Source organism: Loigolactobacillus bifermentans DSM 20003, assembly GCF_001434575.1.
GTDB classification, from domain to species: Bacteria; Bacillota; Bacilli; order Lactobacillales; family Lactobacillaceae; genus Loigolactobacillus; species Loigolactobacillus bifermentans.
Window position 1 is genome coordinate 1 of sequence record NZ_AZDA01000090.1, and the last position, 105,299, is coordinate 105,299.

General features: G+C 47.3%; 96 protein-coding genes, 2 pseudogenes and 2 other annotated features. Of the genes and pseudogenes, 45 read left to right on the forward strand and 53 right to left on the reverse strand.

The genetic code is table 11. The features are described from left to right. The coding region (locus FC07_RS16205) for a hypothetical protein (RefSeq protein WP_235807495.1) at positions 1 to 228 on the reverse strand (228 nt) is incomplete at its 3' end. A gap of 177 nt (positions 229 to 405) precedes the next feature. Here FC07_RS16205 and FC07_RS09405 point away from each other — a divergent pair. The 4 genes and pseudogenes from FC07_RS09405 to FC07_RS09425 all read left to right on the forward strand — a co-directional run bounded on the left by FC07_RS09405 (position 406) and on the right by FC07_RS09425 (position 4,260). Then, entirely contained in the window at positions 406 to 1,791 is a 1,386-nt protein-coding gene (locus FC07_RS09405) for a 6-phospho-beta-glucosidase (RefSeq protein ID WP_057904848.1), read from the forward strand. Continuing rightward, positions 1,791 to 2,690, forward strand: a pseudogene (locus tag FC07_RS09410) (ROK family protein). The gene FC07_RS09405 and the pseudogene FC07_RS09410 overlap by 1 nt, the downstream one beginning before the upstream one ends. Beyond that, on the forward strand, positions 2,690 to 3,964 hold the full coding sequence (locus tag FC07_RS09420; protein WP_057904851.1) for a PTS sugar transporter subunit IIC: 1,275 nt from the start codon (positions 2,690 to 2,692) through the stop codon (positions 3,962 to 3,964). Before FC07_RS09410 ends, FC07_RS09420 begins: the two are co-directional and overlap by 1 nt. Continuing rightward, positions 3,961 to 4,260: a PTS sugar transporter subunit IIB gene (locus FC07_RS09425; RefSeq protein WP_057904852.1), complete on the forward strand. Its 300-nt coding sequence runs from the start codon at positions 3,961 to 3,963 to the stop codon at positions 4,258 to 4,260. The genes FC07_RS09420 and FC07_RS09425 overlap by 4 nt, the downstream gene beginning before the upstream one ends. Positions 4,261 to 5,004: 744 nt before the next feature. Here the strand turns inward: FC07_RS09425 and FC07_RS09430 are convergent. From FC07_RS09430 to FC07_RS09455, 6 genes are all read right to left on the reverse strand, one after another. Further along, a complete protein-coding gene (locus FC07_RS09430; RefSeq protein ID WP_057904853.1) occupies positions 5,005 to 5,352 on the reverse strand; it encodes a type II toxin-antitoxin system PemK/MazF family toxin in 348 nt (115 codons plus the stop codon). Then, the gene (gene mazE / locus FC07_RS09435) at positions 5,352 to 5,570 is read right to left on the reverse strand and encodes a type II toxin-antitoxin system PemI/MazE family antitoxin (protein WP_057904854.1); all 219 of its coding nucleotides are present in this window, start codon (positions 5,568 to 5,570) and stop codon (positions 5,352 to 5,354) included. Before mazE ends, FC07_RS09430 begins: the two co-directional genes overlap by 1 nt. 365 nt (positions 5,571 to 5,935) lie before the next feature. After that, positions 5,936 to 6,382 carry a hypothetical protein gene (locus tag FC07_RS09440; protein ID WP_057904855.1) on the reverse strand — a complete coding sequence of 149 codons (447 nt, stop codon included), beginning with the start codon at positions 6,380 to 6,382 and terminating at the stop codon, positions 5,936 to 5,938. Positions 6,383 to 6,761: 379 nt separating this feature from the next. Beyond that, complete coding sequence (locus FC07_RS09445) at positions 6,762 to 7,130, reverse strand: arsenic metallochaperone ArsD family protein (protein ID WP_057904856.1); 369 nt, start codon at positions 7,128 to 7,130, stop codon at positions 6,762 to 6,764. Positions 7,131 to 7,447: 317 nt separating this feature from the next. Then, complete coding sequence (locus tag FC07_RS09450; protein WP_057904857.1) at positions 7,448 to 8,218, reverse strand: HAD-IIB family hydrolase; 771 nt, start codon at positions 8,216 to 8,218, stop codon at positions 7,448 to 7,450. A gap of 42 nt (positions 8,219 to 8,260) precedes the next feature. After that, positions 8,261 to 8,851: an NAD(P)H-dependent oxidoreductase gene (locus FC07_RS09455; RefSeq protein ID WP_057904858.1), complete on the reverse strand. Its 591-nt coding sequence runs from the start codon at positions 8,849 to 8,851 to the stop codon at positions 8,261 to 8,263. A 98-nt stretch (positions 8,852 to 8,949) separates the two neighbouring features. On the opposite strand from FC07_RS09455, the gene FC07_RS09460 reads away from it, so the two are divergent. Both FC07_RS09460 and FC07_RS15640 read left to right on the forward strand, forming a co-directional pair. Next, positions 8,950 to 9,594, forward strand: a complete 645-nt coding sequence (locus tag FC07_RS09460; protein WP_057904859.1) for a Crp/Fnr family transcriptional regulator — start codon at positions 8,950 to 8,952, stop codon at positions 9,592 to 9,594. After that, positions 9,566 to 9,742 (forward strand): type II toxin-antitoxin system RelB/DinJ family antitoxin, encoded by a 177-nt coding sequence (locus tag FC07_RS15640; protein ID WP_083483266.1) that lies wholly within the window; start codon positions 9,566 to 9,568, stop codon positions 9,740 to 9,742. The genes FC07_RS09460 and FC07_RS15640 overlap by 29 nt, the downstream gene beginning before the upstream one ends. A 126-nt stretch (positions 9,743 to 9,868) precedes the next feature. On the opposite strand, the gene FC07_RS09465 is transcribed toward FC07_RS15640, so the two are convergent. The 5 genes from FC07_RS09465 to helD form a co-directional block, all read right to left on the reverse strand. Continuing rightward, complete coding sequence (locus FC07_RS09465; RefSeq protein ID WP_057904860.1) at positions 9,869 to 10,822, reverse strand: Dyp-type peroxidase; 954 nt, start codon at positions 10,820 to 10,822, stop codon at positions 9,869 to 9,871. A 194-nt stretch (positions 10,823 to 11,016) separates the two neighbouring features. Then, the gene (locus FC07_RS09470; RefSeq protein ID WP_057904861.1) at positions 11,017 to 12,822 is read right to left on the reverse strand and encodes an ABC transporter ATP-binding protein; all 1,806 of its coding nucleotides are present in this window, start codon (positions 12,820 to 12,822) and stop codon (positions 11,017 to 11,019) included. After that, positions 12,815 to 14,542 carry an ABC transporter ATP-binding protein gene (locus tag FC07_RS09475; protein WP_057904862.1) on the reverse strand — a complete coding sequence of 576 codons (1,728 nt, stop codon included), beginning with the start codon at positions 14,540 to 14,542 and terminating at the stop codon, positions 12,815 to 12,817. Before FC07_RS09475 ends, FC07_RS09470 begins: the two co-directional genes overlap by 8 nt. A 485-nt stretch (positions 14,543 to 15,027) precedes the next feature. Continuing rightward, positions 15,028 to 15,840: a sugar-phosphatase gene (yidA, locus tag FC07_RS09480; protein ID WP_057904863.1), complete on the reverse strand. Its 813-nt coding sequence runs from the start codon at positions 15,838 to 15,840 to the stop codon at positions 15,028 to 15,030. Positions 15,841 to 15,919: 79 nt separating this feature from the next. Further along, a complete protein-coding gene (helD, locus tag FC07_RS09485; protein WP_057904864.1) occupies positions 15,920 to 18,214 on the reverse strand; it encodes an RNA polymerase recycling motor HelD in 2,295 nt (764 codons plus the stop codon). Between the two features lie 206 nt (positions 18,215 to 18,420). Between helD and FC07_RS09490 the strand changes: the two genes are divergently transcribed. Continuing rightward, the gene (locus tag FC07_RS09490) at positions 18,421 to 19,065 is read left to right on the forward strand and encodes a VTT domain-containing protein (RefSeq protein WP_191981089.1); all 645 of its coding nucleotides are present in this window, start codon (positions 18,421 to 18,423) and stop codon (positions 19,063 to 19,065) included. 1 nt (position 19,066) lies between these two features. Next, entirely contained in the window at positions 19,067 to 19,735 is a 669-nt protein-coding gene (locus tag FC07_RS09495) for a type 1 glutamine amidotransferase (protein WP_057904866.1), read from the forward strand. A gap of 79 nt (positions 19,736 to 19,814) precedes the next feature. Here FC07_RS09495 and FC07_RS09500 read toward each other — a convergent pair whose 3' ends face one another. Together FC07_RS09500 and FC07_RS09505 are read right to left on the reverse strand one after the other, a co-directional pair. Next, positions 19,815 to 25,154: a KxYKxGKxW signal peptide domain-containing protein gene (locus tag FC07_RS09500; protein ID WP_057904867.1), complete on the reverse strand. Its 5,340-nt coding sequence runs from the start codon at positions 25,152 to 25,154 to the stop codon at positions 19,815 to 19,817. A gap of 250 nt (positions 25,155 to 25,404) precedes the next feature. Next, positions 25,405 to 26,217 (reverse strand): HAD family hydrolase, encoded by an 813-nt coding sequence (locus FC07_RS09505; protein ID WP_057904868.1) that lies wholly within the window; start codon positions 26,215 to 26,217, stop codon positions 25,405 to 25,407. Between the two features lie 301 nt (positions 26,218 to 26,518). Between FC07_RS09505 and FC07_RS09510 the strand changes: the two genes are divergently transcribed. Together FC07_RS09510 and FC07_RS09515 are read left to right on the forward strand one after the other, a co-directional pair. Next, the gene (locus FC07_RS09510; protein WP_057904869.1) at positions 26,519 to 27,709 is read left to right on the forward strand and encodes an MFS transporter; all 1,191 of its coding nucleotides are present in this window, start codon (positions 26,519 to 26,521) and stop codon (positions 27,707 to 27,709) included. Positions 27,710 to 27,816: 107 nt separating this feature from the next. Next, positions 27,817 to 29,646 (forward strand): monovalent cation:proton antiporter family protein, encoded by a 1,830-nt coding sequence (locus FC07_RS09515; RefSeq protein WP_057904870.1) that lies wholly within the window; start codon positions 27,817 to 27,819, stop codon positions 29,644 to 29,646. Between the two features lie 711 nt (positions 29,647 to 30,357). Here FC07_RS09515 and FC07_RS09520 read toward each other — a convergent pair. Beyond that, entirely contained in the window at positions 30,358 to 31,377 is a 1,020-nt protein-coding gene (locus FC07_RS09520) for an aldose epimerase family protein (RefSeq protein WP_057904871.1), read from the reverse strand. Positions 31,378 to 31,435: 58 nt separating this feature from the next. Continuing rightward, the gene (locus FC07_RS09525) at positions 31,436 to 34,744 is read right to left on the reverse strand and encodes a DUF5107 domain-containing protein (RefSeq protein ID WP_057904872.1); all 3,309 of its coding nucleotides are present in this window, start codon (positions 34,742 to 34,744) and stop codon (positions 31,436 to 31,438) included. Between the two features lie 173 nt (positions 34,745 to 34,917). Between FC07_RS09525 and FC07_RS09530 the strand changes: the two genes are divergently transcribed. Together FC07_RS09530 and FC07_RS09535 are read left to right on the forward strand one after the other, a co-directional pair. Next, positions 34,918 to 35,799: a helix-turn-helix domain-containing protein gene (locus FC07_RS09530; RefSeq protein ID WP_057904873.1), complete on the forward strand. Its 882-nt coding sequence runs from the start codon at positions 34,918 to 34,920 to the stop codon at positions 35,797 to 35,799. 104 nt (positions 35,800 to 35,903) lie between these two features. Further along, on the forward strand, positions 35,904 to 37,277 hold the full coding sequence (locus tag FC07_RS09535; protein ID WP_057904874.1) for a sugar porter family MFS transporter: 1,374 nt from the start codon (positions 35,904 to 35,906) through the stop codon (positions 37,275 to 37,277). A gap of 899 nt (positions 37,278 to 38,176) precedes the next feature. On the opposite strand, the gene FC07_RS09540 is transcribed toward FC07_RS09535, so the two are convergent. The 5 genes from FC07_RS09540 to FC07_RS09560 form a co-directional block, all read right to left on the reverse strand. Continuing rightward, positions 38,177 to 39,211 (reverse strand): aldose epimerase family protein, encoded by a 1,035-nt coding sequence (locus tag FC07_RS09540; protein WP_057904875.1) that lies wholly within the window; start codon positions 39,209 to 39,211, stop codon positions 38,177 to 38,179. A 4-nt stretch (positions 39,212 to 39,215) separates the two neighbouring features. Continuing rightward, positions 39,216 to 40,235 (reverse strand): LacI family DNA-binding transcriptional regulator, encoded by a 1,020-nt coding sequence (locus FC07_RS09545; protein ID WP_057904876.1) that lies wholly within the window; start codon positions 40,233 to 40,235, stop codon positions 39,216 to 39,218. A 78-nt stretch (positions 40,236 to 40,313) separates the two neighbouring features. Next, positions 40,314 to 41,777, reverse strand: coding sequence for a UDP-glucose--hexose-1-phosphate uridylyltransferase (locus FC07_RS09550; protein WP_057904877.1), 1,464 nt, complete (start codon positions 41,775 to 41,777; stop codon positions 40,314 to 40,316). 1 nt (position 41,778) lies between these two features. Next, complete coding sequence (gene galE, locus FC07_RS09555) at positions 41,779 to 42,777, reverse strand: UDP-glucose 4-epimerase GalE (RefSeq protein WP_057904878.1); 999 nt, start codon at positions 42,775 to 42,777, stop codon at positions 41,779 to 41,781. 34 nt (positions 42,778 to 42,811) lie between these two features. Then, positions 42,812 to 43,981: a galactokinase gene (locus tag FC07_RS09560; RefSeq protein ID WP_057904879.1), complete on the reverse strand. Its 1,170-nt coding sequence runs from the start codon at positions 43,979 to 43,981 to the stop codon at positions 42,812 to 42,814. A gap of 240 nt (positions 43,982 to 44,221) precedes the next feature. On the opposite strand from FC07_RS09560, the gene FC07_RS09565 reads away from it, so the two are divergent. Both FC07_RS09565 and FC07_RS09570 read left to right on the forward strand, forming a co-directional pair. After that, positions 44,222 to 44,662 (forward strand): YueI family protein, encoded by a 441-nt coding sequence (locus FC07_RS09565; RefSeq protein WP_057904880.1) that lies wholly within the window; start codon positions 44,222 to 44,224, stop codon positions 44,660 to 44,662. 13 nt (positions 44,663 to 44,675) lie between these two features. Beyond that, positions 44,676 to 45,632 (forward strand): serine hydrolase, encoded by a 957-nt coding sequence (locus FC07_RS09570; protein WP_057904881.1) that lies wholly within the window; start codon positions 44,676 to 44,678, stop codon positions 45,630 to 45,632. A gap of 45 nt (positions 45,633 to 45,677) precedes the next feature. Here FC07_RS09570 and FC07_RS09575 read toward each other — a convergent pair whose 3' ends face one another. The 5 genes from FC07_RS09575 to FC07_RS09595 form a co-directional block, all read right to left on the reverse strand. Further along, complete coding sequence (locus tag FC07_RS09575; protein WP_235807496.1) at positions 45,678 to 46,520, reverse strand: MFS transporter; 843 nt, start codon at positions 46,518 to 46,520, stop codon at positions 45,678 to 45,680. A 70-nt stretch (positions 46,521 to 46,590) separates the two neighbouring features. Then, positions 46,591 to 46,833, reverse strand: a complete 243-nt coding sequence (locus FC07_RS09580; RefSeq protein WP_057904883.1) for a hypothetical protein — start codon at positions 46,831 to 46,833, stop codon at positions 46,591 to 46,593. Between the two features lie 66 nt (positions 46,834 to 46,899). Beyond that, positions 46,900 to 47,310 (reverse strand): zinc ribbon domain-containing protein, encoded by a 411-nt coding sequence (locus FC07_RS09585; RefSeq protein WP_057904884.1) that lies wholly within the window; start codon positions 47,308 to 47,310, stop codon positions 46,900 to 46,902. Between the two features lie 17 nt (positions 47,311 to 47,327). Next, the gene (locus FC07_RS09590; RefSeq protein ID WP_057904885.1) at positions 47,328 to 47,942 is read right to left on the reverse strand and encodes a zinc-ribbon domain-containing protein; all 615 of its coding nucleotides are present in this window, start codon (positions 47,940 to 47,942) and stop codon (positions 47,328 to 47,330) included. A 13-nt stretch (positions 47,943 to 47,955) separates the two neighbouring features. Then, on the reverse strand, positions 47,956 to 48,327 hold the full coding sequence (locus FC07_RS09595) for a zinc-ribbon domain-containing protein (RefSeq protein ID WP_057904886.1): 372 nt from the start codon (positions 48,325 to 48,327) through the stop codon (positions 47,956 to 47,958). A 165-nt stretch (positions 48,328 to 48,492) separates the two neighbouring features. Here FC07_RS09595 and FC07_RS09600 point away from each other — a divergent pair, with 165 nt between their 5' ends. Continuing rightward, positions 48,493 to 48,807 (forward strand): helix-turn-helix domain-containing protein, encoded by a 315-nt coding sequence (locus tag FC07_RS09600; protein WP_057904887.1) that lies wholly within the window; start codon positions 48,493 to 48,495, stop codon positions 48,805 to 48,807. Between the two features lie 496 nt (positions 48,808 to 49,303). Continuing rightward, on the forward strand, positions 49,304 to 49,549 hold the full coding sequence (locus FC07_RS16310) for a serine hydrolase (RefSeq protein WP_338047624.1): 246 nt from the start codon (positions 49,304 to 49,306) through the stop codon (positions 49,547 to 49,549). Between the two features lie 47 nt (positions 49,550 to 49,596). Here FC07_RS16310 and FC07_RS09605 read toward each other — a convergent pair whose 3' ends face one another. Continuing rightward, entirely contained in the window at positions 49,597 to 50,607 is a 1,011-nt protein-coding gene (locus FC07_RS09605; RefSeq protein ID WP_057904888.1) for a DUF1002 domain-containing protein, read from the reverse strand. Between the two features lie 174 nt (positions 50,608 to 50,781). On the opposite strand from FC07_RS09605, the gene FC07_RS09610 reads away from it, so the two are divergent. The 4 genes from FC07_RS09610 (at position 50,782) to FC07_RS09625 (ending at position 53,927) form a co-directional block, all read left to right on the forward strand. Then, positions 50,782 to 51,687: a proline-specific peptidase family protein gene (locus FC07_RS09610; RefSeq protein ID WP_057904889.1), complete on the forward strand. Its 906-nt coding sequence runs from the start codon at positions 50,782 to 50,784 to the stop codon at positions 51,685 to 51,687. 192 nt (positions 51,688 to 51,879) lie between these two features. Beyond that, the gene (locus tag FC07_RS09615; protein ID WP_057904890.1) at positions 51,880 to 52,434 is read left to right on the forward strand and encodes a cysteine hydrolase family protein; all 555 of its coding nucleotides are present in this window, start codon (positions 51,880 to 51,882) and stop codon (positions 52,432 to 52,434) included. A 73-nt stretch (positions 52,435 to 52,507) separates the two neighbouring features. Then, a complete protein-coding gene (locus tag FC07_RS09620; protein ID WP_057904891.1) occupies positions 52,508 to 53,179 on the forward strand; it encodes a histidine phosphatase family protein in 672 nt (223 codons plus the stop codon). 94 nt (positions 53,180 to 53,273) lie between these two features. Next, the gene (locus FC07_RS09625; protein ID WP_057904892.1) at positions 53,274 to 53,927 is read left to right on the forward strand and encodes a VTT domain-containing protein; all 654 of its coding nucleotides are present in this window, start codon (positions 53,274 to 53,276) and stop codon (positions 53,925 to 53,927) included. Positions 53,928 to 54,023: 96 nt separating this feature from the next. Here FC07_RS09625 and FC07_RS09630 read toward each other — a convergent pair whose 3' ends face one another. From FC07_RS09630 to FC07_RS09640, 3 genes are all read right to left on the reverse strand, one after another. Continuing rightward, the gene (locus FC07_RS09630) at positions 54,024 to 54,617 is read right to left on the reverse strand and encodes a GNAT family N-acetyltransferase (protein ID WP_057904893.1); all 594 of its coding nucleotides are present in this window, start codon (positions 54,615 to 54,617) and stop codon (positions 54,024 to 54,026) included. 120 nt (positions 54,618 to 54,737) lie between these two features. Next, positions 54,738 to 55,052 carry a thioredoxin gene (trxA, locus tag FC07_RS09635; protein WP_235807497.1) on the reverse strand — a complete coding sequence of 105 codons (315 nt, stop codon included), beginning with the start codon at positions 55,050 to 55,052 and terminating at the stop codon, positions 54,738 to 54,740. After that, on the reverse strand, positions 55,018 to 55,692 hold the full coding sequence (locus FC07_RS09640; protein ID WP_057904895.1) for a histidine phosphatase family protein: 675 nt from the start codon (positions 55,690 to 55,692) through the stop codon (positions 55,018 to 55,020). The genes trxA and FC07_RS09640 overlap by 35 nt, the downstream gene beginning before the upstream one ends. 239 nt (positions 55,693 to 55,931) lie before the next feature. On the opposite strand from FC07_RS09640, the gene FC07_RS09645 reads away from it, so the two are divergent. Next, a complete protein-coding gene (locus tag FC07_RS09645; RefSeq protein WP_057904896.1) occupies positions 55,932 to 56,399 on the forward strand; it encodes a hypothetical protein in 468 nt (155 codons plus the stop codon). Positions 56,400 to 56,431: 32 nt separating this feature from the next. Here the strand turns inward: FC07_RS09645 and FC07_RS09650 are convergent, their stop codons facing one another. Together FC07_RS09650 and FC07_RS09655 are read right to left on the reverse strand one after the other, a co-directional pair. Beyond that, positions 56,432 to 56,770, reverse strand: a complete 339-nt coding sequence (locus FC07_RS09650; RefSeq protein WP_057904897.1) for a hypothetical protein — start codon at positions 56,768 to 56,770, stop codon at positions 56,432 to 56,434. A gap of 35 nt (positions 56,771 to 56,805) precedes the next feature. Continuing rightward, complete coding sequence (locus FC07_RS09655) at positions 56,806 to 57,921, reverse strand: PLP-dependent transferase (protein ID WP_057904898.1); 1,116 nt, start codon at positions 57,919 to 57,921, stop codon at positions 56,806 to 56,808. A 409-nt stretch (positions 57,922 to 58,330) separates the two neighbouring features. Between FC07_RS09655 and FC07_RS09660 the strand changes: the two genes are divergently transcribed. The 3 genes and pseudogenes from FC07_RS09660 to FC07_RS15650 all read left to right on the forward strand — a co-directional run. Further along, complete coding sequence (locus FC07_RS09660; protein WP_057904899.1) at positions 58,331 to 58,924, forward strand: TVP38/TMEM64 family protein; 594 nt, start codon at positions 58,331 to 58,333, stop codon at positions 58,922 to 58,924. Positions 58,925 to 59,026: 102 nt separating this feature from the next. Beyond that, positions 59,027 to 59,320 carry a type II toxin-antitoxin system RelB/DinJ family antitoxin gene (locus FC07_RS09665; protein ID WP_338040227.1) on the forward strand — a complete coding sequence of 98 codons (294 nt, stop codon included), beginning with the start codon at positions 59,027 to 59,029 and terminating at the stop codon, positions 59,318 to 59,320. Positions 59,321 to 59,363: 43 nt separating this feature from the next. After that, positions 59,364 to 59,633, forward strand: a pseudogene (locus FC07_RS15650) (type II toxin-antitoxin system YafQ family toxin); the annotation flags it as partial. A 166-nt stretch (positions 59,634 to 59,799) separates the two neighbouring features. Here FC07_RS15650 and cysK read toward each other — a convergent pair. Continuing rightward, on the reverse strand, positions 59,800 to 60,717 hold the full coding sequence (gene cysK, locus FC07_RS09670) for a cysteine synthase A (protein WP_057904901.1): 918 nt from the start codon (positions 60,715 to 60,717) through the stop codon (positions 59,800 to 59,802). Further along, positions 60,698 to 61,513, reverse strand: coding sequence for a homoserine O-acetyltransferase/O-succinyltransferase family protein (locus FC07_RS09675; protein ID WP_057904902.1), 816 nt, complete (start codon positions 61,511 to 61,513; stop codon positions 60,698 to 60,700). The genes cysK and FC07_RS09675 overlap by 20 nt, the downstream gene beginning before the upstream one ends. An 881-nt stretch (positions 61,514 to 62,394) precedes the next feature. Between FC07_RS09675 and FC07_RS09680 the strand changes: the two genes are divergently transcribed. The 14 genes from FC07_RS09680 to FC07_RS09745 all read left to right on the forward strand — a co-directional run bounded on the left by FC07_RS09680 (position 62,395) and on the right by FC07_RS09745 (position 77,299). Next, positions 62,395 to 63,297: a LysR family transcriptional regulator gene (locus tag FC07_RS09680; protein WP_057904903.1), complete on the forward strand. Its 903-nt coding sequence runs from the start codon at positions 62,395 to 62,397 to the stop codon at positions 63,295 to 63,297. Positions 63,298 to 63,773: 476 nt separating this feature from the next. Beyond that, positions 63,774 to 64,811, forward strand: a complete 1,038-nt coding sequence (locus FC07_RS09685; RefSeq protein ID WP_057904904.1) for a sulfate ABC transporter substrate-binding protein — start codon at positions 63,774 to 63,776, stop codon at positions 64,809 to 64,811. Positions 64,812 to 64,832: 21 nt separating this feature from the next. Next, entirely contained in the window at positions 64,833 to 65,663 is an 831-nt protein-coding gene (gene cysT, locus FC07_RS09690; RefSeq protein ID WP_057904905.1) for a sulfate ABC transporter permease subunit CysT, read from the forward strand. Beyond that, positions 65,660 to 66,457: a sulfate ABC transporter permease gene (locus tag FC07_RS09695; RefSeq protein WP_057904906.1), complete on the forward strand. Its 798-nt coding sequence runs from the start codon at positions 65,660 to 65,662 to the stop codon at positions 66,455 to 66,457. The genes cysT and FC07_RS09695 overlap by 4 nt, the downstream gene beginning before the upstream one ends. 5 nt (positions 66,458 to 66,462) lie before the next feature. Further along, positions 66,463 to 67,518, forward strand: coding sequence for an ABC transporter ATP-binding protein (locus FC07_RS09700; RefSeq protein ID WP_057904907.1), 1,056 nt, complete (start codon positions 66,463 to 66,465; stop codon positions 67,516 to 67,518). Between the two features lie 18 nt (positions 67,519 to 67,536). Next, complete coding sequence (locus FC07_RS09705; protein ID WP_057904908.1) at positions 67,537 to 69,222, forward strand: adenylyl-sulfate reductase subunit alpha; 1,686 nt, start codon at positions 67,537 to 67,539, stop codon at positions 69,220 to 69,222. Beyond that, positions 69,206 to 69,529 (forward strand): 4Fe-4S dicluster domain-containing protein, encoded by a 324-nt coding sequence (locus FC07_RS09710; RefSeq protein ID WP_057904909.1) that lies wholly within the window; start codon positions 69,206 to 69,208, stop codon positions 69,527 to 69,529. The genes FC07_RS09705 and FC07_RS09710 overlap by 17 nt, the downstream gene beginning before the upstream one ends. A 15-nt stretch (positions 69,530 to 69,544) precedes the next feature. After that, positions 69,545 to 70,345, forward strand: coding sequence for a sulfate adenylyltransferase subunit CysD (gene cysD, locus FC07_RS09715; RefSeq protein WP_057904910.1), 801 nt, complete (start codon positions 69,545 to 69,547; stop codon positions 70,343 to 70,345). A gap of 16 nt (positions 70,346 to 70,361) precedes the next feature. Next, entirely contained in the window at positions 70,362 to 72,047 is a 1,686-nt protein-coding gene (locus FC07_RS09720; RefSeq protein ID WP_057904911.1) for a sulfate adenylyltransferase subunit 1, read from the forward strand. A gap of 159 nt (positions 72,048 to 72,206) precedes the next feature. Continuing rightward, positions 72,207 to 73,838, forward strand: a complete 1,632-nt coding sequence (locus FC07_RS09725) for a nitrite/sulfite reductase (RefSeq protein ID WP_057904912.1) — start codon at positions 72,207 to 72,209, stop codon at positions 73,836 to 73,838. A gap of 40 nt (positions 73,839 to 73,878) precedes the next feature. Further along, a complete protein-coding gene (locus FC07_RS09730; RefSeq protein WP_057904913.1) occupies positions 73,879 to 74,592 on the forward strand; it encodes a sirohydrochlorin chelatase in 714 nt (237 codons plus the stop codon). A gap of 209 nt (positions 74,593 to 74,801) precedes the next feature. Continuing rightward, entirely contained in the window at positions 74,802 to 76,595 is a 1,794-nt protein-coding gene (locus FC07_RS09735; RefSeq protein WP_057904914.1) for a heavy metal translocating P-type ATPase, read from the forward strand. Between the two features lie 133 nt (positions 76,596 to 76,728). Then, on the forward strand, positions 76,729 to 76,950 hold the full coding sequence (locus FC07_RS15990) for a hypothetical protein (protein WP_057904915.1): 222 nt from the start codon (positions 76,729 to 76,731) through the stop codon (positions 76,948 to 76,950). Further along, positions 76,940 to 77,299 (forward strand): type II toxin-antitoxin system PemK/MazF family toxin, encoded by a 360-nt coding sequence (locus FC07_RS09745; RefSeq protein WP_057904916.1) that lies wholly within the window; start codon positions 76,940 to 76,942, stop codon positions 77,297 to 77,299. Before FC07_RS15990 ends, FC07_RS09745 begins: the two co-directional genes overlap by 11 nt. 114 nt (positions 77,300 to 77,413) lie before the next feature. Here FC07_RS09745 and FC07_RS09750 read toward each other — a convergent pair whose 3' ends face one another. Continuing rightward, positions 77,414 to 78,448, reverse strand: coding sequence for an SDR family oxidoreductase (locus FC07_RS09750; protein ID WP_057904917.1), 1,035 nt, complete (start codon positions 78,446 to 78,448; stop codon positions 77,414 to 77,416). A 113-nt stretch (positions 78,449 to 78,561) separates the two neighbouring features. Between FC07_RS09750 and FC07_RS09755 the strand changes: the two genes are divergently transcribed. Then, positions 78,562 to 79,176: a TetR/AcrR family transcriptional regulator gene (locus FC07_RS09755; RefSeq protein ID WP_155797824.1), complete on the forward strand. Its 615-nt coding sequence runs from the start codon at positions 78,562 to 78,564 to the stop codon at positions 79,174 to 79,176. A gap of 10 nt (positions 79,177 to 79,186) precedes the next feature. Here FC07_RS09755 and FC07_RS09760 read toward each other — a convergent pair whose 3' ends face one another. The 9 genes from FC07_RS09760 to pdxS all read right to left on the reverse strand — a co-directional run bounded on the left by FC07_RS09760 (position 79,187) and on the right by pdxS (position 87,364). Further along, a complete protein-coding gene (locus tag FC07_RS09760; RefSeq protein WP_057904918.1) occupies positions 79,187 to 80,038 on the reverse strand; it encodes a patatin-like phospholipase family protein in 852 nt (283 codons plus the stop codon). Positions 80,039 to 80,106: 68 nt separating this feature from the next. After that, a complete protein-coding gene (locus FC07_RS09765) occupies positions 80,107 to 80,880 on the reverse strand; it encodes a homoserine O-acetyltransferase/O-succinyltransferase family protein (RefSeq protein ID WP_235807498.1) in 774 nt (257 codons plus the stop codon). Positions 80,881 to 81,199: 319 nt separating this feature from the next. Then, positions 81,200 to 81,910 (reverse strand): uroporphyrinogen-III synthase, encoded by a 711-nt coding sequence (locus FC07_RS09770; RefSeq protein WP_057904920.1) that lies wholly within the window; start codon positions 81,908 to 81,910, stop codon positions 81,200 to 81,202. Position 81,911: 1 nt separating this feature from the next. Next, the gene (gene hemB / locus FC07_RS09775) at positions 81,912 to 82,886 is read right to left on the reverse strand and encodes a porphobilinogen synthase (RefSeq protein WP_057904921.1); all 975 of its coding nucleotides are present in this window, start codon (positions 82,884 to 82,886) and stop codon (positions 81,912 to 81,914) included. Positions 82,887 to 82,912: 26 nt separating this feature from the next. After that, a complete protein-coding gene (gene hemC / locus FC07_RS09780; protein WP_057904922.1) occupies positions 82,913 to 83,827 on the reverse strand; it encodes a hydroxymethylbilane synthase in 915 nt (304 codons plus the stop codon). 51 nt (positions 83,828 to 83,878) lie between these two features. Then, positions 83,879 to 84,316 (reverse strand): precorrin-2 dehydrogenase/sirohydrochlorin ferrochelatase family protein, encoded by a 438-nt coding sequence (locus FC07_RS09785; protein ID WP_057904923.1) that lies wholly within the window; start codon positions 84,314 to 84,316, stop codon positions 83,879 to 83,881. A gap of 4 nt (positions 84,317 to 84,320) precedes the next feature. Beyond that, positions 84,321 to 85,715: a uroporphyrinogen-III C-methyltransferase gene (gene cobA / locus FC07_RS09790; RefSeq protein WP_057904924.1), complete on the reverse strand. Its 1,395-nt coding sequence runs from the start codon at positions 85,713 to 85,715 to the stop codon at positions 84,321 to 84,323. 202 nt (positions 85,716 to 85,917) lie between these two features. Beyond that, complete coding sequence (gene pdxT, locus FC07_RS09795; RefSeq protein WP_057904925.1) at positions 85,918 to 86,475, reverse strand: pyridoxal 5'-phosphate synthase glutaminase subunit PdxT; 558 nt, start codon at positions 86,473 to 86,475, stop codon at positions 85,918 to 85,920. Between the two features lies 1 nt (position 86,476). Then, the gene (pdxS, locus tag FC07_RS09800) at positions 86,477 to 87,364 is read right to left on the reverse strand and encodes a pyridoxal 5'-phosphate synthase lyase subunit PdxS (protein ID WP_057904926.1); all 888 of its coding nucleotides are present in this window, start codon (positions 87,362 to 87,364) and stop codon (positions 86,477 to 86,479) included. A 150-nt stretch (positions 87,365 to 87,514) separates the two neighbouring features. On the opposite strand from pdxS, the gene FC07_RS09805 reads away from it, so the two are divergent. After that, complete coding sequence (locus FC07_RS09805; protein ID WP_057904927.1) at positions 87,515 to 88,942, forward strand: aminotransferase-like domain-containing protein; 1,428 nt, start codon at positions 87,515 to 87,517, stop codon at positions 88,940 to 88,942. A gap of 56 nt (positions 88,943 to 88,998) precedes the next feature. On the opposite strand, the gene trpA is transcribed toward FC07_RS09805, so the two are convergent. The 7 genes from trpA to FC07_RS09840 all read right to left on the reverse strand — a co-directional run bounded on the left by trpA (position 88,999) and on the right by FC07_RS09840 (position 96,570). Beyond that, positions 88,999 to 89,775, reverse strand: a complete 777-nt coding sequence (trpA, locus tag FC07_RS09810; protein WP_057904928.1) for a tryptophan synthase subunit alpha — start codon at positions 89,773 to 89,775, stop codon at positions 88,999 to 89,001. After that, positions 89,768 to 90,964: a tryptophan synthase subunit beta gene (gene trpB, locus FC07_RS09815; RefSeq protein WP_057904929.1), complete on the reverse strand. Its 1,197-nt coding sequence runs from the start codon at positions 90,962 to 90,964 to the stop codon at positions 89,768 to 89,770. Before trpB ends, trpA begins: the two co-directional genes overlap by 8 nt. A 13-nt stretch (positions 90,965 to 90,977) precedes the next feature. Beyond that, on the reverse strand, positions 90,978 to 91,568 hold the full coding sequence (locus tag FC07_RS09820; protein ID WP_057904930.1) for a phosphoribosylanthranilate isomerase: 591 nt from the start codon (positions 91,566 to 91,568) through the stop codon (positions 90,978 to 90,980). Then, on the reverse strand, positions 91,555 to 92,355 hold the full coding sequence (trpC, locus tag FC07_RS09825) for an indole-3-glycerol phosphate synthase TrpC (RefSeq protein ID WP_057904931.1): 801 nt from the start codon (positions 92,353 to 92,355) through the stop codon (positions 91,555 to 91,557). Before trpC ends, FC07_RS09820 begins: the two co-directional genes overlap by 14 nt. Next, on the reverse strand, positions 92,352 to 93,371 hold the full coding sequence (gene trpD, locus FC07_RS09830; RefSeq protein ID WP_057904932.1) for an anthranilate phosphoribosyltransferase: 1,020 nt from the start codon (positions 93,369 to 93,371) through the stop codon (positions 92,352 to 92,354). The genes trpC and trpD overlap by 4 nt, the downstream gene beginning before the upstream one ends. Positions 93,372 to 93,435: 64 nt before the next feature. Then, positions 93,436 to 93,701 (reverse strand) — a binding site (T-box leader). A gap of 813 nt (positions 93,702 to 94,514) precedes the next feature. Continuing rightward, a complete protein-coding gene (locus FC07_RS09835; RefSeq protein ID WP_057904933.1) occupies positions 94,515 to 95,105 on the reverse strand; it encodes an anthranilate synthase component II in 591 nt (196 codons plus the stop codon). After that, on the reverse strand, positions 95,089 to 96,570 hold the full coding sequence (locus FC07_RS09840; RefSeq protein ID WP_057904934.1) for an anthranilate synthase component I family protein: 1,482 nt from the start codon (positions 96,568 to 96,570) through the stop codon (positions 95,089 to 95,091). The genes FC07_RS09835 and FC07_RS09840 overlap by 17 nt, the downstream gene beginning before the upstream one ends. A 57-nt stretch (positions 96,571 to 96,627) precedes the next feature. Continuing rightward, positions 96,628 to 96,872: a binding site (T-box leader), on the reverse strand. Between the two features lie 222 nt (positions 96,873 to 97,094). Here FC07_RS09840 and FC07_RS09845 point away from each other — a divergent pair. From FC07_RS09845 to FC07_RS09860, 4 genes are all read left to right on the forward strand, one after another. After that, a complete protein-coding gene (locus tag FC07_RS09845) occupies positions 97,095 to 99,029 on the forward strand; it encodes a fructose-bisphosphatase class III (RefSeq protein WP_057904935.1) in 1,935 nt (644 codons plus the stop codon). Between the two features lie 119 nt (positions 99,030 to 99,148). Continuing rightward, a complete protein-coding gene (locus tag FC07_RS09850) occupies positions 99,149 to 100,696 on the forward strand; it encodes a helix-turn-helix domain-containing protein (RefSeq protein WP_057904936.1) in 1,548 nt (515 codons plus the stop codon). 400 nt (positions 100,697 to 101,096) lie between these two features. Beyond that, on the forward strand, positions 101,097 to 101,906 hold the full coding sequence (locus tag FC07_RS09855; RefSeq protein ID WP_057904937.1) for a Cof-type HAD-IIB family hydrolase: 810 nt from the start codon (positions 101,097 to 101,099) through the stop codon (positions 101,904 to 101,906). Between the two features lie 32 nt (positions 101,907 to 101,938). Continuing rightward, positions 101,939 to 102,487, forward strand: a complete 549-nt coding sequence (locus tag FC07_RS09860) for a GNAT family N-acetyltransferase (RefSeq protein ID WP_057904938.1) — start codon at positions 101,939 to 101,941, stop codon at positions 102,485 to 102,487. Here the strand turns inward: FC07_RS09860 and FC07_RS09865 are convergent. Together FC07_RS09865 and FC07_RS09870 are read right to left on the reverse strand one after the other, a co-directional pair. Next, positions 102,484 to 102,789, reverse strand: a complete 306-nt coding sequence (locus FC07_RS09865) for a hypothetical protein (protein ID WP_057904939.1) — start codon at positions 102,787 to 102,789, stop codon at positions 102,484 to 102,486. The two genes, FC07_RS09860 and FC07_RS09865, sit on opposite strands and share 4 nt — an antisense overlap. 57 nt (positions 102,790 to 102,846) lie before the next feature. Continuing rightward, complete coding sequence (locus FC07_RS09870; protein WP_057904940.1) at positions 102,847 to 103,662, reverse strand: PaaX family transcriptional regulator C-terminal domain-containing protein; 816 nt, start codon at positions 103,660 to 103,662, stop codon at positions 102,847 to 102,849. Positions 103,663 to 103,845: 183 nt separating this feature from the next. Here FC07_RS09870 and FC07_RS09875 point away from each other — a divergent pair, with 183 nt between their 5' ends. After that, positions 103,846 to 104,946 (forward strand): DMT family transporter, encoded by a 1,101-nt coding sequence (locus tag FC07_RS09875; RefSeq protein ID WP_057904941.1) that lies wholly within the window; start codon positions 103,846 to 103,848, stop codon positions 104,944 to 104,946. The last annotated feature ends 353 nt before the right edge of the window (positions 104,947 to 105,299 follow it).

The window sequence follows — 105,299 nt, forward strand, 5'->3', positions numbered from 1 at the left end:
TGGTCCAAAATTGTGCGGTATGCCGATATTAAACCTCGTATGAATAATTCGGGTTAATGCTAACAGAACAACTATTCGACTTATTCCCAGGCATTTTAAAGACCAATCAACGCCTGACTGCTTTGGAAAATTAATTTCAGTATTACATCTTTTGGCTCGCCCCATTCGTTTTGGTAATTTCATTTCAAAACCACAACTTCTTTTTGAAAGCTGTTTTGAAAGTTGCATTAGGTTACCAGTCAGTCACATTATTGTGGGTTATAGCCCATATTTTGCTTTGTTTTCAGAAAACTAAATAGAGTTTTTTACATTTTCTCATTTTTGTTTTTCAGTAATGAAAACGTGTTTTCATCAATTGAAAAACTTGCTATAATGACAACGATTACAAGTTGGAGGCCTAAAAACATGCAAAAGTTGAAAATCGTCACCATTGGTGGCGGCAGTAGTTACACCCCAGAATTAATGGAAGGTATGATCAAACGCTATGCGGCGTTTCCTGTGACTGAAATTTGTTTAGTCGATATTCCAGATGGTGCCGAGAAACTCGCCATCGTTGGTAAAATGGCGCAACGGATGTGGGATAGTTCCCCTTATGACGTGAAAGTCACCACGACTTTAGACCGCCGTGCTGCGTTGAAAGACGCCGATTTTGTCACCACTCAATTCCGGGTCGGTTTATTAGAAGCTCGAATCAAAGATGAACGTATTCCGTTATCCTACGGCATCATGGGTCAAGAAACCAACGGCCCTGGCGGTTTGTTTAAAGCGTTGCGGACGATCCCCGTTATTTTAGACATTGTACAAGATATGAAAGACGTATGCCCCAATGCTTGGCTGATCAATTTCACCAATCCAAGTGGTATGGTTACCGAAGCGATTATTCGTTACGGTCATTGGGACAAAGTCATCGGTTTGTGCAATGTACCGGTTAACGCCATGATGAAAGAACCAAAGCTCATTGATAAGACCACTGGTGAGTTGATTTTTGAATTTGCCGGCTTAAACCATTTTCATTGGCACCGGGTCAGTGATGCACACGGCCATGATGTGACCCCTGACATTATTGAAGCCATGTATCACAAGGATGATGGTATTCCAAAGAATATTCATAAAGTGCCTTTTATTAAGGAACAGTTATTAGACATGAACTTAATTCCTTGTGGCTACCATCGTTATTATTACCGTGCGGAAGAAATGTTGGCCCACAGTATCGAAGAATACAACACGATCGGTACCCGTGCGCAACAGGTCAAACAAATCGAACACGAATTATTTGAATTGTACAAAGATCCTAACTTAGACCACAAACCTGAACAATTATCGAAGCGTGGCGGTGCGTACTATTCTGATGCGGCTTGTGAAGCCATGATGTCCATTTATAGTAACAAAAACACTTGCATGGTAGTTTCTACCGTTAACCGTGGCGCAGTACCTGACTTACCTGCGGATTGTGTGGTTGAAGTCTCAGCGAACCTAAGTGGTAAAGGGGCCTTACCATTAGCCTTCGGTCACTTAGAAGCACCTGAAGCAGGCTGGTTACAGTTAATGAAAAATATGGAACTTGGGATTTGTAAAGCGGCAGTGACTGGGAATTATGGCTTGTTGCTGAACACCGTCTTCATGAACCCCTTAGTGGCTTCTGGTGCAACAGCTAAGCAGGTCGTTGATGAACTGTTGCTGGCGCATGCTAAGTATTTACCACAATTCGCGGATACGATTGCCAAATTAAAAGCAGATCACGTTACCGTGAAAGATCCTGTTGTCAACGAATTATTAGCGACAGGTAAATAATGTACGCTGCCATTGATATTGGTGGCACGGCCATTAAATATGCCCTGTTAGATGACACCTTTCACATTCAAAAAAAGTGGCAACGACCGACCTTGATTTTTGCAGCAGCGGCACAGTTTTACGACTACGTTTGTCGGGAATTGCTGGCTGAACGGCCGACCTTGATCGGCGTTAGCATGCCTGGCATTCTTAGTAAAACCGGTCAAGTAATCTCGAATACATCTCGATTACTGAATTCGATTTTTCACACCAACCCTAATCGTGAAATCAGTCAACGCCTGCACCAAGTTCCGGTGGCCGCGTTAAACGATGCCCGCGCCGCTGGCACCTGTGAAGTCCAGTTAGGCAATGGCCGCCATACGGCCTCAAGCCTCTATTGGCTAATTGGCACGGCCATTGGTGGTGCCAGTTTTCAAGGCACCCAATTGATCACCGGCCAGGATAATTTTGCCGGTGAGTTTTCACATTTACCCATTGCCATTGAAAACAACCGGACAGTCGGCTTGGCCAAGCGAACTGGTATCCCAGCTTTGATCAAAGACTATAATGCACGAGTTACTCCTGAACAAGCCGTGCATACCGGCCAAGCTGTGACCCAACGTTGACGCCAACAGGATCCTGCGGCACAACAAGCGCTTGATCAGTGGACCACGGCCAATGCCCAAGCACTGCTAATGCTCACCATGATTCTCAATCCAGAAGTGATCTGCTTAGGTGGTGCTATTAGTGCCGACCAATCTGTCATCGATTTGATCAACACTAAGTTTCACACGATCCAACAGCCCTTTTCGGCCTTAATGACCACTGAGCTGAAAACGTGCCGCTTTAAAAATGACGCCAACTTGATCGGGGCAACATTATTTGCAGCACAACAATTTCATATTAAAGGAGTAAACTAATGCAACTTGCTCGTATCAACAAAGGCTTTCAAAAGTTTGTCGGCAGCGTTTATATCCAGTCGATTCAGGCAGCCTTTTATGGCGCAATGCCATTTATTATTGTCGGTTCACTGTTCCTGTTGCTGGGCAGTTTGCCCATTAACGGTTACACAAACTGGCTCACTGGAATTGTCGGTAAAACAGGTCTCAACGCCTTAAACACCGGTTATTCTGTCTGTATGGGTATGATGACCTTATACATCATCATTTATATGGCCAATATGATCTGCCAATTTAAAGGTATTGATCGGCTGTTAGGCATTTCCGTCTCCTTAGCAACCTTTTTACTCGCCTCACCCATCAAAATCAATGACGGCGTTAGCTATTTAGACCTAACTTCCTTTAGTTCTGCCGGAATGTTTACCAGCTTTTTCACCACGATTTTCTCACTAAAAATTTTGGAATTGATCGTTAAACATCAAAATCCAAAAAGTATGTCTGCGATTCCAGATAACGTTCGTAAAGCTTTTACCGCACTTGTTCCGATTTTTGTGATTGTTGCCATTTTTATTGCAATTAATTATTTCTTTGCGGCTACGGAATTTAAGACCTTATACGGCTTTTTCTCAACCATTATTCAAAAGCCGTTCACCCATTTTGCAGGTTCCTTACCAATGATGATGCTGTTCACGTTAATTGAGGCCTTACTGTGGGTAATGGGGGTGCACGGCTCCAACATTGTGTTATCCGTAACGCAACCCGTTTTGTTAGCTTTGGCTGATGAAAACTTAAAACACGGTGCCCATAACATTATTAACATCCAGTTCTATTCACATTATATGAAGCTCGGTGGTTTTGGGGCAACGATTGGTTTGTGTTTACTGTGCTTGTTCTGGGCTAAGTCAGAACGCTATAAGAGCATCGGTAAATTAGGCATCATCCCTGGGATTTTTAACATTAACGAACCCATGATCTTCGGGCTACCTGTGATTTTAAACCCAATTTTTGCCATTCCATTTGTGATCACCCCACTGGTCATGTGCTTAGTCGCTTACTTTGCCACTTACATCGGGCTCGTACCGGTGACCAACGGGGTTGTGATTCCGTGGAACACCCCGATTATTATTTCCGGCTTCTTGATCTCCGGCTGGCAAGGTGCCGTACTGAATGTGGTGCAAGTCATAATCTGTATCGCCATTGGCTACCCATTCTTTAAAAAAGCGGATAACCAAGCTTATGCTGAAGAACAGGCCAAAAAACAAGCAGCTGAAACAAAGGAGGAACCTACCGCATGAAAATCTGTCTCGTTTGCAACACTGGTTTAAGTACCAGCTACCTTAAACAAAAATTGATTGCCTATGGTGAAGAAAACCAATTGGAATTATCTGTTGATGCGATTCCTTACGCTGAATGTATCGATTACCAAAGCAGCCATGACGTAGATGTTTTCCTCATGGCCCCACAAGTAGCCTTTATGCAAGATAATTTACGCCAAGCCTTGCCTGACAAAAACGTCAAAATTGCAGCCATTTCTGTTCCTGATTATGGGATGCAAAACGCGGCCAATATTATGGCCAGCTTACAGGCCTAATGAAAGTCGCTCTCGTTGAGGGCGGCTTTTTTAGCGGCTGAAAATGAAACAAGTATCATTATTCAACCTCATTAAAGTCCGCCTACGGTCATGCTTCATGCATCACCGTAGGTTGCAAGCTTCGCCAAGTTTTGGCGCTAACGTGAATACACGGCTATCTGATGCAGGAATCAGTAATTATTTTTGACCTTTTTCAAAACCCAGATTTTTGGGTCATGCCATCACTAAAGCACTCCCTCGCACAATTATTTTAACGTTATTTACTGTAACCCCCCTATAAAAGTCCGCAATACATTTTCTATCCTCAATCAATTAAGCTGCCAATTTCAAAACATCGTCACACTGGAAATCAATTATCCATTTAAGCGACATTCAACAGCTCGATTAGCCCTATCATCGCAAATCACCACCCCCTTTACAAGCGAACAACCCTCACTTTTTCCTATAAAAATCAAAGCTGAAATGACGAGTTCTTGCGCATTACTAATTGAAAATACACAATTCTATTCATCGCCCCCATCGCCGTTAAAGTGAACATTCATACCAAATTTTAATCTCACCTTCATGTCTCAATCGCCACTTCAGACATTGCACCGTTCAAACAGCTTCCTTCGGACACCAAAAAAGTCGACCTTAACGATCGACTTGTCAGTTACTGATTTAAAGTTATTTGATACTTTGATCGTTCTTAATGATAAAGCTTTCACTTCACAATGCTTGTTGAAGTATCCAAAACGATCCAATCTAAAATGGAAAACCAAAATTATAATAAACGATTTGTGCAACTTGATAAAAGTCAGTATCCCTCATTGTTTCAATGTACGTTGCATGCCGTTGTGCCTTGTCAGAAGCATCCAACGAATAGACTTGTGCTGCGATAACTTGGCCAACCGTTTTATAACCAGCTAATGTATAATAGCCAGCTAAAGCTCTAAGCGTTGACGTAATTGGTGCAACAATCAAAAATCCCGTTTGCTGATTATAGCTATCACTACTCAGAATAAGTGCCGGTCGTCTTTTCTTAATTTCACAGCCTTTTTGCGGATCAAAATCAATCCAAATGATATCTTTTTGCCTTAGCTGACGATTCATTATTCAACCTCATTAAAATCTGCTTCCGGCCATGCTTCACGCATTTCTACATGCTGCTGGTCTTGAGTATAGGGATTATCAAGTTTTGGTACTAACGTAAATGAACGACCATCTGATGAAGGAATCAATAACCAATTTTGACCTTTTTCAAAACCTAAATTTTTCGGTAATGTCATTGCCAACGAGTTGCCCCGAGCAACAGTTCTAACTTCATGCATTTTTAAAGTCCCCCTTATCAAACAACGCACTAAATTAATTAAGGTAGCTTTAATTTAACATGTTAAACCATGGTTTACAATTCTTTTGATTCACTTCATTAGCCCTATCATCGCAAATCACCACCCCCTTTACAAGCGAACAGCCCTCACTTTTTTTCTATAAAAATTAAAGCTGAAATAACGAATTTTTGCGCATTACTAATTGAAAACACGTGATGCTATTCATCGCCCCCATCGCCGTTAAAATGAACATTCATCCCAAGTTTTAATCTCACCTTCATGTCTCAATCGCCACTTCAGACATTGCACCGTTCAAACAGCTTCCTTCGGACACCAAAAGCCGACCTTAACGATCGACTTATGTTTTACCAATTGAAAGTCGTCTGGCCCTTTGCACCCTTGGCTTGTAAAGTGAGTGTGACCTGCTTTGGATAATGGCTGAGATCAATTTGTTGGCGTGCCTGCGGCTTTAAACGCACCGTCCGTGTGGTATGGCCTGCTGCTTGCACCAAAAGTTTCAGCTGGCCTTGATTATGCGTATGAATCGTCAGCTGGTGCTTTTGCCGGGTAATGCGCTGGCTTTGAGAACCATCCAAATACCAGTATGATAGCCGCCATTGGTGCGCAGTATGCAAATTATAGCGGCACAAGGCCACATTGAGCCGGGTATGATCGGTGCGTCCCCCATACACCAGGCCGAGGTCCAATGCTAGAACACCTAGCAACAGCACCCAATAGCGTTTCCGCCAATAGCGCACGCCAAAGCCCAGTACAACAATGACCAGTACAATACCAATCCAAAGTACAGCCATGATGATGCCTCCTTTTTTTGGTAACTGTCCAAGATCCCCCCCAACGTTACACTAACGATACCAAAATAATAGCTTAACCGAAATACAAAAGTGAAGCGGTTACTTATTTTATTATAAAAATAAACTGCGCTCGACTAGTCACTCATGAAAGTAATCGTCAAGCTCCCTGTTTTAACCCTTCCCCTCACTGTTGACCATCACACAACACGCTGATGGACCCATCCCAACATTGCATTCCTTTCAAGAGGACTAGTTCAACAAGAATCTGCACCAAACAGACGACACGTGCCTATTGGCCCAGGAGCGGTCTTAAGACTAAAAAACCTCACAACCGCCAGACCGTCTAGGGTCTAACTATTGTGAGGTTTTATTTTATTTCCTAGCAGCAACAACCAGAACCGCCACAACAGCCACCTTGACCTGCTTCTTCGTCAACGAAGCCTAGGCCGGTGTAGTCTGAGATCTCATCCAAGCTAGGATAAGCGCCCATTTTAACAACTTTGCCGTCTAACAAGGTGATTGGTAGGTTTTCCTCATCCCCAGCCAGCGCTTTAACAACCGTTTCATTGCCATTAAAGGCTTCTGGATCGATTTGATGCCGGACCGCCTCCACATCATCAACTTCTTTTAAAGCGTGAAATGCTGCTTTAACTAGCATTTTGTCGTGATTGTCGTCACCGCCGCAACCGCAGCTCCCACCGCCACCACAACATTCATGTACTGGTTCATATATTTCAACTTTGACCATTTTAGCCACCGTTCCTTTCAATTAATAAAACGCTTACGCAATAGTTTTAATTTAAAGAATCTTGCGGCAATTGTCAATAGTGCCAATCCCTAACACTAGCGCCTATACATGAAGCAAGTGCCTGACCTGACGCGCTGAAACTTAAGTATCACTCGTTTAGGATCCCACCACGCAAAATAGCCCCCTGACCAACTGATCAGACGGCTGTGACCGCGACGTGAATGTGAGGGATTGCTTGGGAGACAAATTTAATTTGCGAGGTTTTTCACGGCCACTATGAATAAGATGCGTCAAAAGCCGCCGTTTTGTTTTTTATTTTAAATTAAATGGTAATACTGTAAACCAGCCAGCACCCCATTGTCGGTGGTCGCCACAAATGTGGCCTGCTGTTGCAATGCTGATGTGGCAGCGTGCATGGCGATCCGATAAGTGGCATGAGCAAACATGCCCAGGTCATTGTCCTGGTCGCCAAAGGCATAGGTGGCGCCCACCTGAACCTTATTTTTTGCCAAAAATGTTTGAATGGCTTGGCCTTTTGACACGTTTTGCGGCACAATATTCACGGCCATTGGGTCATAGCGAATGAACCGCAGGTGGTGGCCTAAGCGCTGTAAGTATGGGGCTTCATGTTGGGCGTCCATATAGGCGTTCATAAAGTTCACCGGCTGATGAACGTAAAAATCGGGCTTAATTGGTGCACTGGCAATGCCCAGCCGGTTCATATGAGCTTGAGTCCGAGCATTAATACCAGTTACCGCAAACCCCTGCTGGTTAAAGTAGGCCAGATCATCCCCTTGCGCCTGCGCCACTTGCCGCAACTGGACCATGTCAGCCTGGGCAATCTGCGTTTGTTGCACCAACTGTTGGTCCGCCACAATGTAACTGCCATTAGATAAAATATAGTTTTTAATGTGCAACTGGTTTAACAGCGGCTGGACTTCATACAAACTGCGCCCGGTGACCACCACCGGTAGATTTCCATTGGCAATCAAGGTTGGAAAAATCGCTTGCGTCGCAGCTGGCACTTGCAAGGTGTGGTCCAAACATAAGGTGCCATCTAGATCGAAAAAAAGTAAGTTTTGTGGCATTATTGGGCCTCCGAATGAGTTGATTAAATTTAGTATACCACCTTAAATTTTAAACTTTGCCAGTACTTGTTGCCGTTGTGCTAACGTTAATTGGTCAACTTGTACCACAGGGTGCCATTTAAAATGCCACAAGCGCGTTTTCAAAAAGGTTCCACGTTGCAACATTTTTAATAGTGGTGCCCCAAATAACCACCGGTACAGCAGCTTCGGCGTGCTCATAGTCGTGATCACATCGATCCGTGGCTGACGTTCTAATTTGGTGCGCATATTATCGCCACGGTACAAAATGTTTTTCGCATAAACTTTGTCCAAAAACCCTTTTGTCATGGCTGGCATGACTTCCCACCAAATGGGAAACATGAAAATAATGCGTTCTGCAGCTAATAGTGCTTGCTGGTAACGGGCTACTTGAGCATTCACAGGCAACCCTCGCCGCCAGCGGGCCAACTCGGCTGCCGACATCACCGGGTCAAACTGTTCTGCATGTAAGTCAATTAATGTCACTTGATCGTTTTGCGCTTTTAATTGTTGCTGCACTTGTTGGCACAATGCCGCCAAAAAAGCGCGCTGATGTGGTACATTATGACTGGCAGTAGCGGTATAAGGGTGGTCAAAAATAATCACAGTTTTCATATTGATCGTCTCATTTCATTGGAATACGCTTAGTTTACGTAACCCTTCGCCAAACGGCCTTAACCTTTGTTAATTTTAATCAGAAAGAACTGAAACAGATGGCATTACCTACAATTTTGGCCGTTAAGTTCCCCGAACTAGCAACCCATTGGACCACTTGTGCACCTTACTTTCATGCCCAAACAGTGCCAGCACATACCCCACTTTTACGCCAAGGCGATGTGGCCGACACCATTTATATTGTGGTGCATGGTGCGTTACAGTTACTGCATGAAACAGATCAAAAAACCATCGCCGTCCAATTTTTCTTAGAAAATCAAATCGTCAGCTCATTTGAAAGCTTTTACTGTCAAATTCCCAGCGACTGCACCTTAGCCACCTTGGAAACCAGTCAGCTGTTAGCTCTGAGTCGGGCTGATTTCAACGACTTGTGCCAACGCTACCCCACTTTGGAACAAAGCTTAACGCGTTGGATCTGTCAGCGTTTTATGCAATACCGTCAACGCGTGATCTGTCAACTACGAAACACACCGACACAGCGCTACCAAGCGCTTTTAGCGGATGAGCCTGAACTGCTAGCGCGGGTGCCGTTACATCAATTAGCCACCTATCTTGGCATGACCCCGGTGTCATTAAGTCGGATCCGCAAACGTTTAGCGGCTTTAAATCAACCTGTCAGCAATCGTACACCAACAATAAAAGGACGTGATTTCAATGCCTCACAAAACACAACTCACGCTTAACATTGACCCCGCCTTAAAAACGGCTGGACAAGCAGTGGCCCAGAACCTAGGACTAGATTTGTCGACCGTTGTTCAGCAATTGATCACCACGATGGTGGCGGAACAGCGCTTACCATTTACGCCGACAGATCTGCCTGCTGCAGCCTGACAAGCTCTGTATGAAGCTGCATATCATCATGATTACAAAGTCTATAACAGCGCTGAGGCAATGTGGACGGACCTAGCGGACTAAAAAAGACGCGCAAGCTCATCACTGGCTTGCGCGTCTTTTACCTTACAATTCCCCATCTGCGATCTGCGCCAACATTGGGCGTGACGGGACGAAGAATAATTGTCCCGATAAAATATCTGAGAAGGTCAGCAAGAAGTCTGACTTGTCTAACATTTGTTGCAGCATATTTTTCGTAACGGTCCAATGCCGCGCGTAGCCCATGAAATAGGTGCCGGTATCGCCTGCCGCTGGGTCGGAGTACGCCACATTCATGCGAATGATTTTTTGTTCCACACCATTTTCATCAAACTTCGCGCTAACGTTGTGCGCATTGGCATATTTTTCGTCGTCTTCTAATTCTAAGTCGTTGAATTTTTGACGCCCAATGGCCTTTTCTTGTTCTTCGGTTTTCATATTTTCCCAGAAAGCCATGTCGTGATGCCATTTCTGCGCAAACGCGTAAGAACCGTTGATGAATTCAGGATCTTCGTCCCCAATAATTGCGTAGTCGGCAGCATCCTCTGCGGCTGGCGCTTCGGTGCCATCGATAAAGCCAATAATCGCCCGACCTTCAAAATAGCGGAAGCCTTTGGTTTCATCCACCACTTCGGTAACGTCTTGCAAAAATTGCCGGAATTGCGTTTGGGCTTCATAAACCACGGCTTCATTGCTGGCGCGAATGTGTAAGAAAATGTCCCCTTCTGAGGCCGGCATTTTGTATTCTGGTCCCGTTAACCCGGTATAAGTTTCCAATTCCTTAGGCTTAGCGGCTTTGGGGAATAAGTAATCCCAAGCTGCGCTACTAAAACCGATGGCCACTTTTAATTCTGAATCAGACTGCAAATGAGAGTCTCGGATTCGCAACGAGCGAATAATCGCCTGTGAACGATCCGCAAATTCTTGGATTGCTTCCTGAGCTTTGGCTTGGTCGTCGCGTTTTAGTTTCAGTACTGTAAATTGAACATGCTGGCCCACATCTTTCCAGACATCTTGGGCATCGGTTGGTTTGATTGGCATTTAAAAGTCCCCTTATCCTGTAAATTCATTCACCCTCAGCATACTGAAAACCTTCTCAAAAGTCAATTCACTAGTGTCCTGCTTAATCATGCCAAATTAAGCGTTGTACAACAGTTTTATTTTCCCGCAACCTTAACACCAGTTAAAAAGCCCAGACGATTAACGTCTGAGCCAGTATTCATTCTTCAATGCTATCACACATCTTTGCCTTGGAACTGACTACGATAAAGCCGCCAATACAAGCCTTTTTGGGCCAACAAATGGGCATGCGTGCCGCGTTCCACAATGCGACCCTGGTCAATCACAATAATCTGATCGGCTTTTTGAATCGTTGACAGGCGATGGGCGATCACAAAGCTGGTTTTCTGTTGCATCAATTGGTCCATGGCCTGCTGGATCACCATTTCCGTTTTGGTATCAATGGCTGAAGTGGCTTCATCTAAAATTAAAATCGGCGTTTGGGCTAAAAAAGCGCGGGCAATGCTGATCAGCTGGCGTTGCCCTTGGGACAGGCTTTGTTGACGATCAGATAGCTGCGTTTGATAGCCGGCTGGCAGTTGCATGATAAAGTCATGGGCATTGGCCGCCTTGGCTGCGGCGACAATATCGGCCTCGCTGGCATCCAGGCGGCCCAGGCGAATATTGGCCTGAATCGTGCCAGAAAATAAAAATGGTTCCTGCTGGACAATGGCGATCTGCCGACGTAAAGCGTACCGATCCAGTTGGTCGATCGGGTGGCCGTCGATTAAAATCGTGCCGGCGGTTAACGGGTACAATTTCGTCAGTAAATTAATGGTAGTGGTTTTGCCGGCACCAGTAGGCCCCACAATAGCCACCATTTCCCCTGGTTTGGCCGTTAAGGAAATATCATGCAAAATCGGATGTTCTGGTTGATAGCCAAAAGTCACGTGTTGCAAGGCAATCGTGCCTGTTAACGTTGGCATCACCACGTGCGGGGCATCCTGTTCCGCTGGGGCATTGATCACCGCAAACACCCGCTCGGCACTGACAATGGACACTTGCAACGTGTTGATCAGATCCAACATATTCCGAATCGGCCCGGTAAAGTCCCGCATATAGATCAAAAAGGCGAACATAATCCCCACCGTAATACCCTGATAGCCGTGTAAAATCGCTAAAGCGCCTAACACCGTGATCAGCGCATAGGCCAAATTGTTCAGCATATTATTCAGCGGTCCCAGCGCCCCACTGAATACTTGCGCTTGATAAGCGTGGTGCACATAACGCTGGTTGGTAGCGCGAAAATCAGTCAGCACTTGATCCGCTTGTTCAAAGAGTTGAATGGTTTTTTTACCGGATAAGGTTTCCTCGATTTCACTGTTCAGCTGCCCCAGTTCAGCTTGTTGCTGCCGAAAAGCGGTTTGCGTGAATTTGGCAATTTGCCGCGACAAAAAATAAGTGCCAGTTGACGCCAATAAAACCACCAGCGTTAACGCCGGACTGAGCACCAGCATGGCAATCAACATCCCCACCACACTGATCACACCGGTGAACAGCTGAATAAAAGTTTCCATTAACGCCGTATTAATGTTGTCCACATCGTTGGTCAGCCGGCTCATTAAGTCGCCACTCGGGTGCTGATCAAAATAGCTTAACGGCAGCCGCTGCATGCGGGTGAACACATCCTGGCGAATTCGCGTACTGGTTTCCTGGGCAATGTTTACCATAAAATGGCTTTGCAACCAATTAAAGCCACTGGCCACCACATACATGCCCACCATTAGCAGGCACACCATGGCCAACAGTTTCAAACGGTCGGTGCGAATGTAGCGGTCAATGATCAGGCCATTTAAGCGGGTGCCAATAATCGACACCACTGTGGTCACCACGGTAAACCCAAAAACTGCTGCTAACGGCCAACGTTTTTGCAGCAAATATCCGCTTAATTGTCGTAACGTCGGCTTTAAGTGCTGCACTTTCAACTGTTCTTCGGTATAATGTTGGCCGCGTGGTGGCCGTTTCATCGCAACATTAGGCATCTGTCAGCACTTCCTTTCCCAACTGTGCCACCGCTACTTCACGATAAAATGCGGATTCTTGTAATAAGGTGGCATGCTGTCCGCGGGCAACGATGTGGCCGTGATCCAGCACTAGAATCAAATCACTATCCTGCAACGCCGCAATGCGCTGGGCGATCATAATGGTGGTTTTGCCCTGTCGCACTTGACGTAAAGCCTGTTGAATGTGGGCATCCGTTGCCAGATCCACGGCACTGGTGGTATCGTCTAACACTAAAATCGCTGCTTGCGCCACCAACGCTCGGGCAATGTTTAACCGCTGCTTTTGCCCGCCAGAAAAGTTATTACCGCGCTGTGTGACCTGGGCCTGATACCCGCCAGGCCGCGCAGCAATAAAATCGGCCGCAGCAGCGGCCTGCGCAGCTACCACCAGCTCAGCATCGGTGGCCGTCTCTTTGCCATAGCGCAAATTGCTGGCAATCGTTCCAGAAAACAGCACACTATTTTGCAACGCCACCGCCACTTGCTGGCGTAACTGGGCCAAACTGAGCTGATTAATTGGGACGCCGCCAATGGTAATGCGGCCGCTGGTAGGGTCATACAACCGTGTTAACAAGTCCACCAAAGTGGTTTTACCACTGCCGGTGGTGCCGATAATGCCTAATTTGGCGCCTGCTGGCAATTCAAAATCAATGTCCGTTAACACATTTTCGCCCCCAGGATAGGCAAAATTCACGTGTTCAAAGCGCAAGGTGGTGTCCGTTGGTAACGCAACGGTAGCTGTCGGTTCAGCATCTTGCGGCAGGTCCAGCACCGCCTGAATCCGCGCCGTGGCCGTTTGCGCCCGGGATAAGCTGGACACCGTGTTCACCGTATTGATCATGGCGGTCGTAATCTGGATCATATAGTTCACAAACGCCATGATCTGCCCGGTGGTGATCAAATGACTGGCGTGCAAGCCCCCGCCAAACCACAACGCCGCCACAATACTTAAATTTAACGCCAAGGTCACCACTGGTGCCAAAATAATGACGGACGCTTGGGCGGCCACGCTACTGGTTTGGACTTGTTGATTGATTTGGTCAAACAACTGTTGCTGCTGATTTTCTAACGTAAACGACTTCACGGTTTTAATGCCTAATAACGTTTCCCGCATGACCCGATTGATCCGGTCAATCGCCTGCTGCATTTTGGTAAATAATGGCACACTGTGGCGAATCACCAACCCCATAAAAAGCAGTAACACCGGCACCACAATGGCCAAGATCCATGCAATGCGTGGTGAGATCAGAAATGCCATCACGATCCCACCGAGCAGTAAAAATGGCGCCCGCACCAGCGAACGCGTTAACGTCATCACTAAATTTTGCATTTGGATCACGTCATTGGTGATCCGAGTGATCAACGTCGGCGTGCTCAGATCATGACCGTTACGGGTAGCCAACGCCAAACTGAGCAAATGATTGCGCAAACGCTGCCCCATTTTCAACGAGGCATAGCTGGCAAGCGCATTACAGCCGCTGCCGCTACACGCGCCTACCAAGGCGATCAGCAACATCACGCCACCAGTTTGTAAAATAAACTGCGGGTGCCCGGAACCGGCTAACCCCGTATCGACAATTTTGGACATCAACGTGGGCTGCTGCAAATCGCAAAACACTTCCATCAACATCACCAGTGGCGCCGCAAACAAGCACACCCGCTGCCACCGCCGCGTGTGCTGCCAAATAATTTGAAACATTTTGTCACCGCCTATCCAAAAATAGCCACTAAATAGCCGCTTCAACGTAAATACGTTAAAGCGGCTATTTAATTCTTCATTGAGTTAAGTTTATTATAAACTGATTATCACTTTTGGTAAAGCAACACTGCTATTTCACACAACACGCTTATTTAACACAACAGCACCTTTATCTTTTGACAGCTGATATGGATGATCAAACTAGTCATAACCAGAAAGAGGCTGATGCTGGAACATACTGGTGATTGAGACGCTTTTTTCGCTGAAATGATGCAAGCTGCCAGCTATCGCAGCGGCTATCATGTCGAACCGAACGAGTTGGCCAGCGCTGCAGCATGATTAATAGCTTGCGCCCAAGCCGGCAATCACAACGAATAAAGCATAACGACCACACGCATGAAAATGCCAAGACCTTAGCCGCAGCCTCCTAACCAATCAAAAAACGCTTAAACCGCACCTCATTCGGCTGGTTCAAGCGTTATATTTTATAAAGCACACTCCTGAATGGCCTGGGCCACCCCATCATGGTCGTTATCAGCGGAAATATATTGTGCCGCAGCTTTGACCTGGTCCGTGGCATTGCCCATGGCCACGCCGGTACCGGCTAAGGTGATCATGCTCAAGTCGTTTTGTTCGTCGCCAATGGCCATCATTTCGCTGGCATCTAACTGCAATTCCGCGGCTAATTTGGTTAAGGCCGCGCCTTTGCTCACGCCTTTGGGACTGACTTCTAAGAAAAATGGTGAGCTTTTGACAAAGGTCAAGCGGTCGCTTAACGCCTTAAAAGGGGTCATATCCGCCATGGCAGCGTCTAGCAATGCCGGTTTATCAATGAACATCCCTTTTACCAAAGCAATGTCCCGCATTTCTTCCGGTGTACGGTAAGCAATGTTTAAGTTGACCAGACTGCTTTCATACACGCTGTATTCGCTAATGTTACGGTTAGCCGTGTACAAAAAATCAGCGTTTTCCACGTGAAAATGCAGGTTCAATTGTCGCGCTAGCGCTTCGACTTGAATGTAATCCGCATATTGGAATTGGGTTTGTGCCAACACATTACCCGCAGTTGTTTGCACCAAGCCACCGCCAAAAGTCACGGCGTACTGATCGGCCTGATCAGCTAAACCTAACGGCGCCAAGTAAGGGGTCACCCCTGTAATGGGCCGGCCACTACATAAAACCACCTTAATGCCAGCTGCGGAAGCAGCTTTAATCGCGCTGATCACGCCTGGTGTTAGTTCGCGCTTTGAATTTAAAAGTGTTGCGTCAATATCGATTGCAATGAGTTTAATCGCCATGTGTCAAAAATCCTCTCACGTTTTTCTTTAAGCTTAGCGGTTTTCACCAAGTGACACAACCTTAAATCGCTTTTTAGCCTTAGCCTTTTTCGTAAAGCGCTGCTGGCACATCCGCCAACAACGGCGACAAAGTGCCACTGCTAAGCAAGGTCAAGCGGTGCATCGCCCGGGAGGCAATGGTGTACAACAATTGCCGTTCGTCATCACTGCCGTAGTTGGCGGCGTCCACTTGCCAAGCGATAATCGCATCAAATTCCAGCCCTTTGGCCAAATAAGACGGTACCACGATCGTCCCAGCTGCTAAGCGTTGGTTTTCCGAGCGAATCAAGGTCACCTTGACCCCTGCTGCCTTTAACTGTTGGGTCAAAGCTTGGCTTTCTGGCAAAGTTTTGGTGATGATGGCGGTGGTTAAACCGGCGTCCGTATTCGCGGCCAATTCCGTTTTCACCGCTGCCACTAAGTCCGCTGGATCCTCACGCTGAATCAACTTCGGCAACTGGCCTTTCCGGTTAAAGGCTTGTACGTCTTCGCCGTTGCGCAAAATTGCCTTGGTAAAGTCGGTGATCTGCTTGGTAGACCGATAAGACTGGGTCAACTGCACCACCCGGGTAGTCTCAGGGTCAAACAAATAGCTTAACTCCTGCAACAACCGGTGACTACTTTCCTGAGTAAAAATCGCCTGGTTCAAGTCCCCTAGCAAGGTAAAGCGGGCTTGCGGAAAGTTGAATTTCAAAAAGGCCAACTGATAAGGCGTGTAATCCTGAATTTCATCAATAAATAAATAGCGAATTTCCCGATCACCGTGCTTACCCGTAATCAAGTCGTACAAATAAAGGTAAGGCGTTACATCTTCCATCGCCAATTTTTTCTGGCGTAAATCCGCTAGCACCCGATCCACATCATGTTGCCATTCGGATACAGTCAGGTCGAATTGGGCCAGGTCCAGGTACTGCGGTACCGCCCGTAAAAAGTCGATGTACTGGGCTTTGATGTTTAAAAAGCGATTGCGCACAATGCCTCGTCGCACGCTATCAAAGGCCGCCGTCACCACCCGTTTGGCTAAGAAATGAAATTCCTCATCGCCATTTTCAAAGTTATGCGGGTGATTGCCATACCATTTACGCATGCCTTCGTCGTCCAGCGATTCAATAAAATCACTGACCCACTTGGTTTTGGTTTCACTTTCGATGCGCCGATTTAAATAGCGCACCATTTTTTCTTTGGTTCCCGTCAACCGGTTGCCTAAATGGTAGTTATGGTTAAATTGATAGTACGTTTGCGCAATTTTTTCCTTCGAAATAAAAACTTCCTTGCGCAATTTAATGTCGCGGAAACGCATGTCAGCTTGTTCCAAATGCGTGGCATAATCTTGCGTAGCCTTGAAAAACGCCAAACTGGCCTTTAACTGGGTCAACCGTTTATCTTGATGGCCATTGGTTTTCTCAAATTGTGAGAATAAATCTTCAACCGTCATGTTAGGCAACCGCCGCGCTGCATACTGATGATAGGTCAACTGCACCATGTTTTGTTCGCCTAATTCAGGGAGCACGTTGCCAATATAATCGTTAAATAATTGGTTCGGTGAAAACATGATTACCTGGCTGGAATTTAAATTGCCGCGATAGCGGTACAGTAAATACGCCACCCGTTGCATAATGGCAGACGTTTTCCCAGAACCCGCCGCCCCTTGGACAAACAGTAATTCGGCCTTGGTATCGCGGATGATCTGGTTTTGTTCCCGCTGGATCGTGGTAACGATACTTTTCATTTTCGTATCGCTTTGTTCACCTAGAACTTCCATTAACATTTGATCGCCAATGGTTTCTTGGGTATCGAACATGGTTTTGATCTGGCCATCCTCAATTAAAAACTGGCGCTTAAGGTCCACGTTGACCTGCTGCTCCCCGTCCGGCGTTTGATAGCTGACTTTGCCTAAGTTCCCATCATAATAGATTGAGGAAATCGGTGCCCGCCAATCGTACACTAAAAAGTGATCGTCATTGTCGGTAAACGAGCCTAAGCCAATATAGATGGTTTCCGGCTTTTTCGCGCGATTTTCTTGAAAATCAATGCGCGCAAAATACGGCGTTTTTTCCAAACGCTGCAACACGTCCAATTGTTGTGCTGAATGTTGCCAACTGTTTGTGCGCTCATCCAACATTTGTTGCTGCTGCCGAATGGACAACGCGGTATCCATCATGCCTTCGTAAGAGCCTGTATTGATCTTCACATCTTTTTCAAAATGCTTGTGAATATCCGCCTCTTCCGTTTCGGCTTGCTTCATTTTAGCCTGCAATTGGTGTTCTTTGGTTTGAATTTGTCCTACCACATCGTCCACACGGACTTGTTCTTCTTGTTGTGTCTCAGCAGCCATCAATGTGCCCCCTTCAAGGATTTCCTACGACAACGATTGAAATTGTCGGTATTCTATTTTAGCACGTTCTGACACCCGACTCAAATATTGTGCCGCCGGCGTTGCCACTTTTAAATTTCCCCAAAATCAACGCGAATCAATTGCAGGGCTGGCCTGAATGACTTATGCTTGGGTTATGAGAAACTCTTTAGAAAGCAGGTGAGGTGGTGGCACAAATTATTTACGGGTTGACCCATTTGGAAGCCGTTTTGTTGCCGTTGTTTGAATACTTTGGCACCAGCAGTTATGCCATTTTGTTCGCCATCATTTTTATGGAAACCGGCTTGGTGATTTTTCCGTTTTTACCAGGCGAGTCCATTATTTTCATCAGTAGCACCTTGGCCACCCGGCCCCACTTTTTCCTCGACATTAAATGGCTGGTGCTGACCTTTTTCCTAGCTGCTTTGATCGGTGATACGGTGAATTTTGAAATTGGCCGCAACTTGCGCCGCATGCCGTTTATCAACCGCCATTTAGAAGCTGATAAATTAAAACGCGCCACAGACTTTTTCGTTAAACACGGCGGTAAAACCGTTATTTTTGGCCGCTTTGTCCCGATGATCCGCACCTTTATTCCATTAATTGCTGGTATGTTTCAAATGCACTACCTGCGCTTTGCTTGGTATAACTTGCTTGGCGTGGTGATCTGGGTCGGCGCTGGCTCGCTCACCGGCTATTACCTAGGCCAACTGCCCTTTATCCAACAACATTTTTCTATGTTATTGCTTGGCCTTGTGGTGGTACTCATGCTGCCTAGCATTACCGTAGGCTTGTCCAAATTGATCCAAAATCGGCGTCAGAAAGGAAACTAACATGCGCATTAACGTTTTACAACACACGCCAAATGAAGGCCCTGGTGCCATTCAAACTTGGTCCCAACAACATCATCATGACTTGTACGTTTACCATCCCGCCCAATTTGGCGTTTTGCCCACTGCGGCTGAAACTGACCTGTTAATCGTGCTTGGTGGTCCCATGAGTCCCAACGACGATCTACCTTGGATCGCAGCAGAACGGCAATTGATAGCTAACTTATTGGCCCAGCAACGTCCAATCTTCGGTGCTTGCTTTGGCGCCCAACAAATCGCCAAAGTCCTAGGCGCACCAGTGACCACCGCCACAGCCAAAGAAGTGGGCTGGGCGCCGGTTTACCGCCAAACAGACGTGCTGCCCGACCTACCGGCAACCCTAACCGCCTTACACTGGCACGGCGAGATGTTTGGCCTTCCCGAAGGCGCACAATTACTGTTTACCAGCGATCTGGTGCATAACCAAGGCTTTATTTACCACCAAAATGTGGTGGGCCTGCAATTTCACTTTGAACCTTTGCCGGACAACTTACGCGAAATCGTGATCAACGACGCTGCCTACACTGCCGGTTCTGCTTTAAACCAAACCCCACAGGCGATTTTAGACCACGGGGTACCGCCAGAAAATAAAGCGGTGATGCATCAGATTTTAGATTTTATCACCACCCATTAGCCAAACAAAAACCGACCGCAGCTTCACACTGATAAAAATCAGGAATGCGGTCGGTTTTATATTGCAATTAGCGTTTGCTTTAAGCTTGTGGCCGTCGTGGTTTAAAGGCGACTAAGAACCCAGCAAAGCCAACTAAGGCCAGGCCGACTGCTGCCAACCAAACTGAATTAGCGTCATTGGTCTGTGGCAAGGTCGTTGCCGTTTGTGACGTTGGCAATTTATCAGTGCCGTTGGTGGTGGTCAGGGCCTGTTCACGCGCCGTCAGTGCCGGTGCCAAGTTAGGCGTACCAGTAGTGGTTTGAACCACCGTTTGAACCGTATCAGTAGCAGTTTGAGTGGCCACTGTTGGCGTTGTTTCTGACTGCATCGTGCCGGTTGTCTCAGTTTGTGGCTGCGCTGGTGCTGTCTGTCCGCTTTGATCCGAATCAGGCATGCCCGTTGCATTGTGGTCTTGATCCGGCGCCACTGGATTTGGTGTGTAGGTAACCTGCTGCGTCGTGGTGATCGTCCCGTCTGGGTTCACCGTTGCAGGGACTGTACTTTGGTCTGGCGTATAGCCAGCAACCGCCGGTACTGTCACGTCAACTGTTTCACCGGTTTTGCCCGTTACGCCAGGTACGATTTGTGGCCCTAAGTTACTTGGAATCGTTACGTCGGCGGTGACTTCATTTGGTGTGTACACCACTGTTCGGTCCGTGGTAATCGTGCCGTCTGGATCCACTGTTGCAGGGACTGTACTTTGGTCTGGCGTGTAACCAACAACCGCCGGTACCGTCACGTCAACCGTTTCGCCGGTTTTACCCGTTACCCCAGGCACAATTTGTGGCCCTAAGTTACTTGGAATCGTCACATCAGTGGTGACTTCATTTGGCGTGTACACCACTGTTTGGTCCGTGGTGATCGTCCCGTCTGGATTCACCGTTGCAGGAACCGTCGTTTGATCTGGCGTGTAACCTGCCACTTCAGGTACCGTCACGTCAACTGTTTCACCCGTTTTGCCCGTTACCCCAGGCACAATTTGTGGCCCTAAGTTGCTTGGAATCGTCACGTCAGCGGTGACTTCATTTGGCGTGTACACCACTGTTTGGTCCGTGGTGATGGTGCCGTCTGGGTTCACCGTTGCAGGGACTGTACTTTGGTCTGGCGTGTAACCTGCCACTTCAGGTACTGTCACATCAACCGTTTCACCCGTTTTACCCGTTACCCCGGGCACCGTTTGTGGCCCTAAGTTACTTGGAATCGTCACGTCGGCGGTAACTTCATTTGGTGTGTACACCACTGTTCGGTCCGTGGTGATCGTCCCGTCTGGGTTCACGGTTGCAGGGACTGTACTTTGATCCGGTGTATAGCCAACCACTGCTGGTACCGGCACGTCAACCGTTTCACCCGTTTTACCCGTTACCCCAGGCACGGTTTTCGGCCCTAAGTTACTTGGAATCGTCACGTCGGCGGTGACTTCATTTGGTGTGTACACCACTGTTTGATCCGTGGTGATCGTGCCGTCTGGATTCACTGTGGCAGGTACTGTCGTTTGATCTGGCGTGTAACCAGCAACCGCCGGTACCGTCACGTCAACTGTTTGGCCGGTTTTACCCGTTACCCCAGGCACCGTTTGCGGCCCTAAGTTGCTTGGAATCGTTACGTCGGCGGTAACTTCGTTTGGTGTGTACGCAACTGTCACCGTCCCGCCAGTTTCTGGTACAACTGGGGTTGCAGTCGTATGATAACCTGGAATTGGCGTTAAGGTAATCGTTTGGCCTGGCACACCGCTGCCGGCAAATCCCGTTTCATACCCAGGAATCGGCTGTCCATCAACCGTTGGGATCACGGTATAATCAACCGCGGCCCGCGTGTACACCAATACCACATTGCCATCAGTTGGTGCTACGAAATTCACGTTATCATCCGTGACAGTTAACGTATAATCCGTTGAAGTTGCTTTAACAAAGGTGTAGCCTGCAATTTCAGGAATGGTGAACTGATTGTCACTATCATAAGCCGTACCAATGGTGGTAATGGGTTGTAATTGTTGCCCGTCATCCGTCACAACGTTCACTTGCGCGTTTACACGGCCTAAATTGACCCGAATGATATACGGTGCCCCACTGCCACCTACTAAGGACAACTTAGCCTGGTTGATTCCAGCCAGTTCAAACAACAACGGTACGCCATTTAACGTGTAGGCATTCGTTTCTGACGCCACAGTGCTACTGTCTACCGGTGTTTCTAAATCAACCACTTGTTTCGTTGCCAATTGCGAGGTCGTGGTGGTGTACTGCAAATTGGCTAAAAGCGTATTCGCTGGCAATCCGTAGGCTGTTTCCACATCCTGTGCCAAGACGGCAACAGTTGGCATCACATCCTGTAAAACTTCCACAAAAGCTGATGGTAATAACTGCTTAACCGCCACTAACTCATCTGCAATCGCCGCATCATACTGATCTGTATTTCCCCAGTCAATTTCATCAATACCGGCATTGAAAGCTGTTTGCATGGCTTTTCCTAAATGGTTAGCCAATGGCATCAGCTTAATCGCTTCTTTTAAAACTAACGGCTGTAATTTGGTTAACACCTCGTTTAAGACCGCTGTTTGCTGGGCTGTCGTTAAATCGGTCGCCGCTAAAATCGCTCCCAGATTAGGGGCATACAGCTTATAAAACAAATTGGTCATCACCTTAATGCCAGTTACAGCGTCCGTGGTCGCGTCTGTACTGCCGTTTGCATAAAGGCCTAAGTCCGTCAATTGTTGTACCAGCGTAGCCGTGTCTAACGCAACTGCCTGATAATTCGTGTTGGTTAATAGTTCATTGCCGCGGTTATCCACCACTAAAACCGGCAGACTCGCAACTGCCACTTCCACTGGAATCGTCAACGTTTGATCCTGATCTGCTAAAACAACTTGGCTTAAATCATGTGCTGCCGCATAGGTTGGATCAATCCGATAAATATTCGCTGATTGGGCCAATAACGTGTTAAATGCAGTTGCCACATCAACGGTGGTGCCAGCATCTCCCGTTGTGGTCCAAGTCGAACTCGCATTCGTGGTACTGCCTAAACTGATGGGTAGCCCAGTTTTAGCATCCACCCAGTCAACGGTTAACTCAGTTGGTGCAGTATACACGTAAGTCACGCTACTTAATTGACTAGCCAGTTCAGCATCATTTAACGCTACATCCCCATTGAGCTGAATGCCCCTAGTGGCCAAATGTGTTAGAAATCCTTGATAAATATCGCCTGTCGCTGCTGTATTCGCGTCCATGCCCAGTTTAAGCAATTCAGCTAACGTCGCACTGGTTAAGTCCGCAGTGGTTTCATTTTGTAGCCAAGCGCCTAGCGTGCTATACGCCGCCGGCAAAACTTGTTCGTTAGTCAAACCTTCATTTAAAATCAAATGGGTGGTGGTGAAATCAGAATTAAACACTAACGTTAACGTGGTCACGCCACTTTTTTGTTGAGCGCCAGCTGTTGGGGTCAAAACAATTTTTTGTAATTTGTCAGTGCTTAGATCAGGTGTGCTGGCGTCCCCCACTGCTAAGGTCACGCTAGGCAGCATTGCCGTTTGTTCCGCATTATCATAGACGTAATTCACAGTAATGTTGGTTGGTACGATTTGATAAACTGCCTTAATGGTCACCGTGGTTCCGCCGGTTTGCGTCACCTGTCCTTGCGCATCCGTGGTGGTTTCGATTGGCGCCGCGGTAATCACCACGTCAGGCCCCTGTTGCAGATCACTTAAATCGTCCCCGACAGTGTACCCGACCAGCACATAATTCACGTCATCTAACGTGAAACCTTGGTCTAAGGTGACTGTGGTATCGCTGGTATATGTTTGGTGGCCACTGATTGGGGTTCCTTGATACGTGATAGGAGCCGCCGTTGCTTCAAGATAGTTTTCCACCGTTACATCTGCCTGAACGGCAGTATTTTCCGACGTCATTGACTCGGTTGCCGGCTCATCGTCTCCTTTTGCTTGCGCCGCTGCATACAAATCTTTCAATCGATCCAACAAATCAGCATGCGTATCCGTCACTGGTGTTGTCGCTGTGGGTGCTGCCGAATTGTAAACGTACTGAATCGCCGTAATATCAGGTGAAAACTCAGGGTTAGTTGGATCCACTACCCCATTAGTACCAATTCCCACGGCCGTTAACGCCTGTACAATAGTAGTCCGACTGAATAAAGGCAGCCCATTTGCTTGAAGCGCTGCAGTAAGTTGATCAGCCAATGCCGTTGCCTGGTCATCATTATCAATGACTTGCTTTAAGAAACTCAGATCCAGCTTGGTCAAATCTTGATCAACCAACGCCAGCCCACTATCAGCGGTGGTGATTGCCGCAGTGCCATCGTCGTTTAAGGTCACCGTCATGGTTTTCTCTACCGACGCACCACTATCAGAATCCACGCCAGCAGTGGCCGTCACCAAGATCTGTTGAACGGCGTGATCACTGCCAGTGGCATCGGAGCCGTCTGGGTAAACGTACGTCACCTTTAAAGGCACTAAATCATAAACCGCTTGAATCGCAATTGGTGCCGTACTAGTTGCGTCTGCAGCAATCGGAAATTTAATCGTCGCTGTGGTTTGTAAACTGCCCCCATTAACGGTGTACCCTTGGAACCGATACCGCCCGGGCACTAAATTCGTTTCGACTCCCTGGGCAATAATACCATCGATCATGGCCTGGGTGACGGTTAAATTAGCCGGTAAAGGCAGCTCAGTGCCACTTTCAACAGTATCCGTCACAGCACCTTCCAAAATATCCCCTGCACTGTTCACCAGCGTTAAGGTCACGTCCTGAGATGTACTGGTGGCAGTGGCATCCGTTTGCGTCACCGTTTCCGGTACGCCCGTTGCTTGATAACGGGCAGCGGCTTGCGCTCTAACAGCAGCGACGGTTGCAGGCGTGGCTGCGGTGATATTGCCGCCTGCAACGGCACTACTGGTGGCTGCACTGCTAACTGCCGTAGTCGTCGATGAACTGTCTGCTGACTGTACTTGACTTGCCGTACTGCTTGTTTGTTCTGCCGTAGAATGGTTAGCTGAATCAGCAGCACTAGCCGTAGCCGCTGCAGTACTAGTAGTGGCTACGCTGGCAGGTGCCGTACTATTAGCAGCTGAACTGGCGGTTGTTGTCGCTTGCGCTGCACTGCTGGCAGCCGAACTAGTAACCGTTGCGGACTGTGCCGCACTGCTAGCAGCGCCACTTAACGCCAAACTGGCCGCTGTTAGCGCCGTGTCAGACGACGCGCTGGTGGTAGCTGGTGTTGTTGTGGTAGCAGCCTGTGTAGTCGTCGTTCCAATGGCCAAAAAAGCCCCAGCCAGTGCCACGCTGGACAGACACACCGTTACCCATTGCTTACCACGCTTGTATAACCGATAATGTTGTTTACTGTTCATCTGTTGCGCCCGTTGCCGATTCATTTAAAATTCCCCCGATTTCAAAATCAAATATGTACGCTTTTTGCCTTAAAAAATATCATAAAATTAAAACTATTTTCTTCAATCTTACGAAATTGTTTAAGAAAACGCTATCTCACATTTAAGGAATCAGTTTTATAATTTGTGACACAAACTAAAAAGTACGTGGTTTAAAAATACACTTAACGTATTTTCAAGCCACGTACTTTTTCGGTTTAAATCAAAAAAAGACAATCAGTTTCAAGAAAGTGATTTAAACCAGCACCCCATGTTGATCCAGCACACTTTGAATTTTTTCAGCTACAGCATACTCACCATTACTACCGATGCGAGCGGTGGCATAAGGTTCAATTGCCTTAGTCGCCGCTTGCATAATGTAGCTGTGACCAGCAAGTTTTAACATTTCAATATCATTTAAGTTATCGCCAAACGTGATCATTTCATCCGGGGTGACGTCTAATAGACCACCTAGTTCAGATAGCGCATGGCCTTTGTTGACCACCCGATGCATAATATCCAAAAATTCACTGCCACCAACGGTGACGTGGAATTGGTCGCCTAAAGGCTGCACATAATCCCGCTCATAAACGTCGGTTAAGCCACCGTTTGGGTAATAAACAGTGTATTTAGGTACATCCACATCCAATTGGGTAATATCTGGCACCACGCGTAATTCAGTGATGAAATGACGTAAATTATCTGCATATTGTGCATACTGTTCATCAATATAACTAGCATCCAGGGCGCACAACAACGGCACGCCTAACCCTAGCGTTCGGGTGTGTTGGATCAAGCGCACATAATCCGCCTTTGGTAAAAACTGCGAGTACACGATTTTACCGTTACGAATGACAACGGCGCCATTTTCGCCAACCAAACTCATACAATCTTTCACCGGTTCAAACATCGGCTTCAAGGTATAGATGGCCCGGCCGCTGGCAGCCACAAAGTGAATGCCTTGGTTGTGTAGGGCGCGAATTTCATCATAAAAATGAGGGGGCAGAGTGCCGGCTTCAGTGAGCAACGTGTGGTCCAAGTCAGAGGCAATTAATTTGATTTGTGTCAAGGCGGATAGTCCTTTCTCTGTTTGATCTACCCACAGTATACACAAAACCACGATGTAAAAAAAGAGGCGACACCTTCCGTGGCATCGTCGCTTAACAAGCAAGTGTGAATGTGTGGGTTTGTTGGGTAACAGAGGAAAATAATTGCTGCAATACAACACGAAAATATATGTACTGTAACCGCTTGCTTATCGCCTTTAGTATAGCATATTTTAAATAGTATGCAAGATTAGCTAGCGTTTTTTACGAAAGCAAGTGCTACAATGAAGAAAACGTTTATTTGACGCTTCAGGGGGCTTTCTTATGCACTTATCAACCAAGCAACGCCGTGGTTTAATACTGGCGCTTTTTATCAGCGGTTTTCTCATGCGTGCGCCGATCACCACCCCACCGCTGTTTCTCACCCCACTGGCCCGCGCACTCCAAACGCAGCCCAGTCAACTGGGGATTCTCACCACCTTGCCGTTACTGATGTTCATGATCTGTTCTAATTTCGGCGCACCAATCATGCAACGACTGGGCCTTAACCGAGCCTTATTAGCGGCCGTCACGTTATTAGCGGCTGGGTCACTGGTGCGGTTATTATTAAATTTGCCAGCTGTCTTGGTAGGCACTGTTTTAATTGGGATCGGCATTGCCTTACTGAACGTGTTGATGCCAGTGTGTGTGGCCCATTATTTTCCCAAACAGATTGGCCAATTGACGGCGGTTTATTCCTTTGCCATGATTTTCGGTAATACCATTTGCAACTTAAGCACCGCACCGCTGAACCACGCTTTTGGTTGGAACGCCATGTTCACCTTGTTGGGCTTTTTACCGTTGATTATCGTCGCCACTTGGTTATGGCTAGGCGGCCAGTTAAAGGACGTCGCCCAACCAGCCGCGGTCAATATCGCTACCACCCAAGCGCCGCATTTATGGACCAACCCGCGGGCTTGGTTTTTCCTACTCACCTTTGGCGGGCAATCCACGTTAAACTACACGGTAACCGCCTGGTTGCCTAGTTTAATGGCGTATCACCACTTAAATAGTACCCATATCGGCTGGGTCATGGCGGCTTTCACTTTGATCAGCCTGCCCATTGCACTGTTTTTACCAAGTTTACTGGCCCAATTGTCCCAACGCTGGCTGGCAATTTTAACCGTGCTTGCTGGCGCCTGCGGGATCATCGCTGCCTTAATGCTGTTTCACCAAAATACCCAGCAACTGTGGTTTTGGCTGTTAGAAAGCAGTTTGATCGGCTTACATATTGGCTTTTTCTTCATGGAAGTGCTGACGATGTTTGGGCTGAAAACCAGTACGCCACAAACCACCGCCCGACTTTCTGGCATGGCGCAGGCTGGCGGCTACTGCCTGGCCGCTTTAGGGCCCACCTTGTATGGCTGGGCCTTTGCCGTCAACCCATTAGGCCAGTGGCAAAACATAGCCTATTTAGCCTTAGTGCTGATGACCTTTGGCGCAGGTTGGAAAATCGTTCATTTAAAACAGCTTTAATGAAGCAATTAAAAACCACAACCGACCTGCACTGCCTTGCAAACCACTTTGCTTCTCACCGCAGCACGTGCTAAGATAGAACAATTCATTTTGAAAGTAGGCGTATTATGGCACAACTCTCTTTGCTCGTCGTGATGTTGGCGGCCTTGATGATCCCACTGCTCATGGCGCAATTCAACATCACACGGATTCCCACGGCCGTCGCTGAAATCGTCGTCGGGATCCTATTAGGAAAAAGTTTACTCAACCTGGTCCACGTCACGTCTAACCTGACCATGCTCTCTAGTTTAGGTGTGATCGTGTTGATCTTTCTCTCGGGGATGGAGATCGATTTTGACCTCTTTAAACCCCAACCGAAAAACAATGGCCCTAGCTGGACCCCCGTTAAAATGGCCAGTTGGGCCTTTGTTGGCATCTTAGTCACTGCTGGCTTATTAGGCTGGCTGCTTCATTTAATCGGCATTTTCAACGATTACTTGCTGGCGACCATTATTTTCGCCACCATTGCCCTTGGAGTGGTAATCGCGGCGCTTAAGGAAAAGGAACTGCTTAGCAAACCCTTGGGCCAAACGATCTTACTCACCGCCGTATTAGGCGAAGTCGTCCCCATGCTGGCCTTAACCGTGTACGCCTCCTTAAATGGGGGCCACGCCGGTCGCATTTGGCTGGTGCTGCTGATTTTCTTAGCGGCCATTATCTTATTGCTGCGATTCCGCGGCATTTATCAATTCTTCGAACGCATTGATAAAGCCACCACCCAGCTGGATATTCGCCTGGCCTTTTTCCTGATTTTCACGCTGGTCACCATTGCCGAACGTGTCGGTGCTGAAAACATTTTAGGGGCCTTTTTAGCCGGAATGGTGATGAAACTCTTACGGCCTAGTGAAGCCACCCAAGACAAGCTCACTTCATTAGGCTACGGCTTTTTGATTCCGATTTTCTTCATTATGACTGGTGCCAAGCTTGATCTACGCAGCTTATTAGCCGACCGCCAAGCGCTGGCTTTGATTCCCGTATTCTTCATTTGTTTCATGGTGGCAAAATTAGTCCCATTTTTGGTATTCAAAAAGCGCTTCACCACGCAAAACGCACTTGCCGGCAGTTTCTTAGCCTCCACTACCATTACGTTGGTGCTGCCAACCTTGCAGGTGGCACGAAACTTAAACGCCATTACCAGTCAACAGTCAGGCGCCTTTATTTTAGCCGCCATTCTCACCTGTGTCCTGTCGCCGATTCTCTTTAACCAATTTTATTATCCTGAAAAAGAGGACCTGGTGAAAACCAAAGTCACCTTTGTAGGCACCAACTTACTGACTATGCCGGTGGCGCAACAGCTTTCCAAAGGCTGGTACGACATTCGCATGGTGACGGATCGACCAAAAAACTATCGCACATATAATAGTGAGATCGACAATATTCAACTGCTGGATCGTCTGGACGAACCCACCTTGGTTGACAATGGGATTTTCGACACCGATATTTTAGTCCTCGGCTATTCCGATTACGAACTGAACTTCACCATGGCCCAACAAGCCGTTCAACACCAAGTGCCGCGGATCGTAGCTCGGTTTGAATCCCATGATATTGCCGAAGACCGTTATGAGATTCTTGCGCAACAAGGCGTGGAAATTTTCAACAGTTATAACGTTAACATCAGCCTGTTGCGCGGCATGATTGAATCACCGTCCAGCCTGAAAATTCTCACCGATACCGAAGCCGGCCTGTACGAAGTCACCGTTCACAACCGCCGCTTCACCGGCATTGCCTTACGGCAGCTGCCCTTTATTGACCTGATCACCGTCAGCCGCATTTACCGCAATGGCAAATACGTGCCGCCACATGGTGACACCTTGATCGAACCCAACGACCACCTAGTGTTCACCGGCGACAAAGACGTGGTCAAGGACTTACGGCAACAATTGAGTCGGAAGAATTAATCATTTTACGCTATCAAAGCGGCTACGGCCGCTTTTTTAGTTGCGCTGGAAAGGCCGCTTAGGTTAGTTGAACAAAACGTCCTCCGACGAAAATCGGACTGGAACGCCATGAACACGACTTGAAGCCAATCATAAACCGATTGTCTTCAAGCTCGGTTTTATGCTAAGTGATAAATCACTAAGCATAACGCCACGGCTGAGCCCATTTTCACCTCCGGACTTAAATTTACCCGACGCCACTTGAAATGATGATCTCATTAAAATGGCTGATCGCTATTGCTTGAATAACAGTTAATCGTTATCACTGGCAAATTGGTTTTTAATACCTCAATCAACGTATTTTAAAAAATTGCAATCTTGCGCTGCTAGCGAATGCGAATTGTTTTATTTGTGGTTATCAGCTTAACATGAATCACATGAACAACATCAAGTCTGGAGGCATGGATGACTCAGCGCCATGTTTCTTACAAGCGGTTTTCCCACAAGAATGGACAATTTATCTTTACGTTAGCAAAGTATCCACACCGCACTTAGTAGCCGTGAAATGGTCCTTAATGGCTTTGTCACTTAGGACCAGGCTTCAAGCTCAAACCCCACAGCGTTATCTTCAGCCCGATTTTCGCCAGAGGACTGCCCGCAGCCGCTGCACAAAGCGCTTGCCAGCACCAAAAAAAGCCCTCAATTCGCATTAGAATTAGGGCTTTTCTTAGACTAATAATCAAACTGCCAACTGGTGGTGCGGTGAAATGTTTGGCCTGGCAGTAATACACAACCGCTAAGTTGGGGATCAGCGGTGGGGGGCACTTGGGCTTCCAAGGCTACACCGTCATACTGGCCTAAGTTCGCCGCCACTCCTGTGTGATTGAAATGGTTGGCCGTGTAAGCCACTACTGATGGCGCATCAGTGGTTAACGTCATGCGCCGGCTGGTACCCGGTAAGCTCAGCACAGCACCTTGTTGCTGGTCATTTAGCAAAAACGGATGGTTTAAACCATGTTCTGCCACAATCTGTGGGTCAGTGCTGCGCAACACAGCCCCTAATGCTTGCGGTTGACGCAAATCAAATACCGTCCCAGCCACGGCTTGTCGTCCGGTATCCGGAATGCTAGCCGCATTTAACGGCAAATAATAATCAGCGTTAATTTGTAGCTGCTGCGCCTGCACATCTTGTCCCGCATCCGCCAAGTTAAAGTAGGTGTGATTAGCAATATTGCACAACGTTAATGCGTCGCTCACCGCCGTTACAGCAAAAGTCAACGTATCCTGATCCGTTAACGTATAAGTGACTTGGACCTGCAAATTACCAGGATAGCCATTGTGCCCAGCGGGATCAAATAAGGTTAATGTGACACTAGCAGTGTGCGCAGTGTAATCGGTGGTGAAATCAAATACCTGGGTATCCAAACCTTCATCCCCACCATGAGCATGATTGGGGCCATCATTTAATGTAAATTGCTGAACCGTGTTGCCCACTTGCCACTTACCTGCTGCCATCCGGCCAATGATCCGCCCAACAGTACCACCAAGAAAATTCCGTTCTTTACTGTAATCCTGAAATGTCGGCAAGCTCATGATCATATTGGTCTTGTCGGCGGTTGTAGGCACTAAAATTTGGGCCACAGTAGCGCCATGATTTAAAATCACTGCGGTCATACCATGACCGTTGGTTAAGTGAATGGCGCAATAATCGCGATCATGCGCATAACCATACTTTTCAACTGTAACGTCCATGCTTTTCTCTCCCTTCAAAAAAATGCGGTCTCACCAACGAGACCGCATTCTTTAATGACTAAACTTCCGGTTTCACAAACGCTGCATGCCGCAACACACCTTGATGGCTATTGGTTAACGCAGTTGCTTTCATAAACATCGCTTGGGCCTTGTCGGTTTCGTTTAACCCTAAATAACCGAGTGCCATTAAATAGTAGCAATGCACACTGTTGCGTTGTTGATAATCCTCATCAAACAACAAGGCATCTGGCAAGGAAACGGCAAAATAATCCATGACAAACTTGTTAAAGATCTGCTTTTCACCGAAGCTAACCAATTTATGGTATTTAGCCACAGCCTTTTCTGGCTGGCCCAGTTGTTCATAGGCCAAACCTTGGTAGAAAATTGTATCGGCTGGTTGGTCATTGTAATACATCATGTCGGTAGGTTCCGTTAAACCTACCGTGGCTTGTTGTAAGTATTGCGTCGCGTGGGCCTGATCGCCAAGTTGTTTGTAGGCATAGCCTAAGTAGAAGTCAATAATATCATCATGCGCAATTGGCAACTTACCTTCCCCTAAACTGCGTGGGTAAACCAAAGCCTTTTGTAACTTGTCAACGGCCGCTTGATAAGCCCCAGCTTGCAAGTCAGCTTTCGCCAATTCAATCAACGCATACTCATACTGAGTGCTGACTTTGCCTTCGCCACCTTCCCAAGGATGGAAGATGTGCGCCATTAATGCATCATAAGCCGCTTGATATTGGCCAGTTTCGTTCAACAATGTCACCAAAGCAACATAACTATCATCCCGTTGGGCCACTAAGTCTTGATGCGCTTGTAAAAAGGCCAACCGCTCTGGTAAAGGCCGATTAAATTTCTGATACAAGGAATCCAGTTCAAACACGAGCCGCGCATTGGTCGGATCCAGTTTAAAGGCCTTTTCCAAATACGCTAACGCCTTATCAGATTGATGTTGCTTATTGTAATACGCAATCGACAAATTCCGGTAAGGCATGGCATAGGCAGGCGCCAAAGCGACTGCCTTTTCCCATAATACCACGGCCTTGTCGTAAATTCGCTTGTCATAGTAAAAGTTGCCTAAATAATACGGCGCATAGCCATCTTCAGGATTAATGGTTTGAATAAAGTCCAATACCACAACATCAAACAAGCGATTTGGGAAGACGTAATCTGGTGACAATTTAGCGCCAGCCTGCGCGTGTTGCAAGGCGGTCTCTGATTGTCCTAATTTAGCATAAGCGTAGGCCAAATAGTAAGCTTGCAACGGTTGTTGGCCAGCATAACGTTCTAACACCGCAATGGCATCCTGGTATTGTGCGGTAGTTAAGTAAAGTTCAGCTAAGGCCAACACATCGTTTAACCGCCCGCCAATATAGTGGGTCAACTTGGCTTGATCCGCTGCAGCCTGACTTAATTGTGCTTGTTCATACAACAAACCAGGTTCACTGGCGTCTAAGGCCAAGCTTTCCGTTAAGACCGTTTGGGCTTGTTCGTTTTGACCTAATTGCCGTAAAATATGGGCTTTCAGTGTCCGAGCCGTTAAATCATGGTAATTACGCAACAGACTTTCATCTGTAAAGTGTAAGGCTTCCGTTAAGGATCCTTGCGCTAGTTTGATCTTTGCTAAGGCTAAGAAGCTAACTGCCTGGGTATCCCCTGACCAAGTGGCCTTGTAAAAAGCATCATAAGCCGCATCAAGCTTGCCTTGCTTCACCAAACTTAAGCCTAGATGATAGCTGGCCGAACCGGAAACCGGGTTGGTGTTGTGTTGATTTTGCCGAGCTAATGCCTTGCAGAAATAAGGTTCGCTAGCTGCAAATAACCCTTGGCGATACAGTAATTCCCCGTAAGCATCGTTTAGCCGTTTGTCCCCAGGATCCCGTTTTAAGCCTTCCAAATAATAGGTTTCAGGCCGGAAACTGGCGTGCCGATACTGTTCCAAATGTTGGCCGGCAAAGTACAATTCGTCATTAGTTTGCAGCTTTTCTGGTGCTGCAATGGCCGTAGCTGCGTCTGGAATCTTTTCAATTTTATCGGCGTCTGGTGTATATGTCACCAACGTATTGCCTGTGGCATCCGTCACCGTGACGGTTAGATCTTGTGCTGTACCGCTGACATTTTCCTGGACGTCTTTAAACGTTGCAGTTGGGCTTAAATCAACGACCTGGTCATATACCTTTTTCCCTTTTGCCGTTAGAATCACGTGGGCGCCAGGATAAGCACTGGTCGTATAGGCCGCTACAGTGACTTGCTCGGCATTTTTTTCCAAATTAACTGCCGCATGGATGGTGGCATTTTTCACTGCACCAACAGCCTTATACGGCATGAAATATTCCGTGGCATGCTTTTCTTCATGGGGATTTAACCAAGTAAAATCAGGCTGATTATCCGTAAACGTCCCGACCATTAATTCAATGTAAGGGCCATTTTCATCGGTTAACTGATGGTCCCAAGACTGGCCAAAATCGCCATTGCCCCAAGTCCACTGCTTTTTACCTGGTGACGTGTGATGATCCGCGACGTGCAGCAAACCAGCTTGCTTTTGATGATCATAATTGCCTAAGAAATTGTAGTTGGAATGCGCTGCCATGTAAGAAGTTGGAACCGGTACATTTTTATACCGTGAAATGTCCACACCAGCTGAATAATCAACTTTGTAATACTCACCAGTAGCAATTGGAAAATCAGAAACGGCCCGCTTACCATGATCAAACACCGCATGCACATCAGGTGGGAAAATAGATTGGGTGTGGTCGTTGACTGGTACCGCCGGGTTGGCCCACCATAAGAAGGTTTGCGGCAAATCCGTTGGATTAGAGAAGGTTTCATCGATTTTCAAGTAAGCTTTATCAGGAAACATGGTAAAACCGACTAAGATCTTCGTGCCGTACATCCGATCCACATCGCTGATCCATAAGGTTTTCGAGCCATCTTTATGGTCTTCGGTGTAATAATTAATTGGCAAAAACGTATCTGGCCGATGGTGTTGTGGCCAATTAAATTCGATCCCACCGGAGATCCAAGAACCGGCTAAACCGACTAATGCTGGCTTAATGACCTGGTTATAATACACAAAATCATAGTGATTGGTTTTATCCAACATCCGCTGGATCCGACCGCCAAGTTGTGGCAAAAAGGTCACTTGAATATAGTCATTTTCTAAAATGACGGCTTGATAGTCTTGATCATGTTTCTCATCAAACACCCGCTCAGTGACTGGAAAAGGATAAACTTTCCCTGTGCTACCCTGATAAGCACGGTTTTCCAAAAACATTGGATTCTTTTCAGGTTTAGCGGTGGCATAAGTAGGAATAGTTAACGTCTGACGGGTCAAGGTCACTCCGCCATTAGTAGTTTGAATAGACATGTTTTAAACACTCCTTTCGATTTCTCCTTCAGTTTAATCTAGAAACCGTTTTCAGTGAATGCACTTTAACTGTTAAAATATGGATTATTCGGTACAGACCAACTTGCAATGACACACTAACCCGTTTAAACTAAAAAAATGAGAACCATCATTTTTGGAAGGAGTCCTCTATCATGCGAAAACTACAAGGCTTTCCCAATGAATTTCTTTATGTATTGCCACGCGCTGTCCTAGACAACTTTACGTTCTCCCCTGTGATCAAAAACCTGTATTTCACAGATATCGGCTTTTATCCTGACGCCAAGCAACATTATGTGCACCGGGCCACTGGCGCTAAAGAATGGATTCTCATTTTTTGTGCCAATGGTGAAGGCACCGTGATTTCGGATAAACATGCCTGGAAAATCAAACGCGGCACTGCAATTTTATTACCGCCAAATCAAGAACATACTTATTACGCCTCGCAAGAAAATCCTTGGGATATTTTTTGGGTCCACTTTTCCGGCGACTTTGTGAAAAGTTATTTGCCTGGTGGGTTGGAACAGCCCGACGACTTTTACAACTTTTCAAATTTAACTGATGACAATATTAAATATCTCATGTCCCTGTTTTGGGAAATGTTACAGGCCTTACGCACTGGTTTCTCTTACCAAGCTATTTTCTTTGTTTCACAAATTCTTGGCGTACTGCTCGCCTATATCGGCATGCACTGTTCCAGCGATACCATTAAAACCAGCTTGGCCAACGAATATGTTAATCATGCCTTACAATACATTTACGATAATATCGACCAAAAAATCACGCTGCAACAATTAGCCGATCATTTAGGTGTGTCGGTGAGCTACCTCGGTCGTCTGTTTCACAACAGTGTGGGCACCAGTGTTAACGCCTTTATTACCAGCGCTAAAATGCAACAAGCCAGCCATTTTATTCAAAACACCACCTTGTCTATTCAAGAGATCGCCCAAAAATTTGGCTATGCGGATCAGTTTTATTTTTCCCGACAATTTAAAAAAGAGTTTGGCCATTCACCATTGAAGTTTCGCCACCAGTAGCAAATAATCCATATTCATGCGCTTCCAATCCATTCAAAAGAAAACGATTTCAAAATAAAATAGACTTGAAATTTAATTTTAAACCTCACAAGGAGGGTATATGAATGGAAACAAAACAATCACATGTTAGCGGCTACGTGATCCTGATCACCTGTGCCGCAGCGTTAGGTGGCCTGTTATTTGGGTATGACACGGCTGTGATCTCTGGGGCGATTGGCTTTTTAAAGATTAAGTTTAGCCTCAGTAGTCTTGAAGTCGGATGGGCCACGTCAAGTATTTTGATTGGTTGTGCAATCGGTGTCAGCATCGGCGGCGTGCTCAGTGACCGCTTCGGTCGGAAAAAGACCTTACTGTTATCTGCCATTATTTTTGCTTTATCGTCTTTAGGTGCCGCTTTAGCCAGCACGTTTACGATCCTGATCGTTTGGCGGATGCTGGCCGGTATCGGCATTGGCTTAACCTCACTGATCTCACCACTGTATATCGCCGAAATGGCCCCAGCAAACATGCGGGGCAAGCTGGTGTCAGTGAACCAATTGGCCATCACCATTGGTATTTTCGTCGTCTACTTTGTTAACGCCGGCATTGCATCCAGTGCTAGTCAAACTTGGAACGTAAATACTGGCTGGCGCATTATGATGGGCGTGGGCGTCTTACCTTCTGTCTTGTTCTTACTGTCCTTGATTCCAGCCAAAGAAAGCCCACGCTGGTTGTATCAGCACGGCAAACAAGCTGCTAGCTTGGCCGTTTTAAAAAAGGTTGATCCGCAAAATGCCCAAGCCCAACTGGATCAAATCGTTGTGGCCGAACAAAAAACGGACGATACTAAATTTTCTGATTTATTTAACAAAACTTGGTTCCCAGTGCTATTGATTGGGGTTTTACTAGCCTTCTTCCAACAATTCTCTGGGAGTAACGCCATTATGTACTACGCCCCAGAAATTTTCCAAGGCGCCGGATTCGCGCAAAATGGCGCCTTCTTAGCCACTGTTTCCATTGGTGTCATCAACATGGTGATTACCATTGCGGCATTAGGCTTAGTGGATCGGATTGGTCGGAAAAAGTTACTAGGCTTTGGTTCGTTAGCAATGTCGATTTGCTTGTTCATTGTGGCGATCTGTTTCTACGTCAAGGCCCCAGCTTATTTGACCTTGTCCTTTGTGTTACTGGCTATTGCGTCATACGCCATTTCATTAGCACCTGTAACTTGGATCTTGATCTCAGAAATCTTTCCATCTCGTATTCGTGGCCGGGCCATGTCCATTTGTACCGTGGTATTATGGCTCAGCGATTTCTTGTTAAGCATCACCTTCCCAATTTTAACCGGTGCTATCGGGCAAGGCGCTACCTTCTTACTTTACGCCATTATCACTATGGGTTCCGCCATTTTCGTTTGGCGCCTGTTACCAGAAACCAAAGGCAAATCTTTGGAAGAAATCGAGCTTTTCTGGCAACAACGGCATCAAAATAACGCCTAACTGTATCACTAGTGTATAAAAGCGGCTATGGCCGCTTTTTTTGTGTGCTGAGAAAGTCGCTTAGGTTAGCAGTTAATGATCGGCCTCCAGCAAAAGTTGCTGAAACGCTGCGGCTCGCTTCTAAAGACACATTGGATACTTTGCTAGCGCAAAGATAAAATTGCCGTCGCTGTCCATTCTTGTAGGAAAAGCACCTGCAAGAAACATGGCGCTCCAGAACTAACTTTTGAAAAACCACCAAAAGTGGATTTCTTCCGACTCGCGTGACTACTAAGTGCATGAAAGATACTTTGCTAACGCAAAGATAGAATTGCCGGGCGCTGTCCATTCTTGTGGGAAAATCACCCGCAAGAAACATGGCGCTGAGCACACTTTTGCTTTCGGCCTTAGAATTGCTTACGCTATTAAATCAGTAATTTCATAAAGTAACCCACCCGCTATTCGTTTAAACAACAATTTTCAACTCACAAATTAATCGAGCTTCAATCTCATCTACAATACACTCATTATGTTATAGCAGTAATTAAAAAACGTTTTATGCTGAAATTAACCACATTCACATAAAAATGCGTTCTATTGATCAAGTATACTTGTGATTGTTTTTAATTTAACTGCTATTTAAGCAACTGGCGTCCAACTGTCTTATTCACAATATTAATTTAAGTAGCGTAGACAACTCCTAGTCCGAAGGCGAAAATGGGCTCAGTCGTGTTCACAGCGTTCCAGCCCATTTTCGCCGTAGGACGGCCTGCAACTGCCACACAAAGCGATTTCAAGCACAAAAAAGCCCTCAAATTCATATTAGAATTGAAGGCTTCATTCAAATGACTGGCCTCATTTGAACCGTTACAAGCTGTCCACACTTGTTGGTTATGAATCAGTTTCTGGCAAAACTGACGTTATTTTAAAGCTTGATAATGATAGCGAATGCTAGTGGTTTGGGTCACACCGGCTGGTAAGCTAATGCTGCCAAATTCAGGATGGTGCACGCTATCTGGTAATACTTGGGCTTCAGTGGCCAAGGCACTGTATTGGTGTTGGTCATGTTTGGCCTGATCGGCTGGGTTGGCGGTATAAATCACCAACCCATTGCGCCGAGAATAAATATCTATTTGGCGCTTGCCATCCAAATCACCTAAGCTGGCAATTGGCGTTTTCATGCTAGGCTGTACTTGATAAATATCATCAAATTCAACACCACCATTTTCTTGTTGCAAGTCTGCCAAAGCGGTTTTAACCGCCTTTTTAGTAGTGAAATCATACGCCGTCCCAGCAACTGGCAACAAAATGCCCGTTGGGGTTTTGTCAGCGTTTAATTCAGCCCGGTGACTGCCATTGATCCGCAACCATTGTTGGTCCAAGCTGGTTTGCCCTGGCGTTACGTTCCAGTACACATGGTTGGTGGGGTTGAACAAGGTATCCGCGTCACTACTACCGGTAAAGCTGATTTCAACCGTATTATCGTTGGTTAAGGTAAAAGTCACCATCAGTTCCAAGTTACCGGGATATTGATCTAAGTTACTAGGAATGGTACGGGTTAAGCGTACGCCGCAGCTGTCAGCGGTGGTAAATGGTGTCCCTTCAAACAGCAAATTGCTAAAGCCATTAGGGCCACCATGAATGGCATTGCCTAATTCGGTTGCCGGCACGTGATAGGTCTGACCCGCAACAGTTAATGCACCGTTTTTGATTCGTCCGGCCACTCGGCCAATGGTTTTGCCTAATTGGTAAGGGGTGCTTACATAGTCAGCTAGTGTGTCATAATGAAAAATCAGTTGCTGGCGTTGATTGCCTTCTAGCACGGAAAATTCCTGCCAAGTGGCCCCTAACGTACTGACGGCCATTCGGGTCCCTTGTGGGTTCGTGGCCACAAAGCGGGTCACCGTTTGATCCTGATACGTGCCAAAAACATCTTTTGTTACAGTTGCTTCCATATTTTTAGGACTCCTTCACTTGTGGCAAGGTACTCTTGCGCAAAACCAGTTGGGTGCCCAAAATAATCTGTTGTGCCGGTCGTTTTTGTTGAAACCGCGTGAGCAATAAGTCCACGGCGGTAGTACCCATTTGCGTCGTCGCCACGTGCACAGAACTGAGCTCTGGATAGACATAAGTGGCTAACGCCGTGTCGTTAAAGCTAAACAGGCTCACCCGTTCTGGCACCTTGATCTCAGCGGCTTGCAAGGCCTTTAAAGCCCCAGTAGCCATGGGATCGTTGGCCACAAAAAACGCATGGGGCAAGTCATCCCCCAGCGTTTCAATGGCTTGCTGCATGGCCTCAAAACCACCTTGATTGGTAAAATCGCCTTGGAAGGTCAAGCCTTCCTGATAGGCCGCTTTCGCCGTCATGGCTGCTTTAAAGGCCGCTCGCCGCGGGTCCACAATGTGGCGCTTGCCATCGGTGGTTTCTTCATCGCCGTAAATCATGCCAATATCATGAAAATCTTGTGCCCAAAAGAAATCAACCACTTCTTCAACGGCTAATTTAAAGTCCGTTTGAACGCTGTCAAACCCAGCCGCAAATTGATCGTCATCTACAAACACAATATTATCGGTGATCGTTTGAAAAGACGTCACTTGATCCGGGCTAAATTTTCCAATGGCAATAATCCCATCAATATCGTTGGCAATTTCCGTCACGTTATTTTGGAAAATCCGGGTTACTTCTAAATGATGTAACTGGCTTTGTTGCTCAATTCCTAGCCGAATGGCTAAATAATAGAGATCGTCTAATTCGCGCGATTCTGAATACCATTGCACCACTGCTAATTTTCGCAATTGCGGTTTAGTAGCTGCTTTGGGACGGCGTAATTTGGCATAGTTTAAGGCCTGAGCCGTGGCAAAAATCTTCTTGCGCGTGGCCTCGCCAACGGACAACGACTGATCGTAATTTAAAACCCGGGATACCGTGGTCAATGACACCCCAGTCGCCTTGGCAATATCTTTTAATGTAGTGGCCAAAACCTATTACCTCCTGAATACTTTATGTTTTTACTAAAGTTTATCACACCGACTTCCATTCAGTCTCGCGAATTCATGCTATTTGTTCGTTAATGTTTGGATAAACCGGTTGAACCCGGCCAAACCAGCGGCCGTTTGCTTGTAAACCCCTGCATCTTCTAAGACCCGGGCAAATACCACGCCGATTTCGCGGTGCACAATACTTTGCACGTTGTCCGGCGTCGGTTGGTACTTGGCCTTCAAGTCGTCTGCCCAAGCCTTGTGATAAGCCGCCATTTGGTTAGGCTGATCCACCAAGTAGGCTTCGACGTCGTGCATTTCCGTCTTTAAGCGGGCAGGTAAAATCGCCCGGCCCATGACTTCGATCAAGCCGATATTTTCCTTTTTAATGTGTTGCACATCTTGATGGGGATGGAAAATCCCATCTGGGTATTTTTCAGAAGTCTGGTTGTCACGTAACACCACATCCAACACGTAAGCGTCACCTTGACGGTAAGCAATTGGCGTGACCGTATGGTGTGGCGTATCGCCGGTAAACGCCCGAATGTCCAAACTATCATCTGAATAACCGCGCCAAGCGTTCGTGATTTTGGTTGCCGCATTGATCAACTTTTCAGGTTCATTGCTGGTTAAGCGCAATGTTGCCAGCGGCCATTTCACGATCCCCGCCGTTAAACCCGCGATACCTAAGTCCACCTGTTGCAACACAGGCGCCTTCATCATTGGGAAGGTATGATGCCCACCTTGATAATGATCATGGGTCAACATGGACCCGCCAACGATCGGCAAATCCGCATTACTGCCGACAAAATAAGTTGGGAACGTGGTCACTAAGTCCAGTAAATTCGTAAACGTCCGTTGGTTGATTGCCATTGGTCGGTGTTCTTGGGCTAAGAAAATCGCATGTTCCGTGAAATAGGCATAAGGTGAATATTGGAAGCCCCAAGTTTGCCCGCCTAAGGTTAGACGAATAATTCGGTGATTGCTGCGGGCTGGGTAGCCTAAACGCCCGTAATAGCCTTCGTTTTCCATACACAATTGACATTTGGGATACGTGGTGGTCGTTTGGTGCTGCGCCGCTGCAATGGCTTTTGGATCCTTTTCCGGCTTGGATAAATTAATCGTAATTTCCAAGTCACCATAAAGCGTTGCCGCTGAAAAAACCACATTTTTAGCAATCGCCTTGGTTTTAATGTAGTCATTATCTTGGCTTAATTGGTAAAAATAATCCGTCGCTGCAGTGGGACTCACTTGATACTTGTTCCAAAAAGTCTGGTTCACCAGCGCTGGGGTTGGCGTGACAAAGTCCATGATCGCCGCTTGAAGCAATTCCCGATCCGTTAAACTATCCTCGATTTTACCGTTGGCCACCGCTTGAGCCACTAACCCAGCAGCTTGGTCCAACAACGTTTCAGCCGGCTGGTTCAAAGGTGTTTCACCAACTAATTGATACAACCGATTTACTAAATACAAACGGTCTAATTCAGCGTACATCGGATTTTTAGCGATGATCTGCGTTACAAAATCAGATACAAGTGTCATGTTAGTCTTTCCTTTCACCGTAGCCTTGGGGATGGGTTTGTTTCCAGTTCCAAGCGGTTCGGATAATTTCTGTCACATCGTCGTACTGCGGTTGCCAGCCTAAAATGTCCCGGGCCCGTTGGCTAGCGGCCACTAAAGTCGCTGGATCGCCAGGACGCCGTGGTGCCATTTGCGCTGGAATCGGCTTGCCAGTGGCTGCCCGCGCCGCTTCTAAGATTTCCTTATTGGAGAAGCCGGTAGCAGAGCCTAAGTTAAAGGCATTGCTATCGTTGCCTTTGGCTAAGTATTCTAAGGCTAAAATATGGGCATCAGCCAAATCAACCACGTGCACGTAATCCCGTACATTGGTGCCATCAGGCGTTGGGTAATCCGCCCCGAAAATCTTTAATTCATCCCGTTCGCCAGCCGCAACTTGTAAGATAATTGGAATCAAATGGGTTTCAGGATGGTGGTCTTCCCCAATTGAACCGTCCGCTTTAGCGCCAGCGACGTTAAAGTAACGCAACGCCACAAACTTAATGCCATACGCCACATCGGCCCAGTGCATGATCTTTTCCATGGCCAATTTACTTTCACCGTAAGGGTTCGTTGGCACTTGTGGATCGGATTCTTTGACTGGAATCGACTTGGGTTCGCCATAGGTCGCCGCCGTTGAGGAGAAGACGATCTGCTTCACATTGTGCCGGTTCATGACTTCCAATAAGGTCACTAAACCAGCAGTGTTGTTATCAAAATACTTCAACGGGTCTTTCATGGATTCAGGTACAATGGAAAACGCCGCGAAATGAACCACGCTGGTAATGTCTTCAGCTGTGAAAACTTGTTCCAACTGTTCTGTGTTGCGTACATCCCCGTAATAGAAACGTGCTTTGGGATTAACCGCACCACGATGGCCAGTCACCAAGTTGTCGTAAACCGCTACGTCATAGCCTTTTGTCAATAAACGATCAACTGCATGCGAACCGATATAACCGGCGCCACCTAAAACTAAAACTGTCATTTGAGTAACTTCCTTTCTATACTTATCTCGTTAACTAGTCTGCTAATTCACGTGGGCCATCCGCAATTTCGGCCACGTAGAAGATTGGTGCATAGCCAATTTCTTGTTCATAAGTCGCCCCAACATTCTTTTCAAAGTCGGCAACTTGGTCCTTGGCCACAATGGCAATGGCACAACCGCCAAAACCAGCACCCGTCATCCGGGCACCTAAAACGCCAGGTTGCGCCCAAGCAGTGGTGGCCAATGTATCCAATTCTTTCCCCGTTACTTCGTAGTCATTTTCCAACGAAACATGCGACGCATTAACCAAATGACCAAACGTCACCAAATCATTTTCTTTCAATGCTTCAGTGGCTTGGATCGTCCGTTGATTTTCCAAAACCGCATGACGCGCACGTTTGATCAAAGTGGCATCATTGATCAAGTAAGTGGCCCGATCAAAGCTGTTTAAGTCCAGATCACCTAATGATTGAATGTCTAATTGAACTTGTAATTTGGCTAACGCTGCTTCACATTCACCGCGGCGTTCGTTATATTTTGAATCCGCTAATTCCCGCCGTTTGTTGGTGTTCATGATCACGATCACGTTATCCCCTAGTTCAACGGGGCTGTATTCGTAAGCCATGGTGTTGGTATCCAACAAAATCGCTTGGTCTTTTTTACCCATCCCAACGGCGAATTGATCCATAATTCCGGAGTTCACACCAATAAAGTTGTTTTCATCTTTTTGGCCCATTTTTACCAAATCCAAGTTTGTCACTGGCAAGTTGTAAACCGTTTTGGCAATGAAGCCCATTAATAATTCAATTGAGGCAGAAGAGGATAAACCAGCACCATCTGGCAAGTTGCCATGCACGTACAAATCAAAACCATGGTCAAATTGGTAGCCAGCTTGGTTTAATTCAACTAGCATGCCTTTTGGATAGTTAGTCCAGCCATCTTCCTTGCGGTAAGCTAAGTTGTTTAAGTCAACTGTTACCGTGCCTTGTTGGGCAACATTGGCAGAATAAAAGCGCGCTTGCATATCGTCGCGCGGGGCATAAGCGGCGTAAGTCCCTAAGCTAATGGCACAAGGAAAAACGTGACCACCATTGTAATCCGTGTGTTCCCCGATTAAATTGATCCGGCCTGGTGAGAAAAACACCCGCTGTGCGTCTGTGCCAAATTGTGCTTTAAATTCTTGTTTTAAGTCTGCTGATTTCATGATCTGCCTCCTATTTTACTAAACTTTACTGTTCTTCACCAACAAATATAAACTAAAACGATTTCATTTACAACCCTATTTTCGATTAATTTTACCCTAAAGAGCGTTTTCAGCGCAAATTATCCAGCTTTCGGCTTGAATCATCCAGTTAATTATTTTAGTGAAACAGTGTGTTAATCAGTCCTCTGGCCTTTCCCATCAAACTCACGTATCCTAATAGATAGAAAGGTGGGACTTCCCATGACTGAAAATGCTGAACAACGCTTAACCGATCAACTGGCCGGCACGCCAGTCACCAAACCAGAGGAGCGCCGCCAATACTTAGGTTCATTGCGTGAGCGCCTTTACTTGCGATTAACCGTGGCCGAAATAACCACCACTGCTATTGGTGACTTTCAAGCCGCCTTAAAGCAGATCCACGATCCAGCCGCCAAACTCTTACTCAACGGCAAACTGGCAACCAGCATCTTACAACCTTACTTAAAAGCTGCCACAGCCCAGCAACTGGCCTTTACTGTAGTTAACGACGAAACCGCCCAAACAACAAATACAGCCACTGGCCTCCTAATTGTCGCGCCAACCGCCATTAATCGTGATAAAATTCAATTAGCAGATTACGTCACCCTGACACCGGTGACGGCTAAATCCAAGCGTTCTTTATTTGAACGACTTTTCGACTAATTGAGGTTTATGAATGAAAAAATTGCTTTTGCTCGGGTCACTGCTCTGTGGCCTAACGCTGATCAGTAGCGGTTGCCAACGAAAAAGCACCAACACTGCCAAAAATAACAGCAGCCGTCAAGCCCAAGTGGCGGTGTCCCAATCCAATGCCACCAGTCACACCAAACAGTCAACGACCACCACCACTGACACATTTCCAACGGCTAAAGTGCGCCAAACAGTTCAACAAACAGTGGGCCACCTTAGTGGGGACACCTCCGTTTACATTGCGCCAACTCGTGGCACTGGTGCTGTGTCCATTCGGCCGCAACCCCAGCGCTCAGCCAGTAGCATTAAACTATTTATTTTAACCGCCGCTTACGCGCACCATTTAGACCTACAAGCCACCCATACTTTAACGGCGGCCGAACAAGTCGGCGGTACCGGCGTGCTGCAAACCATGGCGGCTGGCACTCAGTTAACTTATCAGGAGATCCTCACCAAAATGATCACCGATAGCGATAATACCGCCACCAACATTATCATTGACCAACTCGGTGGCGTGACCAAAGTCAACCAGGAGATCCAAGCACTAGGCGCCACCCAAACCACCTTGCGCCGCAAAATGCTGGATACCCAAGCCCTGGCCAATGGCAAAGACAACACGACTACCGCCAAAGACATGGGTGTACTGTTAACCAAACTGTACAATCACCAGTGCTTAGGCACCACTGACGATAATGCCATTTTAAGCATTCTAGCCCAAACGAAGAATCACGAAAAACTGCCGGCTCAATTACCAACCGGCACCACCATCTATAACAAAACCGGCGAATACCCCGACTACGGCGTCCAAAACGACGCCGCCTTGATCAAAAATAACAAAGGTGCCTTTGTGGCCGTGGTGCTCTCTCAAAACGGCCAACAAGCGCAACAAATCAGCGCGATGAGCGACTTAGGGTTAAAGCTGTATCAACTGTTGTTGGCGTAACAAAAAAGGATTTCGAAAAAATCGAAATCCTTTTTTTACTAGCCACTAAACATGGTCTACAATTCGGTCGCAGTGCTGGTCTGGCACCGAATCAGCCGTTATTTTGTGATTCAAACTTGCTGCGTCATTTAAATTCAAATCCTTGGTTTCAGGTGCCATCATCACCGAAATCACCGTGCCAACAATTGAAACGCCAGCACAAATTGCAAGCATTGTCTGTAGTCCAAAACGATTTAGTACAATTGGTGTCAAAAACGTTGAAACCGCTGATAAAATTCTCGTAAAACTGGTGACTGCACCGACAGCTGTCGCTCGTACTTCTGTTGGAAATAACTCATTGGGATAAACAAATTGATGGGATCCGCCGGCTGCATTTGAGGCGCCAAACAAGACGAACAAGAATAGCACGATGGCAAACGGTAAGTTAAGCTTTGCTGTTAACGTTAAGATAACCAGCGCCACTGAACGGACTAAAAATGACGCAATTAAGGTCGGCCGCCGCCCAGCGCGGTCTAAATAAATAAAAATGGGAATTAATCCTAACAAATACAAACAGTTCACCACTGCCGAACCCAAATATTTTAGATTACCAGTCAGGCCGAGTTGCGCCATAATCGTTGGTAAATAAGTGCCAATGCCAAAAACCGGGATAATCTGTAAGGACCAAAAAGCGACCACAAAGAAAAACCATTTGCCATAGCCACCTTTAAAAATCGCGCTAAAGGCAACCTTTTGTTGATGATCTGTCACCGGTACAACAGGCAAAGTGACTTGCGGCCCGATTTTCGCTAAGATAGCCGGCACTTCGGCACCACGTCCACGACTGATCAACCAGCGCGGTGACTCAGGCATTTTACGAATCCCAATCAACCAAATCAGCGTTGGCACGGCACAATACACAACATTTGAGTTACTTAAAATTCCGCATTCAGGGTATTTTATCTTATCACCTATTGGTCTATCCTCCCAAATAAGTATCCTCAACTGCCTTTAAAAACTTAGTCTTTCCAGCAATAACAAATTTAAACTCCTCTCCGTTGTTTAAATGTACACTGAGTCCATTGGAAACAATTCCAAACGTCTTAGCCTTACTTATAGATGCAATATCATACCTACTTATAAACAGATATTTTGTCTGTACATTCAAAATATGCGGTTTAAATGCAAGGTCCTCTGTTGTAACAGATAAATGCCCTCCCATGTACTCGGATCCTCTTTTCAAATTTGCACGTACACGTATAACTTCATTCAGCTAAAACGCCTTCAATTATCTTAATTTAATTCCATCACCACTAGCAATTAATGATACCTTCTCAATACCATCTATCGCTAAACTCGATGTAGTAATACTAATATTAGCTACACCGTCCAACTCATTTACATCCACAATTTCACGAATTTTATTCATCAACTTTTCCATATGCTGACTGTAATCCTCATTTACACGACTATTGAATGATACTCGTCCAAGTACTGGTCCAACTGCAATGTACTGTGTTGGTACATTGCCGAATAACAGTACTTTACCTGTTATTTCATGCTTGTAAAATAAACCATTTTCTACATGTACCTTTACCGGCTCATTTTTCAAATTATAACCGCATTTTATACAAAACATAGCATCACTACCACTTTGAGTACCGCATTTTGGACACAACTTATACTCAATCTTATCCATTCAATTTCCACCTCACCTTAATCATCCAAATAATTATACGTTATCTTAGTTCCTGTACTATCAATATAGACTTTCGAATGATTCCAGGGATTTTCCAATTCTGTATAATATTTTTTATACTTTGAACCCATATGATCATTAACATCTCTAATAAAATCCTTGTAATTACTTGTCAAATCGTTCATATCATCTTGGTTATCTTCGTATGAGTCAAAGTATTCTTTAAGATTTGCCCTTACGCCTGAATCTGATAACGTTTTAATCGTAAATAAGTTACTCTTCTTTGAATAATAAACCTGAACCTCATCATCTCCAAAATCATTATCCGCAATCGTTTGCGCCATATTGGCTGTTGACTGGGTGGGCCTATGATTTAGGTAAAAGCTGTGTCCGCCAAGACCAAGACCAATAAGAATGAATATTGACACAATCACAAGTCCAATTACTTTACCAATACCAAAGCTATCGGTATCTTGAACCTCTTCAGTATCCATTTTAAAACTAGTTTCCCTTGTACTAGTTTCTGTATTCGGCGTAATTTGCTGAATAGCTGTTTCAAAAGCATTTCCACACTTTGCACAAAATTTCGCATTTTCTTCGTTTTCTGCCCCACACTTTGTACAGTACTTCAATCAAGACTCCTCCTCACATTCCATACGTTGCTGATCCAACCGACGCTCCAATAATAACGCCTAGAATTCCGCAAACAATTGATGCAATGATCAAAATTGTTCCTTGTGTTGTATTAACCCTTCGTTCTGAAAATCCAAGTGCCACACCGATTCCACCAAAAACAATCGGAATAAAAAAGATTGAGACTGCCGCTGACAACCATCCCAGTATTAAAAGTAATATTGAATTGCTTTGTGCTTTCCCATCGGACTTAAAGTTATGTTCATATTCCCTTGTTACCTTTTGTTGAGAATTATCTACACTTAACTGTGCTCCGCACTTTACACAAAATTTTGAGCCACCTGCATTTAACGCACCACATGTTGGACAATATATTGGTTCCATGAAACTTCCTCCCAAATTAATTTTCTATCTTCTTCCATAGTAATGAATTACTAGTATCATAGGACAATTTTACCTCAATAAGTATTATTTTACTATTGTACTATCAAAGTTATCCCTGTTGAAACAACTCTAAAAATAAGAAAGTTTCAATGGAGGTGCTTATTAATGAATAGCAATCACATACCAAATAAGATACGTTATCTCAGACGTATCAAAGGGTACAGTCAATTTAAATTAGCTGAGCTTTCTGATGTTTCTGACTCTTTAATAGCCAAAATTGAACAAGGTAAAGTACCTAACTTAAGTATTTCAATGTTAGCTAAGATAAGTAGTGGCTTGGGAATCACACTAAATGACTTCTTCTCTGATAATATTACGTTAAGTCAATCAATAATCACTGATAAGTTAGAACAACTCCCTCGAAATAAACGTGAAGATGCATTAAAGGTAATTATCCAAGTACTAGAACTTATGAAATAGTAACACCTTACAGAAAGGTAAAATTTGTATCATTTAGAGTAAATTAACGCCCAATGATGTTATTAAAACCAGTACTGGACTCTTTTAGTGGTGTTTATTACATTTTAGGATGTTTGCAAATCGTTATAACCGTCATAAAGTTCTGAACTGTCCCGCTAAGTGGTTACATGTACTAATTGATGGAACTAGTCTAAAACCTATTACTGTACATGGGTTCCGACACACACACTTCCACCTTATTTGCCGGAGGTGCATCCATCAAAGAGGTTCCGGACCGGTTGCTCAAACAACGTTAAACATTTACACTCACGTTCCCAAAAATCAAAATAAAGAGGCTGTCATCACAGCTTACTCATTATCTCAACTTTTGACACCTCACAACGGTAATTTAACAGCAAACGTAGCCAATTTAATCAAAAACGATCACTAATGATCATAAAGACTGCTATTATCATGGTTTATCGAGTCCAGCGTTCTATCCACTGACGATAACGCTATTTTAAGCATTCTGGCCCAAACGAAGAATCACGAAAAACTGCCGGCTCAATTACCCACCGGCACCACCGTCTATAACAAAACCGGCGAATACCCCGACTACGGCGTCCAAAACGACGCTGCCTTGATCAAAAATAACAACGGCGCCTTTGTGGCCGTGGTGCTCTCTCAAAACGGCCAACAAGCGCAACAAATCAACGCGATGAGCGACTTAGGGTTAAAGTTGTATCAACTGTTGTTGGCGTAACAAAAAACGTTCCAGGGAAACTTTTCCCCGGAACGTTTTTTAAACCACTAGCCAAAAATCGACTGCCACGTGGTTTTCACCCAATTGACTAAACGGTGCCACCAACTGGAATTTTGTGCGGTTTTCAAATAACCGCCGGCCTTGCTTAAAGCGGAGCTAATACTGGATTTAGCCTTGGTCAACTGCGACAGTGAACTATCGCTTAAAACGCCTGACGTGGTTTGGTACTTTTTAGCCAAGGTCACTAATTTATTCACGTTGGTTTGGCTGATCACGTTGGTCAGATTGTTATTCGAAATGGCGTTATTCACAATCGTCGTCACTTGGCTGCTGCTAGCGTCTTTATTTTTCGCTAAATTTTGTTTGATTTCTGTAATAGTATTGGACAATTGCAGCTTGATTTTTTTAGCATCCTGCGATTGTTCGCTGCTGGATTGCCCACTCGTTTGATCTTGTTGCTGTTGAACGGCATCTTGGGCAATGGTGTTGGTAGTTTCCAATTCTTCTTGTCCTAAGGCTGCCCGATCCGGATCGACGGTTTCGCCATTGCTATCAAAGGCTTTATAGATCCCAGTTAAGGCACTTTCACCGGTGACCGGCTTGACGCTGGCCACTTCAATGGTGGCGTCTTTGATACCCGCCGTGATCAGCGGATTTTTGTATTCTTCTGCTGTGATCTGGGTAATGTTGTTCGGCGTGTCAATTTTCACCGTGATCCCGTGACCACTGTCCTCTCGGGTCACCAAAACGGACGAGATCATCACGCTAGTATCGCCAGAACCACTACCTAAATAATGGACTAAGTCACTACCGGTGACACTTTCGGTTTTCACAGCTGAATCATCAATGTTTAACAACGACTTGGTTTGGGTCAGTTCACTGGCATTTAACCCGCCACCATAAACGAACGTTGGCTTACCCCAACGTTCATTGACCACCGATGTCGAAGCCGCAGTCGCATCAGTGGTTGTATCTGCTAAAGCAATGGTGGCCGTGCTCAGTAAGGTCGTGGCCAGCATCAGCGCCAAAGCACCACGTTGCCATTTTTTGATTTTCATGATGACACCTCATTTGTATTTTGCCCTATTATACCGAACTTCTAGCCCATAAAGGGCCGTGCAGGCCAGCTTTACCAATTTTTAGGAAATAAGGAAATACCAGCACGGGATTGTAACTTTCTCATGAGAATATGCTAAACTAAGGCTAATATATTTTAAGGAAGCGTGATATAAATGCCTGAAAATGGAACACACATTATTACATTAGACAACGGCTATCATTTGTGGACCCACACCGATGGAATCGGCGATATTCAACTGTTAACCTTACACGGTGGCCCTGGCGGCAACCATGAATACTATGAAAACTTCTATCAAAAGTTAGCCCCAATGGGGGTCCAAGTATCCATGTATGATCAACTTGGATCTTGGTATTCTGACCAACCTGACTTTTCAAAGCCTGAGAATAAACGTTTCTTATCCTACGATTACTATTTGGATGAAGTAGAAGAAGTCCGGCAGAAACTCGGCTTGGATAACTTCTATTTAATTGGTCAATCTTGGGGTGGCGCCTTAACCATGCTGTATGCCTTGAAATATGGGCAGCATTTAAAAGGTGCGATCATTTCCAGCATGGTGGACAACATCGATGAATACGTGGTGAACATTAACAAGATCCGGGAAACCGCCTTGGCGCCTGAAGCAGTGGCTTATATGAAAGATTGCGAAGAACGTAATGACCTGGATAACGAACGTTATCAAAGTTACGTTGATATTTTAAATGCTGGTTACGTGGACCGCAAACAACCAACCGCCATTCGCCACTTGGTCAGCACCATGGCCACCCCAGTTTACAACGACTTCCAAGGAAATAATGAATTCGTGATCACAGGAAAACTGAAGTCATGGGATATTCGCGACCAAATTCAAAACATCAAGGTGCCAACCTTGTTGACTTTTGGGGAACACGAAACTATGCCATTGCCAACCGCTGAACGCATGGCCCAACAAGTTCCACACGCCCGTTTGGTGACTACACCAAACGGTGGGCATCACCATATGATCGACAACGCGCCTGTTTATTTTGACCATCTGAGTCAGTTTATCAAGGACGTGGAAACAGGCAACTTTAATGATTAACTCGTCCAAACAGCTAACGCTAGTTGGCTGTTTTTTGATTAAAGCTATTGTTTACCGTTAAAATTCAGTATAATAAGATTGGGAAGAAGATTATTTGGGTGAATCAGTCGCAGCGATGCGGCTTTTTTAGTGTCTTGACAGATTGATAAAGTGTGGGACAATCAAGCCAATACTGAAAAAGGGGTCCTTTTGATGCGTCAAACAGAAGCATTATTGATCATTGATTACACCAACGATTTTGTTGCCGATAACGGTGCTTTAACTTGCGGCAAACCTGCCCAGGCTTTAGCCACCAACATTGTCGCCTTAGCCGATCACATGCTGGCCGATGGCGGTTGGGTTTATTTGCCAACCGATGTCCATCAGCCGCACGATCCGTATCATCCGGAAACCAACCTATTTCCGCCTCACAACGTGCATGACACTTGGGGCCGCGCACTTTACGGGCCTTTAAAGCCTTGGTTTGAGCAGCATCAAACAGCCGCCAAAGTCCGTCAATTTGACAAAACACGCTATTCCGCTTTTGCAGGCACTGATTTAGACTTACGCTTGCGGGAACGCCACATCACCACGTTACATTTAGCTGGCGTGTGCACAGATATTTGCGTGCTGCACACTGCCGTTAGCGCCTACAATCTTGGCTATCAATTGGTGATCCATGAAAATGCCGTCGCCACTTTAACCGATGCTGGCCAAGCTTGGGCCTTAGCCCATTTCAAAGGCGTGCTAGGTGCACGTGTGATTTAGCCCTTTCGCTTTTGAATTAAACCCGCGTATAATGAAGGTGACTTAATTAAATTTAAAGTGAGGTTAACTATCAATGAAGAATATCACCGTTTACTTTGTCCGCCATGGCCAAACGTACTTCAATCGCTATAACCGCATGCAAGGCTGGGCCGACTCACCTTTAACTGAAAAAGGCATTCTGGACGCTGAATCAACTGGCAAGCGCTTGGCACAGATCCACTTTGATCGGGCCTATTCCAGCGATACCACTCGGGCACGCAGCACGGCGCAACTCATTTTAAACGCCAACCAGGCCTCTGAAGTGGCGAAGCCGCAAGACATTCCTTATTTCCGGGAACAATTTTACGGTTATTTCGAAGGTGAACCTTCTAACCAAGCTTGGCATATGGCCGGTGCGCCACATGGTGCCGGCAGTTTCGGCGAAATCGTCACGAAATATTCCATTGATAAATCCAAGGACTTTATGAAGGCCGCTGACCCATTCCATGATGCTGAAAACAGCACGGAATACTGGGCCCGCTTATTGTTAGGCTTTGATTTACTACGCAAAGAAAATCAGCCTGGCGATCACATTTTATTGGTCAGCCACGGCACCACCATGCGCAGTATTGTGGCCAAATATGGTGACGGTCAATATGATGTGACTAAAAGCCCACGTAACGGTTGCGTCACCAAGTTATTGATCAATGAAAATGGCATTGAAATCGCCTATTATAACCGGATTGATGAAGGCCCACTGGAATAATTAAAAAAGTGCAATGTTCCGTAATATTCTGAGACAAGACACCTTTTTTTTGGTACACTACCCTCAGTAACTTAACTTGGAGGGGAATGCCGCAGTGAGTGCTTTAATTGATTTTGTGTTGCATATTGATAATCACCTGGTCAACATCGTGAATACCTTTGGAAATTCATCCTATTTTATTCTATTCGCGATTATCTTTATTGAAACAGGTGTGGTGATTTTACCATTTTTGCCAGGGGATTCACTTTTATTCGCCGCTGCTGCATTGGCTGCGAACCCCGTGTATCACCTGCACATTAGTTGGTTTGTGATCGCCTTTCTCATCGCCTGTATTGCCGGTGACTCGTCTAACTACTGGATCGGTCACAACGCTGAAAAAATTCTATCGCGCTTTACTTGGTTTAAACGTTTCCTCAATGAAGATAGTTTAGCCAAGGGACAGGAATTTTTCGAAAAACACGGCGCCATGTCCATTATTTTAGCCCGCTTTATGCCGATCATTCGGACCTTTGTGCCTTTTGTCGCCGCTGGCTCAGGGTTTCCTTATCGGAAATTTGTGCGTTACAATTTGATTGCCTGCTTTGCTTGGGTCTTCATTTGTAGCGCGGCAGGCTACTTCTTCGGCAACATTCCAGTGGTCAAAGCGCACTTTTCTGCGGTGATCATCGGAATCGTGGTGGTCTCCTTGATTCCTGCCATTGTCGGCTTTTTAAAAACAAAATTTGCGTCAAAATCAGCTCGTATTTAAACCTAGCGTTGGCCATGATGCCAACGCTTTTTTGTTGCAAAAAAAGAACCACCGGCGCTGGCCAGTGATTCCGCTACTCATAACTGATTTCGTTTATTATCCCACCATTGCCACACGTTCCGGTACCAGCCGGTGTTGCATATGGTAATATTGATGGTCGCCAATGGTCATTGTGCCCACCACTTGATATTGATGGTGCTGGTACAATTTCTTGGCGCCTGGGTTGGCAAAATCGACGTTTAAGCCGATGGTTGCCATGCCGTCGCGTTTGACGTACCGCGGTAAAGCAGCCAGTAACTGACCGCCAATGCCACGGCCTTGGTAGTCTGGATCAACGGCAATTGAATCCAAATACCATTCGCCTGCAAAAGTCTCCGATTCTAATTCTAAAGGCTCGTCGCCGAAGCCTGGTGTGTGTGCTGACAACTTGGTCATGATCTCATCCACATCGGCTTCGTACTTATCTGGATAGCCAAAGGCCACCCCGACGATCTTTTGGTTGATGACGGCCACCACGGTCGTAGCCTTACCCGACAAATAATCTTTGGTCTGGTAAGCGGCCCTGATGACCTTCAGCAAGTCACCGTCTGGAACGTCTTCCAACTCGTCTAACTGCATCTCATCAAAAATTAGGTTAATTAACGGGGCTATCTGGCCCGCATCATCGGCTGTTGCTTCTCGAATTATCACAAAATTTCCTCCAGATTACACGGCGGAATCTGTCGATTCACTCCACGTGTTACCCTTCATTATACCGGATACGCTGAAACAAAGTCAAAAGAATGCCTATTTTAAAGCGTTTTCCTCTCATTAAAAAACATTTAAATCGGCTAAAGCGGCGCGCACCCGTTCCTTAGGTTGATAGCCCGCTACGCGCCGAACAGGTTTGCCATTGTGAAAAATCATTAATGTCGGCAACCCTTGGACCTGGCATTTTTCCGCAATCGTCGGTTCTTCATCAACGTTAACCCGCACCACGTGGACAGCGGGAATTTCTTTTTCACAGGCTAATAAAATAGGCGTCGTTTTTTGGCACGGCGTACACCACGCCGCCCAAAAATCAACCAACACCCATTCTTGTTGGATCAGACTAAAAAAATTCGTTGCTTTTGAATTGACTGCCATCATATTGCCCCTTCATAAAACTGGTGTCATTCCATCGTTTACAGTCATAGTGTTGGCTATCTTGCGTTTCCAAAACCGTAATACTGGCGTTGTTCAGCAAGCCATCTTGCATAATATCAGATAAAGGCACCCCTAATAACGTACGCGTTAGCACCGTCAACATGGTGCCGTGTCCGACGATCAACAACGTGCCCGTGGGATTTTCATATGTGACCCGTTGCATGAAATGGACCCCACGCGCCGCTAATTGGGCATACGTTTCACCATGAAATTCACTGGGATCAAATTGATCCGGCGCCAATGTGAATTTATCAAACTGCTCATGCTTGGCAAAATCACTGATCAAATGGCCTTCCCAATCACCTAACGACATTTCACGTAACGCTTCATTTAAGCGAATCGCTTGGCGCGTGCGCTGCTGATGCACGTTGGGCTGTAACACCAATTCCGCCGTTGCAATCGCCCGGCGTTGGGGACTGCTGTAAACAGCATCAAACGCTACCGCTTTCAAGGCCTGCCCGGCTGCTCGCGCCCCAGCAGTACCGTCTGCAGTTAGTTGGGAATTCACTAAACCACCGTTGACCTTCTTTGCAACATTAATTTCTGTAATACCATGGCGTACAAAATAGCAAGTTGTCATCTCATCACCTATGTCCTTTAATTTATCTTAACAAAATCAATTGATTTCAGGGTGCCAAAGCACTTTGTTGCGCACCAATCCCACCGTAAACGGCAAAGCCAAAGCATGTTTCGTCTAAATCGGGTATAATGGTGCTACAAACTTTTCTTCATTTAAGGTACCTCAATGTTGCGAATCCTGCAACTTACCACGTACCTTCACAAGTATCACAACCAACGACGATTTTATAGGAGGCTACAATGAACTTTTTCTGGGTTCTTTTGGATTTGATTTTTCTAGCCAGTGCTGGCTTTACCGTTTACCGCCAATCAAAAATCACCTTTCACGCCCGCTACAACTACTTCGCTTTAGGCTACGGTGTGATTTTTGGTTTCATGTTAGTGATGTACGCGATACCTGGTTTCACCTACATGGTCATGGTGGCACTATTTATCCTCTTAAATGTCATGTCTGGTGTTGGTGGTTTAGCAGAAGACCGGGTGATCACCAATGGCATCTTTTATGGCGTCACCGTTCGCTACACTGATCTGGCAGCCGTCACCTTAACATCCCGGCCCATGCCAGGTGAAAAACACTTTACCATTGCCATTTTCACCTTAAAACGCAATGGCCGCAACATTCGCTTAAATTTCTCCCAATCTTTAGAAACCTTAGTCGAAGACTTACGCAAAAACCTACCGTCAGAAGTGGCACTGGTGGTGCGCTAAAAAATAAAGCACTGCGCAAATTGCGCAGTGCTTTATTTTTTAGCACCCGGTACTTCTTGAAACGTTAACGCCACCACTTTTTGACTGGGTTGCACATCAACTGCAACCACAATGCGCTTTAACGTTTGTTGAAAGGATTGGTTGGTCAATTGCACGCCAAATTCATCTGCAATGTCGGCAATCTCCATTTTGTTTAATTCAAAATTTTGGGTCACATAACGGGTGGTGTAAAAATAAGCCGCATACACTTGTGCCACTTTAGGCAATGGAATTTGTAAGCCTGCATGGTAATTGGCCTTTAATTCATAATCCGTATCCATCACCGGTGTGCCTTCAATTAAGGCCGTTTGGAAAAAATCAGAAAGTTTCATTCAGGAACCTCACTTTGTTTTTCCTTCATTATACGCTATTCGGCCAAGGCTTGTTTTAAATCCTCACTTAAATCGGTTAATGCTTCGACACCTACAGATAACCGCAATAAGTTTGGCGTGATTCCTAAGGCTAAACGTTGCGTCTCAGGCATTTCAGCGTGGGTCCGCAAAGCCGGCACGGTGATCAAGCTTTCAACGCCACCTAAACTTTCAGCAAATGAGATCACCTGTAGCTTTAATAAAAATTGTTCCACATCGATGGCTGGGTTGATATAAAAGCTGATCATGCCGCCATGTCCAGGATAAAGCACTTTTTCAACTTGGGCTGACGCTGCCAACACTTTCACCAAACCTTGGGCGTTGGCCTCTTGTTGACGCAGCCGTAACGGCAAGGTCTTTAAACTCCGCAATAGCAGCCAACAGTCAAATGGTGCTAAATTCGTCCCAGTGGTAATAAAGTTTTCAGCCAATTCGTCTGCTAATTTTTGTTCCCGCACCATCACGGCACCGGCCAATAAATCATTATGACCGCCTAAGAATTTCGTGGCACTGTGGACCACAATATCGGCACCTTCAACTAATGGTTGCTGCAACAACGGGGTGTAGAAGGTATTATCCACGATCAATTGGGCCCCGAATTCATGCACGGTTTCAGCAGCCTTGTGAATATCGATGACTTTCATGGTTGGGTTGGAGGGCGTTTCAATCCACAACGCTTTCGGCTTTTCGGCACACAATTTTCGTAAAGCGGCATCATCGTGACCGTCCCACAATTCAAAGCGAATCCCATAATGACTGGTCAACTGATCAAAGAAACGGAAGGAGCCACCATATAAATCGTTGGAGGTAATGATTAAATCGCCAGTTTTAAATTGTGAAAAGACCAGCTGAATGGCCGCCATCCCGGAAGACAGCGCAAAGGCTTGTACCCCGTGTTCCAGTTTTGCCAAAACGTCTTCTAAAATCGTCCGCGTCGGCGTCGCCACCCGTGAGTAATCACACGGTCCTAATTCACTGTTTAATTCATCATGGCGGAAAGCCGTTGAAAAGTACAATGGCGCTGAAATACTTTTAGTATTGTCTTCGTCACTTCGATTGCCTGCCTGTGCTAATTCGGTTTCTAATGAAACATGCCGTCTGTTTTCTGTCATTTTAATCTTCCTCTTTTTCTTTTCTAAAATAAAAAAAGCGCCCCTTCTGATATAGAAAGGACGCTGCCGCGTGGTACCACCTTGTTTGAGCCCATAAAGCTCCACTTAAAAGCGCATTATCGCGCGCTAAACGCAAGTTATTCAGAATTTGATTTTCTCCAAGACCATTTCTTAAATCCCGTTTGACCCCGTTTCAGCATCTGAGGCTCTCTGCGCAAATGAGGATTTAAGTCATCTCTTCATCGAAAAATATTGTTTTCATTATAAAACAATTGGAATTCGATTAAAACCCCTGATTTAAATTTTTTTTACAACAGAATCAGTCTCTTGACCGAGCATTTTTGCTGACAAGCCTGTTAAAATCAGGTATAACTTTAGCTAAGCTACGATTGAAAGGGGCCATCAATTTTTGAAACCAGCAGTCCCACGACGTTTAATTAATATTATTTCATTAGCCGGTTTAGGATTTTCAATTTGGTTCGCTATTTATTGTTATCAAATCGGTGCTTTTAAAAATACAGCTGTTTTGCAAGGTCTGGTGGGCCAACGCGTGATTCTAGGCCCGCTGATCTTCATTCTCTTACAAATCGTGCAAGTGGTGGTGCCGATTATTCCTGGTGGTTTAAGTTTAGCCGCCGGTGTGTTGATTTTCGGCCCGGTAAACGGCTTTTTGTACAATTACATCGGTATTGTGCTCGGCTCGCTGATCGCCTTTAGCCTGAGCCGTTACTATGGCAAACCGCTGATCCAACATTTAATTCAACCTAAAACTTACGACAAATACATTGGCTGGGTCAGTGACCAAAAACATTTCACCAAGCTTTTCGCCTTAGCCATTTTCTTACCTGTTGCGCCAGATGACGCGCTGTGCATGTTAGCCGGCCTCACGAAAATGTCCTATAAAACGTTTAGCCTGATCATTCTCCTAGGCAAACCAGCCACCATTCTCGCCTACAGCTTCATCCTGGTTTACGGCGGCGGTTGGCTGGCCCATTTACTGTAAATTAAAAACGGCATTACCCTCCTATGAGGGAAACGCCGTTTTTTGATTGCAAATACGATTATTAAATGAACTACTTATGATATACTATTGACAGAGGTGATTATGATGAGTACAACAACAATCCGAATTGATGATGCATTAAAAAAGGACTTAGATAAACGTCTAAAAGAAACTGGATTAACATTAAATGGTTATTTAAACTTAGCAATTCGTCAGTTTGTCATTCAAAATAAAGTACCATTTGAAGTGTTAACCCCAGAAGCACAACCCAATGAAACAACGCGTCGCGCAATTGTTGAAGCAGAAGCAAAAGCGCTTGGATTAATTCCAGATCATACACCAAGTTTTACAGACGCCAAGTCAGCCTTAGCCTATCTTGATCAGGATGAAAAATAAAATGCTTTATGAATTAAAATTTGAAGCTTAATTTAAACGTGATTACGCACAATTTAAACGACAATATCCAGAATTAATGAACGATCTACTATCAGCATTTGATTTACTTATTAAGACTGGCCAGGTAACTGAGGCTTATACACCACATTTATTGAACAACAAGGGTGGCAACTATAATAATTTACTTGAATTCCATTTATCTGACGGCAAAGTGGATGTTCTGGTGATTTATAAAACCCATCATACAAATCCAGTGATCCGCTTCGTTAGAATTGGTCCACATTCCCAATTATTTCAAGGAAAATATCATTAATAAAACAGTTTTCCTAGAATCTCTAATGGCTATCGGATACTCGTTCCCTGTGATATCTCTCGATATACAGGAAAACGCCGTTTTTCATTCGTCCCACAAAAAAACAGCAGGCCCACACATGAGTGCGCCTGCTGTTTTTGCGAGTGGCAAATGAGCCATTGCTTGATTAATCTTTAAACAGATCCGTTGATAAGTAACGTTCGCCGTTATCTGGGGCAACGGTGACAACTGCTTTGCCTTTGCCTAATTTCTTAGCCAGTTCAATGGCACCGAAAATGTTGGCACCAGCTGAGATGCCTGGTAAGAAACCTTCTTTATGGCTCACTTCATGCGCCATATCAATGGCTTGATCACTGGTGACTTCAATAATGTCGTTGTACAAATCCGTGTCCAACACATTTGGTACAAAACCAGCGCTAATGCCTTGGATCTTATGCTTGCCGCCATGACCTTCCTTTAAAATTGGTGACTCAGCGGCTTCAAGGGCGTAGACTGCAACATCTGGGTTAACTTTCCGCAAAGCACGGCCAACCCCAGTTAAGGTCCCACCTGTCCCAACACCAGCGACAAAGGCATCTGGTGTTTTGCCATCAAAGGCATCCACAATCTCTTTACCTGTTGTGGCTTCGTGAATATCCGGGTTAGCTGGGTTGTCAAATTGTAATGGTAAGAAGTAACCTTTTTCGTCGGCTAATTCATGCGCCTTCTTAATCGCATCTGGCATCCCGCCATCGATCAAGATCAATTCAGCGCCATAACCTTGGATCAACTTACGGCGTTCAACACTCATGCTCTTAGGCATCGCAATAATCAAATGATAACCCTTGGCAGCGGCGACTAAGGATAAGCCAATCCCTGTGTTCCCAGAAGTTGGTTCAATGATCGTATCGCCAGGCTTTAAGCGACCATCTTGTTCGGCCGCTTCGATCATGGCCAAAGCGATCCGATCTTTAATAGAAGAGCCTGGGTTGAAGAACTCTAATTTGACGTAAACGTCGGCTGCATTTTCAGGGACGACGTTGCGTAATTTAAGCAGTGGTGTGTTACCGATTAAGTCTGTGACGTTAGTTGTTGCTTTTACCATAATTTAAAACCTCCATATTGACGGTGTGACTGACTTGTTTGATCCAATTTTCAAAGAAAACTTGCTGTGTCTGTTGCCAGGCAAAGGGTTGCCCGGACTGATTTTCAGGTTGTTGGTAATGTCGTTCTGGATGAGCAGAGACCTCCCGCCGATATTCAGCGGTTAACCCATCGGCCTGATATTCCAAATGAGAGAATAACATGGCTTCGTTACCTTGCTGATTTTGGACTAGGAAGAGCTTACCTGCTGGGGTCGTTGCCTTCAAGCTTAATTGCGGGTGTGTTTCAATTTGGGAGCGTAATGATTCAGCGTACCGTGCATGCGGCGCTAAAAAGCCGGATTCTAGGCCCTTTAACAACGGACTTGGCGCCAAGATCTCTTGAGGATAAACCCCAAATAACTTCTGGGGCAGATCTGCCTTGCCGACTTGATACAATTCATGTAACGCCAACATACCACCCCAGCAGAAATATAAACGTTGTGGCACATGAGCCAACACGTCGAATAACGCTTGGAGTTCTGGTAAATAAGTAATTTGCTCAAATGGGAGCTGTTCAATTGGCGCACCAGTAATGATAAACGCATCCAACTTCGCCACCGCTTCAAGGTCAAGCGGTTCGAGCGCTGCCTGGACCGTGCTGGGCACTGGTCGATCTTGATAATGCATGGTTGGATAATAAAAATGTAATGCAACTGGCTGGTCGGTCTGCGTCAAGACCTGCTGAAAATCGGCGTTTGTTCGTGCCTTATCATGCATGATATTTAAAATTCCGATTTGTAAGGTCCGTTTAAACAAAGAAATTCACTCCTTTAACCCATTAAACCTGTGGCAAAACTGCCAACACAACCTAAGCTTAGCCCCTACAGTAGGCCAACACCCCGCCGAGATGCAGGGCGCCACGCAAAGCGTGATCCAAAGTCGATTCAAGTCTAATTAGAATAAAATTGTGAATTTTTCGTGTTGTGATTGCCATAAAAAAAGACTCCTATACAAATTTTTTAGACTTCTCGCGGGAAAACCGCTTTCAAGGGCTAGAAATCGACTAAAATAAGCCGATTCTACTAAAAAAGTATAAGAATCAACAACAGCAATCTGTATTTAATTGTGCAAAAAGACGTAATTCACGTGTCGCGCTTAAGTTATCTGTTAATAAGTTTGTCATGTTCATCACGCCTTTCCGTTTTCGTATTTGTTGGGGCAAGCATAACAAGTTTTAAAATGCCTGTCAAGCCTTTAAATTTATTTTTTGAAATCATTCAGTCATTTACTTTGCTGAAGATGGCTTTAGCCTAACATCGCTATTTTTTAAAGTCAAGCCTAAATTTATTTTCAAATTTTGCTTGACAGCTCTTTGATAAACCGGTTATGATAACTCTAAATTTAATCTCATTTTAATTAAAACGTTGAAAAGTAGAGTACGGTTTAACAACTTAGACCAGCGAGCCTGAGCCAGTGGAAACAGGCACTAAGTCAAAACCTGAAAATGAACTTGGAGTTATGACGCTGTTCACGCAGCCCATCGTCAGCCTGCGTTACTGGGCTAGGTATCAACTGGTACTGAAATCAAGGTACAGCACTGCTGTATAAATTTGGGTGGTAACACGACAATTCGTCCCTTTGTGGCTTCGGCTGCAAGGGGCTTTTTTTGTGGACTGCCTGCTATTGGAGTGAAGAAAATGAACTTACAACAAATGCGTTACGTGATTGCCGTAGCGGATCACGGTAGCTTTCACGCCGCCGCCAAAAAACTGTATATTTCCCAACCGAGCCTGTCACATGGTATCAAAGAGCTGGAACAAGAACTGAACACCCAACTATTCCAGCGCACCCGACAAGGCAACTTCTTAACCACTTCTGGCGTGGACTTTGTACGGCAGGCCCGCAAGATTTTGCATGAAGTCACCTATTTGCACCGCGCGTTTACCGTGAATCCCGATCACCAACGCTACTTTTCCGTTGCCGGACAACACTACGATTTTATTGCCCCGATCTTATGTGCCATGATGGCCAAATACCCGGATTATCAATACTTACGCGCGTTTGAAAGCACCACATTAGACGTCATCAAAGATGTGGCGCAGTATCGCAGTGAACTAGGAATCCTCTTGCTCAATGACGACAACCGCTCACGCTTGTTAAATCTATTTGATCAAAATAAGCTGGCCTATGAAACGCTAGCCACGGTTGAGACGCACATTTTTATGCGCCTACACCATCCCCTGGCGGCCAAAAAAACCATTACGCTGGCGGATCTCGCCCCTTACCCGCAAGTGCGTTTTGCCCAAGAATCGGCTTATACGGAACTGGATGAAGATCCACTGGACCCACCTAACTCAGGGCCAATCATCACCACCAGTGATCGGGCCACCATGTACCGCATCATTAATGAAACCCAAGCTTATGGCGCTGGCACCGGAATCTTAGCAGAACCTGAACGACAGGGCCTGGTGATACGGCCCTTGCTTCAAACCCAAGCCAATCAAATGATCATCCTCAGACAAGCCAACCAAGAATTGTCCGAAATCAGTCAAAGTTTTAGCCAAGCCCTGCGCCAATTTTTCAAAACACAATCGGTCTGATAGAAATAGACTATATGCAACAATACTTGATTTTATCAGCTTTTTGACCACTAATGTCGCTTGGATCCATCAAAAAGTGATAAAGAATAACTATTGGAAAAGACTTGCAAGTCCTTTGCAAATTGCTTAGCATAATAGCTAAATTAAATTTCAATTAGAAAAGCACAACGATAAGATGAGTACACCAGTTGATTAAACAGAGACTTCTGAATGGCTGAAACAGAAGAATCCACTGGTTGGAAGATGGTCTTTGAGTGTTTTAGCACCCAGCCAACGGGTAAAGTGCTAACGCGTCGTTTCCGTTAACAAACTGACACATTGTGTCTAAGCTGACCTTGGCAACAAGGCCAGAAAGTAAAGGTGGTACCGTGCATTTGCGCCCTTTCCGTTATGGAAAGAGCGCTTTTTTGATACTTAAGGTTCATTTTAGGTGACGCCGTTATGCTATTTTTGAATCAAGTCAGGAAGGTGTTCAAATGTTTCATCGTTTAAAGCAATTCAAATTATACCTCATTTTTGGCCTGATCATCGTTTTAGGCGGCGCTTACTGGGGCTTTTACTTGCACCAGTTGCATCAAGCTGATCAAGCAAGCACCAAACTCACCTTAACCAATGTTTCCTACGATCCAACCCGCGAATTTTATACCACTTATGACCAGTACTTTCAAAAGTATTGGCAGCAAAAAACCGGCCAACAAATTAACATCAACGTTTCCAACGGCGGTAGTGGCAAGCAAGCCAACGCCGTAATCGACGGCAACCAAGCCGATGTGGTCACGTTAGCCGGCGCCCAGGACATTACCAGCATTCAAAAAGCGGGTTTAATCGACAAAAATTGGGAACAAGCTTACCCGCACCATTCAGCACCTTACACCTCCACCATCGTGTTTCTAGTTCGCAAAAATAACCCAAAGCACATTCAAGATTGGGACGATTTGGTCAAAGCAAATGTGAAATCGATTACCCCTAATCCCAAAACGTCAGGGGGTGCCCGCTGGAACTTCTTAGCAGCTTGGGCTTACGCCAACGCCCATCATTTAAACGCCAAACAGTTTGTTAAAAAGATGTATCAAAACGTGGCTGTCTTAGATGCAGGCAGTCGCGATGCCACCACCACCTTCGTGCAAAATCAACAAGGTGACGTGCTGGTCACTTGGGAAAACGAAGCTAAGCTTACGTTGAAAGAACATCCTGGCAAATACGAAATCGTCACCCCTAGCATCAGCATTAAAACAGAACCATCCGTGGCCGTGGTGAATCAAGTAGCCAAAAGCCGCCACACCACCAAAGTCGCCAATGCTTATATTAAGCAACTTTACAGCACAAAAGCCCAACGGATCATCGCCCAAAACTTCTACCGCCCTACCAATCAAAAAGTCGCCCAAGCCTACAAGTCAGAATTTCCAGCGGTGAAAATGGTCACCATTGACGACCCGCAATTTGGTGGCTGGGCCAAGGTCCAACAGAAATTCTTCGCTGACAACGGCATTTTTGATCAAATTTACACAAAATAAACGTTAGAAAGGAGCCTGCATATGACCACAGCAAAACGTTTGATTCCCGGCTACCGCATGAGCCTCAGCATTGCATTGATCGGTGTACTACTGGTCATTGTGTTACCATTTTGCGCCTTACTACTGGCCGGGATCCAAGTGGCCCCGCAGCAGTTTTGGGCCGAAACCACCAATAGTCGCGTGTTAGCTAGCTATTGGGTCAGCTTAAAAGGTGCAGGATGTGCCGCTTTGATCAACACCATTTTAGGCCTGATACTGGCTTGGGTGTTAACCTTTTACGACTTTCCTGGCAAACGCTTGCTGGACTACTTGTTGGACCTACCCTTTGCCTTACCTACCGCTGTGGCTGGAATTGCCTTAGCTTATCTATTTTCAGATCGAGGCTGGCTCGGCCAATTAGTAGCCCCTTTCGGTTGGAAAATTTCGTACACCTTTACCGGGATCGTGATTGCCATGATTTTTGTGACATTACCGTTTGTGGTCCGGGAAGTCCAACCAGTATTAGCCCAATTAGACCAAAGCTTCCAAGAAGCCGCGTTAACCTTAGCTGCCAAACCCCATGTGATCTTCCGCAAGTTGATTTTACCAGAAATCTTGCCCGCTTTGATCGCCGGTTTCGGCTTATCCTTTGCTCGCAGCTTAGGTGAATATGGCAGCATTGTTTTTATTGCTGGCAACCAACCGTTTAAAACCGAGATCACGCCATTGATGATCATGTTCAAATTAGAAGCCCATGCTTATCAAAGTGCCACCGTGGTGGCGTTAGTCATGTTGTGTTTCTCCTTTGCGTTTATTTTTATCATTCATTGGCTTCAAAACAAGGCCCGTTTCCGTCAGGGGGTGCAACCATGAACCTATTTCAAAGTCGTCGTATTAAATGGCCGCTACTCATTATCACGTGGCTGTTCATGCTGGTGCTTTTGATCCTACCGATCGTACTGGTCTTTACCCAAGCGTTTGCGGCAGGGTGGCGTCACTACTTCAGTGTATTAGGTGACCTCACCACTTTACACGCCATTAACCTTAGCGTTGCCGCCACTGTCCTTTCGGTAGGCATCAATTTAGTGCTTGGTTTAAGCGCTGCTTGGGCCATTGCTTTTTATGATTTTCCTGGCAAGAAACTGCTAAACACCTTGATCGACTTACCATTGTCCGTGTCCCCTGTCATTGTCGGCTTAATCTTCATTTTAATTTTCGGACGCACGGGTTGGCTCCAAGGGCTACACTGGCAAGTGATTTTTGCCCCACCGGCGATTTTCATTGTTACGATTTTTGTGACCTTTCCGTTTGTCGCCCGAGAATTGATTCCTTTTCTCATCGCTCGCGGCCGGGAAGAAGAACAAACGGCCGCCTTTCTAGGCGCGCACTTCTGGCAGATTTTACGCCAGATCACATTACCGGCTATTAAAGCGCCACTTGGCACAGGTTTAGTGCTAGCCACTGCTCGCGCTTTAGGGGAATTTGGTGCCGTGGCCGTCGTCTCTGGCAATATTCCGGATAAAACCTTAACGCTGCCGCTATTGGTCCAAAACTTATACAACGATTTTAAGTTTACGGATGCCTTTGCAGTGGCTACGATTTTACTCTTGACCACATTTTTGATTATTACGTTGAAACGTATTTTGATCCAACCTCAGAAAGGATGAGCGCCATGTATCTTGAAATCAACCAAATTGCCAAAAACTTTAAACAACAAACCGTCTTAAAAGAAATTAGTTTTGGTGTGAAGGCCGGTAGTTTAACAGCCTTACTTGGCCCCAGCGGTAGTGGCAAAACCACCTTACTGCGCATCCTTGCTGGGTTGGAAACTCCTACCACTGGTGACGTGGCCATTGATGGCCAGGTGATCAATCGTGTGAAACCGCAAGACCGGGGCATTGGCTTTGTGTTCCAAAACTACGCCTTATTCCGCTACCTAACCGTTTACGACAACATCGCCTTTGGCTTGCGCACGCAGCATTGGTCAGAGGACAAGATCAAAGCACGGGTGGACCAATTATTAGCGGTCACCGGTTTAACGGCTTTGGCGCAGCGTTATCCCAACCAATTATCAGGTGGACAAAAACAGCGGGTGGCCTTTGTGCGGGCCATTGCGCCTAATCCCAAAGTGTTATTTTTAGATGAACCCTTTGCCGCTTTAGACACTCAAATTCGTCAGGAACTGCGCGGTTGGTTGAAACAAGTGATCCATCAAATGGGGATCACCAGTATTTTCGTCACCCATGATCACACAGAAGCCATTGAAATTGCGGATGAGATCGTGGTGATGAATGATGGTCGCGTGGAACAAATTGGCACGCCAGCTGACGTTTACAACCAACCAGCCAGTCAATTTGTCGCTGAATTTATTGGCCATTCTAGCCTTCTGGAATCGCCGCAATTAGCCGGCTATCAGCTGCCAACCGCTCCTTATCAAGTGCAAATTCGACCGGAACAAGTGGCAATTTTTAAGAAAAATGAACCCACCGCTTTACCAACCCAGACGGCAACGGTCAAACATGTTACCTTCTGTGGCGCTTTGATCAATGTCGAATTAGACCTAAATGGACAACGGCTATTTGCCACCCGCCAAGCCCAACAAGCGCCATTATTGATCGGCGAAACCGTTCAGTTAACTATTAACCGCCTGGTTTTATTCAAAGATAACGTGGGCCACGCCCAACATTTACAACCGTTACAACCTGTACGACGCTCCTATGCCTTATAAAGAAAGCTGGTCTTCTCAATGGAACAAAAAACGATCCAAGCTGATCTACTGATCATCGGTGGCGGTACGGCTGGTTGCTATGCAGCAATCACAGCTGCTAAAGCGGACCCACAGCTTAAAATTGTCGTGGTGGAAAAAGCTGACATTCGCCGCAGCGGTTGTTTGGCCTCAGGGGTCAACGCCTTAAACGCCTACATTACTCCTGGCCACACTCCCGACTTTTACGTGGATTACGCCAAAAAAGATGCCGACGATATTGTGCGTGAGGATTTATTGCTCACATTAAGCCAGCGCTTAAATCACGTCACTGCCGATTTGGAAACCATGGGCGTTCCCATTTTAAAAGATGAAGCTGGCCACTACGTCAATCGCGGCCCACGCAATCTCAAAATCAACGGTGAAAACATCAAACCATTACTGGCCCGAGCCACACGGCGGCAGCGCAACGTGAAGATCATTAATCACGTGAATATTGTGGACTACTTAGTGGCTGATCACCGGATTTACGGCGCTGTGGGCTTTAGCCCGGTGACTGAAACAGCTTATCAGTTTAACGCTAAAGCTGTCATTATCGCTACTGGCGGTGCTTCTGGGCTTTACCGACCGAACAACCCTGGCTTTTCCAAACATAAAATGTGGTATCCCCCGTTTAATACAGGTGCTGGTTACGCCATGGGCATGCGCGTCGGTGCGGAAATGACCACGTTCGAAATGCGGTTTATCGCCTTGCGCTGCAAGGATACCATTGCCCCAGTTGGCACCATTGCCCAAGGGGTCGGGGCCAAGCAGGTCAACGCTTTAGGCGAGGTTTACGAAACCAAGTACGGGTTAAAAACGTCGCAGCGCTTGTACGGCACGGTTCAAGAAAACCTAGCGGGCCGCGGCCCTTGCTACTTAAAAACCACTGGCATCGACCATCAAAAAGAGGAAGACTTGTACCACGCCTATCTGAACATGGCCCCTGGGCAAACTTTAAAGTGGTTGGAAAATGGTGGCCCGAGCCAACAAAATGTAGCGATTGAAGGCACTGAACCTTACATTGTTGGTGGCCACACGGCTAGTGGTTACTGGGTGAGCACCAATCGGGAAACCACGATCCACGGCCTTTTTGCCGCCGGCGATGTGGCTGGTGGTGCCCCGCAAAAATACGTCACCGGTGCACTGGCCGAAGGTGAAATTGCCGCCCAGGCTGCAGTGAAACAGCTGCATGAGACTACTCGCACAGCTCCGGTAACCATTCAAACCCAAGCTGAGCAACTGTTTGCACAAGCCCAACAGTACTTGCACAATGACCCCACTGCCCCTAGCATTCGCACCGTGGAAACTGCCATGCAACTGGCCATGGATCAGTACGCTGGCGGTATTTCCCAACATTACGGTTACACCGAAGCCCAGCTCACCACCGCACAGGCCAAAATTGCCGAATTACAGGCCCAAATTGAGCAGGCCTTTGCCCCGGACATGCACCAGCTGATGAGCTTGTATGAAGTGCGGGAGCGGTTGCTGATCTGTCAATGTGTGATTGCCCATTTAGCCGCTCGGAAGGAAACCCGTTGGCATTGTTTTGCGGAGAACTTAGACTATCCTGACCTGGATGATCAGCAGTACCACCGCTATGTTAACTCGGTTTACCATAATGGCAAGGTCGAGATTCGGTTCCGCAATTTAGTGAAAAGAGCTGACGTTTATGAGCATCAGAATTGATCGTGATAAATGTGATGGTTGCGGCCTGTGTGCCAAGATCTGTCCCGGCAACTTGATTCGTATGGAAGGAGAAGGTAAAAACCGCAAAGCAGTCATGGCCTATCCTGATGAGTGCTGGGGCTGCATGTCTTGTGTGAAAGTTTGCCCCCACCAAGCCATTGAATATTATTTAGGGGAGGATATTGGCGGTAAAGGTGGTACCTTACAGGCCAAAGTCAACCGCAAAGCAATCGAATGGACGGCCTGTCAAAAAGGTTGTTTATTAGAAAAAATCATCACCTCGCGTGAAGCATCTAACAAATATTAGAAAGGTCGTCTTAAGATGGATCGTATCGATGAATTAGAAGCGGAAAGTATTTACATTTTACGGGAAGCGTATAAAAACTTAGGGAAACTAGGCCTGTTATGGTCAATTGGGAAGGATTCCACAGTTTTACTGTGGCTGACGAAGAAAGCCTTTTATGGTCAAACGCCATTTCCATTTATTCATGTGGACACCTCATTTGAAATGCCAGAAGTGATTCAGTACCGCGACAGCTTGGCCAAAGAACTCAATTTAGACTTAATTGTTTACACCAACCAACAAGCCTTAGATGATGGCATGAATCCAAAACTCGGTCGCTTGGCTTGCTGTGGCGCGTTAAAAACCGTGGCGTTAAATCAAGTGGTGCACAAATACGCCTTTGATGGCTTGATTGTTGGGGTCCGTCAAGACGAAGAAGGCTCCCGCTCCAAGGAACGGATCTTCTCAGAACGGACCGCGCAAGATAAATGGGATTACACCAACCAACCGCCTGAATTATGGGATGAGTTCAAAACAGACTTTCCTAAAGGCAATCACATTCGGGTCCATCCCCTCTTACACTGGACGGAATTGGACATCTGGGAATATATTCAACGGGAAAATGTGCCGATCATTGACTTGTACTTTGCCAAAAACGGCCAACGTTATCGCAGCTTAGGTTGCGCCCCTTGCTCTGGCACAGTGCCGTCAAACGCCAGCACCGTCCAAGAAATTATCGATGAACTAAAAGAAACCACCATTAGCGAGCGTGCCGGTCGGGCCCAAGATCAAGAAGACGCCTACGCCATGCAAAAACTGCGCCAATCCGGTTATATGTAGAAAGGAAGTTACAAGTATGGATGAATCTGCTTTACACATTGTCATGGTAGGCCACGTGGATCATGGGAAGTCAACGGTGATCGGCCGCTTGCTTTACAGCACAGGCGCCTTACCTGCTGGCACGATTGACAAAGTCAAACGCATTGCCAAGGAAACTGGGAAGCCCTTTGAGTACGCCTATTTACTCGATGCTTTTGAAGAAGAACAAAAACAAGGGATTACCATTGATACCACCCGTTTGCAGTTTAAAACCGACAAACGGGATTACATTATCATCGACGCCCCTGGCCACCAAGAGTTTTTGAAAAACATGATCTCCGGCGCCTCAAACGCCGAAGCCGCCTTTCTGATCGTCGACGCTGCCCGTGGCGTTGAGGAACAAACCAAGCGCCACGCCTACATTTTAAAGCTATTAGGCATTCGTCAAATTTACGTGCTGATCAACAAAATGGACCTGGTGGACTACCAAGAAGCACAATTTAACAAGGTGCAACAACATGTCCAGGACTTCCTGCAAACCTTAGGCCTGACTGCCGTTAGCTACCTGCCGTTATCCGCTTACTACGGTGAAAACTTGCTGGAAAATTCCCCGAAAATGCCTTGGTACACTGGCAAAAGCTTTATCGAAACCTTAGACAGTGCCAAAGCCCATAAAACCTCGGAACAACGGCCGTTACGCTTGCCGATCCAAGATGTCTTTAAATTTGACGACCAACGGATCATTGCTGGGCGCATTGAAGCCGGTACGTTAAACGTTGGGGATGACATTACCATTTACCCTAGTGGCCGCCAAACCAAAGTCACTGGCTTTGCCCAATGGCCTCAGGATGAACATCTACAGTCCCATCAAGCTGGGGAATCCGTTGGTTTGTTATTGGAAGACGAATTTTTCAATCAGCGTGGGGAAATCATCACAAAAACAGCCGAGAACAGCCAGCCAGTTGTCGATACAGTGATCCAAACCAATCTGTTTTGGATGGGTGAACAACCATTGGTGCCGGGGAAAACGTACAAGCTTAAAATTGCCACCCAACAAGTCACGGCACGCGTTTTAAAAATTCTCAAAGTTACCGATGCTGGCGATTTAAAAGCCCGTCAAAATAACGATCAAGTGCGCTTAAACGATGTGGCTGAGGTGGTCTTTCAAACGGAACAACCACTGGTTTACGACTTTTTCAATGACCAACATGTTACCGGCCGTTTTGTGCTCGTAGACGGCTACGACGTCACCGGCGGCGGCACCATCACTGAACGCTACCAAGGCGAACGCGAATTAGAAGGCGCGGTTTTCAATGATGGCCAACAACAATATCAATTAAGCTTGTTCGATAACTATTATTTAAACGGGGACCACATTGAAACGGAGGCCACCGAAGGGCAGTATGCCTTAACCGATGAATTGCCATTAACGGGCACCAGTTATCATTACCCCACTCGCTTTAACATTATTTTGCCACGCCAAAATCGCGTGATCAGCGTTGACCACGGGCGCTTTATCAAGGTGGTGAGCTTAGAAGAACAGCTCACCCCTGATGTGCCGCTGATCAATAGCATTGGCGCCAAAGTCAAACTCGATCCCCAACGGCCTTTAAAAGCCTTTTTAGCCGAACAAGAAACCTTAAACGACAAAACAAAAACCGCTTTTTATCAAAAATGGCTTGACTTTAGCGCTTACCATCAGGTTATGATTAAAGAAATCTAGTAAAGTCAAATTTTGGGGGATTTTGCGATCGCAAAATAGTCAGCATTATTGAGGAGGGCTATGTTTCCTACGAGGGTGATTGCGCCCGTAGGAATAGTCATCCTCCGAAATGAGATTTTGCGGTCGCAAAATAGTCAGCATTATTGAGGAGGTTTTTTTATGAGTTATCAAGTCACTTGGGCCGAGACGAAGCTCAACAAAAACGAGGTCAGTAAGCTTCAGGAAGATGGGTTAGACGTTTTTAAAGATTTGCCGGAATTGGTGAAGCATCCTTTTTCTGAAGTGGATAAAAGTTATTACATGTATTTTAAATTTGCCGGTTTAACGGTGCAAAAACCACAAGCTGACGGGAATTTTATGATGCGCATCAAAGTGCCTGGTGGCGTGATCAACTTAAAACAAGCCGATCATATTGCTTGGATCGCTGAAAATTACGGCCACGGCTATGTGGATCTCACCACTCGCCAAGCCGTGCAGTACCACTGGATTCCCTTTGCCAAATTACCAGAAATTTTCAAAGGGATTAACGCTGTAGGGTTGACCACAGCTGGCGCAGAGGGGGATATTACCCGAAATATTATTGACAATCCCTTATCTGGCATTGACCCAGATGAGCTATTTGATACGCGGGAACTGGTGCTGAAAGTCAATGCGCATTTCCAAGGCAACCGGGATTATTCCAACTTACCCCGTAAAATGAAAATTTCAATTAGCAGCAGTCTTTACAATGCCGGCAATGCAGAAATCAATGATTTGTCCTTTGTACCGGCGCTGAAAACCATGCATGGCGAAACAGTTAAAGGCTTTAACGTTCTGATTGGTGGCGGCTTAGGCATGCGGCCTTTCTTAGGACTGGCGATGAATATTTTTGTCACCCCGGACCAAGTGGTCGACCTTGCCGACGCGGTGGTCACCCTTTACCGGGACAACGGTTATCGGCGCAACCGCAGTAAAGCGCGACTGAAGTTTTTGATTCAAGACTGGGGCGTGGCCAAATTTGAGGCTCAATTACGGGAAATTTTGCCTGATTTAGCCACTGCTGGTGACAATCAAATGATTGGTTGGTCGGCTGGGGCTGCTTTAGGCATTCATCCCCAAAAACAAACGGGCTACAATTATATCGGCGTTAGTATCCCGGCTGGCCGTTTAGCAGCCGCTGACTTCCGCGCCTTTATTGACATTGCTCGGCAATATGGCCGAGATGAACTGCGCTTTGATCATGCGCAAAACTTAGTCATTCCGTACATTTCAGATGCCGATTTAGACACCGTAAAGGCGTTACCGATTTTTGAGCATTATTCGTATAACCCACATCAACTTTTGGATTTCGGCACCAGTTGTACTGGGGCGCAATATTGTAACTTGGCCAACGCGCATACGAAAGAGCTGTTAAAACCATTATTAAACAATTTAGATGATCGGTTTAGTTTTGATCAACCTCTACAAATCACCTTGACGGGTTGCGGCAACAACTGCGCCCATCGCAGTACCGCTGATATTGGCGTTGAAGGCGCTGGCGGCAAAACCGCTAGCGGTGACAAAGTGGAAGCTTATAAATTATCGCTTGGCGGTAGTTTACTGAATGGCGGGCACTTTACTGAAATGCTGAAAGGCAAAGTGGATCAAGCCCATTTAGCCGACGGGATTGCCGCAATTTTAGCCGATTATCGCGACCATAAAACCACCGCTGAAAGTTTCTATGCCTACTATCAACGTCAAGGAACGGCCTATTTCCAAACGGTTTTTGAAACTTATCTGGCCCAGCTGGCCCCAGCGGAAGCTGTGCACTAATAATTGTTTAGTTGTCAGATTTAAGTGAAGGGGGGATCACATGACAACTGGTATACTTTACGTTTTACATGGCCGCCGCGGCAAAGTATCTACCGCTAACTTGGATTTGCTAACACAATTGCAGCACACTTATCCCAACTTACAACGCACCTGTTTTTTAGAAGGCGATATTCAAACCTTGGAAGATAGCCTACTCACCTTACAAGACCAAGTGACGCAAATTCTAGTGGTACCGATTTTATTATTTCCCGCTACCCACGTCCGTTGGGACTTGCCGCGCCGCATTCAAGCAGTGGCCCGAGCCGATTTGCAGCTCGTTTATTTGCAACCGTTAGCCACGACTCAGGCCATTTTTCAATTTTTAAAAACGCAATTGGCGGCGGCATTACAACAGTATCCGCAACGCCAAGTGTTACTAGTGGCGCATGGTACGCCACACTTTTCTGAACCTGGCACCCAGTTACAAGCCTTGGCCCAGCAATTGCAAACCAGCTTGCACGCCCCTATTTTGTGGGCTCATTTTAAAGGCCGACCGCAACTGGATCAAGTGTTAGCAGGCCAAACCGAACCGTTGATCGTTCAGCGGTTATTCCTTACAGAAGGCCGCATTGCCGGTGAGTTACAGGCGCGCATTGCGGCACAGCTACCAGACAGTGTATTTTTACCAACTTTGGAAAATCAGCCTGCATTGGCCCAAGCAATCGTTGAACGGCTAACGCCTTATTTGCCCACTGATCTGGCGCAACTCGCTTGAGACTGATTTTCAAATGCAGTCTGGTTTAAAGTGGCTTAGCACAACGTTTTAAAGCAGCATAACACATATTGATTTATCAAAACTGGCGCCTCCTTTACACTAAAATAAAGGAGGCGTCATTGTCTTGCGGTGTGAACTGACACCATAGCCTCCGAAAATAAGATTTTGCGTTAGCAAAATAAACATTAACTTATTTAGGAGGTGTTTTTATGTCAAAATATAAATTATGGCTGACTGTGATAACGGGGCTCATTGCCTTAGGCTTGGCTTTTATCGGCCAACAGCCTTTTGCTGCGCAAGCGTTGGTCACTGTTGTCAGTACGGTCTTAGTGCTGATTCTGATCAAAGACATGCTCCAAACGCTCCGTTCTGGTCAATATGGGGTGGACCTGCTGGCGATTTTGGCCATTGTCACCACCTTGATCATTGGCGAATACTGGGCTGGGCTGATGATTTTATTGATGCTCACTGGTGGCGATAGTTTGGAAGAATATGCCACTCACAAAGCCGGCCAGTCATTGGAAGCGTTGTTAGCCAACTCCCCGCAAACTGCTCATTTGCAAACCGAGACTGGCTTGGTGGATCAGCCGGCTACAGCCGTGGTCGTTGGTGCGCAACTGGTGGTCAAACCAGGCGAATTAGTGCCCGTAGACGGCAAGATTATCCGTGGCAGTAGTCAATTTAACCAGGCCACGTTAACCGGAGAATCGGAACCGGTCACTAAAACCGTCGGTGAAGATGTCTTATCCGGTGCCATTAATGAAAACACCGCGATTACTATGGTGGCCACTGCTACGGCGGCTAACAGTCAGTATCAGGCCTTAGTCAAATTAGTCCAAAAAGCCCAATCTGAGCCGGCGCAATTTGTGCGCCTGGCCGATCGCTATGCGGCGCCGTTTACGGCCATTGCCATTCTGATTGCAGCGGCGGCCTGGTGGTTGTCTGGCGACGTGGCGCGTTTTGCAGAAGTACTGGTGGTGGCCTCCCCTTGCCCCCTGATTTTAGCAGCACCGATTGCGCTAGTAGCTGGGATGAACCGCGCCAGTCAACGGGGCATTATCATTAAAAATGGCACGATTATTGAAAAACTCGCCCAAGCTGAAACAGCAGCTTTTGACAAAACAGGGACCCTCACCCAAGGCCATTTAACCTTGGATCAAGTGGTGCCTTATGGCGAACTGACAGCCGGTCAATTGCAACAACTGGCGGCTAGTTTGGAACAACACTCCAACCACATTTTAGCCCGTTCTCTGGTAGCCACTGTCGATTCGGCCCAGCTGTTAGTGGCCACTGACGTTTCGGAAGTAACTGGCCAAGGCGTGCAAGGTCAGATCGACGGCCAATTGGTAAAAGTCGGTAAACCCAGCTTTGTGCAGTTACCAGCAGATGCGCCACAACCAGCACAAACCGCCATTTATGTCCGAGCGGCGGACACTTATTTAGGCTACTTAACCTTTACTGATCAACTGCGGCCAGAAGCCCCGACTGCCTTAGCCCAATTACGCCAATTAGGCTTTCAAAAATTGGTCATGCTAACCGGCGATCGGCAAGCCGTAGCCGCTGAGGTCGGCGGGAGCTTGGCCTTAGACACGATTCAAGGCGATTGTCGACCAGAAACCAAAATGACCGCCTTACACGACTTACAAAAAATCGCCCCAGTGGTAATGGTCGGTGACGGCGTCAACGATGCCCCGGCACTGGCCACTGCTGACGTCGGCGTGGCCATGGGCGCGCACGGCGCTACCGCCGCCAGTGAAGCCGCCGATGTGGTGATTTTAAAAGACGATCTCCAACGGATCCCCCAAGCCGTGGCCATTAGCCAAACCACCATGCACTTGGCAAAACAAACCGTCATTATCGGAATGATCGTGTTAGTGGTGCTGATGTTGATTGCCACCACTGGCGTTCTCCCCGCCTTATTCGGCGCTATGTTACAGGAAGTGGTGGATACATTGACGATTTTACTGGCACTACGGGTGCGTTGGGCGCACACGCGGTTTTAAACGTCATGTTAAAAAGCAGCCGATCTTAGGCATATTTAAAGCCATTTCTTTGACAATTTTCCACATTATATATGATATATATATAGCGCATTATTTAAATGATTCAATCTACTGATAAGGGGTGCTTTTTATCATGAAACCACGTAAAGTTGGAACTTCAACCGTGTTAACCGTTCCAAAAAACATCAAAATTACAGCTGACGATTACGATGTTTTTTCTGGACGTGATGGTGCCATTATTTATTTACCAAAAACTAAAAATCCTTTTACTGATCCAGCGTTTATTAAAGCCCATCTTAATGCGTATTCAGACCAGGATTTTATTGATACCAGTATTTTACCCGATGAATTCTAAATATCCGCTCTCTTTTGAACAACAGGAAATCGTTTGGGCAGATTTCCAACCTTCAACAGAAAATGAATTGCGTGGCCGGCACCCTGCAGTTGTTCTTAGTACAAAGGGTTATGCTCTCATTACAGGTCTGGTCGCCGTTTCTCCAATTACACATGCAACAAACAATCACTTTAAGTCGCTGTTTGTGCCAATTGAAAAAAATAACAAAATAAACGGTTTCGTCAATCCCCTGCAATTTCATACCTTTAGCATTAAGGACCGGCAGATTGAATCAGCTGGCAGTCATTTAGATGACCATACATTTGCACAAGTCATTCGCATTCATCGACAACTGCTTAACCTCGCCTAAAAAAATAACTGAATCATTCATAAAAATAGCGCTCAAAGCATACTTGTACTTTGAACGCTATTTCACTGTCATTATAGTGATTAAAAATTCAATCGTTTCATTTCTCAGCTATTTTTATTGGGTCACAATGCCTAAATCCAACATAGATTGAGCGGTGGCCAGAATAGCGTCTTTGGCTGGGCGCGGTTGCCAGCCTAAAACCGTTTTAGCCTTTTTGGCGCTGGTCTCAGCATAGGTACCAGCCACTGAAGCCACCATGCGCAACATGGGATTGGCCTTAGCCGCAGCTTTTAGCACGGTGGTGGGCACTGTTTTCGTGGGCAAGCGTGCTGCAAAATCAGGGTAAGCCGTGCGTAAAATATTCGCCACGTCTAACATCGAATACGTTTCACCAGTGGTCGCTAAAAAGCGTTGGCCAGCAGCTTCTGGCCGGGTCATGGCTAACAAATGCAAGCTGGCCACATCCCGCACATCCACATAACCAGAATCCACTTTAGGCAAGACTTTGGTGTTGCCCATCAGCATGTCATAAATTTGAATGTTGGAATGAGAATAATCTGCCGCCAGGACTGGGCCCATAACCGCCACTGGGTTCACAGTGGCCAGCGTCATACCGCTATGATCTTGGTCCATAAAGTCCCACGCTGCCTGTTCCGACAGCGTTTTGGATTTTTGATACGGGTGCACGCCTTTAGCGGTTAAATCAGACCAAACATCCTCGGTAAATGGTGTGGTGCGATTACGGTGCCCTGCAAAAATTGCGCCGTAAGCTGAGGTCAAAACCACTCGTTTGACATGGGCTTTACTGGCGGCTTGCAGCACGTACAACACCCCGTGAATGGCTGGCTGAATCATTTCAGACTCGTCTTTAAAATTCAAAGTTGGCGTTGGTGAGGCCACATGAATGGCATAGTCGGCGTCAACCATGACTTGGTCCCAATTTTGAGCATGGATCAAATCGGCTACCACAACGCTCAGGTCTTGAAAATCCGTCCAACCGCCATTGGTCAGCATTTCTTTGATCAAGGCCGTTTTGGCTAAATCGCGTACGGTGGTCCGCACCGCATACCCTTGTTGCAGCAATTGTAAAATAATGTGAACGGCGATAAAGCCACTGCCGCCAGTGACGACCACTAATTGTTTTTTCATTTGAATTGTCCTCTCATCCGTTACGTTTGTAACGTTAGTGACATTAAGATACAATGATGGTAATCAAAAAACAAGCGTTACAGCGGCATCTGTGACAGATTGGAGCAATTGTAATGGCAGCGACCCAACACGCGCAACAATTAAAAAATGACTCCCAAACCTACCTTACAACGGCGTTATTTCAGCTTTTAGCCACCAAGGAACTGCAGCAGATCACCGTCACCGAACTGGTGAAACGCGCCGGCGTCAGCCGCATGGCATTTTACCGCAATTACCAAACGTTAGACGACTTATTGTTGGCTTATTTTGAACCCCAAATGACGCGGCTATTTGATTTGATCATGCGGCCTGTACCAACCAACGTTAAAATGGACCAACTTGCCACCTACTTTGATCAGTTTAGTGCCATGCTAACACTGGCTACCAAACGACATTATGAATACTTGATCCAGCAATTGTTCAACGAGAACATGGCCCGCTATTACCAAAATCAAGTGACCCAATTACACCTCTCAGCGCAACAGGCACAGTATTGGACCACTTTTATGAGCAATGGCGTTTATGGGATTTGGCGGACTTGGCTCTTAAATCGTGATTCTGCCACCTTAACCGAGATCCACGATTTGTTGGCCCTATTTCAAAATGCGACGGCACAGGCATTAGGATCTGCAACATCATCAGATAATGGTTTCGGTCCGTTCACAAAAAAAGACCATTCCAATGAATGATCTTGCTGGGCTAAATCAGATAATTACGCAATGCCACCAACTGGGCTTGGGTGTCGCGGTACCCGGTGTTGTGCAGGGCGGCCAGTTTGCGAGTGTCATTTTCCAAACGTTTAACGGTGACGGCTTGTTGTGGTGCTAGCACAAACACCTTGCCTTGGCGCTCCAATTCGGTTAATTCCGCGGCTTGCTGATTGTACATGTCTGGGCGAGCAATGGCGGTCTTCACAAACGTCTCGTACTGGCCAAATGCTCGTTGGTACCCTTGGCGCAATACGGCCGAGGTGGGCTTTTTTCGGTAATCCCGTGGGCGGGTGCGCACCACAACAATGCGGTCAAAGCCAGCCACTTGGGCGTATTTGTAAGGAATTGAATCCGCGATACCACCGTCTAAACACAGTCCTTGCGGCGTGCGTTGGGGCTTGGAAATAAACGGCATGGCGCTGGAAGCTTTTAAGGTGGCCACAAGCTGTTGGCCTTGGGGGCGTTCAAAATAGACTTCCCGGCCGGTGGCCAATGCAGTGGCGCCGACTATAAAATTCATCGGTGATTGAATGTACGCTAATTCATCAAAATCAGCCCAATTCTCACCGTGAGGGGCAAATAAATAGTTTAAATTAATAATGTCTTGATGGCGAAAAACCCGGCGCACGGAAATATATTCCCTTTCGTGGCGGTAATTGACGTTTACATCATTGGTTCGGCCGCGCTGATTAGACACATAATTAGTGCCACATAAGGCGCCAGCCGACACGCCGATCACAGTTTTAAACTGAATGTGGTGCGCCATTAACGCGTCTAAAACGCCGGCTGTGTATTGACCGCGCATGGCGCCGCCTTCAAGAACTAATGCTGCCTGATACATTGCTCAACCTGCTTTCTAAAATACGCTAATGTTCAATTGCCATTGCCTTTATTGTAAAGCATGTGCCATTATTTGGCCAACAACCAGTTACGAAAAAGCTGGCGACTGGCCACTTGCCAGCGGTTGATCACCGGCTGCTTAGGGTCATTGGCCTGGAAATAATGTTGCGGCAAGGCAATGGTTAAGCCTGCTTGGCGATCCCGTTGGTATTCTTGCGCCAACGTTTGCGTGGCATATTCGGGATGCCCAGAAATGTAAGTCCGGCGGCCATTTTGGCTTTGCATGATCACCGGGCCTGCCACGGGGTCATCCACCAACAAATTCAACCCTGGGGTGGCTAACACATCAGCCGTGCGCAAGGTGGTGTGCCGGGAATGTGGCATATAAAACGGTGTGGTCAAGCCTTGAAACAGCGGTGCGGCCTGCCGCGGTTCATGTTGAAACACACCAAATATTTTCGCCGGTACCAACTGTTTTTCCAAATGATAATCGTGTTGCAAGGCGGCCTGCGCGCCCCAACACAAGTACAAACTTTTGGCCACATGGGTTGCCGCCCAGTCCAGCAACCGGCTCAGCTCCGCCCAGTAGTCCACCTGGGGAAACGGCAAGGTTTCCACTGGGGTCCCGGTGACGATCAGCCCGTCAAACTGTTGGGCCACAATTTGATCAAAAGTAACATAATGGGCCTGCAAATACGGCATAATGGCAGGGTTTTTAAAGCGATGACTGGCAGGATACATAAACGTAAACGCCGGCGGTTGGACCATTCCTGTCGCTAAGGCCTTGATTTGGCGCTCGGTTGCCTGTTTATGGGGCATTAAATTTAACACTAAAACTTTCAAACTGGTCACGATCCTTTAGGATACCAAAAAGGCCTCCTTCCCGGTGCTTGTAAGCACTGGGACGAAGACCTCGTGGTACCACCCAAATTTGATATTCATTTCACAACAAATAACCTTAACGTATATCGCTATACTGGCAGGTTAACGGCTGCGTCCGGTGATAAAGCCACTGACTGACCTGACCACTTACTCTGAGCTCATCTTCACCTTAGCTTGTCGATTTCTTTCCACTATCGAAACTCGCTGAGCGGCTGCACTAAGGCTACTCTTCTCTTCATCGTTGTGATTATTTTTTAATTTAATTTTAATCTTATCACATTCAACGAGAAGTGCAACCAGCAACCATCAGCTGGATCATTTGGGCCAGCACATTTTGTTGCACCGGTGGTTGCACCATAGTTAAGCCGGCTTGACGGCCTAACACTGCGGTGCTCGGGCCTAACGTGTAATAAGTGCTGGTTTGAAACGTGTTCGGTAAAGCTTGTTTTAGCGCCAATAACCGGCGTAAATTCAACGGACTGGTTACCAAAACCTTTTGAAACTGCAAGCTTTTAAAAGTCGCTTGCGCTTGTTGTTGTGCTTTTTCCGGCCACTGGTTGGTGTAAATCGTCACTTGGTGCCACGCTGGCGGTAAAGGTTGCGTTGGATGGTGGTCGCCTTGTAGCCAGCAAACCCGTTGGGTGGGTATTTGTTGGCGCAAGTATTGGTACAATTGGCGCTGTTGGGCGGCTGGGGCCACCTTGATCGGTACTGACACCTCAGCCTGGCGCAAGCGGTGGGCCATTTTCGGACTTAACACGGCTAGCGCAGCGGTGGGATTCAAGGACTGGAGTTGCTGTAAGTAACACTGAATGCCAAAGGGACTGGTGAGCACCAAGCACTCACTGGTTCGAATCAGTCGCTGTTCTGCGGCTGTTAATGGTCGCGGCGTCAGCTGCCGCAACGGATAATACACCGGCTGAAACGGCGCCAATTGTTGCTGCAACGCTACGGGCACATTGGCCTGAGGGTACGTCAGCAAATAGGCCATATTAAGCCTGATCCAAGCGGCGGGCCACGTCTTTGGCAAAATAGGTGATGATCAAGTCAGCGCCAGCGCGTTTCATACCCACCAACGTTTCGTTGACAATGCGTTCCTCGTCGATCCAGCCATTTTGGGCAGCGGCTTTGATCATGGCGTATTCGCCGGAAACATTATAGGCCACCAACGGCAAATTGCTTTGGTTGCGCACTTCCCGCATCACGTCTAAAAAGGCCATGGATGGTTTGACCATCACAAAATCGGCGCCTTCTTCTTCGTCGCTAGCCACTTCCCGCAACGCATCTAAGCGGTTGGCTGGGTCCATTTGATAGGTTTTCCGGTCGCCAAAAGCTGGGGCACTGTTGGCCGCATCCCGAAACGGGCCATAAAAGCTGGAGGCGTATTTCACGGCATAGGACATGATCGGCGTATTGATAAACCCAGCGTCATCTAAACCTTGGCGAATGGCCGCCACATAGCCGTCCATGGCATTGGAAGGCGCAATAATATCCGCGCCAGCTGCCACCTGGCTGACAGCGGTTTTGGTAATGTACGTTAAGGATTCATCGTTTAAAATCTCACCGTCGCGGACAATGCCACAATGGCCCGTTGAGGTATATTCGCACAAACAAGTGTCCGCAATCACGATCAAATCAGGATAAGCGGCTTTGATTTTACGAATGGCGGCTTGCACAATGCCGTTTTCCTCCCAAGCACTAGTCGCCACCTCGTCTTTGTGGTCGGGGATCCCGAAAATAATAATCGACTGAATGCCCAGGTCCACAATGGTTTTGATTTCTGCCAAAATCGTATCCAAGCCAAATTGATACACGTCCGGCATGGATGGAATTTCCTTTTTCCCAGTTAAACCGGCTTGCACAAACACCGGCATAATTAAATCCGTTTTAAGCAAATGGGTTTCCCGCACGAGATCCCGCATTGCGGCGCTGCTGCGTAAACGACGATGATGATCAAATTGAACCATTCCAAAAACTTCCTTCCAAAATTAAATTAAGGTTGAATCACGTTTAAAGCCCCTTGGTCAATTAAAATATTGCCGGCCGTTTGGCCAATGCCAGCTGGCCGCGGCCCGTTATTTTCCACCTCAAACCAGTGCTGACCGTCGGCGGCAGCCGCAAAGCCTTTAAAGCGATAGCCCAGGGCATTGGTAAAGGCATAGCTGCCAATGGGAAAACTGCACGTGCCGCCTAATGCGGCCATAAAATCCCGCTCAATGCCCACACAAGCGGCGGTTTGTGGGTCGTTAATGGCCTGTAAAAATGGGGCCAGTGCCGCGTCATTGGCGCGACTTTCCACGGCTAACGCCCCTTGGCCGGCGGCCGGTAACAGCACATGACGTAAGGACAGCCGTCGGTACGTTCCAAGGTCAATGGCCAGGCGATCCAAACCAGCTTCTGCCAAAATTGCGCCAGCTAAGTGCTGGGTTTCAATTTGGTGTAAGCGGGTTTCCACATTGCCGCGAATGGGGACGATCTCTAGATCCGGCCGTAAATGACGTAAATTTGCCCCGCGGCGGGAACTGTTGGTGCCTAAACGGGCACCTTGGGGCAGGTCTGAAAACTGGGTCAGCGGTAACGGGGTAACCAAGCAATCAAACGGCGACGCGCGTTTTAAAATCGCACCTAAGGCTAAGCCGGTGGGCAATGCCGGTGGCACGTCTTTTAAGCTGTGCACCGCCAAATCAATGGTACCATTTAACAACTGCTGCTCAATGGCTTTGACAAACACCCCTTTGCCGCCAATTTTTTGGAGACTACTTTTCCGATCACGATCCCCCTGGGTGGTAATCTTTGCCACTTCGACGGTTAAATCAGGAAACTGCCGCTGCAGCGCCTGCACCACAATGGCCGTTTGGCGCAAAGCCAGTTGACTTTTGCGCGTGCCGATCACAATTTTTGTTCGCATGTTTTTGCCAGTCCTCTCTTACTTCATCTTCTAGGCTAGCACTTTTTGACCTTAATCAACATGCGCTTTTAACCAAGTTTTAAGCTGTTGCTTTAATTTTTTAGCCCGGCTTGGCGCATGGCCGTTGGTGGAGATCGCCACGGTGACCTGCCCTTGCTGGACTTGCGCCATATTGTAAAAATCTGAAGCCCGGTGGTCGCTGGTATTGTTCACCCATTGGCCGGGGCTGGCGTCTTGGCGGATCTGGGCGTTGAGTTGCGGCTGATCCGTACAGGCGATGATCAACACCATGTGCTGCACCAATTCTCGCCTGTAAGCTTGGGCCAACCACTGCACTTGTGCTTGGGGGATCGCCGGATCCAGCGTTGGACTGATCACCGTGACTTGGGCCTGGGCCGCTAATAAAGCGCTGATTTTCCGCGCTGCCACGTGGCCCCCACCCACCACCGCCACCGGTTGGCCGGCTAAATTTAACATCACTGGGTACATGCCCTCACCTCGTTTGCTGCCACCAAGCGGTGATCTGTGCGGTGGCTGTTTGGGACGCCACGGTGTAACAACGTTGACACCCAAATTGCCAGGCCAATTGACGGATCTGGTCGCCAAACACAAAGCAGGGCAGGTGGCGTAATTGTTGCTGCTGGGTGCGATTTAGCCCTTGCCACAGGTCTAAAAAGGCCCGTTGACTGGTGAAAACTGCGCCATGAAAATCACGGATCGGCAAGGCCGTTTGATCCAATGCCTGTCGCCGGTAAGTGGCAACTGCTTGTTGGTTAGCGGTGAAATTCAGTCGGGGCAAATCTTCTTGGGCGCCAATCACCACTGCATGAGCTGGAAAACCTTGGCCAGCGACTAACAACCCTTGTTCCCGTAACTTTCGGGCGGTCATCTGATAGGCCGTCCACAGCGGGTGACCGGCTAAACTGCGCAAGTCTTGACCTTGGGCTAACAAATATTGCTGCAAATACTGCCAGGCGGTGACATCCGTGATCACCAGTGGCTGCCCTGGCATTAACGTCGGCCATTGAAACGCCACTGGCTGGGACTGACTGCGCCAAAATGGCTGCACCGCAGCCCCTTGATCGGTTAATTGTTGGTACAAATGCTGGCGCTGACTGTGCGGCACCAGTAAATGGCAGCCTTGTAGCGGCCGCTGAGGGGCTAAAGCGGCTTGAAGCCGCACCACATCCCCTACCACGATCAAGCTCGGCGCGCCCAGCCCCGCTTGTTTGACCTTGGTGACAATGGTGGTTAAATCCCCTGTTACCACCCGCTGGCGCCAATGGGTGGCCCATTGGATCACGGCCACTGGCGTTGTCGCTGGTTGCCCGTATTGTTGCAACCGGGCCACAATTTGCGGTAATTGGGTCATGCCCATGAGAAACACCAACGTGCCGTGACTTGGGGCAATGTGCGCCCAATCAATGGGGTTGCCATGGCGCCGGCGTTGCCCAGTGATCACCTGAAAACTCGCAGCGTAGTCCCGGTGGGTCATGGGAATGCCTACTGCGGCTAAACCGGCCAACGCACTGGTAATGCCCGGCACCACTTCAAACTCAATGCCCGCTGCAGCTAACGCCTGACTTTCTTCCCCACCACGGCCAAAGACGTAAGGGTCGCCGGCTTTTAGCCGCACCACTTTTTTGCCAGCTTGGGCCAATTCGATCAGTAACGCAGTGATCTGCTTTTGCTGAATCCGATGATGACGCGGCAATTTGCCCACATTAAGCCGTTGGGCTGCCGGCCGGCTAAATTGTAGCAGCGCCGGGTTAAGTAGCCGATCATACAACACCACGTCCGCTTCCGCCAACCGCCGCTGGCCTAGCAACGTTAATAATTCTGGCGCGCCTGGCCCAGTGCCTACCAAGGATACCTGTCCCACGCCCATCTCACCACGTCCTTTTCACAAGCTTATTCATTTTTATTAAACCACACTTTGTCCTGTTTGACGCGCCCTTTTTGCCACTGCCAGCCAAAGCCAGTGTCCAAGCCGGTTGGCGCCTGATAGAAAAAAACTATCGGCGGGCGGGTTGACAAAGATTCACCTTGCAATTGCTGTCAAGCCGGTGCAAAAAAAGCCAACCCGCAGGTCAGCTTTTCGTGACGAAATGTTTGAGAAAATAGGCGTGTAGCTGAGTGTCAGCCGTTAGTTCTGGGTGAAAAGCGGTGACCAGCACGTTGGCTTGTTGGGCGGCCACAATACGGTGGTCGATTTGAGCCAAAACAGTAGCGTCGGGGCCAACCGTTTTTAAGTACGGTGCGCGGATAAACACCGCTGGAAAAGGTTGCGCCAAGCCTTGCAGTGTTAGCTCAGTTTCAAAACTTTCCCGTTGGCGGCCAAAGCCGTTGCGAACCACGTCGCCGGTTAAGCCGTTTAACGCGTCGGGCTGGCTCAGCAACACCAAGCCAGCGCAGGTACCAAAGGTCGGCAGGCCTTGGTGGATCAACTGCCGCAGCGGGGCCAGCAAATTTTCGCGGGTTAATAGTTTGCGCATGGTGGTGCTTTCGCCGCCTGGCAAAACAAGGCCATCTAGGTCCGTTAAGTCTGCGGCGGTGCGCACAAAGGTGGTAGTGACGCCTAAGGCTTGTAAGGCCCGGGCGTGCTCGGTAAAGGCGCCTTGTAAGGCTAAAATCCCAATTTGTGTCATCTTAAATGCCTCGGTTCGCCATTTTTTCGGCTTCGGTTAAGGTTGACAGTTCAATGCCTTTCATGGCGTTGCCTAACCCGGATGAGACTTTGGCGATCAAGGCGTAATCTGTGGGATGCGCAGTGGCCGTTACAATGGCTTTGGCAAATTTTTCAGGATTGTCTGATTTAAAAATCCCTGAACCCACAAAAATACCTTCGGCGCCTAAATTCATCATTAAAGCGGCATCGGCTGGGGTGGACACGCCACCAGCGGCGAAGTTGACCACCGGCAATTTGCCAGCGGCATGCACTTCTTGAACCAGCTCGTACGGCGCCTTTAAGTCCCGGGCAATGGTCATTAATTGCTCCGGATCCGCCGCAACCACTTGTTTGATCTGGGTTTGAACCTTTTCCATATGCCGTACGGCTTCCACAATATTGCCGGTGCCAGGTTCGCCTTTAGTCCGCAGCATGGCGGCCCCTTCGCCAATCCGGCGTAAGGCTTCACCTAGGTCGCGGCAGCCGCACACAAAGGGGACTTTGTAGTCGGCTTTTTGAATGTGGTAATTATCGTCGGCTGGCGTGAGCACTTCACTTTCATCAATGTAATCTACGCCGAGGGCTTCTAAAATCCGCGCTTCGGCAAAATGACCGATGCGGACCTTGGCCATCACGGGAATGGTCACGGTGTCCATAATGCTTTGGATCATGGCTGGATCCGTCATCCGGGCTACGCCGCCAGCAGTGCGAATGTCAGATGGCACCCGTTCCAACGCCATCACGGCTACGGCCCCTGCGGCTTCGGCGATTTTCGCCTGTTCCACGTTGGCCACGTCCATGATCACCCCTTGTTTTTGCATTTGCGCCATGCCGCGCTTAACTTTTAAAGTTGCTGTTTCTGTTGTCATGATCAAATCGCCTCAATTACTTTATTTGGTAGGTCGTTTAACTTGCGCGCACAAATTAAAGGTTAGGGCTAGCTTAGCCTATGCTAAAATAGGTGCCAACGACCAATTGGTTGTTTTTATCCCAACCAATTTTCAGAAAGGATTGAGCACATGCAGTGGCAATTACCGGCCGGCCAACAGCCGCCTTACTTAAAAATCATTGATCTGATCCATCACAGTTTGCAAACCGGCACCTTACTGCCTGGTCAAAAATTACCCGCCGAACGGCACTTGGCCCAGCAACTAGGCGTGGACCGTTCCACCGTACAACACGCGTTTAATGAGCTGGTCAGTCGCGGCATTTTAGTGCGCCATGTGGGCAGTGGTACGTGGGTCAACGCCGACAAATGGGGCGTGCTGCCGCAAGGGGTGCGTTGGCAAACTTACCTCACCACCAATCGGCTTAGCGACCCCGATAATTTTATGGTGCAGTTGCAACAGCAGCCCCGCAACGCCAGAACCATTGACCTGACGGATGGCAGTTTGCCCAGCGACTTGGCCTTGACGTTAGATAACCCGAATTTTTCCCTGAATGAGGCTTGGCAAGGCGAACAGCAAGTGGCAACCAGTGGTGCGCCAGCATTGAAACAGCAGCTGCAACAGCGGTTGGCCGGTTATTTAGGGCAAACGCCGCGGCGCGAAGAATGGCTGATCACGGCTGGGGCGCAACAAGCCTTTTTCCTGATCACCCAAGGCCTGCTGTCGTTTGGGGATGCCATTGCCGTGGAAGCCCCGTCTTATTTTTACCAACAGCCCTTATTTCAGGCAGCGGGGATCCGCATTTTTGGCGTACCGTTGCTGGCCAATGGCGGCTTGGATCTGGCGCGTTTGGAACAGTTGTATTACCAGCAGCACATTCGCCTATTACTGGTCGACCCTACCCACCAAAATCCCACTGGCCGCACCATGCCGCTGGCTCAGCGCAAGGCCTTGGTAGCCGCTTGCCGCCAATTAGAACTGCCCATTGTGGAAGACGATCCCTTTGGTCTCAGTAACGCTGGTCAGTCCACCACGCCGCCACCGTTAAAAGCGCTGGATCCCGCTAACGTGCTGTACGTCGGCTCCCTGTCCATGGTCACCGGCTCCCAAACGCGGATCGGCTGGTTGGTGGCGCCAACCCAAGTGGTGACGCATTTAGCCAATATGCGCCAACAAATGGAAGCCGGGCTGAGCATTTTTCCCCAATTGGTAGCCACGTCTTTATTGACGCAGCCTACCTTGCCAACGGCGTTGCAACAGCTGGACCAGCGCCTGCAACAACGCCAACAGCTACTGGTGCAACAGTTACGCCCGCTGCAACAACAAGGTCTGCTCCATTATCAAATACCCCGGCATGGTACATTGATTTGGTTGCACTTGCAGTTACCACGGTTGCTGGCGCCACAAGACTACGCTGCCTTTTTAAAAGCCGATTTACAGGTGCTGCCCGGCTTTTTGTTTGGCAGCCAAGCCAACACTTTACGGCTAAGCTACGCCCGGTTAGCCACCGCCCAGCCCATTGGGCAACGCTTGCGACAGGTGCTGACGGACCTGGTGTAATTGCTTGCAGCCACCAAAAAAACCGCCTACGTCAGTTGACGTTGCGGCTTTTTGATTTATTTGGCTGGCAAAGCAGCCTTCATCTCATGGGCATACTGCTTTAAATAAGGGGCGGCTTGGTCACCGTGTTCGGCGATGAGTTTCACAATGGCGCTGCCGACGATGACGCCGTCTGCCACTTGGCCCAGCGCGGCGGCTTGGTCTGGGGTGTGGACCCCGAAGCCAATGGCGGTTGGGATGTCGGTGACGGCTTTGATTTGGCTCACTAAGCTCCCCAGATCGGTTTGAATCTCATCCCGGGTGCCGGTAATGCCTAAGGAAGACACCACGTAAATGAAGCCAGTGGCCGCTTTGGCGATTTTAGCAATGCGGTCCCCTGAGGTGGGCGTGATCAGCGGCACGAGGTCCACCCCGTGTTGGTCGGCATAAGGGGCTAAGCCAGCGCGTTCTTCATAGGGCATGTCGGGAATCACCAAACCGGAAACGCCAAGTTCAGCACATTTGGCGCAAAAAGCGTCGTAACCGTATTTGAAGATCAAGTTTAAGTAGGTTAAGAACACCAACGGAACTTGGGTGCGTTGGCGAACTGCAGCGACCAGGTCAAAGACTTTGTCGGTGTTGGCCCCGGCGGCAAAAGCCCGTAAATCAGCTTCTTGGATCACGGGACCGTCGGCCACTGGGTCGGAAAATGGCAAGCCAATTTCCACAATGTCGGCGCCACCTTCGGCTAAGGCCACAATGTGGTCAACGGTGGCGTCAAAATTGGGATCGCCGGCTACCACAAAGGCGATAAATGCTTTTTCATCTGTAAAAACTTGTTTTAAATTACTCATTGATGTCCACCCCACGATATTTGGCAATTGATGCCACGTCTTTGTCCCCGCGCCCAGAAATGGTGCAAATAATAATCTGGTCTTTGCGCATAGTTGGCGCTAATTTTTCCACGTAAGCCACGGCATGACAGCTTTCAACAGCGGCGATAATACCTTCCGTCTTGGCAATGTATTCAAAAGCGTCCACAGATTCGGCGTCGGTAATGCCCACGTATTCGGCGCGACCACTTTTGGCTAAAGCGGCGTGTTCGGGGCCAATCCCCGGGTAATCCAAACCGGCTGAAATGGAGTACACTTTGTCAATTTGACCGTGTTTGTCTTGTAAGAAAATCGATTTCATACCGTGGAAAATGCCGTCAGAACCCCGTTCAATGGTGGCGGCGGTGCGGTCGGTGTCGACACCGTCACCAGCGGCCTCCACCCCGTACAATTTCACGCTAGGGTCGTCAATAAAGTCGGCGAAACTGCCAATGGCGTTACTGCCACCGCCGACACAAGCCACGACAGCGTCTGGTAATTTACCCGTTTCCTGCAGTAACTGTTGTTTAGCTTCTTTACTGATCACACTTTGGAAGTCGTGGACCATTTGTGGGAAAGGATAAGGGCCAACTGCGGAACCCATGACGTAGAAGGTGTCGTCTACCCGGCGAGTCCATTCTTGCATGGTGGCGGTGACGGCATCTTTCAACACTTGGGTGCCGGTGGTCACAGCATGCACTTTGGCGCCGAGCAGTTCCATGCGGTACACGTTTAGGCGTTGGCGGTCGGTGTCTTCTTTGCCCATAAAGACTTCGCAGTCCATGTTAAATAAAGCGGCAATGGTGGCGGTGGCCACCCCGTGTTGGCCGGCGCCCGTTTCGGCAATCAGGCGGGTTTTGCCCATGCGCTTGGCCAGCAAGGCTTGGCCGATCACGTTATTAATTTTGTGGGCACCGGTGTGATTTAAGTCTTCCCGTTTGAAATAAATTTGCGCCCCACCGAGGTCAGCGGTCATTTGTTCGGCAAAATAAAGCAAGGATGGCCGGTTAGCGTAATTGTTCAATAAATCGTGAAATTCCTTTAAAAATTCGGGATCCGCTTTGTAGTGGTTGTAAGCCGCGGTGATCCGTTCAATTTCACTCATTAGGGTTTCTGGAATAAATTGGCCACCATAAGTGCCGTAGCGGCCGGTTTGGTTATCTTCTGTCATGTGTCAGTTCCTCTCATTCATTAAAGTCATGGACCAGCTGGGTGAGCTGGCGCATTTTCTGTGGGTCTTTTAAGCCGCCGGTTTCAATGCCACTGGACACATCGATCACGGTGGGATGTACCGTTTGGATGGCGGCGGTCACGTTGGCCACGGTAATGCCCCCTGCTAGAAAAACAGGTTGGGGCACGTTTTGCGGCACTTGTGTCCAATCAAACGTTTCCCCAGTCCCTTTGCCGGCGTCAAACATCACGGCGTCAGCTTGGGTGGGCTGATAGGTGGTTTGGGTCAGGTTAAACACTTGGATCACCTTGGCGCCGGCTTGTTGCAACTGGTCGACCATCGTTTCCGTTTCATGGCCGTGTAATTGCACGTAGCTGATGGCGCCGCTGTTTACAGCCGCCAGCATTTCGGTTAGCGGCGCGTCTACAAACACGCCGACGGTTATAATAGTAGGGTTTAGTTTTTTGCGAAAATTTTGGGCCTGGGCCAGGCTAATTTGCCGGTGGCTGTTGGCAAACACGAAGCCGGCAAATTCAGGGGCTGCCGCATTGGCCGCAACCACATCTACGGGCCGAAACAGCCCACACAATTTAATTTGCGTCATGAGCAGGCACCTCGCTGAACAATTCGGCTAGCTTGGCCGCTTTATCCGGGGCCCGCATCAGCGTTTCGCCAATTAACACCCCGTTGATCTTAGCGGCGGCCAGTTGGGCAATGTCGGCTGGGGTTTGAATGCCACTTTCGGCGATCATCAGCGTTTCCGCTGGAATCTGTTGGCGCAACGTTAAACTGTTATGAAAATCAACCGTAAAATCTTTCAAGTTGCGGTTGTTCACCCCAATGATCCGGGCGCCAGCGGCTTGCGCCGCCGCTACTTCGGCGGCATCATGGGCTTCCACAATGGCGGATAAGCCTAAGCTGTGGGCCAAATTCAGGTAGTCGCGTAATTGGTGCGGGGTTAAAATCGCCACGATCAGTAAGATCACGCTGGCGCCGGCGGCTTTGGCTTGATAGATCATGTAAGGATCAATGGTGAAATCCTTGCGCAACACCGGTACGTTCACGTTGGCCGCAATGGTGCTTAAATACGCTAACTGGCCTTGGAAATAATCGGGTTCGGTTAATACGGAGATCCCGCTGACCCCGGCTACGGCGTAGTCTTTGGCAATTTGCAAGTAAGGAAAGTCCGGCGCAATCAGGCCTTTGGACGGGGATGCTTTTTTCACTTCCGCGATGACGTGCAGACCGGGTTGACGTAAATTGGCCTCAAAGGGAAAATCCTGGGTCACTGGTAATGCCGCCACTTGCTGCTTTAACGTGGCCAGTGGCAGCGCCGCTTTTTCAGCCACCAAACGTTTTGCCGTGGCGGCCACAAGTTGGTCAAGAATCAAGCGGCAGCCCCCTTTTGCGTTAAAGCGATAAAGTCAGCTAGCTCCGCTTTGGCCTTACCCGTATCAATGGTATCCGCGGCTAATTGGATGGCCTGAGCAATGGTCAAGTCGGGATGTGCCACGTGTAACGCGCAACCAGCATTCATTAACACCACGTCCCGTTGTGGGCCTTTGGCACCATTTAAAATGGCGGCGGTGATCTTGGCATTATCGGCTGGGGTGCCGCCGACTAAATCAGCCGGCTGGCAACGTTCCAGGCCGAATTGCTCCGGCGTGATCTGATAAGTGGTGAGCTGGCCGTTTTGCAATTCACACACGTCGGTGGTGCCAGTTAAGGACACCTCATCTAAGCCATCCGCGCCGTGCACCACCATGGCCTTGTTCACGCCTAACTGTTGCAACACCTTGGCCAGTGGTTCCAACAAAGCTTTGTCGTAAACGCCTAACAGCTGCATGTTGGCGCCGGCTGGGTTGGCTAACGGGCCTAAAATATTAAACAACGTCCGAATGCCTAAGGTTTTGCGCACCGGTGCCACAAAGCGCATGGCTTGGTGATATTCCTGGGCGTATAAGAAGCAAATGCCGATTTGGTGCAACACGTCAGCGCTGGTTTCTGGCGTTACATCAATTTTCACCCCTAACGCTTCTAACACATCTGCCGCGCCGCTTTTGCTAGTCGCCGCACGGTTACCGTGCTTCGCCACTGGCGTGCCTGCCGCTGCCACCACCAGTGAGGAGGTGGTGGAAATGTTAAACGAATTAGAATGATCACCACCGGTACCCACAATTTCTAAGACATCTTCGGCAGGTTGGAAAGTTAACGCGTGGTCGCGCATGGCTTGGGCCGCCCCGGCAATTTCGTCGATGGTTTCATTTTTCACACTCAGCGCCGTGAGTAAGCCGGCGATTTGAATATCGTTGGCATTGCCGCTCATAATTTCATCAATAACGGTTTTGGCTTCGTCAAAGGTTAAATCTTCTTTCATGGCTACTTTTTGAATGGCATTTTCGATCATAATGGATTCCCCCGTTTGGTTGTTTTTTAAGCAACAAAAAATCCGTCCATAACAAATGATGATTGTTAAGGACGGATTATTCCGCGGTGCCACCTTAATTGAGTACAATGCGACCTATTTTGCCTAACGAAAAAGGCCTTGTACTCCAACTCAACAGAGGACTAACATCCCCCTGACAACTGACGTATGTCTGTACGTTTCCCCGTACTCATTGCTTTTCGGGGGAACCCTCGATGGTCCATTTAATCGTTTGCGTTCGACTGCCATTCTCAGCACCGGCAATTCTCTGGGCGTGCACCACGATCTTGATCTCCATCTCATTGGTTTGTTGGACGAATATTTTGTTGTCACTAACAATAATATTTTCTCATTGTTTTGTCAACAGTTTTTCATAATTTATTTTTTGAGTGCTTGGTACTGGTGTATGAGCACCCATTCCGCTCCGGGTGGCGGGGGCCGTGGAACGCAAGGTTAGCACGTCGAATCCATTCCGCGCCACACGGCTTAGGTCGTGGAACGCTGTGGCTCGCTCCGGAACTAACTTTTGGAAAATCACCAAAAGTGGATTTCCTCCGTCTCGCGTGACTACTAAGCGATAAATCGCTAAGTATCACCGTCACGGCTGACGACCACGCCGTGTTCTGCTCCATTCTGACTGGTATTTGCTTATCATAAAGCGACCGAAAGTTGAATCACAAGTTGCTGAATTAGCCAACAAAAAATTGTGACTACTGGCGGTATAAAACAAAATAAAATTTGCTTTACAGACAATTGCCCATATCATACTTAATAATTTTTCACCCAGTTACGTCAAAACAACGTCCTGCAAATGCACTACTTTCGCAACATAATTACACCGCACATCAACGCAATTCACGCTCAACCACTTGTAAATTACGCTCAAAACGCCATCAATAAACGACCAGCACCTCCAAAACATAATCAATGCGCTGCGCCTTAATAACAAATCGAAGCACCAGCCTAATGCAGCGGAGGGTGGCGGGGCCGTCAGTGGTGAAATTGTCGTTGGCGATTTATCGCTTACGACAAGGCCGAGCTTTGAAACCGGTGATTTCCCGGGTTCAAAGTCGTGCCCACCGCGTTCCACGGCCCCCGCTGCCCGCAGCGGAATGAATCTTTACGCTACCCCACCTTCGCTGCCGTTAACGCCAAAAAATTCTCAATGATTTGGCGGCCGGCTGCTGGGTCGGTCATGATGGATTCGGGGTGGAATTGGACGCCGTAGACTTGGTGAGCGTCGTCGGCGACGGCCATGATCTCGTCGTCGGCGGTTGTGGCGGTAATGGTCAAGTTTTGTCCCACCGGGTCAGCCGCTACTAACGAGTGGTAGCGGGCAACGGTGAATCGGTCCGGACAGTTGGCCAGGAGCACGTTAGCCTGGGTTTGCTGAATCGGCGAGGTTTTGCCGTGCATCAGCACTGGCGCGGCCACAATGTTGCCGCCGTAAACGTGGCAAATGGCTTGGTGCCCAAGGCACACGCCGAAAATCGGCTGTTCACCGGCTAATTCGGCGACCACGGCTTCGGTAATGCCGGCGTCTTCAGGCCGACCTGGTCCTGGGGACAACACGATACCAGCCGGGTGCAAGGCCCGAACTTGGGCCACCGTTAGGTCGTCATTTTTCACCACGCGAATGGGTTGGTCGGTGAGTTGGCCGATCAGTTGGTATAAGTTATACGTAAAACTATCGTAATTATCAATCAGCAACAACATTAGCGTTCAGCTCCTTATCCGTTGTGAGCAATGCGTTAACCACACTGCGGGCTTTATTGTTAAATTCTTGGTATTCCTGTTCAGGCAGGCTATCGGCCACAATGCCGGCGCCAGAGTGCACCACCAGCGTATCGCCTTGGCGGTAAGCCAGGCGAATGCCGATGCACATGTCCAGATCCGCGTTGTAGTCTAAATAACCGAGGCAACCGCCGTACAAGCCGCGTTTGTTATTTTCCAGTTCGTCGATCAGTTGCATGGCGCGGACTTTCGGCGCACCAGACAGCGTGCCCGCTGGCATTAAGGCGTTGACAATGTCAATGGCCGATACGTCAGCGGCCACCTGGCTTTCGATGGTGGAGCCTAAATGCATCACGTTGGAAAATTTCAGCAATTGGCGCAATTGCGTGACTTGCACACTGCCAAATTGGCTGACGCGCCCGAGATCGTTGCGGCCCAGATCCACCAGCATGTTGTGTTCGGATTGCTCTTTGGGGCTGGTTTGCAGTTCGTTGGCAAATTTGGCTTCTTCGGCAGCATCTTTGCCACGGCGCCGGGTTCCGGCTAAGGGATAGGTGAACAGCTGAGTGCCTTGGCGGTTGACCAGCGTTTCAGGTGAGGCGCCAATGGCTTCAAAGTCGCCATGCTGGAAATAAAATTGATACGGCGACGGACTGCTTTTAAACAGCTGGGGTGCCGCGGCTAACAAGGATCCGGTCAGCGTGGCGTGCTGCGGATTGGAGAAAATCAGCTGAAAAATATCGCCGGCCACAATGTGCTGTTTGGCGGCCTCGACTTGTTTGGCAAAGGTGGGCAAATCAAATTGCAATTGTAACGGCGTGGTGATGGCAAAGGGATAACGTGGCGCAGGTTGGTCCAAAAGCCGGCGTAATTGGGCTTCCTGTTGGGCCAAAGCCGCCACTACGGCGTCGTAGCGTTGTTCAAAGTCCGCGCTAGGCACAATTTGGCTTAATGTGACAACTTGGGTGGCATGGTTGTAGGCCAACACTTGGTCCACCAACAAGAGGTCCACGTCGTTTAAGCCCAGCGGGTCGGCGCTATGGGGCTTTAGGGTGCGGTTGGGATATTGGGCGTAATCGTAGGCAAAGTAGCCCACTAACCCGCCGGTAAAAGGTGGCAGGCCAGGCAACTTAGGCGTGCGCAAAGCCGCTAAACGTTGCTCCAACGCGGGTTGAATGGCGGTTTCAGTTTGGGTGGTGCCGGCCGCCGTTTCGCTGGTCAGCACCCCGTTGCGGTAGGTTAAGGCTTCTTTGGGGTGCAGGCCTACAAAGGTGTAACCGTCTTCGGTGGTTTTCGGTTTCCCCGTGAGCAAGTAGCAAGGTTCCCCGGCTTGGCGCAACACTTCGATCACGTGTAGTGGCTGAAAGTCGGTTAAGGTAAATTGGCGGATCACAGGCACCGCTGGATAGTGGGCGGCCAGTTCGGCGAGTTGGATTTTGGTTGGCATAACGCATAACCCCTTTATTTTTGAGTACAAAAAAACCGCCCGTAACAAATGATGCTTGTTAAGGACGGAATTTTCCGCGGTGCCACCTTAATTGAGTACGCCAAAAAAGCCCGTACTCCAACTTAACAGAGGACGAACATCCCCCTGACAACTGACGTATGTCTGTACGTTTCCCCGTACTCATCGCTTTTCGAGGGAACCCTCGCTGGTCCATTTAATCGTTTGCGTTCGACTGCCATTCTCAGCACCGGCAGCTCTCTGGGCGTGCACCACGATCTTGATCTCCAGCTCATTGGTTTGTTGGACGATTAATTTGTTATGGCTTAGCTTAAATAGTTCGGCTCAGATTGTCAACTATTTTTTCATTCTTTTTAATTGGTCTAGGTTAATTTTCAATCGTGTAACGGCCTTAGTGGTTTTTAATTTGGAATTGGTATTTGTTTAAGAAAGCGCTATAATCAAGTTATCTTGACGCCAAATAAACGTCAAAATAGTATCTAAAAACCTGAGGAGGTTTCATCTCTATGTGTGAAAATGAGGCCACGCTGCTTCGGAAAAAATTTCCAACGAAAACGGCTCTGGCAACCGAGATCATTAATTTACAAGCTATTTTAAGCTTACCTAAAAGTACGGAAGCCTTCTTAAGCGATGTGCATGGTGAATACGATGCTTTTCAGCACGTGCTTCGCAACGGTTCAGGGAATGTTAAGCTCAAGATCCAGGACTTATTTGCCGGTCGCATGACCGAACAATCCATCAGTCATTTTGCCTTCTTGATCTACTATCCATCTGAACGCCTGAAGGTCATTCGGCAACGTTATCAACATCACAACGATTTATGCCAATGGTACTTGGATACGTTCCAACGTTTGATCGAATTACTGCATTTTGTGTCCACCAAGTACACCCGTTCCAAGCTGCGTAAGGCGTTGTCACCGAAGTTTGCTTACATCACTGAGGAACTGCTTTACGCCGATAACAATAATTCGGATAAGCTCCAGTATTATCAACAGATCACCGAAAACATTATTAGTCTTGGTCAAGCCGATGCGTTTATTATTTCCACCTGCCACAGTATTCAACGGCTGGTGGTGGACCATTTACATATGGTCGGGGACATTTATGATCGGGGTCCACACCCTGAAAAAATTGTGGAACGCTTAATGCGCTACCACTCGTTGGACATTCAGTGGGGCAACCACGACATTTTATGGCTGGGGGCCGTTTCTGGTTCCCAGTTGTGCTTGGCGAATTTACTGCGGATCTGCGCCCGTTACAATAATTTAAGCATTATTGAAGACGCTTACGGCATTAATTTGCGCCATTTGGCTTTGTTTGCGGCGGCACACTATCAAGATAATCCGGCGTTTCGGCCCCATATGATGCGCTCGGAAAAGCCGTTAACGGCGCCGGAACAGTTGCAGATCACCCAGATCCAGCAGGCCATTAGTATCATTCAGTTTAAGCTGGAAGGGCAAGCGATTGCCCGCCGCCCTGAATTTAACATGGCCCACCGCGCCTTGCTGGACAAAATTGATTACAAGAAAAACACCATTGACTTAGCGGGCAAAACCTATAAGCTCACCAATCCTTGTTTCCAAACCATTGACCCGGCCAAGCCTTATGAACTGTTACCAGAAGAACGCCTGCTCATCGACCAACTCAGTGAAGCCTTTCAAAACAGCGACAAGTTGCACCAACACATGGCGTTTCTCATGGAAAAAGGCCACATGTATTTGGCGTACAACGGTAATTTGTTGTTCCACGGCTGTATGCCAGTGGACGCCAAAGGCAACTTTGAAGGCTTACAAATCGACGGCAAAACCTACGTCGGCAAGGAATTGCTCAGCGCGTTTGAAGACAATTTGCGCCAAAGTTTTGCGGAACCGAAAGCCAAAACCGACTTGGCCACTGATCTGTTGTGGTACTTGTGGACTGGCCCGCGGTCCCCGCTATTTGGGAAGCACGAAATGACGACTTTTGAACGTTATTTTGTCACGGACAAAGATACCCATTTTGAAAAGCCCAACGCCTATTATCACTTGCGCCAACAGCGCTGGTTTGTTGAAAAATTACTCACTGAATTTGGCTTGGACCCCGATAACGGGCACGTGATCAATGGCCATACCCCGGTTAAGAAAGGCCAAAGCCCGATCATGGCCGAAACCAAAATGTTGGTGATTGACGGCGGCTTCTCCAAGCCTTACCATGCCACCACTGGTATCGGCGGGTATACCCTGCTGTTTAATTCCTACGGCATGCAACTGGTGACACACCAACCATTTACATCACGCGACGACGCCATTGCCAATATGACCGACATTATTTCCACCAAACGGGTGATCGATCAAGTGGTGCAGCGCAAACGCGTGGCGCAAACGGATATTGGCGCGCAATTGCAGCATCAAGTCACTTTACTCAAAAATTTATTGGCTGAAGCTACTGAATCAAACGGTTAAGCACTGATTTAAGTCATAAAATTCAGTTTTTAATCAAAATAAGCATATACAGTCTCTGTTATTAGGAATAAAATAAAGTGACACCTTTTCTTGTCTAAGTGTAGAAATGGGGACTTGCTTTGAACTATGAAGAAATTTTATTGACCAAAACAGATGATACGTTCTACCGTTTTTATAAATTATTAGACAGCACAGAACCCGATACTTATACCGTTAATGAGCTGGCACGACGGGCAGGGCTGTCTTATCAAAAGACTTACAATATGGTACAGGCCATCAACCGGCAAGTGCAACAATTTTCAACTGAGCAGCAACGGATCTTAACACCCCATGGTGGTATCGATACCCGCCAGTTGAAAGTGTCGCTGGACTGGTATCGGTTTCAACTGATTAGTCGCAATTTACCGTATAAAATTTTGTATTATTTATTAACTAACCCAGCACCAACATTAGAAAATTTTAGTCAAACATTAAACATCAGCCAGTCGACGATTTTTCGTAAACTGAAACCGCTCACGCAATTTTTAAAGCGGTTTAACGTGCGCCTCCACTATAAAACCTTGTCGTTAACCGGCGACGAGCGCTACATTCGGCTGGTATTGTACTATATTTTCCATTTAGCTGCCCGGCACCAGTCCATTCAGATCTTCCCCGAAGCCTTGCAACAGCGGGTACAGGCTGTGCAAGCGTTGGCCAACGAAAAGATCCGTTTGTTTACGGAAGTTCGGGAACGGCTGGACATGGACATGGTCACCGCCGTGTTTTTACTGCGGCAAGATCAAGGCCATTTTGTCCCCGATGATCCGCGCTACAACGTGCTGCTTGATGACAATCCAAATTACCAAATGGATGTGTTAAAGGCACTGCAACCTGCCACGCTAAGCGCTGATGACCTGATCGGCGAATTGCACTTTGGCTTTTTTGTGCTGAATTACCCGCCACTTTTTCGTGATGCCGATAGCGCCTTTTTGCAACAACATTTGGCCTATTTCCAGCGTCAAAATAATTTGATCTGGCGGTTTTGTACCGATCTGTTAGCAGCTGTGCAGCACGCCTGTTTTAACGACCGGGTCAATTTGGCCCAGGATCGGGTGCTGTTTGGTAATTTGCTAAATGCCGCCCTGGGGTATTATGTGTTGCAAGGCCCTTTTATGCTGTTACAGGAAGAAAATTCGGATGGCGTGTTTAAAGCTTATGGTAAAAATCAATTATACCGCGCCATCGATTGCTATTTTGCGCAATTACCACCGGCTTTTCGCGCGTTTCGCAAGGTTGCGCCAGCGTTGACCAAGGCCATTTACCTGTTGCTGATCCGGCAGTATATTGGCAACAACCCGCAGTTTCAGTTGCGCATTGGCTTGGATATTCACGCCAGCAATTATATTTACCAAGATTTCGCCGAGTTTTTAGATGGCATGCCCTATTTTAAGGTGCACCCTTATACCTCGGAACAAGCCGCGCATGACGACGTGGTGATCACCACCTCCGCGTCCTTGTACCGCCAAAATTTGGCCACTCAGCGCTATTTCTTTTTTACGCTAGACGATCCAGCCAGCTTTGTGGCCCTTTACGCCAAGCTGTATCAGTATTACGGCAAGCACATTATGACCTTGCGCCGGATGCAGACCCTGCCGTTTACTGATGAAGAACTGGCTGAACTTTATTAAGCATGCTAAAAACGCCGATTACTTGCACAAGGCTGGTGATCGGCGTTTTTGCAGCGCCAGCAGATTTTCACAACAACTGACTTTGCTTCCCGCGGCTTTCCTGTTAAGCTGGAATTAATTTGATTTGAAGCTTATCCTAATCGTTGCTGGCCTTAAACACCATCAACTACGATTTCAACTATTCTATCTCTAAGGAGTGCCATGTTTCTGGTGTGACGGTCTTCGTCCACCAGAATGGACAACCAGCGAAAACAAAACCTTTGCGGAGCAAAGATACCCTAGTGCACTTAGCTGGTGCCATGTTTCTTGCGGTGCGGTTTTCCGCCACAAGAATGGACAACGACGGCAATCCGCGATTTGCGTTGGCAAATCAACTACTTTATCTCTAAGGAGTTTTTCGATGCAACCTAAACTCATTGCGCTGGACCTTGATGGCACCTTGTTAAATGGCAAGGAAAAAATTAGTCAGCGCACCAAGCGGGTGTTGGCGGCGGCCCAGCGTGCTGGGCACCATGTGGTGATTGCCACTGGGCGGCCGGACAACATTAGTGAACGTTATTACGATCAGTTGCACTTAACCACGCCGATGATCAATTTTAACGGCGCCTTGATCCATCGGCCGCACCAGCATTGGGCTGGGGAGCGGCAGTTGACCATTCACCGGCAAACGGCGTTGGCTTTGTTGCAGCTGCGGCAGGCGTTTCCGATTCGTGCGGTGGTGGCGGAAGGCAAACAGTTGTTACTGCCGGACCGGCCGGTAGCGCATTTGCCTTTTTTCCCGAGCATGCGACATCCCCGGGCTTTACTGGCGCAAGAAACCTTGCGGCGGGATCCGATTTCCATGACTTTTTTCATTCAGGCCAAAACCTTGCCAGCGTTGCAACAGGCGATTCAAACACAGTTTCCTGAAGTAGCCGTTCAAACTTGGGGGGCTTGGAGTGGCGACAATACGGCGTTGGAAGTGATCCAGCAAGCCACCAACAAGGCCAGTGCGTTGGACCATATTTTGCCGCAATTCGGCTTAACCCAGCGGGACGTGATCGCATTTGGCGATGATGACAACGACGCTGAAATGCTGACGGCAGCTGGGTTAGGCATTGCCATGGCTAACGCCAAGCCGCAGATCCAAGCGCTGGCAGGCCACACCACCCGGCACGCCAATCAAGCCGATGGCGTCGCGCGTTTTCTCGCGCGCTATTTGGCGTTATAATGAAGCTACTTTCAAAAAAAGAGGCGCGATCCATGTCAACCTTAGACCAATATTCACTGCTCAACACGCCGCACTATCAGTTGCGGTTTTTAAATACCGTTCCGGCGCAAGGGGTCCACGCTTTGCGTCACAGTGCCACGGTGGCTGCGGCTTCAGGGCGCACCCGTGATGACACGCTGGAACAAACCATTGCCTACATCATTAAAATGATGACTGGCGTCAGCCAAGGCGACTTTTTAACTTGGGGCATTATGACGCAAGCCGACGACACCTTTGTGGGCCTGGTTCAGCTGTGGAATTTTGAAGCCCATGAAAAAAGCGTTGAAGTCGGGTATGAAATTCTACCGGACTGGCAACGCCATGGGGTGATGACTGAAGTGCTTACCAGCCTCAGTCAATTTGTGTTTCATGACTTAAATGAAACGCGTTTAAATGCCGTCACCGCCATTAACAACGTGCCATCACGGGCGTTGTTAACGCGGCTAGGCTTTGACCTGGACCTGGATTTTCGGGCGATCACCTATAGTTATCCCGAGCCCACCGAGCTGGTGCGCTATTTTATCACCGCGCCGCTGGCTTAGGCCACGCTTTCTAAAAACACTTGGTAATCCAGTTGTTGGCGCTCATTTTCGGCCACAAAGGTCAAAGTCATTTGCGCCTGGGCTAAGTCGGTGTTCGGCTTGATCTGGTAGAAGCACTGCCATTCGCCTGGGTGCGCCTGTTCAAATTGTTGCGCCCAACTTTGGTAATCTTCTTCCATTAAAACCAGTTGCTGCTTAAAATCGGCGGCATATGGTGTTAACACCAACATGCCGACAAAAAACAGCACCTGACCGAATTGCAATCTTTTAAAATAAGCCGTTGAAGTAATCTCAAGTTGCATGCGTGACCTGCTTTCTAGCACCTTTGGCCTTTTTGGTCACAGGTGCTTTTTCAGTTGTTAAAGCATTCGCTGGCGCTCACTAAACATCGGCGCCATGAATTTATGATTGAGGCTATCCGTTGGGAATCCGGCGGCGATTTGATCGTACGCTTGAATAAACGCTTGTAAGGTTTGTTCCCCGATCCATTGACGGGGTAGCAAGCGCTTGGGTAACACCGGGTCCTGCAAAAACATTTGATTCAAGTGGTTGCCCACATCTAAATACAACTGTAACAAAGCATTGTCGTCTTGTGCAATCAGTAAATTGGCCAACACCGGTTGTTTTTGGCGCAACCAGTCTAATTCGCGGCGGTACATTCGGGCTAAATCGGACAAATGCCACAATTCATAGGCCTCCGCTGGGGTGATCGGCGTTTTTTCAAAACGCGCGCTGGTGACTTTCACACTGGCCGCCACCCCGGCTGCCTGCGCCACCGCCAAGATCTCATCGCCATACGGCCACGGCGACACGTAAATATTAGACTGATACGCCGCAAAACCGTAGTCGGACAGCGCCGTTTTCAACGCCACTTTGGCCTTGCGTTGAGTTTCTGGGATCCGCAAAAGCACCACCCACCAATCCCCAGCAAACACTGCGTGGTAGTGCAAGTATTTTTGGTTAATGTCGGCTAAATGTTGCCGGCCGGCAGCGGTGATCGCATACCACCCCCGCCGAATGTTGGTGATCTGCCCGTCATTTTTTAACGCTGATAAATTGTTGCGAATGGTCATTTCGCTGTAATGCCGCTGGGTGTAGATCTGCACCAACGTCCGCGCAGACACCTGGCCCCCAACGTCTACTAAATGTAAAATTTGTTTTTCAATCGACTGCATAGTGTGCCTTCCTCAAACCTTTTCATGAAACCTTGTATTGACATTTTTAAAAAGTGAAATATAATTTAAATTAAACCATTTCGCATAAATAAAATTATATTTCAGTTCTGCGTTTTTGACAATGTTTTTATTATAAAATATTGACAAAGATACCGTACAAACAAAAAAGGGGTTTGGAAAATTTTGAAACGTACTTACTTATATGTTCTGATCTCAACCTTCCTATTCAGTTCGATGGAAATTTCATTGAAGCTGGCAGGTAGTAGTTTTAATGGGATCCAGTTAAACTTTTTACGCTTTTTAGTCGGCGGGGTGTTCCTACTGCCGTTTGCAATCAAGGCATTGCGTCAAACCCACAATCAGATTCGGCTGAGCGACATTGGGATTTTTGCCTTAACCGGCTTTTGCGGCATTGTGGTGAGCATGACGCTGTTCCAGCTGGCCGTTGAAGTGGATCAGGCTTCCACCGTGGCCGTTTTATTCAGCTGTAACCCAGTGTTTGCACTGATCTTCTCCTATTTAATTTTACGAGAAAAGCTCAGCCGAACCAATTTGTTAGCCGTGATCATTTCCATTGTGGGCCTGCTGATTATTGTGAACCCGGCGCATTTAAACAATCCGCTGGGCTTGACCTTGTCCATTACCTCCGCCATTACCTTCGGGCTGTATTCGATTATTTCCCGGTGGGGCTCAGGCAAACGCAATTTTAACGGTTTGACCATGACCAGCTTGTCTTTCTTAGCCGGTGCCGCTGAATTGGCGATCTTAATGGGCATCTCGCACATTGGCAGTATTTCAACCGCCTTGACCAACGCCCATTTAGCCACCTTTGCCAGCATTCCATTTTTGCAAGGCGTTTCCTTACACAGCATTGTATTGTTAGCGTACATTTGCTTAGGCGTAACGGCTGGCGGGTTCGGCTTTTACTTCCTGGCCATGGAAACGTCCGACGTGTCCACGGCCTCGCTGGTGTTCTTCATTAAGCCAGCGCTGGCGCCAATCATGGCGTTGTTCATCTTGCATGATCAAATCGTGATCAACACGGTGGCTGGGATCGTGGTCATTATCATCGGGTCTGTGATCACCTTTATGGGCAATCGGTTGGCCGATCAAAGCAACAAAATGGCTTACACCGATGTTTACGACAAACTAAACCGGGAACCTGGCACCCCTGGCGAATTGCATCAGAAATTAGAAAATGATCGGGAACAGTTGCACGAAGAAGCAGCGGTGGCCAAAGCGAAGTTACATCATCAAACCACTTCCCCTGAAAGTCATCACTAAAAATTTTTGAGAAGTATGAACAAAAAAACAATATTGTTCATACTTTTTTTGTGCGCTTTTTTGTTAAACCGCGGTGTTAAGGGCTTTCATGAATTTACCAAAAAATTTTTAAGCTGTTTTCGCCGCCCTTCTAAATTTTTTTTAGTTTTGCTTTATTTTTTTCAGGAACGTGCTATACTCGGAGATGAAATAAGTTAAGTCCTGAACATGACCTGGGTCTGGCACCTACTTATTATCCACTCAAGCGACGCTTGCTTTTGGCCGAGCAGGTTTCTCCTGATCAATTATGGAGGTATTATAATGGATTACGAAGCAATTAAAACACAAGCACAAAAATATGAAGCTGATTTAAC

Bases quoted from the DNA above. Each gene is read 5' to 3' on its own strand.
- FC07_RS09760 (WP_057904918.1), bottom strand. From the start codon at position 80,038: ATGTATCAGGCAGCATTAGTTCTTGAAGGCGGCGCCATGCGCGGTCAA.
- FC07_RS09500 (WP_057904867.1), bottom strand. From the start codon at position 25,154: ATGAATCGGCAACGGGCGCAACAGATGAACAGTAAACAACATTATCGG.
- FC07_RS09525 (WP_057904872.1), bottom strand. From the start codon at position 34,744: ATGTCTATTCAAACTACTAATGGCGGAGTGACCTTGACCCGTCAGACG.
- FC07_RS09730 (WP_057904913.1), top strand. From the start codon at position 73,879: ATGACAACTGGTATACTTTACGTTTTACATGGCCGCCGCGGCAAAGTA.
- FC07_RS09420 (WP_057904851.1), top strand. From the start codon at position 2,690: ATGCAACTTGCTCGTATCAACAAAGGCTTTCAAAAGTTTGTCGGCAGC.
- FC07_RS09620 (WP_057904891.1), top strand. From the start codon at position 52,508: ATGAAGAATATCACCGTTTACTTTGTCCGCCATGGCCAAACGTACTTC.
- FC07_RS09745 (WP_057904916.1), top strand. From the start codon at position 76,940: ATGAATTCTAAATATCCGCTCTCTTTTGAACAACAGGAAATCGTTTGG.
- FC07_RS09570 (WP_057904881.1), top strand. From the start codon at position 44,676: ATGAAAAAATTGCTTTTGCTCGGGTCACTGCTCTGTGGCCTAACGCTG.
- trxA (WP_235807497.1), bottom strand. From the start codon at position 55,052: ATGGCAGTCAATTCAAAAGCAACGAATTTTTTTAGTCTGATCCAACAA.
- trpA (WP_057904928.1), bottom strand. From the start codon at position 89,775: ATGAGTAATTTAAAACAAGTTTTTACAGATGAAAAAGCATTTATCGCC.
- FC07_RS09530 (WP_057904873.1), top strand. From the start codon at position 34,918: ATGCGAAAACTACAAGGCTTTCCCAATGAATTTCTTTATGTATTGCCA.
- FC07_RS09520 (WP_057904871.1), bottom strand. From the start codon at position 31,377: ATGGACGTTACAGTTGAAAAGTATGGTTATGCGCATGATCGCGATTAT.
- FC07_RS09605 (WP_057904888.1), bottom strand. From the start codon at position 50,607: ATGAAAATCAAAAAATGGCAACGTGGTGCTTTGGCGCTGATGCTGGCC.
- FC07_RS09870 (WP_057904940.1), bottom strand. From the start codon at position 103,662: ATGCAGTCGATTGAAAAACAAATTTTACATTTAGTAGACGTTGGGGGC.
- FC07_RS09855 (WP_057904937.1), top strand. From the start codon at position 101,097: ATGCAACCTAAACTCATTGCGCTGGACCTTGATGGCACCTTGTTAAAT.
- FC07_RS09510 (WP_057904869.1), top strand. From the start codon at position 26,519: ATGCACTTATCAACCAAGCAACGCCGTGGTTTAATACTGGCGCTTTTT.
- yidA (WP_057904863.1), bottom strand. From the start codon at position 15,840: ATGGCGATTAAACTCATTGCAATCGATATTGACGCAACACTTTTAAAT.
- hemC (WP_057904922.1), bottom strand. From the start codon at position 83,827: ATGCGAACAAAAATTGTGATCGGCACGCGCAAAAGTCAACTGGCTTTG.
- FC07_RS09585 (WP_057904884.1), bottom strand. From the start codon at position 47,310: ATGGATAAGATTGAGTATAAGTTGTGTCCAAAATGCGGTACTCAAAGT.
- FC07_RS09865 (WP_057904939.1), bottom strand. From the start codon at position 102,789: ATGCAACTTGAGATTACTTCAACGGCTTATTTTAAAAGATTGCAATTC.
- FC07_RS09425 (WP_057904852.1), top strand. From the start codon at position 3,961: ATGAAAATCTGTCTCGTTTGCAACACTGGTTTAAGTACCAGCTACCTT.
- FC07_RS09665 (WP_338040227.1), top strand. From the start codon at position 59,027: ATGATGAGTACAACAACAATCCGAATTGATGATGCATTAAAAAAGGAC.
- FC07_RS09540 (WP_057904875.1), bottom strand. From the start codon at position 39,211: ATGGAAGCAACTGTAACAAAAGATGTTTTTGGCACGTATCAGGATCAA.
- FC07_RS09535 (WP_057904874.1), top strand. From the start codon at position 35,904: ATGGAAACAAAACAATCACATGTTAGCGGCTACGTGATCCTGATCACC.
- FC07_RS09860 (WP_057904938.1), top strand. From the start codon at position 101,939: ATGTCAACCTTAGACCAATATTCACTGCTCAACACGCCGCACTATCAG.
- pdxS (WP_057904926.1), bottom strand. From the start codon at position 87,364: ATGACAACAGAAACAGCAACTTTAAAAGTTAAGCGCGGCATGGCGCAA.
- helD (WP_057904864.1), bottom strand. From the start codon at position 18,214: ATGGCTGCTGAGACACAACAAGAAGAACAAGTCCGTGTGGACGATGTG.
- FC07_RS09405 (WP_057904848.1), top strand. From the start codon at position 406: ATGCAAAAGTTGAAAATCGTCACCATTGGTGGCGGCAGTAGTTACACC.
- FC07_RS09470 (WP_057904861.1), bottom strand. From the start codon at position 12,822: ATGCCTAATGTTGCGATGAAACGGCCACCACGCGGCCAACATTATACC.
- FC07_RS09820 (WP_057904930.1), bottom strand. From the start codon at position 91,568: ATGACGCAAATTAAATTGTGTGGGCTGTTTCGGCCCGTAGATGTGGTT.
- FC07_RS09465 (WP_057904860.1), bottom strand. From the start codon at position 10,822: ATGCCAATCAAACCAACCGATGCCCAAGATGTCTGGAAAGATGTGGGC.
- FC07_RS09835 (WP_057904933.1), bottom strand. From the start codon at position 95,105: ATGTTGTTGCTGATTGATAATTACGATAGTTTTACGTATAACTTATAC.
- FC07_RS09600 (WP_057904887.1), top strand. From the start codon at position 48,493: ATGAATAGCAATCACATACCAAATAAGATACGTTATCTCAGACGTATC.
- trpB (WP_057904929.1), bottom strand. From the start codon at position 90,964: ATGACAGAAGATAACCAAACCGGCCGCTACGGCACTTATGGTGGCCAA.
- cysD (WP_057904910.1), top strand. From the start codon at position 69,545: ATGGATCGTATCGATGAATTAGAAGCGGAAAGTATTTACATTTTACGG.
- FC07_RS09645 (WP_057904896.1), top strand. From the start codon at position 55,932: ATGAACTTTTTCTGGGTTCTTTTGGATTTGATTTTTCTAGCCAGTGCT.
- FC07_RS09550 (WP_057904877.1), bottom strand. From the start codon at position 41,777: ATGACACTTGTATCTGATTTTGTAACGCAGATCATCGCTAAAAATCCG.
- FC07_RS09515 (WP_057904870.1), top strand. From the start codon at position 27,817: ATGGCACAACTCTCTTTGCTCGTCGTGATGTTGGCGGCCTTGATGATC.
- FC07_RS09650 (WP_057904897.1), bottom strand. From the start codon at position 56,770: ATGAAACTTTCTGATTTTTTCCAAACGGCCTTAATTGAAGGCACACCG.
- cysK (WP_057904901.1), bottom strand. From the start codon at position 60,717: ATGGTAAAAGCAACAACTAACGTCACAGACTTAATCGGTAACACACCA.
- FC07_RS09460 (WP_057904859.1), top strand. From the start codon at position 8,950: ATGGCATTACCTACAATTTTGGCCGTTAAGTTCCCCGAACTAGCAACC.
- FC07_RS09805 (WP_057904927.1), top strand. From the start codon at position 87,515: ATGCAGTGGCAATTACCGGCCGGCCAACAGCCGCCTTACTTAAAAATC.
- FC07_RS09845 (WP_057904935.1), top strand. From the start codon at position 97,095: ATGTGTGAAAATGAGGCCACGCTGCTTCGGAAAAAATTTCCAACGAAA.
- trpD (WP_057904932.1), bottom strand. From the start codon at position 93,371: ATGATCGAAAATGCCATTCAAAAAGTAGCCATGAAAGAAGATTTAACC.
- FC07_RS15990 (WP_057904915.1), top strand. From the start codon at position 76,729: ATGAAACCACGTAAAGTTGGAACTTCAACCGTGTTAACCGTTCCAAAA.
- FC07_RS09750 (WP_057904917.1), bottom strand. From the start codon at position 78,448: ATGAAAAAACAATTAGTGGTCGTCACTGGCGGCAGTGGCTTTATCGCC.
- FC07_RS09615 (WP_057904890.1), top strand. From the start codon at position 51,880: ATGCGTCAAACAGAAGCATTATTGATCATTGATTACACCAACGATTTT.
- FC07_RS09580 (WP_057904883.1), bottom strand. From the start codon at position 46,833: ATGGGAGGGCATTTATCTGTTACAACAGAGGACCTTGCATTTAAACCG.
- FC07_RS09445 (WP_057904856.1), bottom strand. From the start codon at position 7,130: ATGGTCAAAGTTGAAATATATGAACCAGTACATGAATGTTGTGGTGGC.
- FC07_RS09755 (WP_155797824.1), top strand. From the start codon at position 78,562: ATGGCAGCGACCCAACACGCGCAACAATTAAAAAATGACTCCCAAACC.
- FC07_RS09710 (WP_057904909.1), top strand. From the start codon at position 69,206: ATGAGCATCAGAATTGATCGTGATAAATGTGATGGTTGCGGCCTGTGT.
- FC07_RS09450 (WP_057904857.1), bottom strand. From the start codon at position 8,218: ATGCCACAAAACTTACTTTTTTTCGATCTAGATGGCACCTTATGTTTG.
- FC07_RS09655 (WP_057904898.1), bottom strand. From the start codon at position 57,921: ATGACAGAAAACAGACGGCATGTTTCATTAGAAACCGAATTAGCACAG.
- FC07_RS09695 (WP_057904906.1), top strand. From the start codon at position 65,660: ATGAACCTATTTCAAAGTCGTCGTATTAAATGGCCGCTACTCATTATC.
- FC07_RS09725 (WP_057904912.1), top strand. From the start codon at position 72,207: ATGAGTTATCAAGTCACTTGGGCCGAGACGAAGCTCAACAAAAACGAG.
- FC07_RS09430 (WP_057904853.1), bottom strand. From the start codon at position 5,352: ATGAATCGTCAGCTAAGGCAAAAAGATATCATTTGGATTGATTTTGAT.
- FC07_RS09640 (WP_057904895.1), bottom strand. From the start codon at position 55,692: ATGACAACTTGCTATTTTGTACGCCATGGTATTACAGAAATTAATGTT.
- galE (WP_057904878.1), bottom strand. From the start codon at position 42,777: ATGACAGTTTTAGTTTTAGGTGGCGCCGGTTATATCGGTTCGCATGCA.
- FC07_RS15640 (WP_083483266.1), top strand. From the start codon at position 9,566: ATGCCTCACAAAACACAACTCACGCTTAACATTGACCCCGCCTTAAAA.
- cobA (WP_057904924.1), bottom strand. From the start codon at position 85,715: ATGGGCGTGGGACAGGTATCCTTGGTAGGCACTGGGCCAGGCGCGCCA.
- FC07_RS09495 (WP_057904866.1), top strand. From the start codon at position 19,067: ATGCGCATTAACGTTTTACAACACACGCCAAATGAAGGCCCTGGTGCC.
- FC07_RS09595 (WP_057904886.1), bottom strand. From the start codon at position 48,327: ATGGAACCAATATATTGTCCAACATGTGGTGCGTTAAATGCAGGTGGC.
- FC07_RS09610 (WP_057904889.1), top strand. From the start codon at position 50,782: ATGCCTGAAAATGGAACACACATTATTACATTAGACAACGGCTATCAT.
- hemB (WP_057904921.1), bottom strand. From the start codon at position 82,886: ATGGTTCAATTTGATCATCATCGTCGTTTACGCAGCAGCGCCGCAATG.
- FC07_RS09680 (WP_057904903.1), top strand. From the start codon at position 62,395: ATGAACTTACAACAAATGCGTTACGTGATTGCCGTAGCGGATCACGGT.
- FC07_RS09770 (WP_057904920.1), bottom strand. From the start codon at position 81,910: ATGGCCTATTTGCTGACGTACCCTCAGGCCAATGTGCCCGTAGCGTTG.
- FC07_RS09785 (WP_057904923.1), bottom strand. From the start codon at position 84,316: ATGTACCCAGTGATGTTAAATTTAGCCGGCCAACCGGTGGCGGTGGTG.
- FC07_RS09560 (WP_057904879.1), bottom strand. From the start codon at position 43,981: ATGAAATCAGCAGACTTAAAACAAGAATTTAAAGCACAATTTGGCACA.
- FC07_RS09475 (WP_057904862.1), bottom strand. From the start codon at position 14,542: ATGTTTCAAATTATTTGGCAGCACACGCGGCGGTGGCAGCGGGTGTGC.
- FC07_RS09455 (WP_057904858.1), bottom strand. From the start codon at position 8,851: ATGAAAACTGTGATTATTTTTGACCACCCTTATACCGCTACTGCCAGT.
- FC07_RS09735 (WP_057904914.1), top strand. From the start codon at position 74,802: ATGTCAAAATATAAATTATGGCTGACTGTGATAACGGGGCTCATTGCC.
- pdxT (WP_057904925.1), bottom strand. From the start codon at position 86,475: ATGACACAAATTGGGATTTTAGCCTTACAAGGCGCCTTTACCGAGCAC.
- FC07_RS09705 (WP_057904908.1), top strand. From the start codon at position 67,537: ATGGAACAAAAAACGATCCAAGCTGATCTACTGATCATCGGTGGCGGT.
- FC07_RS09685 (WP_057904904.1), top strand. From the start codon at position 63,774: ATGTTTCATCGTTTAAAGCAATTCAAATTATACCTCATTTTTGGCCTG.
- FC07_RS09565 (WP_057904880.1), top strand. From the start codon at position 44,222: ATGACTGAAAATGCTGAACAACGCTTAACCGATCAACTGGCCGGCACG.
- FC07_RS09720 (WP_057904911.1), top strand. From the start codon at position 70,362: ATGGATGAATCTGCTTTACACATTGTCATGGTAGGCCACGTGGATCAT.
- cysT (WP_057904905.1), top strand. From the start codon at position 64,833: ATGACCACAGCAAAACGTTTGATTCCCGGCTACCGCATGAGCCTCAGC.
- mazE (WP_057904854.1), bottom strand. From the start codon at position 5,570: ATGCATGAAGTTAGAACTGTTGCTCGGGGCAACTCGTTGGCAATGACA.
- FC07_RS09840 (WP_057904934.1), bottom strand. From the start codon at position 96,570: ATGCCAACCAAAATCCAACTCGCCGAACTGGCCGCCCACTATCCAGCG.
- FC07_RS09700 (WP_057904907.1), top strand. From the start codon at position 66,463: ATGTATCTTGAAATCAACCAAATTGCCAAAAACTTTAAACAACAAACC.
- FC07_RS09440 (WP_057904855.1), bottom strand. From the start codon at position 6,382: ATGGCTGTACTTTGGATTGGTATTGTACTGGTCATTGTTGTACTGGGC.